Origin of the sequence: Paraburkholderia monticola, assembly GCF_001580545.1 — a bacterium.
Taxonomy (GTDB): domain Bacteria; phylum Pseudomonadota; class Gammaproteobacteria; order Burkholderiales; family Burkholderiaceae; genus Paraburkholderia; species Paraburkholderia monticola.
On record NZ_LRBG01000004.1, the window covers coordinates 400295 to 515637 of the forward strand.

Annotated in this window: 100 protein-coding genes, 1 tRNA gene and 1 pseudogene (2 of these 102 running past the window's edge); 44 read left to right on the top strand and 58 right to left on the bottom strand. The window is 64.0% G+C overall.

Features of this window, described 5'->3' with window-relative positions; translation table 11 throughout:
* Together mreC and CI15_RS06690 are read right to left on the bottom strand one after the other, a co-directional pair.
* Positions 1-1025, bottom strand: the 5' portion of a protein-coding gene (mreC, locus tag CI15_RS06685; protein WP_062125435.1) for a rod shape-determining protein MreC. It extends 109 nt beyond the left edge of the window; 1025 of the gene's 1134 nt are visible here — the first part of the coding sequence; it begins with the start codon at positions 1023-1025; the stop codon falls past the left edge of the window.
* 154 nt (positions 1026-1179) lie between these two features.
* Complete coding sequence (locus CI15_RS06690) at positions 1180-2223, bottom strand: rod shape-determining protein (protein WP_004189550.1); 1044 nt, start codon at positions 2221-2223, stop codon at positions 1180-1182.
* Positions 2224-2598: 375 nt separating this feature from the next.
* Here CI15_RS06690 and gatC point away from each other — a divergent pair, with 375 nt between their 5' ends.
* The 5 genes from gatC to CI15_RS06715 all read left to right on the top strand — a co-directional run bounded on the left by gatC (position 2599) and on the right by CI15_RS06715 (position 7845).
* A complete protein-coding gene (gene gatC / locus CI15_RS06695) occupies positions 2599-2898 on the top strand; it encodes an Asp-tRNA(Asn)/Glu-tRNA(Gln) amidotransferase subunit GatC (protein WP_018419087.1) in 300 nt (99 codons plus the stop codon).
* Positions 2899-3056: 158 nt separating this feature from the next.
* Positions 3057-4544, top strand: a complete 1488-nt coding sequence (gatA, locus tag CI15_RS06700; RefSeq protein WP_062125438.1) for an Asp-tRNA(Asn)/Glu-tRNA(Gln) amidotransferase subunit GatA — start codon at positions 3057-3059, stop codon at positions 4542-4544.
* 5 nt (positions 4545-4549) lie between these two features.
* Positions 4550-6025 carry an Asp-tRNA(Asn)/Glu-tRNA(Gln) amidotransferase subunit GatB gene (gatB, locus tag CI15_RS06705; RefSeq protein ID WP_062125445.1) on the top strand — a complete coding sequence of 492 codons (1476 nt, stop codon included), beginning with the start codon at positions 4550-4552 and terminating at the stop codon, positions 6023-6025.
* Between the two features lie 142 nt (positions 6026-6167).
* A complete protein-coding gene (locus CI15_RS06710) occupies positions 6168-7007 on the top strand; it encodes a PPK2 family polyphosphate kinase (protein WP_062125447.1) in 840 nt (279 codons plus the stop codon).
* Between the two features lie 52 nt (positions 7008-7059).
* Positions 7060-7845 carry an exodeoxyribonuclease III gene (locus CI15_RS06715; RefSeq protein ID WP_062125448.1) on the top strand — a complete coding sequence of 262 codons (786 nt, stop codon included), beginning with the start codon at positions 7060-7062 and terminating at the stop codon, positions 7843-7845.
* A gap of 45 nt (positions 7846-7890) precedes the next feature.
* Here the strand turns inward: CI15_RS06715 and CI15_RS35205 are convergent, their stop codons facing one another.
* From CI15_RS35205 to argB, 7 genes are all read right to left on the bottom strand, one after another.
* Positions 7891-9168 carry a M48 family metalloprotease gene (locus CI15_RS35205; RefSeq protein WP_420915848.1) on the bottom strand — a complete coding sequence of 426 codons (1278 nt, stop codon included), beginning with the start codon at positions 9166-9168 and terminating at the stop codon, positions 7891-7893.
* Positions 9165-10559: an AmpG family muropeptide MFS transporter gene (locus CI15_RS06725; protein ID WP_062125450.1), complete on the bottom strand. Its 1395-nt coding sequence runs from the start codon at positions 10557-10559 to the stop codon at positions 9165-9167. The genes CI15_RS35205 and CI15_RS06725 overlap by 4 nt, the downstream gene beginning before the upstream one ends.
* A gap of 14 nt (positions 10560-10573) precedes the next feature.
* Positions 10574-11182: a methionine biosynthesis protein MetW gene (gene metW, locus CI15_RS06730; protein WP_062125452.1), complete on the bottom strand. Its 609-nt coding sequence runs from the start codon at positions 11180-11182 to the stop codon at positions 10574-10576.
* A complete protein-coding gene (gene metX, locus CI15_RS06735) occupies positions 11179-12324 on the bottom strand; it encodes a homoserine O-succinyltransferase MetX (RefSeq protein ID WP_062125454.1) in 1146 nt (381 codons plus the stop codon). The genes metW and metX overlap by 4 nt, the downstream gene beginning before the upstream one ends.
* Positions 12325-12643: 319 nt before the next feature.
* Positions 12644-13357 carry a nucleoid occlusion factor SlmA gene (slmA, locus tag CI15_RS06740; protein WP_062125456.1) on the bottom strand — a complete coding sequence of 238 codons (714 nt, stop codon included), beginning with the start codon at positions 13355-13357 and terminating at the stop codon, positions 12644-12646.
* Positions 13358-13398: 41 nt separating this feature from the next.
* Positions 13399-14166 (bottom strand): HAD-IA family hydrolase, encoded by a 768-nt coding sequence (locus CI15_RS06745; protein ID WP_062125458.1) that lies wholly within the window; start codon positions 14164-14166, stop codon positions 13399-13401.
* Between the two features lie 157 nt (positions 14167-14323).
* Positions 14324-15223, bottom strand: coding sequence for an acetylglutamate kinase (gene argB / locus CI15_RS06750; RefSeq protein WP_062125460.1), 900 nt, complete (start codon positions 15221-15223; stop codon positions 14324-14326).
* A 267-nt stretch (positions 15224-15490) separates the two neighbouring features.
* Between argB and CI15_RS35210 the strand changes: the two genes are divergently transcribed.
* From CI15_RS35210 to CI15_RS06760, 3 genes are read left to right on the top strand one after another with little or no spacing between them, the layout of a single operon-like run.
* A complete protein-coding gene (locus CI15_RS35210; RefSeq protein ID WP_075643676.1) occupies positions 15491-15715 on the top strand; it encodes a cysteine-rich CWC family protein in 225 nt (74 codons plus the stop codon).
* Positions 15716-15763: 48 nt separating this feature from the next.
* The gene (locus tag CI15_RS06755; RefSeq protein WP_062125462.1) at positions 15764-17074 is read left to right on the top strand and encodes an ATP-binding protein; all 1311 of its coding nucleotides are present in this window, start codon (positions 15764-15766) and stop codon (positions 17072-17074) included.
* Positions 17071-17613: a response regulator transcription factor gene (locus CI15_RS06760; protein WP_062125465.1), complete on the top strand. Its 543-nt coding sequence runs from the start codon at positions 17071-17073 to the stop codon at positions 17611-17613. Before CI15_RS06755 ends, CI15_RS06760 begins: the two co-directional genes overlap by 4 nt.
* A gap of 95 nt (positions 17614-17708) precedes the next feature.
* Here CI15_RS06760 and hslU read toward each other — a convergent pair whose 3' ends face one another.
* The 9 genes from hslU to CI15_RS06805 all read right to left on the bottom strand — a co-directional run bounded on the left by hslU (position 17709) and on the right by CI15_RS06805 (position 27275).
* The gene (gene hslU / locus CI15_RS06765) at positions 17709-19055 is read right to left on the bottom strand and encodes an ATP-dependent protease ATPase subunit HslU (RefSeq protein ID WP_062125466.1); all 1347 of its coding nucleotides are present in this window, start codon (positions 19053-19055) and stop codon (positions 17709-17711) included.
* Positions 19056-19065: 10 nt separating this feature from the next.
* Complete coding sequence (gene hslV, locus CI15_RS06770; protein WP_062125467.1) at positions 19066-19602, bottom strand: ATP-dependent protease subunit HslV; 537 nt, start codon at positions 19600-19602, stop codon at positions 19066-19068.
* Between the two features lie 337 nt (positions 19603-19939).
* Positions 19940-20359 (bottom strand): RNA polymerase-binding protein DksA, encoded by a 420-nt coding sequence (gene dksA / locus CI15_RS06775; RefSeq protein ID WP_008923580.1) that lies wholly within the window; start codon positions 20357-20359, stop codon positions 19940-19942.
* Between the two features lie 649 nt (positions 20360-21008).
* Positions 21009-22103 carry a CobW family GTP-binding protein gene (locus tag CI15_RS06780; RefSeq protein WP_062125468.1) on the bottom strand — a complete coding sequence of 365 codons (1095 nt, stop codon included), beginning with the start codon at positions 22101-22103 and terminating at the stop codon, positions 21009-21011.
* Positions 22104-22289: 186 nt separating this feature from the next.
* A complete protein-coding gene (locus CI15_RS06785; protein ID WP_062125469.1) occupies positions 22290-23492 on the bottom strand; it encodes a class I SAM-dependent rRNA methyltransferase in 1203 nt (400 codons plus the stop codon).
* 61 nt (positions 23493-23553) lie between these two features.
* Positions 23554-24477, bottom strand: a complete 924-nt coding sequence (gene xerC / locus CI15_RS06790; protein WP_062125470.1) for a tyrosine recombinase XerC — start codon at positions 24475-24477, stop codon at positions 23554-23556.
* Positions 24478-24505: 28 nt separating this feature from the next.
* A complete protein-coding gene (locus CI15_RS06795) occupies positions 24506-25252 on the bottom strand; it encodes a DUF484 family protein (protein WP_062125472.1) in 747 nt (248 codons plus the stop codon).
* Between the two features lie 57 nt (positions 25253-25309).
* Positions 25310-26245: a diaminopimelate epimerase gene (gene dapF / locus CI15_RS06800; RefSeq protein ID WP_062125474.1), complete on the bottom strand. Its 936-nt coding sequence runs from the start codon at positions 26243-26245 to the stop codon at positions 25310-25312.
* A gap of 145 nt (positions 26246-26390) precedes the next feature.
* Complete coding sequence (locus CI15_RS06805) at positions 26391-27275, bottom strand: lipid A biosynthesis lauroyl acyltransferase (protein ID WP_062125482.1); 885 nt, start codon at positions 27273-27275, stop codon at positions 26391-26393.
* 284 nt (positions 27276-27559) lie between these two features.
* Between CI15_RS06805 and metK the strand changes: the two genes are divergently transcribed.
* Entirely contained in the window at positions 27560-28750 is a 1191-nt protein-coding gene (gene metK / locus CI15_RS06810; RefSeq protein WP_062125484.1) for a methionine adenosyltransferase, read from the top strand.
* 197 nt (positions 28751-28947) lie between these two features.
* Here metK and CI15_RS06815 read toward each other — a convergent pair whose 3' ends face one another.
* Complete coding sequence (locus tag CI15_RS06815) at positions 28948-29310, bottom strand: hypothetical protein (RefSeq protein ID WP_062125485.1); 363 nt, start codon at positions 29308-29310, stop codon at positions 28948-28950.
* Between the two features lie 570 nt (positions 29311-29880).
* Here CI15_RS06815 and CI15_RS06820 point away from each other — a divergent pair.
* Complete coding sequence (locus tag CI15_RS06820) at positions 29881-30642, top strand: phytanoyl-CoA dioxygenase family protein (protein ID WP_062125487.1); 762 nt, start codon at positions 29881-29883, stop codon at positions 30640-30642.
* A 30-nt stretch (positions 30643-30672) separates the two neighbouring features.
* Here CI15_RS06820 and CI15_RS06825 read toward each other — a convergent pair whose 3' ends face one another.
* Positions 30673-30879, bottom strand: a complete 207-nt coding sequence (locus tag CI15_RS06825; protein WP_062125489.1) for a DUF3185 family protein — start codon at positions 30877-30879, stop codon at positions 30673-30675.
* A gap of 216 nt (positions 30880-31095) precedes the next feature.
* On the opposite strand from CI15_RS06825, the gene mgrA reads away from it, so the two are divergent.
* On the top strand, positions 31096-32139 hold the full coding sequence (mgrA, locus tag CI15_RS06830; RefSeq protein WP_062125491.1) for an L-glyceraldehyde 3-phosphate reductase: 1044 nt from the start codon (positions 31096-31098) through the stop codon (positions 32137-32139).
* A gap of 96 nt (positions 32140-32235) precedes the next feature.
* Here mgrA and CI15_RS06835 read toward each other — a convergent pair whose 3' ends face one another.
* The 6 genes from CI15_RS06835 to CI15_RS36400 all read right to left on the bottom strand — a co-directional run bounded on the left by CI15_RS06835 (position 32236) and on the right by CI15_RS36400 (position 40464).
* Positions 32236-32418, bottom strand: a complete 183-nt coding sequence (locus CI15_RS06835; protein WP_062125493.1) for a hypothetical protein — start codon at positions 32416-32418, stop codon at positions 32236-32238.
* Between the two features lie 325 nt (positions 32419-32743).
* On the bottom strand, positions 32744-34021 hold the full coding sequence (locus CI15_RS06840; RefSeq protein WP_062125494.1) for an MFS transporter: 1278 nt from the start codon (positions 34019-34021) through the stop codon (positions 32744-32746).
* 132 nt (positions 34022-34153) lie between these two features.
* Complete coding sequence (locus tag CI15_RS06845) at positions 34154-35695, bottom strand: efflux transporter outer membrane subunit (protein ID WP_153041083.1); 1542 nt, start codon at positions 35693-35695, stop codon at positions 34154-34156.
* 8 nt (positions 35696-35703) lie between these two features.
* Positions 35704-37002, bottom strand: a complete 1299-nt coding sequence (locus tag CI15_RS06850) for an efflux RND transporter periplasmic adaptor subunit (RefSeq protein ID WP_062125498.1) — start codon at positions 37000-37002, stop codon at positions 35704-35706.
* 94 nt (positions 37003-37096) lie between these two features.
* Positions 37097-40279, bottom strand: coding sequence for an efflux RND transporter permease subunit (locus CI15_RS06855; protein ID WP_062125500.1), 3183 nt, complete (start codon positions 40277-40279; stop codon positions 37097-37099).
* A gap of 2 nt (positions 40280-40281) precedes the next feature.
* Positions 40282-40464 (bottom strand): hypothetical protein, encoded by a 183-nt coding sequence (locus CI15_RS36400; RefSeq protein WP_153041065.1) that lies wholly within the window; start codon positions 40462-40464, stop codon positions 40282-40284.
* Positions 40465-40711: 247 nt separating this feature from the next.
* On the opposite strand from CI15_RS36400, the gene CI15_RS06860 reads away from it, so the two are divergent.
* Positions 40712-40924, top strand: a complete 213-nt coding sequence (locus CI15_RS06860) for a hypothetical protein (RefSeq protein WP_062125502.1) — start codon at positions 40712-40714, stop codon at positions 40922-40924.
* A gap of 250 nt (positions 40925-41174) precedes the next feature.
* Positions 41175-42221, top strand: a complete 1047-nt coding sequence (locus CI15_RS06865) for a serine/threonine protein kinase (RefSeq protein ID WP_075643667.1) — start codon at positions 41175-41177, stop codon at positions 42219-42221.
* An 11-nt stretch (positions 42222-42232) separates the two neighbouring features.
* On the opposite strand, the gene CI15_RS06870 is transcribed toward CI15_RS06865, so the two are convergent.
* The 12 genes from CI15_RS06870 to CI15_RS06925 form a co-directional block, all read right to left on the bottom strand.
* On the bottom strand, positions 42233-44131 hold the full coding sequence (locus CI15_RS06870; protein WP_062125506.1) for a DUF3857 domain-containing transglutaminase family protein: 1899 nt from the start codon (positions 44129-44131) through the stop codon (positions 42233-42235).
* Positions 44132-44308: 177 nt separating this feature from the next.
* Complete coding sequence (locus tag CI15_RS06875; protein WP_062125508.1) at positions 44309-45331, bottom strand: XdhC family protein; 1023 nt, start codon at positions 45329-45331, stop codon at positions 44309-44311.
* Positions 45304-45906 (bottom strand): SRPBCC family protein, encoded by a 603-nt coding sequence (locus CI15_RS06880; protein ID WP_062125510.1) that lies wholly within the window; start codon positions 45904-45906, stop codon positions 45304-45306. Before CI15_RS06880 ends, CI15_RS06875 begins: the two co-directional genes overlap by 28 nt.
* On the bottom strand, positions 45897-47162 hold the full coding sequence (locus tag CI15_RS06885; RefSeq protein WP_062125512.1) for a vWA domain-containing protein: 1266 nt from the start codon (positions 47160-47162) through the stop codon (positions 45897-45899). Before CI15_RS06885 ends, CI15_RS06880 begins: the two co-directional genes overlap by 10 nt.
* A gap of 11 nt (positions 47163-47173) precedes the next feature.
* A complete protein-coding gene (locus tag CI15_RS06890; RefSeq protein WP_062125513.1) occupies positions 47174-48055 on the bottom strand; it encodes an AAA family ATPase in 882 nt (293 codons plus the stop codon).
* Positions 48056-48159: 104 nt separating this feature from the next.
* Positions 48160-48957: an FAD binding domain-containing protein gene (locus CI15_RS06895; RefSeq protein ID WP_062125515.1), complete on the bottom strand. Its 798-nt coding sequence runs from the start codon at positions 48955-48957 to the stop codon at positions 48160-48162.
* Positions 48958-48985: 28 nt separating this feature from the next.
* The gene (locus tag CI15_RS06900; protein WP_062126138.1) at positions 48986-51379 is read right to left on the bottom strand and encodes a xanthine dehydrogenase family protein molybdopterin-binding subunit; all 2394 of its coding nucleotides are present in this window, start codon (positions 51377-51379) and stop codon (positions 48986-48988) included.
* Positions 51380-51389: 10 nt separating this feature from the next.
* Positions 51390-51911, bottom strand: a complete 522-nt coding sequence (locus tag CI15_RS06905; RefSeq protein WP_062125517.1) for a (2Fe-2S)-binding protein — start codon at positions 51909-51911, stop codon at positions 51390-51392.
* Between the two features lie 419 nt (positions 51912-52330).
* Positions 52331-53722: a branched-chain amino acid transporter BcaP gene (locus CI15_RS06910; RefSeq protein WP_062125519.1), complete on the bottom strand. Its 1392-nt coding sequence runs from the start codon at positions 53720-53722 to the stop codon at positions 52331-52333.
* Positions 53723-53976: 254 nt separating this feature from the next.
* Entirely contained in the window at positions 53977-54633 is a 657-nt protein-coding gene (gene rqpR, locus CI15_RS06915; protein ID WP_062126141.1) for a response regulator transcription factor RqpR, read from the bottom strand.
* 10 nt (positions 54634-54643) lie between these two features.
* Positions 54644-55513 carry a sensor histidine kinase gene (locus CI15_RS06920; protein ID WP_062125521.1) on the bottom strand — a complete coding sequence of 290 codons (870 nt, stop codon included), beginning with the start codon at positions 55511-55513 and terminating at the stop codon, positions 54644-54646.
* Positions 55514-55897: 384 nt separating this feature from the next.
* Positions 55898-56668, bottom strand: a complete 771-nt coding sequence (locus CI15_RS06925) for a ferredoxin--NADP reductase (RefSeq protein ID WP_062125522.1) — start codon at positions 56666-56668, stop codon at positions 55898-55900.
* 586 nt (positions 56669-57254) lie between these two features.
* On the opposite strand from CI15_RS06925, the gene CI15_RS06930 reads away from it, so the two are divergent.
* Positions 57255-58409 carry an NHL repeat-containing protein gene (locus tag CI15_RS06930; protein WP_174543211.1) on the top strand — a complete coding sequence of 385 codons (1155 nt, stop codon included), beginning with the start codon at positions 57255-57257 and terminating at the stop codon, positions 58407-58409.
* A 167-nt stretch (positions 58410-58576) separates the two neighbouring features.
* Here the strand turns inward: CI15_RS06930 and CI15_RS06935 are convergent, their stop codons facing one another.
* The 5 genes from CI15_RS06935 to CI15_RS06955 all read right to left on the bottom strand — a co-directional run bounded on the left by CI15_RS06935 (position 58577) and on the right by CI15_RS06955 (position 64769).
* Positions 58577-59533: an ABC transporter permease gene (locus CI15_RS06935; protein WP_062125524.1), complete on the bottom strand. Its 957-nt coding sequence runs from the start codon at positions 59531-59533 to the stop codon at positions 58577-58579.
* Positions 59534-59589: 56 nt separating this feature from the next.
* A complete protein-coding gene (locus CI15_RS06940; RefSeq protein WP_174543206.1) occupies positions 59590-60645 on the bottom strand; it encodes an ABC transporter permease in 1056 nt (351 codons plus the stop codon).
* Positions 60635-62200, bottom strand: coding sequence for a sugar ABC transporter ATP-binding protein (locus CI15_RS06945; RefSeq protein ID WP_241495816.1), 1566 nt, complete (start codon positions 62198-62200; stop codon positions 60635-60637). The genes CI15_RS06940 and CI15_RS06945 overlap by 11 nt, the downstream gene beginning before the upstream one ends.
* Positions 62201-62521: 321 nt before the next feature.
* Complete coding sequence (locus tag CI15_RS06950) at positions 62522-63541, bottom strand: ABC transporter substrate-binding protein (protein ID WP_062125529.1); 1020 nt, start codon at positions 63539-63541, stop codon at positions 62522-62524.
* A 175-nt stretch (positions 63542-63716) separates the two neighbouring features.
* On the bottom strand, positions 63717-64769 hold the full coding sequence (locus tag CI15_RS06955) for a LacI family DNA-binding transcriptional regulator (protein ID WP_062125531.1): 1053 nt from the start codon (positions 64767-64769) through the stop codon (positions 63717-63719).
* Positions 64770-65106: 337 nt separating this feature from the next.
* Between CI15_RS06955 and CI15_RS06960 the strand changes: the two genes are divergently transcribed.
* Positions 65107-66129 carry an aldose 1-epimerase gene (locus CI15_RS06960; RefSeq protein WP_062125533.1) on the top strand — a complete coding sequence of 341 codons (1023 nt, stop codon included), beginning with the start codon at positions 65107-65109 and terminating at the stop codon, positions 66127-66129.
* Here CI15_RS06960 and CI15_RS06965 read toward each other — a convergent pair.
* Positions 66102-66899 carry an endonuclease/exonuclease/phosphatase family protein gene (locus tag CI15_RS06965; RefSeq protein WP_062125534.1) on the bottom strand — a complete coding sequence of 266 codons (798 nt, stop codon included), beginning with the start codon at positions 66897-66899 and terminating at the stop codon, positions 66102-66104. The genes CI15_RS06960 and CI15_RS06965 overlap by 28 nt on opposite strands.
* A 54-nt stretch (positions 66900-66953) precedes the next feature.
* Complete coding sequence (locus tag CI15_RS06970) at positions 66954-67523, bottom strand: hypothetical protein (protein ID WP_062125536.1); 570 nt, start codon at positions 67521-67523, stop codon at positions 66954-66956.
* Positions 67524-67822: 299 nt separating this feature from the next.
* Here CI15_RS06970 and CI15_RS06975 point away from each other — a divergent pair, with 299 nt between their 5' ends.
* From CI15_RS06975 to CI15_RS06985, 3 genes are all read left to right on the top strand, one after another.
* Positions 67823-68800: an AAA family ATPase gene (locus CI15_RS06975; protein ID WP_062125539.1), complete on the top strand. Its 978-nt coding sequence runs from the start codon at positions 67823-67825 to the stop codon at positions 68798-68800.
* Between the two features lie 356 nt (positions 68801-69156).
* Positions 69157-70263 carry an NAD(P)/FAD-dependent oxidoreductase gene (locus CI15_RS06980; RefSeq protein ID WP_062125546.1) on the top strand — a complete coding sequence of 369 codons (1107 nt, stop codon included), beginning with the start codon at positions 69157-69159 and terminating at the stop codon, positions 70261-70263.
* A 143-nt stretch (positions 70264-70406) separates the two neighbouring features.
* Complete coding sequence (locus CI15_RS06985; RefSeq protein WP_062125548.1) at positions 70407-70718, top strand: high-potential iron-sulfur protein; 312 nt, start codon at positions 70407-70409, stop codon at positions 70716-70718.
* Between the two features lie 172 nt (positions 70719-70890).
* On the opposite strand, the gene CI15_RS06990 is transcribed toward CI15_RS06985, so the two are convergent.
* Together CI15_RS06990 and CI15_RS06995 are read right to left on the bottom strand one after the other, a co-directional pair.
* Positions 70891-72417, bottom strand: a complete 1527-nt coding sequence (locus CI15_RS06990; protein WP_062125550.1) for an amidase — start codon at positions 72415-72417, stop codon at positions 70891-70893.
* Between the two features lie 210 nt (positions 72418-72627).
* On the bottom strand, positions 72628-73326 hold the full coding sequence (locus CI15_RS06995; protein WP_062125551.1) for a dienelactone hydrolase family protein: 699 nt from the start codon (positions 73324-73326) through the stop codon (positions 72628-72630).
* 202 nt (positions 73327-73528) lie between these two features.
* On the opposite strand from CI15_RS06995, the pseudogene CI15_RS07000 reads away from it, so the two are divergent.
* Both CI15_RS07000 and CI15_RS07005 read left to right on the top strand, forming a co-directional pair.
* Positions 73529-74032, top strand: a pseudogene (locus tag CI15_RS07000) (nitronate monooxygenase); the annotation flags it as partial.
* Between the two features lie 453 nt (positions 74033-74485).
* Positions 74486-75631, top strand: coding sequence for a branched-chain amino acid ABC transporter substrate-binding protein (locus tag CI15_RS07005; protein ID WP_062125555.1), 1146 nt, complete (start codon positions 74486-74488; stop codon positions 75629-75631).
* A 140-nt stretch (positions 75632-75771) separates the two neighbouring features.
* On the opposite strand, the gene CI15_RS07010 is transcribed toward CI15_RS07005, so the two are convergent.
* The gene (locus tag CI15_RS07010) at positions 75772-76986 is read right to left on the bottom strand and encodes an MFS transporter (RefSeq protein ID WP_062125557.1); all 1215 of its coding nucleotides are present in this window, start codon (positions 76984-76986) and stop codon (positions 75772-75774) included.
* A gap of 229 nt (positions 76987-77215) precedes the next feature.
* Here CI15_RS07010 and CI15_RS07015 point away from each other — a divergent pair, with 229 nt between their 5' ends.
* From CI15_RS07015 to CI15_RS07025, 3 genes are all read left to right on the top strand, one after another.
* Positions 77216-77878: a HugZ family pyridoxamine 5'-phosphate oxidase gene (locus tag CI15_RS07015; RefSeq protein ID WP_062126150.1), complete on the top strand. Its 663-nt coding sequence runs from the start codon at positions 77216-77218 to the stop codon at positions 77876-77878.
* Positions 77879-78275: 397 nt separating this feature from the next.
* Complete coding sequence (locus CI15_RS07020) at positions 78276-78578, top strand: H-NS histone family protein (protein ID WP_008921239.1); 303 nt, start codon at positions 78276-78278, stop codon at positions 78576-78578.
* A gap of 282 nt (positions 78579-78860) precedes the next feature.
* Positions 78861-80147: a cation diffusion facilitator family transporter gene (locus CI15_RS07025; RefSeq protein ID WP_062125559.1), complete on the top strand. Its 1287-nt coding sequence runs from the start codon at positions 78861-78863 to the stop codon at positions 80145-80147.
* 84 nt (positions 80148-80231) lie between these two features.
* On the opposite strand, the gene CI15_RS07030 is transcribed toward CI15_RS07025, so the two are convergent.
* The 3 genes from CI15_RS07030 to CI15_RS07040 form a co-directional block, all read right to left on the bottom strand.
* Positions 80232-80690, bottom strand: coding sequence for an Lrp/AsnC family transcriptional regulator (locus CI15_RS07030; RefSeq protein ID WP_012431468.1), 459 nt, complete (start codon positions 80688-80690; stop codon positions 80232-80234).
* Between the two features lie 90 nt (positions 80691-80780).
* Complete coding sequence (locus tag CI15_RS07035; RefSeq protein WP_062125561.1) at positions 80781-81413, bottom strand: 3'-5' exonuclease family protein; 633 nt, start codon at positions 81411-81413, stop codon at positions 80781-80783.
* Positions 81410-82054 (bottom strand): MBL fold metallo-hydrolase, encoded by a 645-nt coding sequence (locus CI15_RS07040; protein WP_062125563.1) that lies wholly within the window; start codon positions 82052-82054, stop codon positions 81410-81412. Before CI15_RS07040 ends, CI15_RS07035 begins: the two co-directional genes overlap by 4 nt.
* A 648-nt stretch (positions 82055-82702) precedes the next feature.
* Between CI15_RS07040 and CI15_RS07045 the strand changes: the two genes are divergently transcribed.
* Complete coding sequence (locus CI15_RS07045; RefSeq protein ID WP_062126153.1) at positions 82703-83299, top strand: septal ring lytic transglycosylase RlpA family protein; 597 nt, start codon at positions 82703-82705, stop codon at positions 83297-83299.
* A gap of 107 nt (positions 83300-83406) precedes the next feature.
* Here CI15_RS07045 and rsmI read toward each other — a convergent pair whose 3' ends face one another.
* Complete coding sequence (gene rsmI / locus CI15_RS07050) at positions 83407-84291, bottom strand: 16S rRNA (cytidine(1402)-2'-O)-methyltransferase (protein ID WP_062126156.1); 885 nt, start codon at positions 84289-84291, stop codon at positions 83407-83409.
* 79 nt (positions 84292-84370) lie between these two features.
* Between rsmI and CI15_RS07055 the strand changes: the two genes are divergently transcribed.
* From CI15_RS07055 to CI15_RS07130, 15 genes are all read left to right on the top strand, one after another.
* Positions 84371-84802, top strand: a complete 432-nt coding sequence (locus tag CI15_RS07055; RefSeq protein ID WP_062125565.1) for a YraN family protein — start codon at positions 84371-84373, stop codon at positions 84800-84802.
* Positions 84803-85031: 229 nt separating this feature from the next.
* Positions 85032-85619 (top strand): phosphoheptose isomerase, encoded by a 588-nt coding sequence (locus CI15_RS07060; protein ID WP_062125567.1) that lies wholly within the window; start codon positions 85032-85034, stop codon positions 85617-85619.
* 26 nt (positions 85620-85645) lie between these two features.
* Entirely contained in the window at positions 85646-86437 is a 792-nt protein-coding gene (locus CI15_RS07065; RefSeq protein WP_062125568.1) for a BON domain-containing protein, read from the top strand.
* Entirely contained in the window at positions 86437-86790 is a 354-nt protein-coding gene (locus CI15_RS07070) for a c-type cytochrome (protein WP_062125570.1), read from the top strand. The genes CI15_RS07065 and CI15_RS07070 overlap by 1 nt, the downstream gene beginning before the upstream one ends.
* 62 nt (positions 86791-86852) lie before the next feature.
* A tRNA-Ala gene (locus CI15_RS07075) sits at positions 86853-86928 on the top strand.
* Positions 86929-87094: 166 nt separating this feature from the next.
* A complete protein-coding gene (locus CI15_RS38170; protein WP_062125572.1) occupies positions 87095-87553 on the top strand; it encodes an integrase arm-type DNA-binding domain-containing protein in 459 nt (152 codons plus the stop codon).
* A gap of 2 nt (positions 87554-87555) precedes the next feature.
* Positions 87556-88770, top strand: a complete 1215-nt coding sequence (locus CI15_RS07085; protein WP_062125574.1) for a tyrosine-type recombinase/integrase — start codon at positions 87556-87558, stop codon at positions 88768-88770.
* Between the two features lie 124 nt (positions 88771-88894).
* Positions 88895-89542 (top strand): hypothetical protein, encoded by a 648-nt coding sequence (locus CI15_RS07090; RefSeq protein ID WP_062125576.1) that lies wholly within the window; start codon positions 88895-88897, stop codon positions 89540-89542.
* A gap of 144 nt (positions 89543-89686) precedes the next feature.
* Complete coding sequence (locus tag CI15_RS07095; RefSeq protein ID WP_062125578.1) at positions 89687-89944, top strand: helix-turn-helix transcriptional regulator; 258 nt, start codon at positions 89687-89689, stop codon at positions 89942-89944.
* 3 nt (positions 89945-89947) lie between these two features.
* Positions 89948-91990 carry a hypothetical protein gene (locus CI15_RS07105; RefSeq protein WP_153041066.1) on the top strand — a complete coding sequence of 681 codons (2043 nt, stop codon included), beginning with the start codon at positions 89948-89950 and terminating at the stop codon, positions 91988-91990.
* Positions 91991-92091: 101 nt separating this feature from the next.
* Positions 92092-92757 (top strand): hypothetical protein, encoded by a 666-nt coding sequence (locus CI15_RS07110; protein ID WP_241495803.1) that lies wholly within the window; start codon positions 92092-92094, stop codon positions 92755-92757.
* A gap of 444 nt (positions 92758-93201) precedes the next feature.
* A complete protein-coding gene (locus tag CI15_RS07115; RefSeq protein WP_062125584.1) occupies positions 93202-94773 on the top strand; it encodes a class I SAM-dependent DNA methyltransferase in 1572 nt (523 codons plus the stop codon).
* Positions 94763-96004 (top strand): restriction endonuclease subunit S, encoded by a 1242-nt coding sequence (locus tag CI15_RS07120; RefSeq protein ID WP_241495804.1) that lies wholly within the window; start codon positions 94763-94765, stop codon positions 96002-96004. The genes CI15_RS07115 and CI15_RS07120 overlap by 11 nt, the downstream gene beginning before the upstream one ends.
* A 1-nt stretch (position 96005) precedes the next feature.
* Positions 96006-96752 (top strand): abortive infection family protein, encoded by a 747-nt coding sequence (locus CI15_RS07125; protein WP_062125585.1) that lies wholly within the window; start codon positions 96006-96008, stop codon positions 96750-96752.
* Positions 96752-99904: a type I restriction endonuclease subunit R gene (locus CI15_RS07130; RefSeq protein WP_062125587.1), complete on the top strand. Its 3153-nt coding sequence runs from the start codon at positions 96752-96754 to the stop codon at positions 99902-99904. Before CI15_RS07125 ends, CI15_RS07130 begins: the two co-directional genes overlap by 1 nt.
* A gap of 497 nt (positions 99905-100401) precedes the next feature.
* On the opposite strand, the gene CI15_RS07135 is transcribed toward CI15_RS07130, so the two are convergent.
* The gene (locus tag CI15_RS07135; RefSeq protein ID WP_062125589.1) at positions 100402-101973 is read right to left on the bottom strand and encodes a methyl-accepting chemotaxis protein; all 1572 of its coding nucleotides are present in this window, start codon (positions 101971-101973) and stop codon (positions 100402-100404) included.
* A gap of 505 nt (positions 101974-102478) precedes the next feature.
* Between CI15_RS07135 and CI15_RS07140 the strand changes: the two genes are divergently transcribed.
* Positions 102479-103432 (top strand): AraC family transcriptional regulator, encoded by a 954-nt coding sequence (locus CI15_RS07140; RefSeq protein ID WP_241495805.1) that lies wholly within the window; start codon positions 102479-102481, stop codon positions 103430-103432.
* A 91-nt stretch (positions 103433-103523) separates the two neighbouring features.
* On the opposite strand, the gene antC is transcribed toward CI15_RS07140, so the two are convergent.
* Genes antC through antA form a run of 3 tightly spaced genes read right to left on the bottom strand, consistent with a single transcriptional unit; the run spans position 103524 to position 106444 of the window.
* Positions 103524-104552 (bottom strand): anthranilate 1,2-dioxygenase electron transfer component AntC, encoded by a 1029-nt coding sequence (antC, locus tag CI15_RS07145; RefSeq protein ID WP_062125593.1) that lies wholly within the window; start codon positions 104550-104552, stop codon positions 103524-103526.
* Positions 104553-104567: 15 nt separating this feature from the next.
* A complete protein-coding gene (antB, locus tag CI15_RS07150; RefSeq protein ID WP_062125595.1) occupies positions 104568-105056 on the bottom strand; it encodes an anthranilate 1,2-dioxygenase small subunit in 489 nt (162 codons plus the stop codon).
* A complete protein-coding gene (antA, locus tag CI15_RS07155) occupies positions 105053-106444 on the bottom strand; it encodes an anthranilate 1,2-dioxygenase large subunit (RefSeq protein ID WP_062125596.1) in 1392 nt (463 codons plus the stop codon). Before antA ends, antB begins: the two co-directional genes overlap by 4 nt.
* Positions 106445-106779: 335 nt before the next feature.
* Here antA and CI15_RS07160 point away from each other — a divergent pair, with 335 nt between their 5' ends.
* Both CI15_RS07160 and CI15_RS07165 read left to right on the top strand, forming a co-directional pair.
* Positions 106780-108312, top strand: coding sequence for a sensor domain-containing diguanylate cyclase (locus CI15_RS07160; protein WP_062125598.1), 1533 nt, complete (start codon positions 106780-106782; stop codon positions 108310-108312).
* 221 nt (positions 108313-108533) lie between these two features.
* Complete coding sequence (locus CI15_RS07165) at positions 108534-109841, top strand: solute carrier family 23 protein (RefSeq protein WP_062125600.1); 1308 nt, start codon at positions 108534-108536, stop codon at positions 109839-109841.
* A gap of 60 nt (positions 109842-109901) precedes the next feature.
* On the opposite strand, the gene CI15_RS07170 is transcribed toward CI15_RS07165, so the two are convergent.
* Entirely contained in the window at positions 109902-111557 is a 1656-nt protein-coding gene (locus CI15_RS07170; RefSeq protein WP_062125602.1) for a Na+/H+ antiporter, read from the bottom strand.
* Positions 111558-111883: 326 nt separating this feature from the next.
* Between CI15_RS07170 and CI15_RS07175 the strand changes: the two genes are divergently transcribed.
* Together CI15_RS07175 and CI15_RS07180 are read left to right on the top strand one after the other, a co-directional pair.
* Positions 111884-113170 (top strand): EAL domain-containing protein, encoded by a 1287-nt coding sequence (locus CI15_RS07175; RefSeq protein ID WP_062125604.1) that lies wholly within the window; start codon positions 111884-111886, stop codon positions 113168-113170.
* A 35-nt stretch (positions 113171-113205) separates the two neighbouring features.
* Positions 113206-113907 carry a copper homeostasis protein CutC gene (locus tag CI15_RS07180; protein ID WP_062125606.1) on the top strand — a complete coding sequence of 234 codons (702 nt, stop codon included), beginning with the start codon at positions 113206-113208 and terminating at the stop codon, positions 113905-113907.
* A gap of 13 nt (positions 113908-113920) precedes the next feature.
* On the opposite strand, the gene CI15_RS07185 is transcribed toward CI15_RS07180, so the two are convergent.
* Positions 113921-115343, bottom strand: the final stretch of a protein-coding gene (locus CI15_RS07185) for an indolepyruvate ferredoxin oxidoreductase family protein (RefSeq protein ID WP_062125608.1). 2165 nt of this gene lie beyond the right edge of the window; 1423 of the gene's 3588 nt are visible here — the last part of the coding sequence; its start codon lies off the right edge, out of view — the gene reads right to left on this strand; it ends in the stop codon at positions 113921-113923.

The window sequence follows — 115343 nt, forward strand, 5'->3', positions numbered from 1 at the left end:
GCCGGCGCCTTTTCCGCGGATTTGACAGCGGGCTTCTCGGCCGGGCTTTTGTCGGCGGCGTTCTTCTCGGCTGGCTTGGCGGCGGATTTGTCCGTCGCGCTCTTGCCTTCCGTCGCTTTGCCGGCCTTCTTCGCTTTCGCGTCCTTCGCGACGGTTGCCGCGTCGGGTTCGTCAGCCGGGCGCGGCGGCGCGTTGTTCTGGACGTGCAGTACGAGCACCTGACGCGCGCCGCGCACCGCCGCGACGGGCAGACTGACCACGCGCGCAAACGCGGTGTCGGCCTGTCTGTCGACGCGCACGACTTTCGCGACCGGCAGCCCGGGCGGATACACGCCGTCGAGGCCGCTCGTGACGAGCTCGTCGCCGGCTTGCACGTCGGCGCTAATCGGCACGAAGCGCAGATCGAGCGTGTCACCCTTCGGCGTGCCGTAGATCACGCTGCGCAAGCCGGTGCGCAGGATCTCGACCGGCACGGCCTGGTCCTTGTCCGTCAGCAGCGTGACCTCGGCTTGCAGCGGGAATACTCGGGTGACCTGGCCGATCACGCCGTCTTCGTCGACGACCGGCGAGCCGTTCTGGATTCCTTGCTGCGCGCCGCGCCCGATCACGACCTTCTGCGTGAACGGGTCACGCGTGTCGTACTGGATTTCGGCGGGCAGCGATTGCGTGGTGAGGCGCTGCGACAGTTCCAGCAGCGCGCGCAGATGACCATTTTCGGCGGCGAGCGACGCGGCCGTGTTGGCTTGCTGCGACAGTTGCAAATCCTTCGCGCGCAGCGTCGCGTTTTCGTTGCGCAGATTGGCGCTCGTCACGGCGAGATCGGCGGCGCCCATGAAGATGTCGCGCGGCACGAGCGCCGCGCGCTGCAACGGATAAAGACCCGCGCCGAGCACGCCGCGGACGATTTCGAGCGTCTGGAAGCGGGCATCGGAGATCAGCAGGGCGAGCGCCAGCACGACGAAGAACACCAGTCGGGCGAGAGCGGAAGGGCCTTGCTTGAACAGGGGCGGCGGACTGTATTCCATGGTCGGCGCCGGGGGCGTGAGCGGTTGGGTGAGACTGCGGCGCGCGGGGCGCGCGCGGTCAGCGCGCGGCGGCTGGTCGGCCCAGCCAACGACAAAGCGGCCCGCAAGGGGCCGTTTGCCAGATCCGCGCTACTGACATGGGAGAAAAGCTCGCTTACTCGTACGAGAAGATACTGCCGAGCTTGTCCATGCGTTCGAGCGCCATGCCCGAGCCGCGCACGACGCAGGTCAGCGGGTCTTCGGCGACGAGCACCGGCAGGCCGGTTTCTTCGGCGAGCAGGCGGTCCAGATCGCGCAGCAGCGCACCGCCGCCCGTGAGCATCATGCCGCGTTCGGCGATGTCGGCGCCGAGTTCCGGCGGCGTTTGCTCGAGTGCGATCTTCACCGACGACACGATCTGGTTCAGCGGATCGGTCAGCGCTTCGAGGATTTCGTTGCTGGAGATCGTGAAGCTGCGCGGAATGCCTTCCGACAGATTGCGACCCTTCACTTCCATTTCCTTGACTTCGGAGCCCGGGAACGCGGAGCCGATTTCCTTCTTGATGGCCTCGGCGGTCTGTTCGCCGATCAGCATGCCGTAGTTGCGGCGGATGTAGTTGACGATCGCTTCGTCGAACTTGTCGCCGCCGACGCGCACCGAGCCCTTGTACACGATGCCGCCGAGCGAGATCACGCCGACTTCGGTCGTGCCGCCGCCGATGTCGACGACCATCGAGCCCGTGGCTTCCGATACCGGCAGGCCCGCGCCGATCGCGGCGGCCATCGGTTCTTCGATCAGGTACACCTGCGAGGCGCCCGCGCCGTGCGCGGCTTCCTTGATCGCGCGGCGCTCGACCTGGGTCGAGCCGCACGGTACGCAAATGATGATGCGCGGCGACGGCGAGAACATGCGCGATTCGTGAGCAGTCTTGATGAACTGCTTGATCATCTGCTCGGTGACGGTGAAGTCGGCGATCACGCCGTCCTTCATTGGGCGGATCGCCTCGATGTTGCCCGGCACCTTGCCGAGCATCTGCTTGGCTTCCTTGCCGACTGCCTGGATGGTCTTCTTGCCGTTGGGGCCGCCTTCCTGGCGGATCGAAACCACCGACGGTTCGTCGAGAACGATGCCCTTGCCACGCATGTAGATGAGCGTATTGGCGGTGCCGAGGTCAATGGCCAGATCGTTAGAGAAGTAGCTGCGCAAAAAACCGAACATTCAAAATCCTGTCTCGCTGGGGGCCGAGCCTCGCACCGTATGCGTAGGGCGGCAGCGGAAAAATAACAGCTTCAACCGGGCGGTAGCGTCGCCACAGGAACTTGAAGCTGCGGGGGAGTCTACCGGAGGCCGTTGCAAAGCCAAGGCACAAAGCGCCGAACGTTCTTTGGAATTGTCCGTAAGGCCTTGGTAAGTCGGTCCGGGTTTGGGTCGAACGCGTAATGATACCTTATAATTTTGGATGTTTTGAAGGAAACGGAGCGCACATTTTGCCGTTGCGGCTCCTTTTTCGGGATTGTCCTATTTTGTCGTAACCCGCTGTTACAACGCGACTTTTTTTAAGTGTTGTGACAATCCACCCTTTCCGGTGACTGCATGGCTCTGACCCTGACCGATGTAAAACGCATCGCGCATCTTGCGCGTCTCGAACTGGCGGATGCCGACGCCGAGCACACACGTGCCCAGCTCAATGATTTTTTCGGCCTCGTCGAGCAGATGCAGGCGGTCGATACGACCGGCATCGCGCCGCTTGCCCACCCGATCGAACAGATCGAAGACGTCGCGCTGCGTCTGCGTGACGACGCCGTCACCGAGACGGTCGAGCGCGAGGCTTTCCAGCGCCCCGCGCCCGCCGTGCAGGACGGCCTGTACCTCGTGCCGAAGGTGATCGAATAAGACCCGTCGGGCAGGCCCCAGCTCTGGCGCCGGCGCGAGCCTCCGTGCCACCGCCGCGCGGCTTCGCCGCGAACCTTGCCGGGCCGGTCTGCCGACGGGCAACCGAACGCCTCCACGGCAGCGTGACCACGCTGCCGCGCTTTCCAGGATAAAACGCAATGCATGAAAAAAGTCTGACCGAACTGCGCGCCGCGCTCGCGGCCAAGGAATGCTCCGCAGTCGAACTGGCGCAGCTATACCTGAAGCGGATCGACGCGGCCAATAGCCTGAACGCGTTCATCCAGGTCGATCCCGAATTGACGCTCGCGCAGGCGAAAGCCGCCGACGCGCTGCTGCACACCGGCCACGCCGGCCCGCTGGTCGGCCTGCCGATCGCGCATAAAGACGTGTTCGTCACGAAAGGCTGGCGCTCCACGGCCGGCTCGAAGATGCTTGCGGACTACCAAAGCCCGTTCGACGCGACCGTGGTCGCGCGTCTGCAGAACGCCGGCATGGTGTGCGTGGGCAAGACCAATATGGATGAGTTCGCGATGGGCTCGTCCAACGAGAATTCGTACTTCGGCGCCGTGCAGAATCCGTGGGACCGCAAGGCGGTGCCGGGCGGTTCGTCGGGCGGTTCGGCGGCCGCCGTGGCCGCGCGTCTCGCGCCCGCCGCGACCGGCACCGACACCGGCGGCTCGATCCGCCAGCCGGCGTCGTTCGCGGGCATCACCGGGATCAAGCCGACGTATGGGCGCGTGTCGCGCTACGGCATGATCGCGTTCGCATCGTCGCTCGATCAGGGCGGCCCGATGGCGCAAAGCGCCGCGGATTGCGCGACGCTGCTCAACGCCATGGCTGGCTTCGACGAGCGCGACTCGACGAGCCTCTCGCATGAGCACGAGGACTACACGCGCTACCTCGGCAAGTCCTGGCAGGACGGCGGCGCGGACAAGCCGCTCGCCGGTCTGCGCATCGGTCTGCCGAAGGAGTACTTCGGCGCCGGTCTCGCCGACGACGTGCGCGCATCGATCGACGCCGCGTTGAAACAATACGAAGCGCTCGGCGCGACGCTCGTCGAGGTGTCGCTGCCGAAAACCGAACTGTCGATCCCGGTCTACTACGTGATCGCGCCGGCGGAAGCCTCGTCGAACCTGTCGCGTTTCGACGGCGTTCGCTTTGGCCATCGCGCGGCGGAGTACCGCGATCTGCTCGACATGTACAAGAAGTCGCGCGCCGAAGGCTTCGGCCCGGAAGTAAAGCGCCGCATTCTGGTCGGCACCTACGTGCTGTCGCACGGCTATTACGACGCGTACTACCTGCAGGCGCAGAAGATCCGCCGCATCATCGCGCAGGACTTCCAGGAAGCGTTCAAGCAGTGCGACGTAATCATGGGACCGGTCGCGCCGTCGGTGGCGTGGGACATCGGCGCGAAGGGCGACGATCCCGTGCAGATGTATCTGGCCGACATCTACACGCTGTCGGTGAGCCTCGCCGGCCTGCCGGGCATGAGCGTGCCGTGCGGTTTCGGCGCGGGCGCGAATGCGCAGCGGCCGGTCGGTCTGCAGATCATCGGCAACTATTTCAATGAAGCCCGGATGCTGCAGGTGGCCGACGCGTTCCAGCGCGCCACCGACTGGCACCGTCAGGCACCGGCAGGAGTGTGAGCACCATGACCAAACAATGGGAAGTCGTGATCGGTCTGGAGACCCACACGCAGTTGTCGACGCATTCGAAGATCTTCTCGGGCACCGCGACGCAATTCGGCGCCGCGCCGAACACGCAGGCGAGCCCCGTCGATCTGGCGCTGCCGGGCACGCTGCCGGTGATGAACCGCGGCGCGGTCGAGCGCGCCATTCAATTCGGCCTCTCGATCGGCGCAACGATCGCGCCGCGCAGCATCTTCGCGCGCAAGAATTATTTCTACCCCGATCTGCCGAAGGGCTACCAGATCAGCCAGTACGAAATTCCCGTCGTGCAGGGCGGTCAGGTGACGATCCAGGTGCCGGCCAACGAAAAGGCGGGTAAGGAAGCGTACGAAAAGACCATCAACCTGACGCGCGCTCACCTCGAAGAAGACGCGGGCAAGTCGCTGCACGAAGACTTCGCGGGCATGACCGGCATCGATCTGAATCGCGCCGGCACGCCGCTGCTCGAAATCGTCACCGAGCCGGAAATGCGCAGCGCGGCCGAGGCGGTCGCCTATGCGAAGACGCTGCATACGCTCGTCGTGTGGCTCGGCATCTGCGACGGCAACATGCAGGAAGGCTCGTTCCGCTGCGATGCGAACGTGTCGGTGCGCCCGCTCGGTCAGCAGGAATTCGGCACGCGCGCCGAGATCAAGAACCTGAACTCGTTCCGCTTCCTCGAAGAGGCGATCCAGTACGAAGTGCGTCGCCAGATCGAGCTGATCGAAGACGGTGGCACGGTGGTGCAGGAAACGCGTCTGTACGATCCGGACAAGCGCGAAACGCGCTCGATGCGCAGCAAGGAAGACGCGCACGACTACCGCTATTTCCCCGATCCGGACCTGATGCCGCTCGTGATCGACGCCGCATGGGTCGAGCGCGTGAAGAGCGGGATGCCGGAGCTGCCCGAAGCGATCCAGCAGCGCTTCGTGTCGCAGTACGGCCTCACGCCCTACGACGCGAACGTGCTGACCTCGAGCAAGGCGTCGGCAGCTTACTTCGAAGCGGTGGTCGCGAAGGCCGGTCCGGCCAATGCGAAGGTCGCGGCGAACTGGGTGATGGGCGAGGTGTCGTCGCAGCTCAATCGCGAAGGTCTCGACATTGCCGCGTGCCCGGTGTCGGCCGGGCAGCTCGCGCTGCTGCTGCAACGTATCGCCGACGGCACGATCTCGAACAAGATCGCGAAGGAAATCTTCCTCGCCATCTGGGAAGAGAAGGCCACCGACGAAGCCGCCGCCGATCGCATCATCGAGGCGAAAGGCCTGAAGCAGATCTCGGATACCGGCGCGCTCGAAGCGATCATCGACGAAGTGCTCGCCGCGAACCAGAAATCGGTCGAGGAATTCCGCGCCGGCAAGGAAAAGGCGTTCAACGCGCTGATCGGCCAGGCGATGAAGGCGACCAAGGGTAAGGCCAACCCTGCTCAGGTCAATGAATTGCTGAAGAAGAAGCTGTCCTGAATCGAAGTGCCGCGACCGGGCGTGATTACGCCCTCGCCACCACGGGCCGTTGCCGGATTGAAGCGGGGCAACGGCCCGTCTTGTTTTACGGACCCGCTTCAACCCGTTAAGCGTAGGTAAGCGTAGACCACGGAGTGTGTGCATGGCAAAGCAAGCCGATCTCGACGATTTCCTCGTGCCGTATTTCGACGAAGGCAAGAAAAAAGACCCCTTCTCGCTCGACCATTTCGATCCCAGGGCGAAGCCGTTTTCGAACGGCTCGAAAGACGCGGACCGCGCGCGTCTGTCGGAGATCGGCCTGCTGCTCGACAACCTGCAGGAACGGCTGCACGCGCAGCGCAAGCGTCGCGTGCTGCTGGTGCTGCAAGGCATGGACACGAGCGGCAAGGACGGCACGATTCGCGCGGTGTTCCACGAAGTCGATCCGCTTGGCTTGCGGATCGTGCCGTTCAAGGCGCCGACGCCTGTCGAACTCGCGCACGATTTCCTGTGGCGCGTGCATTCGCAGGCGCCCGCGGCCGGCGAACTGACCATCTTCAACCGCAGTCATTACGAAGACCTGCTGGTGCCGACCGTGCACGGCGAGCTCGATGCCGACGCGTTCCAGAAGCGCTGCTGCCACATCCGTCAGTTCGAGGAGATGCTCGCCTACAGCGGCACGACGATCGTCAAGTGCATGCTGCACATTTCGAAGGACGAGCAGCGTGCGCGTTTGCAGGCGCGCATCGACGATCCGCTGAAGCACTGGAAATTCGATGTGTCGGATCTCGAAGCGCGCAAGCAGTGGGACGCGTATCAGTCCGCGTATCGCGACGCGCTGGCCGCGACGTCGACCGAATACGCGCCGTGGTACGTGATTCCGGCCGACTCGAAGACGCATCGCAACGTGATGGTCGGCGAACTGCTGCTGCGCACGCTCGACGGGCTGAAGCTCGAATATCCGCCCGCCAAAGAATCGCTGAAGGGCGTCAAGGTCGAGTGAGCTCGACCCGCCCCTTTGGCTTCACAAACGAATCGAACAAAAGAGGAACGACATGTTGCGTGTGATTACCGCCAACCTCAACGGCATCCGCTCGGCGGCGAAGAAGGGCTTTTTCGACTGGTTCGGCGAACAGAGCGCCGACGTGCTGTGCGTGCAGGAAATCAAATGCTCGCAGGACGACATGACGCCGGAGTTCATGGCCCCGCACGATTTCACCGGCTATTTCCAGCATGCGGTGAAAAAAGGCTATAGCGGCGCAGGCGTTTATACGCGTCATGAGCCGGACGAAGTGGTGATCGGCTTCGGCAGCGAGGAGTTCGATCCCGAAGGGCGTTATGTCGAGCTGCGTTTCGGCAAGCTGTCGGTGATCTCGGTGTACGTGCCGTCGGGGTCGAGCGGCGACGAACGCCAGCAGGCCAAGTACCGTTTCATGGACGAGTTCATGCCGCATCTCGCCGAGCTGGCGAACGAGCGCGAAGTGATCGTGTGCGGCGACGTGAACATCGTGCACAAGGAAATCGACATCAAGAACTGGAAGAGCAACCAGAAGAATTCGGGCTGCCTGCCCGAAGAGCGCGCGTGGCTCGACAAACTGTTCGACGAAGTCGGCTATGTGGACGTGTTCCGCACGCTCGACCAGCGGCCCGAGCAGTACACGTGGTGGAGCAATCGCGGTCAGGCGTACGCGAAGAACGTCGGGTGGCGGATCGATTACCAGATCGCGACACCGGGCATCGCCAGTAAGGCCAAGCGCACCGACGTGTTCCGCGATATCAAGTTCAGCGACCATGCGCCGCTGACCGTCGACTACGACCACAAGGTCAAGATCAAGAAGTAAGCGCGCTGCGGCGCTCGAGGGCGCCGTTGTCCGAGCGCAGCGCTATCAGTCGCGCGCCGGCTTGCGGGTCGGCCGGCCGATGCCCGCGTAGTCGGGCAACTCGTCGACGCTCTTGCCGATTGCCTTCGCGTACAACGGCAGCATATCCGGCAGTCGCTTGACGATGTCTTCGCGGCGCGCCGGCGTGTACGGGTGCACGTAGATGAAGCCGCGTTCGCCCATACCGCGCGTCGCCTGCGCGAGCTTGTCCCACAGCGTGACCGCCGCGCGCGGATCGAAGCCGGCGCGCGAGGCGATATCGCTGCCGATCACGTCGGCTTCGGTTTCGTCGGTGCTTTCGTATTTCATTTCCAGCAGACGCGAACCGATGCCTAGCGGCGCCATGCCCAAATCGGCGAGGCCGAACAACTGCGGGATCGTGCCGGACGAATCGAGCTGGCTCGCCTGCAGCTGACCGAGTCGCATGCGCGCGTGCTCGCGCAATGCATGCGCGATCTCGTGGCCGATCAGCATGCCGAGCTCGTTGTCGTTCAGGCGCATGCGATCGAGTATCCCGCTGTAGACGACGATCTTGCCGCCCGGCAGGCAGTACATGCGGATGTCGTTGGAGCGCACCACCGCGACTTCCCACTTCCAGCTCTTGGCTCGCTCGTTCCATTTCAGCGAGTACGGAATCATCCTGTCGATGATCGAGCGCACGCGTGTCACGCGCGCGTCGGTGTCGCCGTAGAGGCGGTTCGCGTGGCTGGCGCCGTAGACGATCTGGTTGAATTCCCCGGCGGCCTGCGCTTCGAGCATCGTCGACGGGATCAGGTTGCGGAACACCATGTAGCCGCCGTAGCGCAGTTGCGGGCTCACGTAGTACGGCGGCGGCACGGCCGCGGGGGCCGAGGTCGCGGCGGGCGCTTTGGCGGCGGCGGGTGCTTGCGCGGACGACGGCGCGGAGCCGGGTACGGCGGTGCCCGGAGCGCTGGCGCTAGCGCCGGGCGTGCTCGGGGCGCTCGCGTTGGCGCCGGTCGCGGTGCTGTTGTTCGGGACCGGGTTGGCGCCGCCGGCGCCGCTGGTGCCGGGCGCAGCCGATGCCGGGTTCTCCACGCCGACGCCGCTAGTCGCGGCGGCGGCAGCCGGCGCGGGAGCTTGCGCATTGCCGACCGCGCTGCCACCGGTCGGAGCGCCGGCCGCATAGGCACCCGACGACACCGCCAGCGCGACGCTCGCGCAGCCGAACAACCATCCGACGCCAAGCGCCGCGCGGCTCGGATCATTCGATGAAACCCGAGTCGTGGCGAGGCGGCGCGCGCGTGTCGAAGGCCGTACCTTCACGACCGGTCCCTCCACGGCGCGATACGCAACAGCAGCAGCATGCCGGGCACCGCGAGCACGGTACACAGGATGAAATAGTCGAACCAGCCGATTCGCGCGACCACATAGCCGCTCGCCGCCGACGCGAGCGTGCGCGGCACCGACGCGAGGCTCGTGAACAGTGCGAACTGCGTCGCGGTGTAGCGCGGATCGGTAGTGCTCGCGATATACGCGGTGAACGCGGCCATCGTCAGGCCGGTAGCGAAGGTTTCGAAGCCGTAGACGAGCGCGAGCGCGACCGAGCGCGGATCGAGTTGCACGCTCCAGTCGATGCCGATGAACGACAGCAGCTTCGTCGTCCCCTGGCTCATTGCGACGGCGATGTCGTAGATCGCGGCGAGTCCGGGCGAATCCGGGCCGAGATGCGCGAGCCACGCGAAGCCGAGCGTCGACACCATCTGCAGCAAGCCGAAAATCCACAAGCCGCGACCGATGCCGATTTTCATCAGCCAGATCCCGCCGACGATCCCGCCGGCGAGACTCGCGCCAAACGCCGTGGTCTTCGCGATCACACCGATCTGCGTGCGCGAAAAGCCGATGTCGAGGAAGAACGACGTGGACAGCGTGGTCGCCATCGTATCGCCGAGCTTGTACAGAAAGATGAAGCCGAGCACGAAGAGGGCGCCGCGCCAGCCATCGCGCTGAATGAATTCCCTGAACGGCTCGACGATCGCTTCGCGCAGATTCTTCGGCGGCTTGCCGTGCACCTCGGGTTCGCGCACGACCAGCGTCATCAGAACGCCCGGCAGCATGAACGCGGCCGTCACGATGAACACGGTGCTCCACGGCAGATGATCGGACAAAATCAGCGCGAGCGAACCGGGCACGAGCGCGGCGATCTTGTACGCGTTCACGTGCACCGCGTTGCCGAGGCCTTGTTGCGTGTCGCTGAGCAATTCACGCCGATACGCGTCGATCACGATATCGGAGCTCGCACCGAAGAACGCGACCAGGGCGGTCAGCGCGGCGACGGTCCAGATCGATTCGCGCGGCGACACGAAGCCGAGCGTCGCCATGGCGCCGGCCACCAGCAACTGCGTGACGAGCATCCAGCCGCGCCGTCGGCCGGGGCGCCAGCCGGGCAAGCGCGGCACGTAGCGGTCCATCAGCGGTGCCCAGACGAATTTCCACGTGTACGGAAACTGGATCAGCGCGAACAGGCCGATTTCCTTCAGATTGACGCCTTCCGAGCGCAGCCACGCCTGCACGAGGTAGACGAGCGTAAACAGCGGCAATCCCGACGTGAAGCCGAGAAAGACGCAAATCAGCATGCGCGTATTCAAAAACGCGCGCCAGCCGGGATGTTCTTCGTGAGCGGTAAGTGCGGGCGCCTCGTGCGGCGGGTTCGACATGTGGATAAGTGGCGTTAGCTTTTCTTGACGCGATAGACCGCAAGACTACCACGCCAGTTCACGCCCCAACGCACCACCTGTCCGTCGTGCAGCACGATGCGATCGAGAATTTCGATGCCGACCTCGGGCGCGAGCGCTTCGAAGTCCTTGATCGTCAACACGCGCACGTTCGGCGTGTTGTGCCATTGAAAAGGCAGCGACTTCGATACCGGCATGCGCCCCTGTAGCACCGACAGCCGATGCGCCCAGTAACCGAAATTCGGAAACGACACGATGCATTCCTTGCCGACGCGCACCGTCTCGCGCAGGATCGCCGCGGTCTGATGAATGGTTTGCAGCGTCTGCGACAGCACCGCGAAATCGAAGCTGCCGTCCTCGAACAGCCGCAGCCCGTCTTCGAGATTCTGCTGGATCACGTTGACGCCGTTCTGCGTCGAGGCCAACACGCCCGCGTCGTTGATCTCGATGCCATAGCCCTGCACGTCCAGTTCTTCGCTCAGCAGCGACAGCAGCGAGCCGTCGCCGCAGCCGAGATCGAGCACGGTCGAGCGTGGTTCGACCCAGCGGGCGATCGCGCGGAAGTCCGGGCGCGATGCCAGGTAATCAAGTGCTCGCTGGTTCATGCGTTGACCTCGTTTGCAATGCGTTCGTAGTAGGCGCGCAGCAGGTTGTGATAGCGCGCGTCGTCGAGCAGGAAGGCGTCATGGCCGTGTGGCGCGTCGATCTCCGCATAGGTGACCGTGCGCTTGTGATCGAGCAGCGCCTTCACCAGTTCGCGCGAGCGTGTCGGCGCGAAACGCCAGTCAGTCGTGAAGCTCGCGATCAGATATTTCGCGGTGGTGTGCGCGAGCGCCGCGGTCAGATCGCCGTCGAAGGCCTTGGCCGGATCGAAGTAGTCGAGCGCGCGCGTGATCAGCAGGTAGGTGTTCGCATCGAAGTAGTCGGCGAATTTGTCGCCCTGATAGCGCAGATACGATTCCACTTCGAACTCGACGTCGAAGTTGAAGTTGTAGTCATCGAGCGCACCTTCGGCGCGACGCAGCGAGCGGCCGAATTTCTCGGCCATGTCATCGTCCGACAGATACGTGATGTGGCCGATCATGCGCGCGACCCGCAGGCCACGCTTCGGCTTCACGCCGTGCGCGTAGTAGTTGCCACCGTGAAAGTCCGGGTCCGAGAGGATGGCCGAGCGCGCGACCTCGTTGAACGCGATGTTCTGCGCGGACAGCTTCGGCGTCGACGCGACCACGATGCAATGGGCGACGCGCTCCGGATACATCATGCTCCACGCAAGCGCCTGCATGCCGCCGAGGCTGCCGCCCATCACGGCGGCGAAGCGCGTGATGCCGAACGCGTCGGCGACGCGCGCCTGCGCGTTGACCCAGTCTTCGACGGTGACGACCGGAAACGTCGCGCCATACGGCTTGCCGGTGGTGGGGTCGATGCTCATCGGTCCGGTCGAGCCGAAGCACGAGCCGAGGTTGTTCACGCCGATGACGAAGAACTTGTCGGTGTCGAGCGGCTTGCCCGGGCCGACCATGTTGTCCCACCAGCCGATGTCCTTCGGATTGTCGGCGTATACGCCCGCCACGTGATGCGATGCGTTGAGCGCGTGGCACACGAGCACCGCATTGCTGCGCGCCGCATTGAGCGTGCCGTAGGTCTCGACCATCAGGTCATAGCCCGCAAGCGAGCTGCCGTTGCGCAATGGCAGCGGCTCGGTGAAATGCATTTTTTGGGGAGCGACGATGCCGATGGAGTCCATTCATTCCGCCATTGAGTCAACAGGGCGGCTAAACGGCGTCGGCGAAGCGCGAAGAGAAAGGCTGGGTGCGCGGCTGACGACCTCTTTAGCCGCATTTATAGTGAACCGCGGGCCCTAGGCCTTGGGGTTCGCGCGCCCGCAATCGAGTCAGCAAATCGGCGCGTGAAAGGGTGTGAAACCGGGTGCAACGTGTTCGGGATGCCGTGGCGCGGTCCGTTATGCATCGCGGGCCGCAGCGGCGTCAGGCGCAAAGTATAGCGGAAAAATCCTCGCGGCAGCGGCGCGGGCGGCGCGCCGCGAACGGTACGAGCCTCGCGGACTACTGAAGAATCAGCAGCAGTTGCTCGCTCGCGTGTTCGGCGGGCGGCCGGGCGAATCCGCTGCGCACATAGCGATGCCAGCGGCCGATCACGTAGCTCAACAGCAGGCTCGCGCGGATCGCGGGATCGTAGCCGGCGGGCAGCGCGGCGGTTTGCGGTGGTACGGTCTGTGGGTCGGCGCTGTTTGCGCCGTGCTCGTTGGTATCGGCGAGTGCCTCGGTCTGCGCGAGCCGCAAGCACTGCTTCAACGATGCCTCGACCCGCTCGAGCATGTGGTTGACGCGCTCGGTCAGCCGCTCGTGCTCGCCGACCAGTGCCTCGCAGGTCAGCACGCGCGTCATGCCGGGATTTTTCGCCGGAAAGTTGAGCAGCATCAGCGCGATCGCGCGCGCCTGCAGCACGCCGTTGCTTTCGTGGCTGGTGATCTGGTTGATGAGCCCAAACAGCGTCTGTTCGATGAACTCGATCAGCCCTTCGAACATTTGCGCTTTGCTCGCGAAATGGCGGTACAGCGCGGCTTCGGACACACCGATCCGGGCGGCGAGCGCGGCCGTGGTGACCTTTTCGCTCTTGGGCGCCTCGAGCATGCCGGCGAGCGTCTGCAGGATATGCACGCGACGCTGGCCCGGCTTCGGACGGGGAGAGCGTGGGGCAGCGGACGCCGTGGGGGCGGTTTCGGCTGAAGCTTCGTCAGGCTTGTCGGTCGGCTGCATGGCTGTCGTCCCCCGGCTGATGTCGTTGGCTGCTCTCGTCCCTACTGTCCCCGCTTGGGTCCCTTCCATCGAGCCGAGCGCGTGCTCAGTCGTAGCGATTTTAGCGAACGAACGCTGCGGTCGACATAATGGGGCCGGCCGGTCCCCGGCAGGCGCGTCGGCACGCCGTCCGCGTGAGGCTTGCGCGGCAGATGACCGGTGATCCATACGGTGCGCAGACCGAGCCGCCGGTAGTTCTTCAGGTGCGAACGCGTGTCCTCGACGAGGATCGCGTCTTTCAGCGACACACGCGCGTCGCGCATCGCGCGGCGCAGCATCGCGTGATCAGGCTTCGCACGCCATTGGCGGCGATCGCGCATGTGTTCGATCGCGATCACGCGCTCGAACAGGCGTTCGATGCGCAGTTCGGCGAGCACCGCGCGCGCGTAGGTCTCGGGTGCGTTGGTGAGCACGATCTTGCGGCCCGGGAGCGCCGCGACCAGACGCGCGACGCCGCGCTCATAGCGGATCATCGAGCCGAGGTCGGGGAACGTGTGCACGACTTTCAGAAAATCATGCGCGTCGAGCGGATGGTGCCGCGTGAGGCCGAGCAGCGCCGCGCCGTAGCGCAGCGTGTAGCCGGTGCGCAGCCGGTTGGCTTCGTCGAGGTCGACTTGTAGCGCGTCGATGATGTACTGGGTCATCCCGCGATTGATCGCCGGGAAAATGGCATGCGACGCGCGGTGCAGCGTGTTGTCGAGATCGAACAGCCAGACTGGCTTGCCGCCCGCGATGTCAGGACGGCGGCGCCTTGAAGTGGGGGTGCGCATGGTAGAGGCCTTCAGGCGCTGACGGGTACTTCATGCTGCGGATGCGGCGAGTTTGCCGCATCAACGCCAAGGGGCGCGCACAGCCCGCTAGCCGCGAGGTGTGGCACGGGCGTCGCGCGGCGGTGGCGCGCCCCCCGTGCCTGGGATGTCGCAGCGATCAATGCGAGCGGATCATCGTGCCGAACGGCTGCTCGGTCAGGATCTCGAGCAGCACCGAGTGCTCGATCCGGCCGTCGATGATGTGCACCGAGCGCACGCCGCTCTTCGCCGCATCGAGCGCGGACGAGATTTTCGGCAGCATGCCGCCGGAGATCGTGCCGTCTTCGAACAGGCCGTCGATTTCACGCGCCGACAGGTCGGTCAGCAGATTGCCTTCCTTGTCCATCACGCCGGGGATGTTGGTCATCATCACGAGCTTTTCGGCGTTCAGCACGACTGCCAGCTTGCCTGCGACGAGGTCCGCGTTGATGTTGTACGACAGGCCGTCTTCGCCGAAGCCGATCGGCGAGATCACCGGAATGAACGCGTCGTCCTGCAGCGCCTTGACGACGGCCGGGTTGATCGACTCGACTTCGCCGACCTGGCCGATGTCCACGTACTGGCCCGGATTGTCGCGATCCGGCATCAGCATCTTGCGCGCGTGGATCAGGCCGCCGTCCTTGCCGGTCAGGCCGACCGCGTGGCCGCCGAAGTGGTTGATCAGCATCACGATGTCCTGCTGCACCTCGCCGCCGAGCACCCATTCGACGACTTCCATCGTCTCTTCGTCGGTGACGCGCATGCCCTGGATGAACGTGCCCTGTTTGCCGATTTTCTTAAGCGCCTGGTCGATTTGCGGACCGCCGCCGTGCACGATGACCGGGTTGATGCCGACCAGCTTCAGCAGAATCACGTCGCGCGCGAAGCCCTGCTTCAGACGCTCTTCGGTCATGGCGTTGCCGCCGTATTTGATGACCACGGTCTTACCGTGATACTGGCGAATGTAAGGCAGCGCCTCGGCCAGAATTTCGGCTTTCAGGGTAGGCGCAATCTGCGAGAGGTCGGGAAGCTCGGACATGGCGGCAGGCTCGGGCACGGAACAGTTAAAACAGCGCGAATTGTACAGGACTGGCGCGCTGCAACAGGGTTTTCGGCAGCGGCGCGAGCGACGGGCGGGGCAGGCCTGGCGTACCGCACCATGGCGAGTCTCGGGGCCGGTCGAACCGCAAGCTTAACGCGCTTGCGTGACGGCTGTGCATCGGCCGAACGGACGACTGCACCTAAGGGTATCAGTCATGGCATCATGGTCTGACCGATGTTCCCCGGCCCTCTGCGCCTACCCGCGATGAAACCGTCTTCCGCCCGCTCCGGGCGCAGCGCGCGCTGTCCGCGCTGCGGCAATGCCTTCGACTGCGGCGGCCAGGCCGAGCCGTCGAACTGCTGGTGCCGCGCGTTGCCAGCGCTGCCGGCCGAGCGGCTGGAGCCGGGCGGCCGCTGCCTGTGTCCCGAGTGTCTTGCGGCGGAGATTGCCCGGGCGACACGAGAGGCGAGTGGGGATGAGCGGCCGTGACCAGGCCGCCTGGTCGGCGAGGCGTGTCCGAACGGTTAGACTAGGATCATGCAACGTATAACCAACACCGGCCGGGTCAATCTCGGTCATCTGTTCTGGCTGCGCAGCCTCGCGATCATCGGTCAGTTGCTGACGATCGCCTTCGTGCAGATCTTCATCGGCGCGAATCTGCCGTTGCCCGCCATGTTGCTCGTGATCGCGCTCGAAGTGCTGTTCAACGCGCTCACGTGGTGGCGCGTGTATCAGCAGCGTCCTGAGTCCAACATCGAGCTGTTCGGGCAGATCTGGGTCGATCTGGGAGCGCTGTCGGCGCTGCTGTTCCTGTCTGGCGGCACCACCAATCCTTTCGTGTCGCTGTACCTGCCGTCGCTCGCGATCGCCGCGGCCGTGCTGCCTTGGTATCTGATGGCCTGGCTCGCGGCATTCGCGGTCGCCTGCTACGCGATGCTCAGTTTCGATTCCGTTCCGCTCAATCTCGAGAATCCCGCGAATCTGTTCGACTACTACCGCTCGGGTATGTGGGTGAACTTCATGGTCAGCGTGGGGCTGATTGCATGGTTCGTCGCGCGCATGTCGCGAGCGCTGCGGCTGCGTGACGCGGCGCTTGGCGAAGCGCAGCAACGCTTGCTTCAGGACGAACGGGCGGTCGCACTCGGCGTGCAGGCGGCCACGGTGGCTCACGAAATCGGCACGCCGCTGTCTACAATCGCGATGTTGTCCGAAGAATTGCGCGATGCGGCGCGTACCGACGCGGGTCTGGCGCCCTACCGTGCCGATCTCGAGTTGCTCGAGCAGCAGATGACGCTATGTACGTCGGCGTTGGCGCGGTTGCGCAGCCGCGCGACGACCACGACGAATCGCCAGCCGGTCGCCGAATGGCTCGAATCGTTCGCCGAGCAGTGGCGGCTGCGTCATCCGCACGTGACGTTCGAGCGGATCGGCACAGCGCCCGCCGAAGTCAGTCTCAACGACACGGTGGCCGTCGGTCAGATACTCACGATCCTGCTCGACAACGCCGCGCGCGCGAGCCGCGATCACGTGACGCTGTCGTGCGCGCTGACGGCGCGTGGCGACCAGATCGTGTTCGAAGTGTGTGACCACGGTCCGGGCATTCCGGCCGCACTGCGCGGCTCGCTCGGCGCGATGCCGGTGGACAGCACGCAAGGCGGGCATGGCGTCGGCCTTTACCTGGCATTTTCGGCGGCGGCGCGTCTGAAGGGATCGATCGAGCTGACCGACGCCAACGGCGGGAGGCCGCGCGGCACGCGTGCGGTGCTTCGGCTGCCGCTCGCCGCGCGCAAGATTTCTGGAGCGAGCCCACAAGGCGCCGCGCCATCCAACACGGAGAAACAGGCATGAGCGAAAAGAATTTTCTGGTGATCGACGACGACGAAGTGTTCTCCGGCATCCTCGCGCGCGGCTTGACCCGGCGCGGCTACACGGTGAGCGAAGCGCACAACGCGGACGAGGCGATCCGGCTCGCGAACCAGCAGAAGTTCAGCGAGATCACCGTGGACCTGCATCTGGGCAACGACTCCGGCCTCACGCTCGTCGCGCCGTTGCGCGATCTGCAGCCCGATGCGCGCATGCTCGTGCTGACCGGCTACGCGAGCATCGCGACCGCGGTGCAGGCGGTCAAGGACGGCGCCGACAACTATCTTGCGAAGCCCGCCAACGTCGAGACGATCCTGTCGGCGCTGCAAAGCGAGGCGAGCGCGCTGCAGGCGGAGGAGGCGATCGAGCATCCGCAGCCGCTGTCGGTGGCTCGGCTCGAATGGGAGCATATCCAGCGTGTGCTCGCGGAACACGGCGGCAATATCTCGGCGACCGCGCGCGCGTTGAACATGCATCGGCGGACCTTGCAGCGCAAGTTGGCGAAGCGGCCGGTGAAGCAGTAGGTCGTGCACCGAGCGGCACAAAGCAAAACGGGCTGCCCTTGCAAAGGCAGCCCGTTTTTTTCAGGCATCAGTGCCTGGTGATATTGCCGTGCCGATCACAGCACGTAGCGCGACAGATCCTCGTCCTCCGCGACTTCGTTCAACGCGCGATCGACATACGCCGCGTCGATCTGCACCGCGCGGCCCGAGTGATTGCCCGCCGAGAACGACACTTCCTCGAGCAGCTTTTCGATCACCGTATACAGGCGGCGCGCGCCGATGTTCTCGGTCTTCTCGTTCACCGAGTACGCAATCTCGGCGAGACGGCGGATGCCGTCGTCGGCGAATTCGAGGTGCACGTCTTCGGTCGCGAGCAGGGCCTGATACTGCTTGACGAGGCTCGCGTCCGTCGACACGAGGATCGACTCGAAGTCTTTGACCGACAGCGAATCGAGCTCGACGCGAATCGGGAAGCGCCCCTGCAGCTCGGGAATCAGATCGCTCGGCTTCGCGAGATGAAACGCGCCGCTCGCGATGAACAGGATGTGATCGGTCTTCACCATGCCGTACTTGGTGTTGATCGTCGTGCCTTCGACGAGCGGCAGCAGATCGCGCTGCACGCCCTGACGCGACACCTCGCCGCCGCCCGCTTCGTTGCGCGAGGCGATCTTGTCGATTTCGTCGAGGAACACGATGCCGTTCTGCTCGACGTTCTGCACCGCCTTGGCCTTCACTTCCTCGTCGTTGAGCATCTTGCCGGCTTCTTCGTCGGTGAGCACCTTCAACGCTTCCTTCACCTTCATCTTGCGGCGCGTCTTCTTGCCGCCGCCGATGTTGGCGAACATCGAGCGGATCTGCTCGGTCATGTCTTCCATGCCCGGCGGCCCCATGATGTCCATGCCGACCTGCGGCTGCTCCACGTCGAGTTCGATTTCCTTGTCGTCGAGCTGGCCTTCGCGCAGGCGCTTGCGGAACGTCTGACGCGTGGTGCTGCCTTCATCGGCGGTATCGGTCGAGCTCGAGCTCGAACCGAAGCCGACCGGCCGTGCGGTCGGCAGCAGGATGTCGAGGATGCGGTCTTCGGCCAGATCGCCCGCCTTGGTCCGCACTTTGCGCATTTCGGTTTCGCGGGTCTGCTTGACCGAAATTTCGATCAGGTCGCGCACGATGCTGTCGACGTCGCGGCCCACGTAGCCGACTTCGGTGAACTTGGTCGCTTCGATCTTGATGAACGGCGCGTCCGCGAGCTTCGCGAGACGCCGCGCGATTTCGGTCTTGCCGACGCCGGTCGGTCCGATCATCAGGATGTTCTTCGGCGTGATTTCCTGGCGCAGGGGGTCGTCGACCTGCTGACGGCGCCAGCGGTTGCGCAGCGCGACGGCCACGGCTTTCTTCGCGCGGCCTTGGCCGATGATGTGTTTGTCGAGTTCGGAGACGATCTCGGCGGGGGTCATGGTGCTCATCGATGGGTCCTTACTCGATCGTCTCAATGACGCGGTTATGGTTCGTGTAGATGCACATGTCGCCGGCGATTTCCAGCGACTTCTCCACGATTTCGCGCGGCGACAGCTCGGTGTTGTCGGCAAGCGCCTTCGCGGCCGCCTGCGCATAGGCGCCGCCCGAGCCGATCGCGCAGATCCCGCCTTCGGGATCGAGCACGTCGCCGTTGCCGGTGATGACGAGTGTGGTGGTCGCATCCGCGGCGATCAGCATCGCTTCGAGACGACGCAGCATGCGGTCGGTGCGCCAGTCTTTCGCGAGCTCCACGGCCGCGCGCGTCAGATTGCCCTGATGTTTTTCCAGCTTCGCCTCGAAGCGGTCGAGCAGCGAGAAGGCATCCGCCGTGCCGCCGGCGAAGCCGACCAGCACCTTGCCGTTGTAGATGCGCCGGACCTTCTTCGCGCCGCCTTTCATGACGATGTTGCCGAGCGTCACCTGGCCGTCGCCGCCGAGTGCGACCTTGTTGCCGCGGCGCACGGAAACGATCGTCGTGCCGTGAAATTGCTCCATATGCGTTCCTCTTTGCAAAACGGGTAGGACGCGGCAGCGCTGCGCGCTACCGCATGGATCCAGTTAGCGGACGGCGCGCCGGCCGGCGCGCTCGTGAGCGCATGTCCGGTCTATTTTAGGGCGCGCGCGGTCATATCAAGATCCGCCGAAACGCATAGGACGAAAAAGAAAATCCGCTCAGGGAGCCTGAGAAAAGAGGCGGGGAGGTGCGGTGGGGGTGGCAGGAGGGGCGCAGCTTGCGCGGATGTCGCGCAAAAAGAAAAGGCGCACGGTTCACCGTGCGCCTCTCGACGAAGCAGCGTTTTCGGGCGCTAAGCCGAAGCCGCGCCGCAGGTCATCAGTCGCCGAACAGCTTCTGGCGCAGTTCGCGGCGCTCCTGGGCTTCGAGCGACAGCGTAGCCGTGGGCCGAGCGAGCAGACGCGGAATGCCGATCGGCTCGCCGGTTTCTTCGCACCAGCCGTAGTCGCCCGCCTCGATGCGCGCGATCGATTGCTGAACCTTCTTCAGCAGCTTGCGCTCGCGGTCGCGCGTGCGCAGTTCGAGCGCATGCTCTTCCTCGATCGTCGCGCGATCGGCCGGGTCCGGCACGATGACCGTTTCGCGCAGGTTCTCGGTCGTCTGGCCGGCATTGCGGAGAATGTCCGCCTGCAACTGTTCGAGCCTGTTCTTGAAGAAGGCGAGCTGATCCTCATTCATGTAATCCTTGTCGCTCATCTTCAGGATTTCGGCTTCGGTCAAGAGTCGTTTCGTCGTCATCTGGCTTACTTCTTCAATGTGAGGCAAAACTCTTACATAGTGCCCGCACTTTCGTATTGCCCGCAAAACGCGTCGCGCGGACGCGCAGCGCAGGGTGGCCACGAACGTTGGGCTGTCGTGTCGCCGAAGCGCCTGGCGCCCACACGCCGGGCGTTGCAAGCTACGCCGCTGCGGGGCCGAACTCCTCTGGAAACCGATTCTCAAATGGTCCTGAGGCATCGCTCGCCGGCAAGCGCGTGACCTTTCAGGCCATGCCCGCTGGCGTTTTCGGCGTGTCTCCGGACAAGATTTTCCGGCGCCATTTCAAGCCAGTCGCGGGATACGCGCGACCGGGCAATTCGTTGTCATTCTCCAGTGGGCACGTATTGTAACTGAATCACAATCCGACACCGCAACTGCTGAAATCTGCCCGCGGCGCAGCGATATCCCGAAAATATAACGCGCACAAAGCCAAAAAGCGATGGTCGTGCACGCTTTAATACAGCAGGGTTTTCACGCGCTTTTCATATGGCCTGCTTTCGAATGGCGTTTCGACCGCGATGTCGCATTTTCAGCAGATGATTCACGCCCGCGCAGCCGGCGGCGGCCGTTCCGTGCAACTGCAGTAGCACAGCGCATGCCGCGATGTGTGCGGCATGCGCTAGCCCGCTCAGGCGAGGCAGGCGTCCAGACCGTCGGTGATCAGGTCGCGCGGCAGTTCGATGCCGATGAACACCATCTTGTTGGTTTTCTTCTCGGCCGGTTGCCATTTCGCGGCGAGGTCGCTGCCCATCATTTGATGCACGCCCTGGAACACGACCTTGCGATCGACGCCCTTCATGTACAGCACACCCTTGTAGCGCAGCAGGTGCTCGCCGTAGATCTGCAGAATGCCGCCGAGGAAGTCTTCGAGCTTGTTCGGATCGAACGGACGATCGCTGCGGTAGACGAACGACTTGATCTTGTCGTCGTGATGCGCATGGTGGTGATGCCCGTGATCGTGGCCTTCGTGATCGCAATGGCCATGGTCGTGATCGCAGTCGGCGTGATCGTGGTCGTCGTGCGTGTGGCCGTGCTCGTCGTGCGCATGCGCGTGGCTGTGCGCGTGTTCGTCTTCGGCCAGGAAGTCCGGATCGATTTCGAGCTTCGAGTTCAGGTTGAAGCCGCGCAGATCGAAGATTTCCTTGATGTCCGCTTCGCCGAAATTGACGACCTTGATCGCCGCCTTCGGGTTCATGTGCAGCAGACGGTGGCGCAGATCGGCCACGTGCTGCTCGTCGACCAGATCGGCCTTCGTGATGAACAGCCGGTCCGCGAAACCGACCTGGCGTTGCACCACTTCGTGCTCGTCGAGCTGATGGTTCGCGTGCTTGGCGTCGACCAGCGTGATGATCGCGTCGAGCAGGAATTCGCTCGCGATCTGGTCGTCCATGAAGAAGGTCTGCGCGACCGGGCCCGGATTGGCGAGGCCGGTGGTTTCGATCACGACGCGGTCGAAGTCCACTTCGCCCGCCTGCTTCTTCGCGGCCAGATCGTTGAGCACACGCGACAGGTCGCCGCGAATCGTGCAGCAGATGCAGCCGTTGCTCATCTGGATGATCTGCTCGCTCGTGTCCTGCACGAGGATCTCGTTGTCGATGTTTTCTTCGCCGAACTCGTTCTCGATGACGGCGATCTTCATGCCGTGCTTTTCGTTCAGGATGCGCTTGAGCAGGGTGGTTTTGCCGCTGCCGAGAAAGCCGGTCAGGATGGTGACTGGGATCATGTGGGTCGCCTGTAAGTCGTGAAACGGTGCGTGATCGAACGCTAGCGCAGGGCTAGCCAGATGCGTTAGGCCGGCCGCCGCAGCCGGATGGCGCGCGGCCCTGTCCAGCCGGTTATTGAAACATATTTGCCAGGCGGGCGCAGGGGGCGCCGCCGGCACGTGTAATCACCGCCAAAGTAAGGGCGATCAGGCGATTTGCAACAGCAGCCCCTTCAGATACTCGCCTTCGGGAAATGCAGTCAGCAGCGGATGATCGACGCCCGCGCCAAGGCGCTTCAGGATGCGTGCGTCGACGCGCGCGTCGGCGGCCGCGCCCGCCACGATCTTCTGGAACAGCTCGGAATCGATCGCGCCCGAGCACGAGTACGTGAACAGCAGCCCGCCCGGACGCAGCAGCTTCAGGCCGGTCAGATTGATGTCCTTGTAGGCGCGCGAAGCGCGGTCCACGTGCTCGCGCGATGGCGCGAATTTCGGCGGATCGAGCACGATCAGGTCGAAGCGCTCGCCTTCGTCGTAGAGGCGCCGCAGCGTCTTGAACGCGTCGGCGTCGAGCCAGCTTGCGCGCTCGGCGTCGAAGCCGTTGGCCGCGACGTTCTGCTGCGCCAGCGCGAGCGCTTCACCCGACGAATCGACCGACACCACGCGCTTCGCGCCACCCTTGAGCGCCGCGAGCGAAAAGCCGCCGGTGTAGCAGAAGCAGTTCAGGACCTCGCGATCCTGCGCGAACTGCTGCACGAGCAGGCGGTTGTCGCGCTGGTCGACATAGAAGCCGGTCTTGTGACCGTTGCGCACATCGACGTGATAGCGCACGCCGTTTTCGCTCGCGATCAGCTTCTCCGACGGCGGCTCGCCCGCGAGCACGCCGGTGATCTGCTCGAGCCCTTCCTTCTGACGGATCGACACGTCCGAGCGCTCGTAGACGTTCGGGCAACCCGTCGCGCCGACCAGCGCCGCGACGATTGCGTCCTTCCATGCCTCGACGCCGGCCGCCATGAACTGGCAGACGAGCTGGCTGCGCTGGTCCGCGTCCTCGGCGACGTAGTGATCGACGATCAGGCCCGGCAGTCCGTCCGCCTCGCCGAAGATCAGCCGCACGGCGCCGGTGTCGCGCACCATCGCCTGCCGATGCGCGAACGCGCGCTGCACGCGGCGCTTGAAGAACGCGTGATCGATCGGCTCGGCTTCGTCGAAGCTCCAGACGCGCGCGCGGATCTGCGAGTGCGGACTGTAGGCGGCGCGCGCGAGAAAGCGGCCGTCGTGCGCGCGCACGAGCACGGTCGCGCCGGGCGCGGGCTTGCCGTCGACGTGCTCGATCGCATTGGCGTAGACCCACGGATGGCGGCGCAATAGCGATTTTTCTTTCGACGGTTTGAGCGTAACGGTATTCATCAGGTGTCGGTAAAGTGCGAGCGAACACAACGCGCCGCGGCGTGCGGCGTCAGTCGCGTGATCAGTTGCGTTTCTTGGCGCGAGGATGCGCGCTGTCGTAGACGTGGGCGAGATGCTGGAAATCGAGCCCGGTATAAACCTGCGTGGCGGTGATGCTCGCGTGGCCGAGCAGTTCCTGCACGGCGCGCAGATCGCCGCTCGACTGCAGCACGTGCGTCGCGAACGAATGGCGCAGCACGTGCGGATGCACGTTGGCCGGAATGCCGGCCGCGAGCGCCGCGCGCTTCACGCGCTCGCGCACGACGTTCGGTGACAGCCGGTTGCCGCGCGTCGACAGGAAGAGCGGATGTGGGTCGTGGCGGACCATCTGGTCGCGCACCGCGAGCCATGCGTTGAGCGCTGCGACCGCCTTGCTGCCCACCGGCACGACGCGGCGCCGCTCGCCTTTGCCGAGCACTTCGACTTCGCCTGAATCGAGCTTGAGCCAGCCGGCCGAGCGATGGCCGTCGACGTCGGCGAATCGCACGTCGAGGCCGACCAGCTCGGCGAGGCGCAAGCCCGACGAGTAGAACAGTTCGAGCATCGCGTGGTCGCGCAGGCCTTCGGGGGAGTCGGCGGTCGGGCTGTCCATCAGGCGCGCGGTGTCGTCGACAGACAGCGCCTTCGGCAGCGTTTTCGGCTGTTTCGGCGCACGCACCGCGGCGACCGGATTGGCCGGCAGTTCGACGCGGCCCGCGAACCAGCGATAAAACGCCCGCCACGCCGACAGCCGGTGACTGATCGATCGCGCGGTGAGGCCGCCCGCATGCGCGCGCGATACGGCGCCGCGGATGTCGACGGCGGTGAGGCTTTCGAGCGCTCGGCCTTTGGCGAGCTGCTTCAGTTCTTCCAGCTCATGCGTATAGCCGCGCAGCGTATGCGCCGACAGCCGCCGCTCGTGCTCGAGATGCGACAGATAGGCGGCGATCGGGTCGGCGGCGGTCACGGTAGGCGGCGAGGTGGCGTGGCGCGGCTCAGCGCGGCAGCAGCCGGCTCAGCGCGGCGCTCGCGAGCGCGCCGATCTGGGTGAGGAAATCGGTGGCCATGCCTTCGTGGAAGCGTCGCGGGTCGGACGAGCCCATCACCAGCAGGCCGAAGGTCGGTGCGTCTTCGGTGCCCGCGGGGTCGCGCAGCGCGAGCAGCGCGATCGACTCCGTGGTTTGCGCCGTGTCGCTCGCCGCGGCGCCCTGGTCGTCGGCCGCGCTTGCTGCCGTGATGGTCGCGGCATTGGACGCGCTCGCCGCTTGCGCGAGCCACTGCGCGGCCTCGAAGCCGGTGTTCGCGCCACAGTACGGCGTGCTCAGGCTGCCCGCGAAAATGCGCACTTCCTCGCTGACGTGGCGCGCGAAGTCGGCTTGCGCATAAGGCTCGGCGACATCCCACACGCGCAGCGCCGCTTGCGGCACATCGAAGATATCGCGCAGTCCGCTCGCGATCGTGCGCGGCAGCGCGTACGGATCGCGCTCGGCCATCACGCGGATGGTCCAGCGGTTGAATTTCGACGCGATGCTGTCGTTCTCGTGACCGTAGCGCAGCAGCTCGGCGAGACGTCGCTCGAGATGCTTGTTCTTGTCGCGCAGCATCTCCATCTGCCGCTCCTGCAGCGACACCGCGGCTTTGCCGTGCGGGTTCGCGAGCCGGATCGTCGCGAGCGTTTCCGCGTGTTCGACGAAGAATTCGGGATTGGCTAGCAGGTATTCGGCGACTTCGCGATCGTTCATAGTTTCGGCTAGAGGACTACCGGATGACCGCCTCGCGGCGGCGCGTCGGTCAATGAGTTAGACGGAGGGTGCCACGGCGGCCGGGTTGGACGGATTGTGCCGCGACGAGTCTGCCGATGCACTGGACACTTCATCGGCCAACTCGATCTCGCCTTCGAAGACGGTGGTCGCGGGTCCGGCCATCAGCAGCGGCGCGCCTGCCTGCGCGTTGTCCCATGTGATGGTCAGATCGCCGCCGTGTGTATGCACGAGCACCGGCGAGTCCAGCAGCCCGCGGCGGATGCCGGTGGCGACCGCCGCGCAGGCGCCGGTGCCGCACGCGAGCGTTTCGCCCGCGCCGCGTTCGTAGACGCGCAGCCGGATCTCGCTGCGGCTGACGATCTGCATGAAGCCGGCGTTGACCCGCTGCGGGAAGCGCGTGTGCCGCTCGATCGCCGGGCCTTCGACCAGCACCGGGAACGCTTCGGCATCGTCGACGACCTGCACCGCGTGCGGATTGCCCATCGACACCGCCGAGATCCAGCGCGTCGTGCCGTTCACGTCGAGCGGCCAGAGCGTGTCCGTGCCTTCGCGGCGGCCTTGCAGGCCCTTGGTCGCGAACGGTACGTGCTCGGGATCGAACACCGGTGCGCCCATGTCGACGATCACTTCGCCGTTGTCCTGCATCGTCAGCGTGATCGTGCCTTTTTGCACCTGTACATGCACGCTGCGCTGGTCGGTGAGGCCGCGCTCGCGCACGAACTTGACGAAGCAGCGCGCGCCGTTGCCGCAGTGCTCGACCTCGCCGCCGTCGCAGTTGAAGATGCGGTATCTGAAATCGACGCCGTCGACGGTCGGCTTTTCGACCAGCAGCAACTGGTCGGCGCCGACGCCGAAATGGCGATTCGCGAGCGCGCGCACCTGCGCCGTGGTCAGGCTGACCGGTTGGGTGTAGCCGTCGAGCACGACGAAGTCGTTGCCGGCGCCGTGCATTTTGGTGAACTTGAGCTTCACGTTTTCCGTGTATTCGTTGCTGCGTAGGGCTTCCCGTGTGCGGGCGAAGCCGGAATCCTGGTGTCGGCGGCCGCTGGGTGAGTCACCCGTTCGAGCCGCGTTGGACCAATAGGAGATGATACACGTTGGCACATCGCACTGATTGTCAATACACCCCCGGCACCCCCGGCGGCCGGGTCTTGAAGCGCTTGTGCACCCAGTAATACTGCTCGGGCATCAACGGAATCTGCTCTTCGAGAAACTCGTTCATGCGTCGCGCGTCAGCGTCATCGTCGCCGGTCGGGTAGTTGTCCCAGGGCTTGAAGACCTTGAGCCGGTACCCCTTGTAGTTCGGCAGCACTTCGCCGATGAACGGCACGACCTGCGCGTGCCCGACCTTCGCGAGACGGCCGACCGCAGTCAGCGTGCAGGTCGGTATCCCGAAGAACGGCACGAACGTCGAATTGCGCGCGCCATAGTCCATGTCAGCGCCGAGCATCACCGGTTTGCGTTCACGCAGCCAGCGCAGCACGACGCGTGCGCTGTCCGCGCGGCTCGCCATGTCCGCGCCGAAACGCGCGCGCGCCGCTTTCGCGACTTCCTCGAGCTCCTGATTCGACATCGGCTGATAGAGCGAGCCGCACCGGCGCTTGAGCGAATAGTTCAGAAAGATCGAGCCAGCCTCGATGCCGACGAAATGAAGGCCGAGAAACAGGGTGGGCGGCAGGTTCGGGTCCGTCAGGTCGATCGCGCTGTCGAGCTGGATCAGCTTCTCGAGCTTCTTCGCCGAGCCAAACCACTGCACGCTGCGCTCCAGATAGCTGCGGATCGCGTGACGGAAATGCTTCTGCGCGACGTCCTCGCGACGTTCGTCGCTCCACTCGGGGAAGCACAGCTTCAGATTCGTATGAACGATGCGCTTGCGCCGGCTCGGGACCTGGTAGAGCAGCCAGCCGAGGCCGTCACCGAGACGGGCGACGAAACCATAGGGCAACAAGGCAAAGAGTTTGAGCAGCCCGATCGCGAGCTTCGCGCCGTAGCGACTCAGCATGCAGCCTCCGGGCGCACGGCCCCGCTGGGGGCGAAATTCTGGGCAGCGGAAAAATTGACGTGATACCGCACTCGTTTGGACTCTGTGACATTCAGGGGAAGTCGCTATAATAAGGGCTTCGCCGAGTTAATAGACAACTTGCGGGGCGAAGCCGGCGGGTGCGGTCCATGGTTTCCATGGGTTTGCGTCCACCGGTCATGTAATCCGCTAAAGCGTCGCCGCTTCAGACTCCCGAAGTCGGCTACGTGGAACGCAACCATACCCACTAAACAGGAGTCTGCAACGTGGCAAACGACTATCTCTTCACTTCCGAATCCGTTTCCGAAGGCCATCCCGACAAAGTCGCGGACCAGATCTCGGACGCGATCCTCGACGCCATCCTGGCTCAAGACAAGTACTCGCGTGTCGCGGCCGAAACGCTGTGCAACACGGGTCTCGTCGTGCTGGCCGGTGAAATCACCACGACCGCAAACGTTGACTACATCCAGATCGCGCGCAACACGATCAAGCGCATCGGCTACGACAACACCGACTACGGCATCGACTACCGCGGCTGCGCGGTGCTCGTCGCGTACGACAAGCAGTCGCCGGACATCGCCCAGGGCGTGGACCGCGCGCATGACAACAACCTCGACCAGGGCGCGGGCGACCAGGGCCTGATGTTCGGTTACGCCTGCGAGGAAACGCCGGAACTGATGCCGCTGCCGATCCACCTGTCGCACCGGCTCGTCGAGCGTCAGGCGAATCTGCGCCGCGACGGCCGTCTGCCTTGGCTGCGTCCGGATGCGAAATCGCAGGTCACGGTGCGCTACGTCGACGGCAAGCCGTATTCGATCGATACCGTCGTGCTGTCCACCCAGCATTCGCCGGACATCGACCTCGCCACGCTGCGCGAAGCGGTGATCGAGGAAGTGATCAAGCCGACGCTGCCGGCCGAGCTGATCAAGGGCGACATCAAGTTCCTCGTGAACCCCACGGGTCGCTTCGTGATCGGTGGTCCGCAGGGCGATTGCGGTCTTACGGGCCGCAAGATCATCGTCGATACGTACGGCGGCGCGGCGCCGCACGGCGGCGGCGCGTTCTCGGGCAAGGATCCGTCGAAGGTCGACCGCTCGGCAGCCTACGCTGGCCGTTACGTCGCGAAGAACATCGTGGCCGCAGGCCTCGCGTCACGCTGCCTGATCCAGGTCTCGTACGCCATTGGCGTCGCCCAGCCGACCTCGGTGATGGTCAACACGTTCGGCACGGGCCGCGTGTCGGATGCGACGATCACGGAACTCGTGCGTCAGCATTTCGACCTGCGTCCGAAGGGCATCATCCAGATGCTCGACCTGCTGCGCCCGATCTACGAGAAGAGTGCGGCTTACGGTCACTTCGGCCGCGAAGAGCCGGAATTCACGTGGGAAGCCACCGACAAGGCGCTCGCACTCGCCGAAGCGGCTGGTACCGAGCCGGTCGCGGCGCTCGCCGAATAAGCGAGAACCGATAGCGGCCTGATGGCAAAAAACCCCGCCGGCGTGAGCCGGGCGGGGTTTTTTCTTTGTCTGTCGATGGCGCGACGATGCGTTGGCGGTGGTGCGCTAGAACTTGGGCGGTACTGCAAGCCCTGCGGTGAACAGGCAGCCGCGCAGCGGTCTAGCCGCTGCGTGCGTGATTCACCGACACGGCAATGTCACCGGCTCGCAAAGACGAACCCGAACCACCCGCTGCTGCTCGTCGACAGCCGACGCGGCCTGCGGCTCGTAGGCGTGTGCTCTGCCGGCGCGCGTTTCGCGACCGCGAGGCGCAACGGCGTGGGTTTGCGCAGCAGCGTGCGCAGCGACAGACGGCGCGTGCCGCTTTGCTGGCGCAGCGCCAGGAAGAACGTTTGGAACCAGGTGCGAATGCCGTCAACGGCCTTCGTGTCGCGCCACTGTTCGCCGAGCGCACGCGTGCGGGCGGCATGGTGGCGCAGCGCTCGCATCATATGACGGCGCGCGGGACGCGCCGCTTTCAGCGCGGCGCGGGTAAGACGGGTGCTCAAAAGAGTATGCATGGCTTCACGATTAGGCAATGTACCGCACGTCGGCGCGTGCATCGGATGTGCACGGACAAAGAGCACCATATGTGCCAATGACGGGGTTGCGATGGACGGCCTGAAAGCGGGAAATTCGGTGCGGATCGTGGCGCGGGAGTCCACGACGCGAATCACGGCGCACGGCGCAGCGAAGATAGAACGCGGAGAAAGCGGCGGATCGAGCCCTGACGGCCCGCGCACAACAGAAAAGTGCGTAAGCGACGATCGACATGTGCGCAGGCTACACGGGAACCGTGACGTCAGAAAGTCGGTTATACCCTGCGAGCCAGGTGTTCCTCCTGATCGAATCGCCGCGGAGATTCGCGTGATCTCTCCCGCTTGAGGGCGATTTGCGTGCGCGTTTGCCCAGCGAAAGTGCGACGCTAACGCAGCGCGCGCCTGAAACCGGTGCATCGGCGCGCCGGGCGGTGTGGGGACCGACCGGGGCAAAACATGAGCAGAACGCGAAGCCGCCCGTCGCGAAACAACGCACCCCGATCGCGCCCGTTTTACAATCGAACATCAGTTAGTCGACGGTAACGGAACACCATGTCACTCCATTCGAAGAAAGAGCAGATTCAAACGTTGCGGGAGCAGGGTTTTGTCGTGGTGCCAGGACTCGTGTCGCCCGAGCGTTGCGACGAGCTGAGGCGGATCGCGCAACGCCAGCTGCAGGAAGCGGCGGCGCCGATCGAATTCGAAGCGGATCTGCAGTATCCAGGCGCGCCGTCATCGAAGGACGCGCCTGGCGGACATACGGTGCGACGCCTGCTCGACGCGTATGGGCGTCATCCGGCGTTCGCGCAATGGGCGACCGCCCCCGAGATCCGCGGCTGGATGGAACTGTATTTCGGCGAGGAGCCACGCCTGTCGCGCGCGCATCACAACTGCATGATGACCAAGCACCCCGCCTACGGCAGCCTGACCGGCTGGCATCGCGATGTGCGCTACTGGTCGTTCGAGCGCGACGATCTGGTTTCGGTATGGCTCGCGGTCGGTCCTGAAACTGTCGATAACGGCGCCTTGTGGTTCGTGCCGAATTCGCACGGCGCCGCATTCACGTCCGAGCGTTTCGACGAAGCGAAATTTTTCCGCACGGATCTCGCGGAGAACGAGGCCGCGATTCGCACCGCGGTGTCGCCCGAGCTGAAAACCGGCGACGTCGTGTTCTTCCACTGCAACACGCTGCACTCGGCCGGCAAGAATCTCAGCGATGAGGTGAAGTTCTCGCTGGTGTTCACCTATCACGGTGCGAGCAACGTGCCGCTACCCGGCACGCGCTCGGCTGCGAAGCCCGAGATCGCGTTCTAGGTTGTTGCGTCGTGGGCCTCGCGCTAACGCTCAGCGCCTGCGCCCCGACAACGCGACCCCCGTCAGCCCGGCGAGTGTCGCCACCACACCCGCGACGATCAGCACGATCGCCTTGTTGCTCGGCGAACCGGTAAAGAAGCGCGACACGTCGCTGCTGACCGAATTGAACGCCTGCCCGCCGAAATACAGCAGCACGATACCGCCGACAATCAGCGCGATCGAAATCGCTTTCGTCATCTGTTCCTCCTATCGACCTGAACCGGCCAGAGTGTAGGTGAGCCTTGCTGGCCCGTCCATCCCGCATACTGGGTGCCTGCAAGGGCGGCGTCGATTGGCTAACATAGCGGTCTGGCCGCACCACAACAACACATCTGCCGAGCAGCACGCCTCTCCTCACGCGCGAATCCTCAAGCCCGCAATCGTCGGGCGATCTCATCGACAAGGACACTAGCAATGGCTTACGAAGCAGCTTCAGAACGCTATTCGGACATGCAATACCGCGTCTGCGGCAAGTCGGGTCTCAAACTGCCGGCGCTGTCGCTCGGCCTGTGGCACAACTTCGGCGACACCACGCCGATCTCGACGCAGCGTGACATCCTGCGCACGGCCTTCGACCTCGGCATCACGCACTTCGATCTGGCGAACAACTACGGCCCGCCGTATGGCAGCGCGGAAACCAATTTCGGGCGTCTGTTCAAGGACGATTTCAAACCGTATCGCGACGAACTGCTGATTTCGTCGAAGGCCGGCTGGGATATGTGGCCGGGCCCGTACGGCCAGGGCGGCGGTTCGCGCAAGTACGTGCTCGCGAGCCTCGATCAGAGCCTGAAGCGCATGGGCCTCGATTACGTCGACATTTTCTATTCGCATCGTTTCGACGCGCACACGCCGCTCGAGGAAACCGCGGGCGCATTGGCCAGCGCGGTGCAGCAGGGCAAGGCGCTCTACATCGGCATTTCGTCCTACTCGTCGGCGAAGACGCTTGAAATGACGAAGCTGCTCGCCGAATACAAGGTGCCGCTGCTGATCCATCAGCCGTCGTACAACATGCTGAACCGTTGGATCGAGCACGACCTGCTCGACACGCTCGACGAAGTCGGCGCCGGCGCGATCGCTTTCACGCCGCTCGCGCAGGGGCTATTGACCGGCAAGTACCTGAACGGCGTGCCGGCCGATGCGCGCGTCAACAAGCCGGGCGGCGGTTCGCTGAAAGACGAGCATCTGAGCCCGCAGAATATCGAGCACGTGCGGAAGCTGAACGACATCGCGCAACGACGTGGCCAGAGTCTCGCGCAGATGGCGCTCGCGTGGGCGTTGCGCGACACGCGCGTGACCTCGGTGCTGATCGGCGCGAGCCGCGCGGAGCAGGTGCGCGAGAACGTCGGCGCGCTGAAGAACCTCGCGTTCTCGGCCGACGAACTCGCCGAGATCGATCGCTTTGCGACCGAAGGCGGGATCAACCTGTGGGAAAAGCCGTCGACGGATCAGGCGATCTGATCGCGTGATATTGCGTCCGCGCATCTGGCGGACAGGCGAAAGAAAAAGCCGCACGCTCCAGCGTGCGGCTTTTTTAGTTGGTACTCCGCCGCGCCGCTACACGAGCGCCGGCAGACCCTCGACCAGCGCCACCGCGCACATCACACCGATCAACGCGCCGAGCACTCGCAGCGCGTTGTGTCGCAGTTCGGTCTTGCAGGGCAGCGCGCCGACGAATAGCGCGCCCGCCAACGCCATCGGAATGACCAGGATGAAATCGGCGATCGTAAAGTACGTCATCTTCGTCTCCTCCCATGCGGGATGGTTGCTGTGTCGTTCCGGCAGAGGCGGTGGCTGCGAAATCATGCAGCGCCCGCGCACGAATCGAGTATAGGAGACAGATGGAGCGACGCGCCGACAGGACATCGCTCGCAGGCGCTTATTCGCAAGCTGCTGAACCCCGGCGCGGCGGGGCATACGGCGATTGGCGCGGCGCAGCAACTGTGGTCGGAAACAGGAAACGCCTGCTTACGCGAGCCTTTCGTTTTGCCGGCAATCCATGCGGGATGCGTAAGAGCGTGCCGCTCGCGACCCTCGAACCGGGCAGCGCGAGCGAGCCGCCGCGCTATTCGCGTGCGCGCAGGCGCATCGCCGCGATCAGCCCGATCACGAGCAACGCACCGACCAGTCCGACGACCCCGTTCCAGCCATGGCTGGCCCAGACATGGCCCCCGTACGAGCCGATCAGACTCGAGCCGATGTAGTACGCGAGCAGATAGAGCGCCGCAGCCTGGCCCTTGGCGTCTTTCGCCAGACGCCCAACCCAGCCGCTCGCGACCGAGTGCCCGGCAAAGAACCCGAACGTCACGCATGCGATACCGGTCGCGATCGCCGCGAGCGGATGCAGCATCGTCAGCGCGAGGCCGATCACCATCAGCAGCAGGCTCGCGAGCAGCACGCGCGCGCGGCCGAACGTATCGGCCATGCGTCCGGACCACGGCGACGCGACCACGCCGACCAGATAGACGATGAAAATCGCGCCGATCTCGGTCTGATTCAGCCGATACGGCGGCGCGAGCAGCCGGTAGCCGATGTAGTTGTACAGCGTGACGAAGCTGCCCATCAGCACGAAGCCGAGCAGGAACAGCAGCGGCAGGCCCGGTCGCGTGAACTGCCGCAGCAGCAGCTTGCGGTGATGCGCGAAGCCGAGCCCGCGGCGCGGCACGAAATGGCGTGATGGCGGCAGCAGCGCGCGGAACGCGAGCATCGACAGCAGGCCGAGCACGCCGATCGTGCCGATTGCGACGCGCCACGAAAACAGGTCCGCGACCACGCCGGTGATCACCCGTCCGGCCATGCCGCCGATCGCCGTGCCGCCGACGTACAAGCCCATCGCTAGGCCGAGGCCGTCGGGATGCACCTCCTCGGCGAGATAGGCCATCGCGACGGCCGGCACGCCGCCGAGCGCGAGTCCTTCGAGCGTGCGCAACACGAGCAACTGATGCCAGTGCGGCGCTACCGACACACCGATCGTCAGCACCGCCGACACGGTCAGCGAAAGCGTCATCAGCTTGTGCCGGCTCCAGCCTTCGGAGACGAACCCGGCGATGAAAATCGCGAGTGCGAGCGCCGCGGTCGATAGCGACAGCGACAGACTGCTTTGCGCAGGCGTCACGTTGAACGCCTCGGAAAACGACGGCAGCAGCGGCTGCACACAGTAGAGCAGCGAGAACGTCGCATAGCCGGCGAACAGCAGCGCGACGCTCGCGCGCCAGTACGCGCGCGAGCCGCGTTCGAGGTAGGGGATGTCCGATACGACGGTGGCGCCGACGGAAACAGCCTGGGCTGCGGAGGGGGAGGGAACGGCAGATGCTGTCCGCTGGGATTGCGGCGGCAGGGTCACAACAGAACTCCTTGGGTCACACGGAAAAGCGCAAAGGTGTTAAGGATACGCTGAAAACGCCTTTCGGGCCGGCGGCGCGGGCAACGCGGCGCGTGATCCGCCGCCCGCCGCCCGCCGCGCGTCCATCTGGCGCTAACCGTGCGTCGCGGCTTCGCTGGCCGGCGTCGGCGCCGGCGCGGCTGTGGAATCCGAACGCGCCGAAGGATGCACGAGCGTATCGACGCCCGGCGTATCGACGCCCGGCAGCGCCGTGGTGTCCCAGCCGCCGCCGAGCGCCTTCACGAGCGCGACACTCGCGGCCATCCGGCGGCGCGCGATCGCGACCGCGGTGCGCTCGTTGGTGAGCGCGGTCGTCTGCGTGACGACCACGTCGAGATAGGTGATCGCGCCGTTCCGGTAGCGGTCCGACACGACCGCGAGTGCGCGGCGCGCGGCCGCGACCGCGTCGTCCTGCGCGGTGGCTTCCTGTTCGAGCACGCGCAGCGCGGCGAGGTTGTCCTCGACCTGGCCGAACGCGTTCAGCACCGTCTGCCGATACTGCGCGACGCTTTCGTCGTATTGCGCGCGGGCCTGTTCCTTGACGGCCGCGCGGCCGCCGAAGTCGAGCAACGTGCCCGCGAGCGTCGGCCCGAGCGACCACAGCCGGCTGGGCGCGAGCAGCCACTGGCTGTAGTTGGTCGCCTCGAGCCCGCCCGTCACGGCCAGCACGAGGTTCGGGAAAAACGCCGCGGTGGCCACGCCGATCTGCGCGTTCATCGCGGCGACGTGCCGCTCGGCGGCCGCGATATCGGGACGCCGTTCGAGCAAACCGGACGGCACGCCGGCCGCCGCGACCACCGGTACCGCGACGAGCGGCGCGACGGGCAGCGTGAAGGTCGAGGGCGGCTGGCCGATCAGAATCGCGATCGCATGTTCGAGTTGCGCGCGTTGCACGCCGAGGTCGAGCGCCTGCGCCTGGGTGGTCTTCAGCTGCGTTTGTGCCTGCGCGACGTCGGCATCGGTCGCGATGCCGCCTGCGTAGCGATGTTGCGTCAGTTCGAGCGCTTCCTGATAGGCCTTGATCGTGTCGTCGAGTAGCTGGCGCTCCTGATCGAGACCGCGCAGCTCGAAGTAGTCGGTGGCGAGTTCGGCCTGCATCGACAGCAACACGGCGTCGACGTCGGCGGCGCTCGCCTGCGCGCCGGCCTTCGCGCCCTCGACGCTGCGCGACACGCGGCCCCACAGGTCGGGCTCCCACGACGCGTCGAGCTGCACCAGATAGTCGTTCAGCGTGAGACCGGCCGTCGATTTATGCAGCACGTTCTCGGAGGTCCGCGTGCGCGAATACTGGGCCCCCGCGCTGACCACCGGGAAGAATTGCGAGCGATATTGCGCGACGGTCGCGCGCGACGCGCGAAAGCGCGCTTCGGCGGCCTGCACGTCCTGGTTCGCGCTCGCGACCTGCGATTCGAGCGCATCGAGCGATGCGTCGTCGTAGATGCGCCACCACGCGCCGCGCGTGAATGTGTCGGCGGGTTGCGCGGGCTTCCAGCCGGTGCCTTCGAGTTCGCGCCAGGTCGCGGGCGCGACGGCGGCGGGCTTCACGTAGTCGGGGCCGACGGTGCAGGCGCTGAGCGCGCCGGCGAGGGCGAGCGCGACTGCCGATGCGCGGAGGGAAACGCGCGCTGACGCCATCTTCATGATCACGTCCTCGCGGCCGGCCGCGCGCCGGCCTGCGCCGCTGGTGCGCTGGCCGCCGCACCGGTCGCGCCTTCCGAGCCCGCCCCGCCTTCCGCCTTATGCGGCACGATCCGCACCGGCGCACCATCGACGATCGAATCCTGCGGATTCAGAATCACCTGCTCGTTGCCCTGCAAACCCGACACGATCGCGACGCGCGTGCCGAAGTCCGTGCCGAGCGAGACCGGCAGCAGCTTCACCTTGTGCTGCGCATCGACGGTCGCGACCTTCACGCCGTCGGGACGGAACAGCAGCGCGTTACCCGGCAGCGTGAATGACACGGTGCCCGCGCCGAGCGCGAAATGCACCTGCGCGTAGGCGCCCGGCAACAGCTCACCACTGCGATTGTCGACGTCGACTTCGACGAGCATCGTGCGCTGCTGCGGATCGACCGCGCCCGCGGTGCGCGCGACCGTCCCCGGATAGTGCCGCGACGGCGTCTCGGTCAGCGTCAGATACGCGCTCTGCTGCGCGCGAACCTGCTGCGCGTACGCCTGCGGCACGTTCACGTAGACGCGCAGCCGGTCCGCCTGGGCGACATGAAACAGCTCCTTCGCGGGACCGCCCGAGCTGCCCGCGTCGATCAGCGCGCCGACGTCGACGTTGCGCGCGGTCACGGTGCCGTCGAACGGCGCGTAGACCTTCTGGAACGACTGCGTCTTTTCGAGGCGCGCGACGTTGAAGCGCGCCGCGTCGAGCGTGGCTTTTTTCGCGAGCATGTCGCCGACCTTTTCGTCGGTCTCCTGCTTCGACACCGACTTGCTCCTGAGCATCTCCGTCCAGCGATCCGCGGTGCTCTTCGCGAGCGCGTAGTTCGCGTTGGCGTTCGCGAGATCGGCGCGGGCGGCGCGCAACTGGTCGTCGACTTCGGGCGTGTCGATTTCCGCGAGCAGCTGACCGTTCTTCACGCGCGCGCCGATGTCGGCGTACCACTTCTTCAGATAGCCGTTGGTGCGTGCGTAGATCGGCGTGTCGAGAAACGCCTGCACGTTGCCGGGTAGCACGAGATCGAGCCCGGCCGACGACTTCTGCGGCTGCACGACTTCGACGCTCATCTGGCTCGCGTGCTCGGCGTCGCGTTCGAGCGCGGCATGCGCATCTTGGCGCGACCAGATGCCCTGCGCGGCGAGCGCGAGCACCGCGACGGCGGCCGCGATCAGGATCAGGCGTGTGCGCCGGGCTTTCGCCGGGTCTTGCGCGGCGGGGCCGCCGGAACCCGAGCCTGAGCCCGAACCTGAGCCGTCTGGACGTTGTGCTTCCATCAAACTTCCCCTCTGAAATTGCATGGGCAGTGGAGGCTGCCTCTTGTGCGGCCACAGCGCATGCCGGCCTTCGTCATCATCGCGTGCTTCATGTTCATGGTTTCTGCACCACATGTTCCGCGGCACGCTGATGCCGCGCCGCGAGCCGTCGATAGATCATCGAAAACACGACCGGCACGAAGATCAGCGTGGCCACCGTGCCGACCGCGAGGCCGCCGATCACCGCGCGCCCGAGCGGCGCGTTCTGCTCGCCGCCTTCGCCGAGACCGATCGCCATCGGCACCATGCCGATCACCATCGCGAGCGCGGTCATCAGCACCGGGCGGAAACGCGTGAAGCCCGCTTCGATCGCCGCGCGCGTCGCGTCGCCGTGCAACAGCAACTGTTCGCGCGCGAAGCTGATCACCAGAATCGAGTTCGCGGTCGCGATGCCGATACACATGATCGCGCCCGTGAGGGCGGGAATCGACAGCGTGGTGTGCGTGAGGAACAGCATCCACACGATGCCCGCGAGCGCGCCCGGCAAAGCGGTGATGATGATGAACGGATCGAGCCACGACTGGAAATTGACGACGATCAGCAGATACACGAGCAGCACCGCGAACAGCAAACCCGCGAGCAGGCCCGAGAACGACGCGTTCATCGTCTGCACCTGGCCGCGCAGTTCGATCGTCGAGGTCTTCGGCAGTTCGGCTTTCGACTCGTCGATGATCTTGCGGATGTCGTCGGACACGCCGCCGAGATCGCGGCCGTCGGCGGTGCCGTAGATGTCGATCGTGGTCTGCGCGTTGTAGTGCGTGAGCACGGCGTTGCCCGCTTCGCGGCGCATCGTCGCGAGCGAGCCGAGAATGTTGCTGCGGCCGTTGGCGTTCAGCGGAATGTTCGCGAGCGATTGCAGCGAATCGATCGTGTATTGCGGTGCTTCCGTGATCACGTTGTAGCTGACGCCATTGCGCGGATTGAGCCAGAACGTCGGCGTGGTCTGCTGGCTGCCCGAGAGGGTGATCAGCAGATCGCTCGCGATATCGCGCTGCGAAAAGCCCGCCTGTTGCGCCCGGGTGCGATCGACGTCGATGAAGATCCGCGGCAGATCGGCGGGCTGCTGGATACGCGCGTCGGCGAGACCCGGCACCGTGCGCAGACGGTTCAGCAGCTTCGCGGCGAACGCGCGATTCGCCGCCACCTCACGGCCGACGATCTGGATATCGATCGGCGACGGCATGCCGAAATTCAGCGTCTGACTGACGATATCGGCGGGCAGAAACGCGAACTGCACGCCGGGGAATTCGTCATTGAGCGTGCGTCGCAACATGCGCACATAGGCGGCGCTCGGATGATGGTCCGGGTTCAGCGTGATCAGGATGTCCGAATCGGATGTGCCGATCGTGCCCGTGTTGCTGTACGACAGGTTGATGCCCGACACCGGCAGACCGATGTTGTCGATGATCGAATGCAGTTCGCCCGCCGGAATCAGCTGACGGATGCGCGTATCGACGCGATCGGTCAGCACAGCGGTTTCCTCGACCCGCATGCCGGTTTTTGCGCGCATGTGCAGCGCAATCGTGCCGGCATCGACGGCAGGGAAAAAGTCGCGGCCGATAAACGGCAGCAACAGCAGCGACGCGCAACAGCACAGGAGAAACAACGTGACGAACAAACCCGGCCGCGCGACACGCGCTTCGAGAAACCCGCGATAGCGCTCGCGCAGACGCGCAAAACCGCGCTCGAACGCATAGTGCACGCGCATGAACGGATTGCGCGTTTGAGCCGTTGCGTGCTGCGAATCCGCGGGCCTGTGGTGATGGCGCAGCAGATACTTCGCGAGCGTCGGCACCAGCGTCCGCGAGAAGAAGTACGACGCGAGCATCGCGAACACCACCGCTTCGGCGAGCGGAATGAACAGATAGTGCGCGACGCCGGTGAGCAAAAACATCGGCACGAACACGATGCAGATCGACAACGTCGACACGAGCGTCGGAATCGCGATCTGATGCGCGCCGTCGAGAATCGCCTGTTCGAGCGTCTTGCCCTGCTCGAGCTGATGGCTGATGTTTTCGATCGCGACGGTCGCGTCGTCGACGAGAATCCCGACCGCTAACGCGAGCCCGCCGAGCGTCATGATGTTGATCGTCTGACCGAGCGCGGACAGCGCGATGATCGACGTGATCATCGACAACGGAATCGATACCGCGATGATCAGCGTCGCGCGCCAGTTGCCGAGGAACAGCAGAATCATCAGGCCGGTCAGGCACGCGGCGATCAGCGCTTCGCGCAGCACGCCCTGCACCGATGCCCGCACGAACAGCGACTGGTCGGCAACGGGGTCGATATTCAGCGACGCCGGCACCAGATTGCGCAGCGTCGGCATCATCGTCTTGATGCGGTCGACGATATCGAGCGTGGACGTGTTGCCGCTTTTGTTGATCGTCAGCAGCGCGGCGCGCTGGCCGTTCACGCGCACGATGTTGGTCTGCGGCTGATAGCCGTCGCGCACATGCGCGACGTCGCGGATGTAGATGGTGCCGTTCGCGGTGGTGCGAATCGGAATGTTGTTCAGACCCGCGAGCGAATCGGGGCTGCCGTTCATTTCCACCGAGTACTCGGTCGAGCCGATTTTCGCGGTGCCCGAGGGCAGAATCAGGTTTTGCGCGCTGACCGCGTTGACCACGTCCATCGGCGACAGATTGCGCTCCTGCAGCTTGCGCGAATCGATGTCGACCATGATCTGCCGCTGCTTGCCGCCGTACGGCAGGGGCGCGGAGGCGCCGGGCACGGTGGCGAGCTGCGTCTTCAGGAAGTTATTGCCGAAGTCGTAGAGTTCTTGCTCGGTCAGCGATGCCGACGACAACGCGAGCCGCAGAATCGGCACCGTCGAGGCGTTATAGCGCAGGATGTTCGGCGGCGTGATGCCGGGCGGCAGCGAGCGCAGTTGCGTTTGCGAGAGCGCGGTGACCTGGGCGAGCGCTTCGTCGATGTTCGCGCCCGGCTGGAAAAAGATCTTGATGACCGTGATGCCGTTCAGCGACGTCGATTCCGTGTGCTCGATATCGTTGACCGCCACCGACAAGCCGCGCTCGTAGTTCAGCGCGATGCGCCGTTCCATCTCGTCGGCGGGCAGGCCGTTGTACGACCAGATCACCGAGAGCACCGGAATGTCGATGTTCGGAAAGATGTCGGTGGGTGTGCGCAGAATCGTCAACGGTCCGACGATCAGCAATAGCAGCGCCAGCACGACGAACGTATAGGGGCGCCGTAGCGCGAGACGAACGATCCACATGACTAGCGCAGACGAATGAAATGAGCGGCGGCTGCGCCGCGCGGATCGGAAACAGAGGCGCGCAGGTCGGCGCGAAAGCCGGCGCGAAATCCGGCGTGAAGCCGCGCGGCACCTGTATCAATGGGATCGTTCTGGCAACTCACGTTTTTGATGTCTCCCCCCGCAGGGTTTATGATGATCTTCATTACGTCGTCTGAAGCCGAGATCATCGGCCGTGCGCAGCGTAATGGGAATAGGGCGAAACGACGGGTTAAACGGCCTTTCTTCGCGCTTTCCAAAGCCCCGCAAAGCGGGAACAATGACTCGAACCTCTCACGCGCCATGTGCGCAGCGGATTAGGTGCGCATGCAACGTCAATGCGAAGCGGCGCTTTTATCATCACCTCGACCGGCGTGAAATCATAAAGCCGGCTAAGTGAAGCGGGGAAATATCATGGAAGTCGGTTCCATTGTCCGATCAGTACATATCGCCGTGCCACAAGGCGCGCGCGGAATCGTCATGCGCATTCTTGGCGACATGGCAATGGTGGCGTGGTACGCAGGCGAGCCCGGCGCCTCTCAGCAACTGAATACCGAACCCTTTTTCCTCGAAGATCTGATCGATACCGGCGACCTGATACGTCCGTCCGGCGCGCAGACGCATTGAACCAGAGGCCTGGCCGTTGCCCGTTGCCGCTTATTGGCGCTCATTGCCGCTCATTGCCGCGCATCGCCGTTGCGTGACACGCAGATGCAGGTTGTAGTGATGCTGTAAGGTGAGTCCGGCTCGCGGGCATCACCAAGGGCGTTGCGCGCGTCAATTCACGACGCGCGCCGCAAATCAGCCCACGTTTGCAGCGCTGCGATGCACGCATTGCGAGTCGCGGCCCTCGTCTTTACCCGCGGCGCGGCGCACAATGCGGGGCATGAACGACACCATTCCCGACAATTCCCATCCCGAGGCCGGCGCCGCTGGCGGCGTGCCGTTCGCGCGGCTTACGCCCGAGACCGTGCTCGATGCGCTCGACGGCGTGCTCGCGACCGACGGCGTGCGCACCGACGGCCGTCTGCTGCCGCTCAACAGCTACGAAAATCGCGTGTATCAGGTCGGCGTCGAAGACGGCCCGCCCGTGGTCGCCAAGTTTTATCGTCCTGAGCGCTGGAGCGATGCGGCGATTCTCGAAGAACATGCGTTCGTCGCCGAGCTCGCCGCGCGCGAGATTCCGGCGGTGACCGCGCGCGTGCTCGATGGCCGCACGCTGCATACCTTCGACGGTTACCGCTTCTCGGTGTTCGAGCGACGCGGTGGTCGCGCGCCGGATCTGGACCGGCGCGACACGCTCGAATGGCTGGGGCGTTTCATCGGCCGCATTCACGCGATCGGGCAGACCCACGACTATGCGGAGCGTCCCGCGCTCAATATCGACACGTTCGGCTACGAGCCGCGCGACTTCCTGCTCGCGCACCGTTTCGTGCCCGAAGACCTGCGCGTCGCGTGGGAAACCGTCGTCAACCTGGCACTCGAAGGCGTCGAGCGCGCGTTCGAGCGGGCCGGCGAGATTCGCGCACTGCGTCTGCACGGCGACTGTCATCCGAGCAACGTGCTGTGGACCGACGCGGGCCCGCACTTCGTCGATTTCGACGACAGCCGCATGGGCCCGGCGATTCAGGATCTGTGGCTGCTGCTGCCGGGCGAGCGCGCCGAGGCGTCGCGCTCGCTTTCCGATCTGCTCGCCGGATACGAGGATTTCTGCGAGTTCGAGCCGCGCGAACTGCACCTGATCGAAGCGTTGCGCACGCTGCGGCTGATTCACTATCAGGCGTGGCTCGCGCGCCGCTGGAACGACCCGGCGTTTCCGGCCGCGTTCCCGTGGTTCAACACGCAGCGCTACTGGGAGGAGCGCATCCTCGAGATGCGCGAACAGATCGGCGCGATGCAGGAAGGCCCGTTGTGGCCGGTTTGACGCGTTGACGTTCAAGGCGCCTGCGACGCCACGTCCGACGATTCCACCAGCGTCGATCTGACGATCACCTGCGCACGCACGTCCCGCCCGATCGCCTCGATCGCGGGACGCATGCGCGTGAAATCGTCGGGTGTGCAGACGTCGCTGTCGAAATGGGTGGCGCCGTCGCGCATCATCGTCACGACGTTGCTGTGCGGATCGAACGCGTATTGCGACGCGAAATCGACGAAGCGGTCCTGCGTGCGTTGTGCCTCCGGCATGTCGAGCACGCGGAAATTGGCGGGCAGCTCGATGCGCGCGCGTTCGTGGATCGCGAGGTTGTGGCACACGAACGGCTGCGTGCGCCTGCGTTCGCCGAGCCAGTAGCGCGTGTCCGCCTCGACGCCGCCGCCGAGGCTCGTCAGGGCCGGAATCGACGCCGTCATGCCCGTTACCACGAGATTTTCGAGCGTGCCTTTCATCGTCAGCGTGAGCGGGCCGTCGGCCGCGCTGAGGTCGCTCGTCGTCAGCGTCGCGGTGCCGCGCAGATTCGCGTTGCGCAACTCGGCCTGAATCGATTCCTCGCGTTGCGCGGGCGTTTGCGTGCGCAGCCGCGCGCGGGCCTGCTCCGCATACGGTCCTGCATCCTGCAAGCGATAGGTGAAGCTCGCCGAGCCGTCCGGTTCGATCTTGATCGCAAGGTCGGTGCTGCGCGACATCTGCTCGGTGGCCGGTGTTTGCGCGAGCACGCCGTCGTCGATCAGCACGGTCGGGCGGTCCATGTCGGACGCAGGCAGAAAACCGAATTCGACGTTCGACGCGGTCGAATCCGCGTAGAGCTGCAAATCGGGCAGCCACGTGATCGCATGATTGATGACGCCGTAGCCCGGCACGCTCGGTAACGTGTAGATCGTGCCGCTGCTGATCAGTGCCGGCTCGTTGCGCACGCCGACCGCATCGAGCAGCGCGCCGTAGAGCGCGACGTGATCCTTGCAATCGCCATAGCGGTTCGCGAGGATCGCGCTAGCGCTGTGCGGCACGACGGAGCCGCGCCCGACGTAGATCGCGACATAGCGGACATTGCGACGAACCCAGTCGTACAGCGTTTTGGCTTTGTCATGCGGCGTGTGATCGTGCGCGGTCAATTGCCTCGCGAGCTGCGTGATCGCGGCGTCGTGCGAGTCCGGGTCCGTCGCTGAGGCGCGATACGACGCGGCGAACGCGGCATAGCTCGGGAAGGTCGACACCATCAGCCGATCGCCATACGACACGTAAGCGACCGAGCCGCGTTCGAGCCGGTCGAAATGCGCCTTGTCGTAGCGGAATTCGTAGCGCGTGCGGCCGTCGCGCGTGACCGGCGTCACCGCGCTGAAGCCGCGCGCGTCGGCGTACAGCGGCTTGTCGGCGGGCAGGTCGTAGATCAGGCGGAAGTTGCGCGTCGGCGCGAGGTCGGGCGGCGTGAAGTCGCTGAATTCGCCCGGCACGATCGGCTGACGCTGCGTCTTGCGGTACGTCAGATGCACGCGCGCGCCGGGTTCGACCGCGGGGAACACGATGACCTTTTCCTGGATGTCCTGGAACATCGGCGCGTCGAATGAACGGACTTCCTGGACGTCGCGGATCTGCTCGGGCTCTACGTCGTGACGCTGGCCGTCGGCGGTGAGCGTGTAGGCCTCGAGAATCTGCACGTCGGCCATGTTGCGGTTGAACCAGACGTATTGCTGCGCGACCCGCTCGACACCGGCTTCGTTGTTCACGCGCAGCGTCATCGAATCGAGCTTCGCATACGAGCCGTCGGCGTTGACGGTGAAGGTCTGCGTCTCGCCTTCATTGGTATAGGGGTCGTCCAGTTTGACCGGCACGCTCGCGCTCGCGGCGTGAATGCCGGCGAGCCAGCCGGCAAAGGCAAGGGCCACGAGGGAGAGTCGCATGACGGTCGGTATCCGGACGACGACATTGACGGGATCGTCAGCTAGGGTCGGTTCGCGCGGGGCGGATGTCAAGCGGCTGGCGCGCATTTAGAGGCGCGCCAAAGATTGCCCGGCGGCTATGCGCCGGACGCCCGCAGGCTGCGGCATTGAACCGACCGCTTAACTATCCAGCGAGAGCTACACGCTGCAAGCGGCGCCCCCCGATGCCGCAATTTCCCGCGCGGCCTTCGCGCCTTCGACCTGCAATAGCGTCGGCAGCGACACGCCATTTTTTGCCGCCGTCACTTCCGCGAGAATCGACACCGCGATCTCCGGCGGCGTCCTGCTGCCGATATAAATGCCGACCGGTCCATGCAAGCGGGCCAGTTCGGCTTCGTTCAGATCGAACTCCTTCAGGCGCTCGCGCCGCGCATGATTGTTCCTGCGCGAGCCGAGCGCGCCGACATAAAACGCCGGCGTCTTCAACGCTTCCATCAGCGCAAGATCGTCGAGCTTCGGATCATGCGTGAGCGCGACCACCGCGCAGCGCTCGTCGAGCTTCATGTCGATCACGGTATCGTCCGGCATCGTGCGGACGATCTTCGTGCCGGGCACGTCCCATTCCTCGGTGTATTCCTCGCGCGGATCGCAGACCGTCACCTGATAATCGAGCCCCACCGCGATATGGCACAGGTAGCGCGACAACTGCCCCGCGCCGATCACGAGCATCCGGTAGCGTGGGCCGTGGATCGTCAACAGACGCTGGCCGTCGAAATGCACGCCGTCGGTCGCCTGCGCGTTGTCGAGCCGCACCGCGCCCGTCGTCATGTCGAGCTCGCGCGCGACGAGCCGGCCCTCTTCGACCGCATGACACAGCTCGGCGATGCCGCTTTGCCGCGTCAACGGTTCGAGCACGAGCTGGATCGTGCCGCCGCACGGCAAGCCGAAGCGATGCGCTTCCTCGGCCGTGATGCCGTACTTCACCGCCTCCGGATGCGTCTGCTCGATGCCTCGTTGCCGTACCCTATCGATCAGATCGTCTTCGATGCAGCCGCCCGATACCGAGCCCACCACGAGGCCGTCGTCGCGCACCGCGAGCATCGCGCCCTCGGGGCGCGGCGACGAGCCCCACGTCTTCACGACCGTCACGAGGAGCGCGCGATGCCCGTCCTCCAGCCAGCGGGCGCTGGTTTTCAGAACTTCGAGATCCACGCTGTCCATGATTTCTTCCCTTTCTTTGCATCGCCGCCGGACTCGCCGTCCGCGGCCTCGTTCGATTCCGTTTGCGCGGACGCGGCGTCGGCTTCGGCCTCCACCGACGCTGCGCCGTCCGCCGCCTGATCAGCGCTATTCTCGCCCGAGAACTGGGCGCTGAAGCGCCTGAAAAACTCCCCGGCAATCTTGCGCGCCGCGCCGTCGACGAGCCGCGAGCCGATCTGCGCCAGCTTGCCGCCGACCTGCGCATTGGCGGTGTAGGAGAGCTTCGTCGCGGCTTCGCCGTCGGCTTCGAGCGTGACCTGCGCGTTGCCCTTCGCGAAGCCGGCGGCACCGCCCTGGCCTTCGAACACGATCGTGTAGGTGTTCGGCGCGTCGATATCGGTCAACTGCATGCGCCCCTTGAAGCGTGCCTTGACCGGACCGACCGCCGCGCTCAGCGCGACCAGGTACGCGTTTTCGCCGTCGGGGTCGATGCTTTCGCAACCGGGGATGCAGGCGCGCAGAATCTCGGTGTCGTTCAACGCGTCCCATGTTTGCTGCTGCGCGACCGGCAGCGTATGAGTTTCGCTCAATTCCATGACGTTGCTCCTGCGAGTGTCGTCGCGGCGACGGCGTGGCGAGGCGCGCGCGTCAATTGCGCGAGATCGCGGCCGAATGCTGCGAGACTGTCTAGATTATGAACTGGACGATGCGCGTCGACATAAGGCAGGATCGCCTGCACACCACGCGCTTTCGGCGTGAAGCCGCTGAAACGCAGCAGCGGATTGAGCCACACGATGCGATGCGCGAAGCGCGCGAGGCGCGCCATTTCGGTATCGAGCACATCGATCGCTTCGTGATCGAGGCCGTCGGTGACGAGCAGCACCGTCGCGCGACCGGTGAGAACGCGCCGCGCCCAGCGTCGGTTGAACTCGGCGAGCGCCGCGCCGATGCGCGTGCCGCCCGACCAGTCGACCACCTGATCGCTGAGCGTGGCGATCGCGACGTCGGGATCGCGTTCGCGCAATGCGCGCGTCGCGTTCGTGAGCCGCGTGCCGAACAGAAACACCTGCAGACGTTCGCGCGACTGCAAGAGCGCGTGACAGAAGTAGAGCACCGCGCGCGAGTAGTTGCTCATCGAGCCGGAAATGTCGAGCAGCAGCACGAGCGGCGGCTTGCGCTCGACCGTCGCGCGATACTTCCACACCGTCCAGTCGCCGCCCGCGCGCACCGCATGCCGCGCGCTCGCGCGCAAATCCGCATGGGTGCCGTGCGAGGCCGCCTTCAGGCGTCGTGTCGGCTCGGTGGCGAGCGGCAGCCGCTGGCCACGGATCAGATGACGCAGCGTGCGCCATTCGTCGGCGCTCAAGGTGTCGAAATCGCGGTGACGTAGCCGCTCCTCCGCGCTGAACGTGAGGTGCGCGTGCAACTCGTGCTGCTCGGTTTCCTGCGGTGCTTTCAGGTGCGGCGACGGCGGCATGCGCACCGCGAGCGCATCGGCGAGACGGTTGTTGCGCTTAGGTGGCGGCAAGCCGTCGCGCACTTTCGGCAGTAGCAGTGCGCGCAGCTTGCCTTCCCAATCGGGATCGCGCCAGAACAGATCAAACGCGGCGTTGAAGAGTTCGCGTTCGTCGGGCGCGGTGACGAGCAGCGCGGCCAGCGCGGCGCGCACGTCGTCGCGGCGGCCGAGGTCGATCCATTGCAGCGCGGCGAGTGCATCGACTGCTTGTGCGGGTGACATCGGCAGGCCGGCTCCACGCAGCACCCGCACGAAATGCACGACATTGCGCGCGAGCATGGGCGCAGTCTGTTCTTCCGCATTGTCGTGGCTGTCTGAGCCGCTCTGGTTCGTCATGCCAACGATCCTCACCCGGACAGACACTGCGCGATCTGCGTGGCGTCCACGCGCGCGAGATCGTCCTGATACTTGAGCAGCACGCCGAGCGTGTTCTGCACCGATTGCGGATCGAGCTCCGTGACCGACAGCGCTTCGAGCGCGCGGCACCAGTCGATCGTTTCGGCGATGCCGGGCGCCTTGAACAGATCCATGCCGCGCAGCCGATGCACGAAATCGACCGCGCGTCGTTGCAGTTGCGCCGACGTATGCGGCGCGCGCGCGGCGACGATCTCGAGTTCGCGCTCGCGATCCGGATAGCCGATCCATTGATACAGACAGCGGCGCTTCAACGCGTCATGCACTTCGCGCGTGCGGTTCGACGTCATGACGACGAGCGGCGGCTGCGTGGCGCGCACGGTGCCGTACTCGGGAATCGATACCTGGAAGTCCGAAAGCAGTTCGAGCAGGAAGGCCTCGAACGGTTCGTCGGCGCGATCGATTTCGTCGATCAGCAGCACGCGCCGCGCGCCGGGATGGTGTTCGTCGGGCATCAGCGCCTGGAGAAGCGGGCGCTTTAGCAGGAATTCGCCGCGATACAGCGTGTCGTTGTCGGGCCGCTCGCCGCTCGCTTCGGCCAGCCGCAGCGCCATGATCTGGCGCGGGTAGTCCCATTCGTAGAGGGCGCTCGCGGTGTCGAGTCCTTCATAGCATTGCAGCCGCAAGAGCGTGGTGCCGAGCATGCCCGCCGCGGCTTTCGCGAGCTCGGTCTTGCCGACGCCGGGCTCGCCTTCGACGAACAGCGGCCGCTCCATGCGCAGCGCGAGATATAGCGCGGTCGCAAGCTCGCGGCTCGCGAAATAGCGTTGGGCGGCGAGTTGGGCGAGGGTGTCGTCGATCGAAGCCGGCTGCATGGTGGTCCTGAATCTGCGCGACAGGCCGTCGCGAAGTGAGCGAAGCCGGCTTGCGCGCGCGGTGGTGCGAGTGCGCGGCAAGCCGGTCGGCCTGGCAAGGATCGCTAGGCGTTCGCCTTCGTGACCGCACGCCCCGCGAGCACCGGAATCAGATGCGCGCGATATGCGGCACTCGCGTGCATGTCCTCGTTCAGCTCGTCGGGCGACACGCTGACCGCGCGTGCCGCGTCGGGCGTGAAGTTCGCCGACAGCGCGCTTTCAAGCTCGGGTATGCGAAACACCGACGATGCCGCGCCCGTCACCGCGACCCGCACACCGCTCGCAAACTTCGCGACGAACACGCCGACCAGCGCGAAGTGCGAGGCCGGATTGCGGAATTTCTCGTAGGCGGCGCGCTCGGGCACCGGGAACTCGACGGCGACGATCAGCTCGTCGGGCGCGAGCGCGGTCTCGTACATGCCGACGAAGAAATCGCCCGATGTGATGCGCCGTCGGTCCGTGACGATCGTCGCGTCGAGGCCCATCGCCGCGGCCGGATAGCAGGCGGCCGGGTCGTTGTTCGCGAGCGAACCGCCGATCGTGCCAAGCGCGCGCACCTGACGATCGCCGATATTCGCGGCGAGCTCCGCGAGCGCGGGCAAGACGCGCCGCACCTCCGCATGATCGGCGACGTCCGCGTGACAGACGGCCGCGCCGATCGTCACTTTGCTCGCGTCGACACTGATCGATTTCAGCGCGGGAATGCGCGTCACGTCGATCAGTTGCGACGGCTGCGCGAGACGCAGGCGCATGGTCGGCAGAAGGCTCTGGCCGCCGGCGAGGAACTTCGCGTCGCTGTCGGCGCTGAGGGCTGCGGCGGCCGCTTGCGGATCCGTCGCGCGTTGATACTCGAATGAATACATGTCGAATGCTCCGCTCAGGATCGTTGGGTCAGGCTTGCTTCGCGGCCTGTTGCGCGGCTTGAATCGCGGACCATACGCGATGCGGCGTCGCCGGCATCTGCAGATCGGTCACGCCAAGCGGGGCGAGCGCGTCGATGATCGCGTTGATCACGGCCGGTGGCGAGCCGATCGCGCCCGCCTCACCGCAGCCTTTCACGCCGAGCGGATTGTGCGTACACGGCGTGCCCTTCGCGGTTTCGACTGTGAAGTCGGGCAGATCGGACGCATGCGGCATCGCGTAGTCCATGTAGGAGCCGGACAGCAGTTGGCCGCTGTCGTTGTCGTACACGCAGCGCTCGAGCATCGCCTGGCCGATGCCTTGCGCGAGCCCGCCATGCACCTGACCTTCGACGATCATCGGATTGATCACGTTGCCGAAGTCGTCGACCGCGGTGAACTTCTGGATACGGCACACGCCGGTCTCCGGATCGACTTCGATCTCGCAGATATACGCACCCGACGGATACGTGAAGTTGGTCGGATCGTAGAACGCGCTTTCTTCGAGCCCCGGTTCGAGCACCTCGAGCGGATAGTTGTGCGGCACGTACGCGGCGAGCGAGATTTCCGCAAACGCCTTCGTGCGGTCCGTACCCGCGACGCGAAACACGCCGTTCTTGAACTCGATGTCTTCAGCCGACGCTTCGAGCAGATGCGCGGCGATTTTCTTCGCCTTCGCCTCGATCTTGTCGAGCGCCTTGGAGATGGCCGAACCGCCCACCGCGATCGAACGCGAGCCATAGGTGCCCATGCCGAATGCGATGCGCCCGGTGTCGCCGTGCACGATCTCGACGCTGTCGAGGGCAATGCCGAGCCGGTCCGCGACGACCTGCGCGAAGGTCGTCTCATGCCCCTGGCCGTGACTATGCGAGCCCGTGAACACGGTGACCGAACCGGTCGGATGCACGCGAATCTGGCCGACTTCGAACAGGCCCGCACGTGCGCCGAGCGCGCCCGCGATGTTCGACGGCGCGAGACCGCATGCCTCGATGTAGCACGAGTAGCCGAGGCCGCGTCGTTTGCCGTTCTTTTCGGATTCCTGCCGACGCGCGGCGAAGCCCGCCACGTCCGCGATGTCGAGCGAGCGCGCGAGGATCGCGTTGTAGTCGCCGGTGTCGTAGGTGAGGCCGACCGGCGTCGCGTAGGGGAACTGCGTGATGAAGTTGCGGCGGCGGATTTCCGCGGGGTCGAGCTTCATCTCGCGCGCCGCGGTTTCGACCAGCCGCTCGACGACGAACGTCGCTTCCGGCCGGCCCGCGCCGCGATAGGCATCGACGGGAACGGTGTTGGTGAAGACCGCCTTCACTTCGGCGTAGATCGCGGGTGTCGCGTATTGCCCGGCGAGCAGCGTCGCGTACAGGATCGTCGGCACGCTGGAGGCGAACGTCGAGAGGTACGCGCCCATGTTCGCGATGGTGTGCACGCGCATCGCGAGGAACTTGCCGTCGGCGTCCATCGCGAGTTCGGCTTGGGTCACGTGATCGCGGCCGTGCGCGTCGGAGAGGAAGGCCTCGGAGCGCTCGGCCGTCCATTTGACCGGCCGGCCGATCTTCTTCGACGCCCACGTGAGCGCGACGTCTTCCGCATACAGAAAGATCTTCGAGCCGAAGCCGCCGCCGACGTCCGGCGCGATCACCCGCAGCTTCGATTCCGGCAGCGACAGCACGAACGCGGCCATCAGCAGCCGCTCGACGTGCGGATTCTGATTGGCCACATACAGCGTGTAGCTGTCGTCGTGCGCCGAATAGCTCGCGTTGACCGCGCGCGGTTCGATCGCATTCGGCACGAGCCGGTTGTTGACGATGTCGAGCGTGGTCACGTGCGCGGCTTTCGCGAACGCCGCATCGGTCGCGGCCTTGTCGCCGTGGCCCCAGTTGTAGCAGACGTTGTCGGGCACTTCGTCGTGCACCGCCGGCTGACCCGGGTCGGCCGCATGCGCGGTATCGACGACGGCCGGCAGCACGTCGTAATCGACCTCGATCAGCTCGGACGCGTCTTTCGCGGCCTTGATCGATTCGGCGATCACGAGCGCGACCTGATCGCCCACGTGGCGCGCTTTCGTATGGGCAATCACCGGATGCGGCGGCTCGTTCATCGGCTTGCCATCGGTGCTGTGGATCAGCCAGCCGCACGGCAGGCCGCCGACGTTCTCCGCGGCGAGATCCGCGCCGGTGAAGATCGCGACCACGCCCGGCGACTGTTTGGCCGCGCTCGTCTCGATGCTTTTGATCTTCGCGTGCGCGTGCGGCGAGCGCAGGAACACGCCGTAGGTTTGCTGCGGCAGCACGATGTCGTCGGTGTACTGGCCTTTGCCGGTGAGGAAGCGGTAGTCTTCCTTGCGTTCGACGGCGGCGCCGATCAGGCTCGGGGTATCGGGTGCGTTCATCGTCGGCTCCTCAGGCGGTTGCGCCGGCGGCATTCGCGCCGGCAATTGCGCTCGATGCGGCGGACGACTTCATACCCGCGGCGCCTTCGAGCACGGCCTTGACGATGTTGTGATAGCCCGTACAGCGGCACAGATTGCCGTCGAGTTGCTCGCGCACGTCGTCGCCGCTCAGATCGGGTTGACGCTGTACCAGCGACACCGCGCTCATCACCATGCCCGGTGTGCAGAAGCCGCATTGCAGACCGTGGCAGTGCTTGAACGCTGCCTGCATCGGATGCAGCTCGCCGTTGTGCGCCAGCCCTTCGATGGTGGTGACTTCCGCGCCATCGGCTTGCACGGCGAGGATGTTGCAGGACTTGATCGCGCGGCCGTTCAGATGCACGGTGCAGGCGCCGCATTGCGCGGTATCGCAGCCTACGTGGGTGCCGGTCAGACGGAGTTGATCGCGCAGGAACTGGACAAGCAGGGTGCCAGGGTCGACTGAGGCGCTCACGGGTGCGCCATTGACCGTCAGACTGATGCTGATCGCCATGAAGCTGTCTCCTTTGTCGATCGGAGCGAGCGCTTCGGCGTATCGATGCCCGCCTCGGCGCTGACCACGATCCCATGCAAGATAGTTGCTGTGGGTGAGACCGGACCTGTGCTTGTTATTGCCCCTGCTTTGCTTCGACTGCGTGCTGACTGCGATTCGCGAGGTCCGATGAGGGTGCTACGGGTTTTACAAGTCTGCCGAAAAGTAAAGCACAAATCGCGTGGGCGCGCTATGAGGGGAAGTGTGTTCGGCGCGCGCGAGCGCACCAAGAGAAGCATGGTGCGCCACGGAACGGGACGCCAGAAAGACCTGCGCCCCGTCATGCAGAGCACGACGGGGCGCATCGATAGATCAGCGGAAAAGCGAGGCCGGGCTCGCGAGCATTCAGCGCGTTGGTCTGGCCTCGTTGAAACGGCGCACTACTTTGCCAGTTTCGAATGACGGCGCGAGTAGCCGAAATAGATGACCATGCCGATCAGCAGCCAGATCCCGAACGCGGCCCACGTGATGCCTTGCAGGTTCAGCATCAGGAACAGGCACGAGGCGACCGCGAGCACCGGCACGACCGGTGCGCCTGGGCAACGGAACGCGCGCGGCAGCTCGGGGTGCGTCTTGCGCAGCACGAGCACCGCGATCGAGACCATCGAGAACGCGGCGAGCGTGCCGATATTGATCAGTTCAGCCAACACATTGAGCGGCACCAGCGCGCCGATCAGGCCGAAGAAGATACCGACGAGCCACGTCGTGAAGAACGGCGTGGCGAAGCGCGGATGCAGTTGCGACAGCTTCGCGGGCAGCAGGCCGTCGCGCGACATCGCGAAGATCACGCGGGTCTGGCCGTACGCCATCACGAGAATCACGGTCAGCATGCCGAGCACGGCGCCGAGATCGATGAAGCCCGCGACCCAGTTCTGTCCCGCGAGCTGCAGCGCGTACGATACCGGGTGCGAAATGCCCATGAACTTCTCCGACGGCACGATGCCGGTGACGACCGCGGCGACGGCCACATACAGCACCGCGCACACACCGAGCGAGGCAATGATGCCGACCGGCAGATCGCGCTTCGGATTCTTCACTTCTTCGGCCGCCGACGACACCGCGTCGAAGCCGATGAACGCGAAGAACATCACCGCGGCCGCGCCGAACACGCCGCTCCAGCCGTGCGGCATGAACGGGTGCCAGTTGGCCGGCGTGACGTGAAACACGCCGACGGCGATCACGAGCAGCACGACGGTCACCTTAATCGCGACCATGATGTTGTTGATCCGCGCGGACTCGCGCACGCCGAGCGACAGCAGCGTGGTGATCGCCATCATCACGAGGAAGGCGGGCAGGTTAAACAGCGTTTCGTGGCCGGGGATCGCGCCGGGGGCCGCGGTCAGCGCCATCGGCAGCGACACGCCGAAGCCCGACAGCAGCGACTGCAGATAGCCCGACCAGCCGACCGACACCGCCGAGGTCGCCAGCCCGTACTCGAGCATCAGGTCCCAGCCGATGATCCACGCGGCTAGCTCGCCCAGGGTCGCGTACGAGTAGGTGTAGATCGAGCCGGCGACCGGAATCGTCGACGCGAATTCGGCGTAGGAGAGCGCGGCGAAGCCGCACGCGATCGCCGCGATCACGAACGAGATCATCAGCGCGGGGCCGGCCTGTACGGCGCCCGTGCCGGTCAGCACGAAGATGCCGGTGCCGATGATGGCGCCGACGCCGAGGAAAGTGAGGTCGAGCGCGCCGAGCGCCTTTTTCAGGCCGGCGGTCTGAGCGCTCGCCGCGAGCATGTGCTCGACGCTCTTCTTGCGAAACAGGGACATTGGCGTGGGTCTCCAGTGGTGCACGCGCGTTGCGCGCCGAATGTCGGGAAAACCCTCAATTCTAGCGGATGCGTGCCGCCAGGCTGGTTCGCGGGGGCGATTTTCGGTCCCGGGCCACGGGCGGAAACTCCCGCCAGGAAGGGGCTTCCGGGTGGTCTTGCGATGCCGGGAGTGGGGTGGCGGTGAAGCTTTTACTGGATACGCAATAAACGGGGAGGGAATCTCCCCGTTTTCGCTAGCGCCGCGTCGGCAGGTTAGCCCGCCACCGCGGGATTCAGATCGACGAGGCGGTTGCTCATCACATAGAACGTGAGCTCCGCGTTATTGCGCAGCTTCATCTTGTCGAGCAGCCGCGTGCGGTACACGCTGACCGTCTTCACCGACAGCGACAGCGTGGCGGCGATATCGGTGAGCCGTTTGCCCGACGCGAGCATGCACAGCGTCTGGTATTCGCGATCGGAGAGCTTTTCGTGCGGCAACTGCTCGCCGTCGAAGGACACGTAGTCGGCGAGCGCCTCGGCCATCTCGGGGCTCACGTACTTACGGCCGGCCGCGACCTGCTGGATCGCGCCGATCATCTGCGCGGCGTCGACCGTCTTCGACAGATAGCCGGCCGCGCCGGCTTTGAGCGCGCGCACCGCGTATTGGTCCTCGCGGTACATCGAGAACATCAGCACCGCGACGCGCGGCGCCTTGCGTTTCAGGCGCTTGAGCACCTCGACGCCGTTCATGTCGGGCAGCGAGATATCGAGCAGGACGACATCGAAGCTCTGATGAACGACCGCGTCGAGCGCTTCGGAGCCGCTTTGCGCCTCCGCGACCTCGCGCGCGACGCCGCGATCGAGCAGCAACTGGCGAACGCCCTGGCGGACCACGGCGTGATCTTCGACGATCAGGATGCGCAGGCTCATAGTCGCGAACTCACGAATGCAGCGCGCGCCGGGCGGCACGCGGCGCTGGGGTGGCCGCGAGCAGCGCGGGCCACGCGAAGCGGGCCTGGACGACGGTGCCGCGTGGGGCAATGGCGTTGTCCTCGCCCCGACCGACGCTCGCGCGCTTGACGCCGACGCGCAACGCGCCGTCGAACGCTACGCAGCGCGCCTGCATTCCGGCGAGGCCGAAATGGCCGCCTGGGTGTTTCTGGCCGCCACGTTCGCGCGCGCCGCGTGGCAGGCCGATGCCGTCGTCGCTGACGAGGAGCGTCAGATGACGCGCGCCCGTTTCGAGGCGCACGTCGGCGCAGGTCGCGCGGGCGTGCTTCGCGACGTTGTTCAGCGCTTCCTGGGCGACGCGGAACACGGCGAGCGCCGCCTCGGCGGTCAGGCGCGCGAGACGCGCGTCGTCGCTGCAGGTCAAGGTGGTGCGCAAGCCGGTGCGGGTGGCGAAGTCGCGGGTCCAGCCTTTCAGCGCGCCGGCGACGCCCGTCTCGAACGACGGCGCGTGCAGCTGCGCGACGGCCTCGCGGCTCGCCGCGCACACGGCGTCGAGCGAACGCTGCGCGAGCGCGAGGGCGGCCGCGCATTGCGGCGGCGCGTCGGCGGGTAGCCAGGTTTCGACGCCGGCCAGCGCAAAGCGCGTCGCGGTCAGCTCGGCGCCGACACCGTCGTGCAACTCGCGCGCGAGGTGACGGCGCACGCTCTCCTGCGCGTCGAGCAGGTCGGCCGACAGTTCGCGCACCCGCGCGCGCAGCCGCTCGATCTCGCGCGCGGCGAACGACGGCGTGTCGATGCCATCACACTCCGCTGACGAGGCCAGCGGAGCGTTGAACGGGACGGCAGTCGACGTATCCATGAATTTCCCTCTCAGGAAGTGGAGCGGACAGCGAAGGTGTCGCGCTTCGCCTCGAGCAACCCGTGCGACGGGCGGAACACGAACGGTCTAACGTAACGAAATTTACATTCAGTAACAAGTCGGGCCGACCGCGACAGGTGCGAAATTTCGTCTGATCTTGCGGCGCGATGATATCGTAAAAAAATGAAAAATGCAGTGACACCAAGGGTTAGCGCAGAGTTTTCATAGATTACATTATGTATTGCGCATGCTCGTCTTGTCGGAGGAATTCTGACAGCGAAGGTGGTGTAACGGCCGCGCATTTGTAACAGGCAACAAAAAAGGAGCCCGGAGGCTCCTTTTCGTGGAATCGCGGCGCATGGGCCGCGGAGTGGGACTGCCGGCTTAGCCGACGAAGGCCTTTTCGACCACGTAATGACCCGGCTCGTTGTTGCTGCCTTCCTTGAAGCCCGCGTCTTCGAGCAGCTTGCGCGTGTCGCGCAGCATGTGCGGGCTGCCGCACAGCATGACGCGGTCGTTCTCGAGCGAGAAACCCGGCACGCCGAGGTCGGCGAACAGCTTTTCGGTTTCGATCAGCTCGGTGATGCGGCCGCGGTTCTGGAACGCTTCGCGCGTGACGGTCGGGTAGTACAGCAGCTTTTCCTGCACGAGCTCGCCGAGGTGTTCATGCGCCGGCAGGTGGTCGGTGATGTATTCCTTGTACGCGAGTTCGTCGACGAAACGGCAGGTGTGCGTGAGGACCACGCGCTCGTAGCGGTCGTAAATGTCCGGATCCTTGATGATCGACATGAACGGCGCGAGGCCCGTGCCGGTGGACAGCAGCCACAGCGTCTTGCCCGGCAGCAGGTTGTCGGCCACCAGCGTGCCGACCGGCTTCTTGCCGATCAGCACTTCGTCGCCGACCTTCAGATGCTGCAGGCGCGAGGTGAGCGGGCCGTCCTGCACCTTGATGCTCAGGAATTCGAGGTGCTCTTCGTAGTTCGCACTGGCGAGACTGTATGCGCGCAGCAGCGGCTTGCCCTCGACCTGCAGGCCCACCATCGTGAACTGGCCGTTTTCGAAGCGGAACGACGGATCGCGCGTGCAGGTGAAGCTGAAAAGCGTATCGGTCCAGTGATGGACGCTCAGGACGGTTTGTGAATTCAGGTTGCTCATGGCTTCTTGGATAGTGCGAAAACAAAGGCGGCCAGTCGTCTGAGCCGGCCGGCACGGCAAGGGCGATGCTGCGCTGATCCGTGGTCGGGACCCACGCGCAATCCGCTATTTTACCTTGCCCGGCGGGGCGGGGTCGCGGCGCGGCGGTCGAACGTGGTGAAGCGGGTTGCCAGACCAGGACACGGCGGCGCCGGCTTGCTGGCGTCGGGAGATACGTTGGCGTGAGTGCGGCCGTGCTTCAGCGGGGTACGGCGATTCAGCGAATGCCGCGCGGGGCGGCTGCCATTGGCTGTCCGACAAGCGCAAAAGCGATACGCTGCGCGGGCAACAATTTTGAGATGATACCGAAAGGTGGCGTGCGCTGCAGCATTGACCCTGCTGACAAAACTGGCAAATGGGGCGCAACCCTCGTGACGCCCATGGGAAGGCAAGTCGTCCGATATCGTTCGTGCGACGCGAATTTTTGGGGAATACACCGACGCTTGTGTCGTTTACGCAGCACGCGAGTCGCGCGAAGCAATGCGGTGCGATGGGCTGCGCGACTCGTCCTGACGGCTTCGGCCGTCTCTGCGAGCGGAGGTGTCAAATGGATTCTCCTCGTGCGATGTCTGCATTCGATTCATACAGTCGCTTCAATGGCCAGGTGGTACGGGCACACACGTCGCGCTTCGTGCGTCGGGCGATGTGTCGTGCGGTGCTGCTGGCCTTAGCGTTGGGTAGCGTCGGCGCCTGGGCCCAGGAGGTGATCCTGCCGCCAAATTCGGTGACCTCATCGACTGTTCCGACCAACGGCGATGTCAATCCGTACGGAATGGCGTTCGTGCCGTTCGGCGTGCCGTCCTGGAGCACGCTCAAACCTGGCGATGTGGTGGTGTCGAATTTCAACGCGAAGTCGAATCTGCAGGGAACCGGCACGACGATCGTCAAGCTCGTGGCCACTAGCAACCCGGTGACGTTCTTCCAGGGACAAAATCTCGGTCTCACGACGGCGCTCGCCGTCCTGAGAAGCGGCTTCGTGCTGGTGGGCAATGTGCCGACGACGGATGGCAAGAACGTCGTGCCGCCGGGCTCGCTGCTCGTCATCAATCCGCAGGGCGGCCTCGTCAAGCAACTGGTCGATCCGAAGCTGCTCGATGGCCCCTGGGACCTCACCGTGATCGACGGGGGCCAATTCGTCAGGGTCTTCGTTTCGGATGTGTTGAACGGCAAGGTCGCGCGCATCGATCTTGCCATCGGCGAGGATGGCGTGCAGATGCTGCCGAGCTCGACCATCATCGCGTCGGGCTACCTGCACCGCACCGATCCACAGGCACTCGTGGTCGGCCCGACGGGGCTCGCTTACGACCCATCGCATGACGTGCTTTACGTCGCCTCGACCGGTGACAACGCAGTGTTCGCGATCTATGGCGCTGCCGGCGCGAGTCGTGATGGTGGAGTCGGCCGGATGATTTACCAGGACAACAAACATCTCCACGGCCCGCTTGCGCTGGCCCTGGCGCCCAATGGGCATCTCGTTACCGCCAACGGCGACGCCGTCAACCCCGACCCCAACCATCCGAGCGAAATCGTCGAGTTCACCGTTGACGGGCAGTTCGTCGCGCAATTGCAGGTCGACTCTACGGCGGGCTCGGCGTTTGGTCTCGCATTCGGTCTCGATAGCAAGCGCCACCAGCAGTTCACCGCGGTAGACGACAACACGAATACGGCGACGGTCTGGACATTGCGTTCGGACAGTCAATAACCGCGAACGTGACGCGCCGGCTGGGCGGCGCGTTCACAGGGTTCGGCGGTGAGTCTATTGGTACACAGACGGGGATCTGGGGCGGCGATCGTCGGCGCAAGCCCCAGTTACAGAAGGAAAAACTGTCCGACGGATTTGGTGACGTTCGAATAGCGGGTGCCGCCTGCTCATGCAGCCGCCACCCGCTTCTTTCCGCGCTGCTTCAAGACGCGCGCCTGCAGCACGATCACGAGCAGCAGGAACACCCCGCGAATCACCGACTGCCAGTACGCCGACAGGCTGATGAACCCGAGCCCGTTCTCGAAGTTCAGCAGATTGAACACGAGTCCGAGCAGCAGCACGCCGGCGATCGTCATCGCGACGGAACCCTCGCCGCCGGTCAGCAGCGTGCCACCCAGCACGACCGCCGAAATCGCGAACAGCTCCCAGCCGACGCCTTCGTTCGGCTGCCCCGCGCCGAACTGCGCGGCGAGGATCACACCGGCCATGCCGGCGAGCAGACCGCTGACCGCATAGGCCATGACCAGCGTGCGGTCGACGTTCAGACCCATCAGACGTGCCGCTTCTTCGCTGCCGCCAATCGCGAGCGAGTGCCGCCCGAAGCGCGTGCTGCGCAGCGCGAGCCAGCCCGCCACGGCGGCGGCGAGCGCGACGAGTCCCGGAATCGGCAGCCCGAACAGGTCGCCCTGACCGAAGTTGCCGAAGTTCGAATCGGCCGCGATCGACACCGCATCGTTCTTGCCGAGCAGCAGCGCGACGCCATGCGCGCCGAGGCTGGTCGCGAGCGTCACGATGAACGGCAGGATCTTGAGCCGCGTGATGATGATGCCGTTCAGCACGCCGACCGCGAGTCCGGCCGCGCAGCCCGCGAGCACCGCGACCCAGCCGCCGTAGACGCTCGTCAACGCGGCGACCACGCTCGCGAGCGCCGCGACCGTGCCGACCGACAGATCGATGCCGCCCGTGATGATCACGAAGGCCATGCCGATCGAGATCAGCGCGAACATCGAGTTGTAGCGCCAGAACGACGTGATGTTGTACGCCGAGCCGAAGTGTTCATAGCGCACGAGGCCAAAGACGACGAGCGCCGCGAGCGCGAGCAGGATGGGAAGATTCTTTTTCATCGCAGCGAGTCCGGAAAGATTGCGCGCAGATCGTGAGAATGAGATGAGCGCCAGAATCAGCGTGAGCGCCGCTGCACATAAACCGCCGCGACGATGATGCCGGCCTTCACGACGAGCGCGGCCGCATCGGGAATACCGTGCGCGAGCAGCGTATAGCGCAGCAACTGGATGATCAGCGCGCCGATCAGCGTGCCGCCGATATACGCCTTGCCGCCCGTCAGCGCGGTGCCGCCGACCGCGACCGCCGCGATCGCGTCGAGCTCGACGCCAAGCCCGACGACATTCGCGTCCGACGACGAATTCACCGAGATCGAGATCAGCCCGGCGAGGCCCGCGAGCGCCGCGCACAGCGTGTACGCGAGCATCTTCACGGCGGCGGTCGGCACGCCGCACAGATACGCGGCTTTCTCGTTGCCGCCGGTGATCAGCAGATACTGGCCGAACAGCGTCTTGCGCACGACCCACACGAATACGCCGACGAGCGCGAGCATCAGCAGCACCTGGAACGGCACGCCCGCTACCTTGCCGAGCGCGATCCACTGGAAGGCCGGCGTGTTGAACGCCTGCAGGCTGCCGTCGGTGACGACCTGCGCGATACCGCGTCCGGCGATGAACAGCACCAGCGTCGCGACGATCGGTTGTACGGATAGGCGCGTGACGAGCAGGCCGTTGAACATCCCACACGCGGCCGCCGCGAGCACCGGTAGCACGAACGCGAGCGCGATGCCGAGCGGCCCTGCGATGTTCAGGAACAGCATCGGTGCGAGCGCGCCGGAGATCGCCATCGATGCGCCCACCGACAGATCGATGCCGCCCGTCGCCACGACCAGCGTCATGCCGATGCCGACGATCACGATCGTCACGACTTGCGTCATGTTCACGTTGAAGGTCTGCAGGGACCAGAAATGCGGCGTGAAGATCAGGTTGAACAGCACCATCGCGAGCAGCACGATGACTTCGCGCTGCATCGCGAGATGACGCCACTTCTGCATGGTGCTCGCGGACCGCGCGGGCGGGTTATTGGTGGATTGCATCATGGTGGTGTCGGCGCCCGAAGCAGCGGCGCCCGAAGCGTCCGTGCGCAGCGAATCTGAATGCAGCTTAAGCGCCATGACGGTCGCCCTCCAACGCGTCTTCGATATGGGCCGACTGTGCGGCTTCAGCGAGCGCCGATGGGCCTTCGCTGCCGTAGGCGATCGCATCCATGATCGCGGTCTCGCTCATGTCGGCGCCGTTCAACTCGGCGACCGTGCGGCCGTCGCGGATCACGACCGCGCGATCGGCGACCGCGGTCAGCTCTTCGAGCTCGGAGGCGGACAGCAGCACCGCGAGCCCCGCGTCGCGCAACTCGCGCACGATCTTCGCGACGTCGGCTTTCGCGCCGACGTCGATGCCGCGCGTCGGTTCGTCGAGCAGCAGCAGCGACGGTTCGGCCGCGAGCCAGCGCGCGAGCAGCACCTTCTGCTGGTTGCCGCCCGACAGTTCGCGAATCGGCTGATCGGCCGAGCGCAGCTTGATGCCGAGCGACGCGATGAAGCGATCGACGATCGCCTGCTGCTTCTTCACGTCGACGATGCCGTTCTTCGCGAGCGTGCGCAGACAGACGAGCGTCAGGTTGTCGCGCACCGACAGTTCGGGGACGATGCCTTCGCCCTTGCGGTCTTCGGTCAGATAAGCGAGGCCACGCGCGATCGCGTCCTGCGGTGACTTCAACGCAACCGTCTCGCCGCCGATCGAGAGCGACCCTTGTGCGAGCGGATCGGCGCCGAACATCAGCCGCATCGTTTCGGTACGGCCCGAGCCGAGCAGGCCGGCAAGGCCGACCGCCTCGCCCGCGTGCACGTCGAGCGACACGCCGTTGACCTTCGGCGGCGCGCCGAGTTGCGTCGCGCCGATCACCTGCTTGCCGCGCTTCGCAAGATTCGCTTCGCGCGTGGCCGTGTCGTCCTGCACGACGGCGGCGAGCGAGCGGCCGAGCATCGTCGTGACGAGCCGCAGCTTGTCCATCTCGGCCATCGAGCTTTGCGCCACCGTCTGGCCGTCGCGCATCACGGTCACGCGATCGCACAGCGCGTACAGCTCGTCGAGCCGGTGCGAGACGAAGATCACCGCGCGGCCGTCGTCGCGCAGCTTGCGCACAACGGTGAACAGCAGTTCGACTTCGCGCTCGTCGAGCGACGAGGTCGATTCGTCCATGATCACCATCTTCGCGTCGGACGACACCGCGCGAGCGAGCGCCACCATCTGCTGGATCGCGGTCGAGTAGCGGCCCACCGGCTTCTTCACGTCGATCTGCAAGCCGAACGAATCGAGCAGCGCGGCGGCGCGCTGCTGCACCGTGCGCCAGTCGATCAGACCGAAGCGACGCGGCTCGCGCCCGAGAAAGATGTTTTCCGCGACCGAGCGGAACGGCACCAGGTTGATCTCCTGGTAGATCGTGCTGATGCCCGCTTCACGCGACTGCTTCGGCGTGCGGAAATCGACTTCGCGGCCTTCGAAGCGCACGCTGCCCGAAGCGCGCCGATAGGCGCCGGTCAGGATCTTGATCAGCGTCGATTTGCCGGCGCCGTTCTGGCCGATCAGCGCGTGCACTTCGCCTGCCGCGACGCTCAGATTCGCGCCGCGCAATGCGGGCACGCCGCCGAAGCTGATGCCGATGTCCTGCATCTCGAGCAGCGGCGAACGGGTAAGGGGGGAGTGTGGCGTTGCTTTGCCAGATTCCGTCACGGGAGTTCTCCTGATGCGGATGCTGCCGATATTGCCGCCAGCGCCGTTGCTGGCGATGCGGGTCCGCCGCAGCGCGCGCGGCCCATGTTACGCCGCATAAAAGCGAAGCGACGGTCCGTCGGTCACGGGCGCGTCGCTTCGAAGCCTTCCCACCACCCGCCCGACGAGGAGACATTCATGGAGAGCGGGTGACTTCCTGCTACAACGCCGAAGGGAATCCCCGAGGGCATGCTGCCCCCGGTTGCTTCCCGATGCTTGCGATCAATAGCCGTACTGCATGCTTTGCTGCACGTTTTCCTTGTCGTAGAAGCGGTCGGACACCTTGACCCACGTCGGGATCTTTTCGCCCTTTGCATAGCGCTGGGCGACGTCGCAGGCGAGCGGGCCGAAGAACGGGCTCGATTGCACGCTCGCGCCGAGCTCGCCGGCGGCGATCGCGTCCATGCCGCCCTTGGTGCCGTCGATCGTGACGATCTGGATGTCCTTGCCCGGCTGCTTGCCGGCCGCCTTGATCGCGGCGATCGCGCCGAGCGCCATTTCGTCGTTGTGCGCGTACACGGCGGTCACGTCCGGGTGCGCCTGCAACAGCGTCTCCATCACCTTGCGGCCGGTGTCGCGCGCGAAGTCGCCGCTTTGCGACGCGATGATCGTCATGCCGGGGTTCTTCGCGATGACTTCGTCGAAGCCCTTCTTGCGATCGTTCGCGGCCGACGCGCCCGTCGTGCCTTCGAGCTCGATGATCTTCGCCTTGCCGCCCGTCGCCTTGACGAGCCAGTCGGCCGCGCGATGACCCTGATCGATGAAGTCCGAGCCGATGAACGTGATGTAGTCGCGGCCGGCCTTCGCGACCGACTGGTCGACGTCGCGGTCGACGAGAATCACCGGAATGCCGGCCTTCTTCGCCTGCAGCACGACCGGCGCGAGCGGCTTTTCTTCACGGGGCGGGAACACGAGCAGATCGACGTGCTGCGCGATCATGCTTTGGATGTCGGAGACCTGCTTGGAGTTGGAGCCGTTGGCGTCGGTCATGACGACCTGCCAGCCGCACTTCGCGGCGATGTCCTTGAAGCTCTTCGTTTCCGCGAGACGCCACGGGTTGTTGCTTTCGGTCTGCGCGAAGCCGACCTTCAGCGGGGTCTTGGTCGGCAATTTCGGCAATGCATCGTCGGCGTGCGCGACGTTCGCGCCGACACCGATTGCCAGAGCCAGCAGCGAAGCTGCCAGCGGACGAATCTGCTGCTTGCGCGCGTGCATGCGCGACTGCGTATTGAGCGACGCCATGTCTTCCTCCAGTAACCGGTGACGGTGTATTTGCTTTTTGTGCTGCTCGGGATTGATTCTGTCCTGCCGGGGTGCAGGCAATTTTTCGCCAGCTGGCGCGCGGTTGGCTATGACCTTCCGACGCGCTTCCTTCCCGACCCGACGTGCCGATTATTCCACTCGGAATTATTATCGGTCAATCACTAATAATATTAATTGTCGCCGGTTTCGCCTCGGTAATTACCCTGACCGAGGTGCGTTCGACCAGCGGTCCGTCGAGCTTGACGGTGCGATGGCGCACCGGCGCGCCGGCCGCGCGGTTGTGCTCTTCCTGCAGCAGCGTCTCGACGGCCCAGCGGCCGAGCTCGTAGTTCGGCAGCACCACGGTCGATAGCGGGGGATGGGTGTGGCGCGCGATTTCCTGGTCGTCGTAGCCGAGCACGGACACGTCTTCGGGCACGCGCAGGCCGAGCTGCTTGAGCGCTTCGATCGCGCCGATCGCGGTCAGGTCGTTCGCGCAGAAGATCGCGGTGGGAGGATTGGCTTCGCGCATCAGCGAGAGCGTCAGCTCGAAGCCGAGACCCGAGCTCCAGTCGCCGTCGCGCACGAGCTCGGGCGCGAACGGCAGGTCGGCGGTCGCGAGCGCGGTGCGGTAGCCCTTCAGACGGTCTTTCGCGGCGTCCTGCCACGGCTCGCCGTTGATGTAGCCGATGCGCCGGTGGCCGGCCTGCAACAGGTACTCGGTCGCCAGATGGCCGCCCGCGACTTCGGCGGGCACCACCGACGAAAACGTGCTGTCGCCGGTGTAGCAGTTCAGCAGCACGGTCGGTACCTGCGACAGCGCGGCCGGCGGCGCGACCTTGCGCGTGTAGACGGTCGCGTAGATCACGCCGAACACGTGCGGATTGGTGAGGACCGTATCGAGCACCTGTTTTTCGATGTCGGCGTTGCCGTGCGTCGAGTAGACCGCGAGCATCTTGCCGCTCGCGTACGCGGCGTCGCGCGCGCCGTCGATGTTGACGACCGGGTGGGGGCTCGTCGAGATTTCGTCGGCCAGATAGACGATCAGGTTGCGCTCGTCGCCCGATGCCGCGACCGGCTCGCGCAGCGACAGCCGGTAGCCGAGATCGTGCGCGGCCTTCAGCACCTTGTTGCGGGTGGCCTCGGAGAATTTCGCGCCGGCCGCGTTGTTGAGCACGAGCGAGACGGTGGATTGCGACACGCCGGTGAGCTTGGCGATGTCGGTCATGGTCGGGCGGCGTTGAGTCGATTTTTTCATTGTGCGGGCCGCGGCGAGGCGGCGCTGAAGCGGGGGATGCCAAGGGCATCATGCTGCTGACGGTACCACTAATAATATGTGCACGGCAACGCGCGCTAACCCGCCATGTGGGATCGGAGTTTCTGGTGCGTTACCGTCCCTTTCTCGCCAATTTATTACTAATAATATTGACTGAAGGTGCGGTGTCGTGCGATTCTCGCTCGGGCGGACTGAGGGAGTCCGCCGGCCGCATAGTGCGCGGCATTTCAAAGGAGACACGAATGCACGTTGATGCCGCTTTCCGTTCGCGGTTCCGCCTCGTCTGACCATGCGCGACGTTTCCCTGAATCCGGTTCAGCCCGACCAGGCACAACCCGTGACTCGAGCGGCGGCGCAACTCGCGTGGCTTGACGATCCCGCCATCGCCGCGCGCCTCGTCACGTTGTCGGCCGGCGCGTTGCGCGCGGTGCTCGCGCCCGAGGTCGGCGGCGCGCTGGCGGCGTTCTACGAAGTCACGCCCGACGGTCCGCTGCACTGGCTGCGGCCGGCGGCGGCCGAAGCGTTCGACGTGCGCGATCCGCTGCGCATGGCCAGCTTCCCGTTGCTCCCCTACTGCAACCGGATTCGCGATGCGCGCTTCGAGTTCGACGGCGCGACGATCGATCTCGCCGGCAACGATCCGCGTTTCGCGCATGCGCTGCACGGCAATGCGTGGCGGCATCCGTGGCGCGTCGGCGCGCGCAGCGGCAACGCGGTGGACTTGCACTTCGAGCACGAGCCGGATGCGAGCGTGCCCGGCGACTGGCCGTTTCGCTATCGCGCGCGGCAGCGCATCGAGCTGCGCGATGGCGCGCTCTACATCACCTTGTCCGCACAGAATCTCGCCGGGCGGCCGATGCCGTTCGGCATGGGCCATCATCCGTACTATCCGCGCACGGCGGCGACGCGCATCCATGCCGAGGTGCAGGCGATGTGGCACGCCGACGCCGATGTGTTGCCGACGCATCTCGGCCCGCATCCGGCCGTCGATGCATTGCGCGCGGGCATGTCGCCCGACGCGTTCGACCTCGACAACAACTTCGCGAACTGGTCGCGCGTGGCGACGATCGCCTGGCCCGACGAGCACCGCAGCCTGACGCTGCGCGCCGATGCGCCGTTCGATCACATGGTCGTGTTCGCGCCGGCCGACGATCCGCAACTATGCGTGGAGCCGGTCACCAATACGACGGATTGCTTCAACGCGGTCGGCCCGCGCGAGCAGGTGGGCGGCTGCGTGCTGCAGCCGGGGGAAGAGATCGAAGCGACGTTGAGCTGGACGCCGCATCACTCCAGCCGCAACTTCGCCATATAAGGCAAATGATCCGACAGCCACGCAGTCTCCTGCGTCGGCTGGATCCATTCGACCGGCCGCATGCCGCGCACGAACATCTTGTCGAGCGACAGCGCCGGCGAGAACGCCGGGAACGTGCGCGCCGGTTCGCCGAGGAGCGTCGCGACTTCCTGCAAGCCATGCTCGCGAAACAGCGGCACCGAGTCGTTGCGCCAATCGTTGAAATCGCCGGCCAGCACGAGCGGACCGTCGGGTGCTTCCTTGGCGATCCAGTGCGCGATCCAGTGCATCTGCCGCAAGCGCGCCGGGCGCGTCAGCGCGAGATGCGCGCACAGCAGCGTGACGAGCCGTCCGCCGAACGTCGCGCGCGCGACCAGCAAGCCACGCTTTTCGAAGCGGTGCGCGGAGATGTCCCAGCGGCCGCCGAGATCGAGCGGATGCGGCGACAGGATCGCATTGCCGTGCCGCCACGACGGTTTGAACACGTTCGGGCCGAGCGCGACTTCGAGTTCGAGCGCGCGCGCGATCTCGGTCGCCTGACAGTGCCACACGTCGGTCAGCGGATCGTCCATCGGTGCGCCGAAACTGCTCGCCAATACCGGCGACGGCATGCGCCGCGCCATCGCTTCCTGCAGGAAGTACGCGTCCGCGTGGGTCGATTGAACCCAGCTCTGCATCGCCTGCCAGGCCTGAAAACCGAGCGGCGTGCGGCCCTTGTGCAGGTTCCAGCTGACCGCGACGAAATCGTCCGGCGCGAGGTTCTCACGGATCAATTCTTCTGGGTTTCGCATGCCGCGTTATCCACGTGTTCTGTTTGAGGGCGTCGGTCGGGTGCGCCGGTCCCATCAGTTCGGCTTGCTGCCGCCGGTCGCGACGCCATTGCCGTTCGTGCTGCCGTTCATGCCGCCGTTCGTCCCGCCGCCGTCCGCGGCGCCGTTCACGACGTTCGCATGGACGCGGTACACCAGGTTGGGATTGTGATCGACGATCGTCCAGCTTGCCCATTGATCAGGTGGCACCACGAGTCCCGGATGACTCGCGCTGATCTGGCGCGGCTGCGGCGGCAGCTTGCAGCCGATGTCGGTGCGCTGCGCGTTGTCGTCCTCGAGCGTTGCCTGGGTGTCGATCGAAAACATCACGCCCTCCGGATCGACGCGCAGCGGCGACACCGTGATCGTGCGCGACAGGTCGATGCTGCCGGCCGGCTGGTCCTTGCAGCCGACGTCGTGCTGCACGACCTGGTGATGCGTATCCGTGCGCGCCTGGCCGACGGTCGTGGTGCCGTCGAACGAATCGATCTGCTGGCCGTCTTTCATCACCTGCAGCTGCCATTGCACGACCTGCGCCGGCTGTAGTTGCGCGTGAGCGAGCAACGAAACGCCAAGCAGCATGGCCACGATACTGGTTTTCCACATAAGGATCTCCGCTCACGCGTGGGTTCGCGTGGTTGGGTCGTCGTAGCAATCAGAGAGCCATCTTACCCCGATGGCCGCAACGATTTCTGACACAGCCAACGAACCCTGGTTCAGCAACAATACATTCCAGATAAGGATGGGAATGTCACGAAGGCACGCGCCGCGGGCGTCTGCGGGAAGCCGCGCGGATTAGCAGCAGAGCCGCACGACTGCTGGCTTGCACGCGTTTATGTCGTCGCTACACTGGACTCGTACCGGCGCTCACAAGGCGCCGCCGCAGCAGCCAGACGGGGTGAGCGATGACAACAGCAATGGTCAAACAGGAAATTTCCGTGGCCTCGTTCAGCCGGGTGTACGACCTCGACGAGGTCGAAACCGCGCTGAACGGTCTCGGCGAGGGCGCGAACGAGGCGCTGCGCGCGACCTACGAAAAGATGCTGAAAACCGGCAATCTGCGTTTCTGCGTGAAGCCGAACCGGATGCCGTCGATCGACGATCTGATCGACGCGCTGCCCAATTTTTCAGCGCCGCTCGACGACATCCGCAAGCAGGTCGCGCTGTGCCTCGAAACCGAGGACCGGCTCGAACTGATGCCGCTGCTGCTGCTCGGCGAGCCCGGCATCGGCAAGACGCATTTCGCGAAGCAGCTGGCGCGCCTGCTCGGCACCGCGTACCAATACGTCGCGATGAGCTCGCTGACGGCGGGCTGGATTCTGTCGGGTGCGTCGTCGCAATGGAAGAACGCGAAGCCGGGCAAGGTGTTCGATGCGCTCGTGAACGGCAGCTACGCGAACCCGGTGATCGCCGTCGACGAAATCGACAAGGCGAGCGGCGATTCGCAATACGATCCGCTCGGCGCGCTGTACGCGCTGCTCGAGCACGACACCGCCGAGAGCTTCATCGACGAGTTCGCCGAAATCCCGATCAACGCGGGCAATGTGATCTGGATCGCGACCGCCAACGACGAACGCGCGATCCCCGAGCCGATCCTGAATCGCATGAACGTCTACGAGATCCCGCCGCCCGACCACGAGGGCGCGCGGCGCATCGCGCAGTCGATCTACGGCGAGATTCGCGGCGCGCACAACTGGGGGCTGCGTTTTCCGGAGACGCTCGGCGACGCGACGCTCGATGCGCTCAAGCGCGCGTCGCCGCGCGAAATGCGCCGTGCGATCCTGAACGGCTTCGGCGCGGCGCGCATCGCGGGACGCGATCGGATCGAACCCGCCGATATCCGCCTCGATTACGGAAACCGACGAAAACCGATCGGATTTTGAGATTTTTGGCCGTTTTCTTGCACAAAACCCCGGTTTTCTGTGCTCGACGCGGTTTAGGTCGGTAATTCATACGGCACGTGCGTTAAATGCCACAGCAATTATTTCTGTTTTTGATCAGGATCGTGCGGTCATGCCCATTGGGCGGCGCGATCGCCTGATCTGCGCGCATGGCTGTATGGCGCTTTCGTCTGTACCAGGTCGTACAATTTTCCGTGGTGGTGATACAAAGACATAAGCAGACCCAGCGGACAGACGCGTTCGACAACAAGCGGAACGCGGCGGCGACCTGTCGTTCCTGTCCTTCTCCCATCGGCTGAACGAGGCAGCGCGCGGCGCCATGCGCCGCGTCAACGGATATGGATCAGATCGAATGTGTAGTAATCGGCGCCGGCGTGATCGGCCTCGCGACGGCGCGCGCGCTGGCGGCGCGCGGGCGCGAGGTGATCGTGCTGGAGGCCGCCGAGGCGATCGGGGTGGGCACGAGTTCGCGCAATAGCGAAGTGATTCACGCAGGCATCTACTATCCTCGTGGTTCGCTGAAAGCCGCGCTGTGCGTGCGCGGCCGCGAAATGCTGTACGACTATTGCACCGAGCGCAACGTGCCGCATTCGCGTTGCGGCAAGCTGCTCGTCGCGACGTCGCGCAACCAGATTCCGCAGCTCGAAAGCATCATGGCCAAGGGCCGCGACAACGGGGTGCTCGACTTGATGCGCATCACCGGCGATCAGGCGCAGGCGCTCGAACCGGCGCTCGAGTGCGTGGAGGCGGTGTTTTCGCCGCAGACGGGGATCGTCGATAGTCATCAGTACATGCTGGCGTTGCAAGGCGATGCCGAGCGCGACGGCGCAGTGTGCGCGTTCCATGCGCCGGTCGAGGCGATCGAAGCGCACAACGGCCGCTTCACGATCAAGGTCGGCGGCGCGGCGCCGACCACGATCAGCGCCGCCTGCGTGATCAATAGCGCGGGTTTGTATGCGAACGCGCTCGCCCGCAAGATTCGCGGACTCGACGCGCGGCACGTGCCGCCGCTTTATTTCGCGCGCGGCAATTACTTCAGCATCTCGGGACGCGCGCCGTTCAGCCGCCTGATCTATCCGATGCCGAACGAGGCCGGCCTCGGCGTGCATCTGACCATCGACCTCGGCGGCCAGGCGCGCTTCGGTCCCGACGTCGAATGGGTCGACGCGATCAATTACGATGTCGATCCGCGTCGCGCGGAGTCGTTTTATGCGGCGATTCGCGCATACTGGCCGGCGCTGCCCGATGACGCGTTGCAGCCCGCGTACGCGGGGATTCGTCCGAAGTTGTCCGGGCCGGGCGAGCCCGCCGCGGACTTCGTGATCCAGGGGCCGGCCGCACATGGGGTGCGCGGGCTCGTCAATCTGTTCGGCATCGAGTCGCCGGGGTTGACGGCATCGTTGCCGATTGCGCAGCGGGTCTGCGAACTGAGCGGGCGCGCTTGAAATCGCACCTGATTCGCATTGGCACCGTACCGATCCGCTTATCTCTATCATTTGGACCATCACGGGCGGCGGCTTCGTTGCTATGCTTGGCGGACGCTGTCATTAGAACGGCGTTGATTCCAATAGAAATGGAGTGAGTCCCCATGAGATCTTCCCGTCGTACGTTTTTGATCACCAGCATCGGTGTGGCATCGACACTCGCGCTGTCGCGCCAGGCGTTCGCCGACGCGCCGAAAGTCTCCGAAACCGATCCGACCGCGCAGGCGCTTGGCTACAAGGCGGACGCGAGCAAGGTCGACAAGGCGAAATTCACCAAATTCGCGGCTGGCCAGGAATGCAGCAACTGCAGTTTCTTCCAGGGCAAGGCGGGCGACGCCTTCGGCGGCTGTCCGATGTTCGCCGGCAAGCAGGTCGCGGCCACGGGATGGTGCAGCGCATATAACAAGAAGGCCTGATCGAGCCAGCGTTTCACTCAAGAGCAGGCTGCTCACGGAATGCGCCGCAACCTCGCGGCGGATTCCGCGACGGCGCGCTTCGTGGTGCGCTTCGTGGTGCGTTTCGTGGCGCGCTTCGTGACGTTTCTTCGCCGCGTGCGGCAGCCGCTTCCCAACCTTGAAAAACCGCTTTCTAGCGCCGCGCATGCATCAACGGCGGGCGCTTGTCGAACCACGGCCGTGCCGCTTCGAGTTGCGCGGCGAGCCGCAACAGCGTCGCCTCGCCGCCGACGCGCGCCGCGAACTGCACGCCGATCGGCAGCCCACGCGCGTTCCAGTACAAGGGCACCGACATCGCCGGCTGTCCGCTCAGGTTGAACAGCTCCGTGCAGCCGGCCCACGCGAACGCCTTGTTCGACGCTTCCAGCAGCAGTTTCTTCATCAGCGCTTCGAGCGGCATCGTGGTAACCGCGCGCATCTGGATGCGCTCGACCGAGCTCGGCCGCATCTCGCCGATTTTGATCGGCGCGGCCGCCAGCGTCGCGCACAGCAACACGTCGTAGCGGTTCAGCAGATCGGTCAGCCGTTCGGTGATGCGGCGTTGTTCCTCGAGCGCGGCGGGCAAACCCTGCTCGCCGATCTTGCGGCCGACATGCGCCATCGCCCACGTCGAAATTTCGAACTCGCGGCGCATGGGCTTATGGCCGGTGATGCGCTCGGCGTTCAGTACGAGGTCTTCGGCGGTCACCGACCACAGCGTCAGAAACGCATGACGGACCGCCGCGAAATCGATGCCAAGCGAGACGGGCTCCAGCCGATGGCCGAGCGAGCTTGCGAGTTGCGCGGCGTCGTCGAGCGCGGCGCGCGCATCGGCCGATAGCGACGGCGCGAGCATCGGCTCGGTCACGTACGCGATGTTCAGCGGCTTGCACGGCTCGCGCGTTGCGCCGAGAAACGTGCCGGGCGCGCCGGCGGGGCGCTCGGCGTTGCCCCCGAGCAGATCGAGCAGCAAGGCGCTGTCGCGCACGCTGCGCGACACGGCGAGATCGATGCCGAGCTCGCCGGCGCTGGGCGCCGCCGCGCGCGGCACACGGCCGCGCGAGGGCTTCAGGCCGAACAGTCCGCAGCACGATGCCGGAATGCGAATCGAGCCGCCGCCATCGGATGCATGCGCGAGCGGCACGATGCCCGCGGCGACCGCCGCCGCGGCGCCGCCGCTCGAACCGCCCGGCGTGTGATCGAGATTCCATGGATTACGACACGCGCCAAATAGTTCGGGCTCCGTATAAGGCATCTGGCCGAGCTCGGACGTGCTGGTCTTCGCGAAGATGTTCAGACCCGCCGCTTTCGCGAGCGCGACGACGGGCGCGTCCTGCGTCGGAATGAAGTGGCGGTAGTGGCGGCTGCCCATTGCCATGCGCAGTCCCGCAACGGGCGCGCCGAGATCCTTGATCAGGAACGGTACGCCGGCGAGCGCGGCGTGGGCGGCGGAGTGGTCCGTGCCGTTGACGCCGTTCACGGTTTCGGCGCGATTCGCGTCGTCGCGCGACGCACGCTCGCGTGCCGCATCGTAGTCTTTCAGAACGACCGCGTTGATCGCGGGATTGACGGCCTCGGTGCGTGAGATCGCGACGTCGATCAATTCGCGCGCGCTGACCTGGCGCGTGCGCACGAGTTCGGCGAGGCCGATGGCGTCATGAGCGAGATAGTCTGAGTGCACGGCGGTTGAACCTCGCGATCGGTTGGCAGCCTGTGTCGAATGCGTCGCACATGTAAAAAGACGGCGTGTCGGCCGACACGCCGTCTTGCACAGAGTACCCGAGTTGAGCGCCGAGGTGACGCAGGTGAATTCGAATGCGCGCTTCAGGAGCGCGAGTTCGTCGTCACACGAGCGACACGGCGCGCACGACTCGAATCCCTCAGGCGGGAATTACATATGCTCGCCGAGAAACGTCAACGTGCGGCCGTGCGCCAATGCCGACGCGCGCTGGTTATACGACGCGCGTTCCGAGCAGTTGAAGCCGTGATCCGCATTCGGGTAGATGTTGAACTGCACGTCGGCGCGACCCGCGAAACGCTCCTGGATCTGGCCGACGTCCGACAGCGGAATGTGGGCGTCGAGCTCGCCGTAATGGAACTGCATCGGCACCTTCACGTTCGCGGCCTTGTCGAGCTGCGTCTGGATGCCGCCGCCGTAGTAGGCGACAGCGGCGTCGACCGAACCGGCCGCCGCGGCCAGATACGCGAGACGACCGCCGAAGCAGTAGCCGATCGCGGCGATCTTGCCGGTCACTTCCGGCAATGCGCGCAAGGCGGCCGCTGCGGCGCCGATGTCGGCGACCGCGTCGTCGAGCTTGGTCTTCTGCATCAGCTCGATACCCTTTTCGCGATCCTTGCCGTCATACGTCAATTCGACGCGCGGCTGCACGCGCCAGAACACGTCCGGGGCGAGCGCGACGTAGCCGTCCAGCGCGTACTGATCCGCGACCGAGCGGATATGGCCGTTCACGCCGAAGATTTCCTGAATGATGATGACGGCCGGTCCCTTGCCGCCCTTCGGCAGCGCGAGGTAGCCGCCGAAACTGTCGTTGCCGGCGGGGATGTCGATCCATCGGGAAGTCGTGCTCATGCTGTTCTCCATTGACTCGCGCGAACGCCGCGCGAGGTCGGTGTGTACGAAACGCTGAAGGCCACGCGGCCATTCGGCGGGCGGTTAGTTTGCCATCAAAAGAAACGGCTTGCAGCGCGACGGGACGGGGGCTGGCGGCTGATGCGGGGCGGGTTCGATTCTCGTAAGGCGATTGAAACGATCTCGATGTTTCATTTCTCCACCGCTCGCGAGCGATGCGCCGGATTTTCGCGTGCAACTGGAGATACTGGTCGAACTTCGCGTGCCGGTCGCCGGCTTTACGTTCGGACTGCTATTGTCCGCCGACGTCGAGCGCTTTCACGCGAACAACAATTATGTAGTTGGGACTGCGACGCATGTTGTCGAAAGCATCGCGTGGCGCGACGCAGGTGCCGATGCGATCGTCGCGCAAGGTGCGGTGGCGGGCGCGCATCGCGGCAATTTCATTGGTGCGTTCGAGGATGCGCTGGTCGGCACGATGGCGCTCGTGCCGCAACGGGTCGACGCGACCGGATTGCCGTTTCTCGCGCTCGGCACGCAAGCCGCGGTAATGGGCACCGCGTTTCTGACCGGCCGGCAGAGTGCGAATCCCGAGGTATGGAAAACCCGGGTGCGCGCCGAACCGCTCGGCGCGGCCGAACTAATGGCGCAGCTCGCGCAGGAATGGCGGCCGGGCACCGTGCGGATCGCCGCGTTCACGCGGTGATCGATTGGCCGATTTAAACCGGATTCAGATTTTTTGGCATGCTCACAATCCCGTGCGGTATGCCACATTTTTGACTTGAAAAACCCTTCGAATTGCACCCGGCGCGAGTCAGAAAAAGCGTAAGTTCCACCTCGGCGGAAAACTGACTCACTTAGCGGAAACCCGCATGGGACGGGGCTTTTCGGCTCGCTCCCCACGCCACGAGCGGCTCGCGTAGTAACTACGCTATTAGTGTTGTTCCCACTTTCTCAAAAAATTCCCCCAAATTAATTTGATGGCCTACACTTGCGCGCAAGTACGGTTTGCCAACTGCCACAAACAGTCCGGTAAACGTGCTGGCCAAGTGCATGAACGATGCAACCGGCGTGGTCGTCCACGGGACACTGAGCGACACGTGTAAGGGAAGCGGGGCACAGGGCGATTACGTTGTTTTGACCGAAACTGGAGACTTACATGAACATCAAAATTCAAAAGCTGTTGCCGATCGCCGCTGGTGCGATGCTGTTTGCGACGTTGGCAACATCGGCCGCAGCCGACACGGTCGTCAAGATCGGTCACGTTGCGCCGTTGACTGGCGGTATCGCTCACCTGGGGAAAGACAACGAAAACGGCGCGCGCCTCGCCGTCGAGGAAATCAACGCCAAGGGCCTGATGATCGGCGGCCAGAAAGTCACGCTGCAACTCGACGCGCAGGACGACGCGGCTGACCCCCGCACGGCAACCCAGGTTGCGCAGAAGCTCGTCGACGACAAGGTCGTCGCCGTGGTCGGCCACCTGAACTCGGGCACCTCGATCCCGGCATCGAAGATCTATAGCGATGCGGGCATCGTGCAGATCTCGCCGTCGGCAACGAACCCGGCCTACACGCAGCAAGGCTTCAAGACGACGTACCGCGTCGTCGCGACCGACGCGCAGCAAGGCCCGGCACTCGCGAACTACGCGGCCAAGGGCATGAAAGTGAAGAGCGTCGCGATCGTCGACGACTCGACCGCTTACGGCCAGGGTCTCGCGAACGAGTTCGAGAAGGAGGCGAAGGCGCTCGGTCTGAACGTCGTGTCGCACGACGCGACGAACGACAAGGCCGTCGATTTCCGCGCGATTCTGACGAAGATCAAGGGTGAAAACCCTGACGCGATCATGTACGGCGGCATGGACGCAACCGGCGGCCCGTTCGCCAAGCAGGCGAAGCAGCTCGGCCTGCGTGCCAAGGTGCTGGCAGGCGACGGCGTGTGTACCGACAAGCTGTCCGATCTGGCCGGCGACGCAACCGACAACATCGTCTGCTCGGAAGCCGGTATGGCGCTCGAAAAGATGGCGGGCGGCAAGGCGTTCGAAACGAAGTACGAGAAGCGCTTCGGCCAGCCGATCCAGATCTACGCGCCGTTCACGTATGATGCGGTGTACATCATCGTCGACGCGATGAAGCGCGCTAACTCGACCGATCCGGCGAAGATCCTGGCTGCGATGCCGACGACCGACTACAAGGGCGTGATCGGCGAAACGACGTTCGACTCGAAGGGCGACCTGCAGCACGGCGTGATCTCGCTGTACAACTACAAGCAAGGCAAGAAGACGCTGCTCGACGTCGTGAAGATGTAAATCCGGTGTGATCGAAGGCGGCATTGCGCCGCCCTTCGATTGGCCGCTAAAAAGGCACGTGGGCCGTGAGGCTTGCGTGCCTTTTCTTTTCTGGCTGCGTTCGATGCGGTTTTCGTCGTGACGCCGGGCACGCGTTTGCGTCAGATCCTCAAACGCCGCAGCACCTTCGGCCCGACGAGCGCGATCATCGCGGAGCATACGGCGACGACCGAGAGACCGATCGTCAGATTAGTCACCTGCGCGACCGCGCCGATGATCACCGGCCCCAGCAGCAAGCCGAAATAGGCGAGCCCCGCGACATGCGCGAGCCCCTCGGCCGCGTGGATGCCCTTCACGCTCGCCGCGGCCGCGAACAGCACCGGCATCATGTTCGCGAGACCCAGGCCGATCAGCGCGAAGCCGGCGAGCGCGGCCACCGGATTCGGCAGCAGCAGCGCGTCGACCATGCCGGCGCAGGCGAGCGCCGCGCTGATCATCACGAGCTGCGGCGCGCCGAAGCGGGCGCGCACCGCGTCGCCGGCAAAACGCGCGGCCGCCATGCCGCCGGAAAACGCCGCATAGGCGGCGCTCGCGAGCGCGGGCGTCGCGAGCACGACGTCGCGCATATAGACCGTGGCCCAGTCGTACATCGCGCCTTCGGCGATCAGCGCGACCAGCGCCATCGTGCCGAGTGCCCATAGCGCCGGCGAACGCCAGCGGCTCGCGCGCGGCGTCGCGGCATCGGGATGCTCGGCGTGCGGCACGTGCGGCAGCACCGACGGGCACGCGAGCACCAGCACGAGCGCGCTGACCGCCGCGGCGAGCGCGAGATGCAGCGCCGGCGCCATGCCGCGCGACAGCAGCGCACCGCCGACGGCCGCGCCGAACATGCCGCCGAGACTGAACATGCCGTGCAGCGACGACATGATCGGCTTGCCGAGCGCCTTTTCGACTGCGCTTGCTTCGGCGTTCATCGCGACGTCGAGCGTGGCCATGCCCGCGCCGAAGACGGCCAGCACGACCAGCAGCATCCAATACGCGGGTACGACGAGGATCAGCGCCGCGCAGGCGGCCATCGCGAGACCACCGGCGAGACATGCGCGGCGCGTGCCGACCCGCGCGATCCATGACGCATTGGTCACCATCGCGCCGATCGAGCCACCCGCCACCGCGAACAACGCGAAAGAAAGCATGGCTGGATTCAGATGGAAGCGGTCGCGCACCGTCGGCACGTGCACACCCCACGACGCGTACATCATGCCGGCGATGAAGAACAGTGCCATCGTGGCAATGCGTGCGCGTTGCCGCTCGGTGACGGGCAGGTCGCGGTGCGCGGCGGGCAGGACGGCGAATTCGGAGGCTTGGTGATCGGGCACGGAGGTCTCGAGGCGGGGTGCGCGAGAAAGCGCATTGAAAGCGGACCTTCGATTCTATCGAAGCATGCAAGCTTATGCTTGGAGCCGGGGGAGCGGGCGGATACGATTGAACGGCTGCGGGTGTGGCGAAGCGGTGTTGCCGAACGTCATGCTTTGGGGCGCCGCCGCTGGTTTCTATATCGCCGCGCGCCACTCACCGCTCATCTTTCATTCACCGAGGAACGCTCACGTGAAGATTCCCGCTCACGCTCCGCTGCATCTGCTGCATACGGCCGCGGTCGGCACGCTCGCCACGCATGCGCGGCAGCCCGAGGGCTTTCCGTATCCGTCGGTGTTGCCGTTCGCGCCGGATGCGCTGCATCGCCCGACGATCCTCGTGAGCCGGCTCGCGGAACACACGCACAACCTGCACGCCGATCCGCGCGCCGGCTTTCTGGCCGTCGACGCGCCCGACGGCGACGTGCTCGGCGGCCAACGCGTCACGCTGCTCGGCCGCTTCGAGCCCGTCGACTCGAGTCCGGAACGGGTGCGTCGTTATTTGCGTTATCACCCGGACGCGGAGCGCTACCTGGTGCTGGGTGATTTCACGTTCTGGGTCATGAAGCTCGAGCGGCTGCGCTACATCGGCGGCTTCGGCGCGATGGGCTGGCTCGACGGCGCCGAACTCGATCGGCTGCCACCGCTAGCGGCCAGCGAGGAGGATGCGCTGATCGCGGAATTCGGTCGCCGGTTCGACGGCGCGGGCGGCGTCGAATTGCTGGGCATCGACCGTTACGGCGCCGATCTGAAACGCGATGGCGTGCGCCGCCGTTTCGTATTCGACGGCGTAGGCTCCGATATCGAGACATTGCATGCGGCGCTCGATATCTGCATCGACCGGCATGCGGATTAAGCAATATCGTTTATCGGGAAAGCGCGCATGCGCGGTCGCGCTGCGCCGGCTTTTGTCTCACTAGTGGACGCTTATCGCAGTCCAAGCTTTCATGCCGTGAAATGTTCGATGTGCAATAGACATGTCAAATCTCATTTCCTGATAGTTAAATCGTATAAATATGCGAGGCGGCGGGATTTTTTTCAGTGACATGCGAAATCAGCCGATTGAAAGACCGTCGCGGGCACAGAGCATCGCAAGGAAACCTTTTGAAACGAATTTAATTTAATTTTTTGCCAGCGCTTTTCCAGTCTTTCTATTTTGTGTTAATCTCGCCATCAAATTCCGAGGCATGAAACCTTCAAAGGGCAAGTCGGCATAAGACCGGCAGTCATTTATCCATACCACAAGGGAACCTATGTCTTCTTACAAGGAACTGCTCGCGCAGCGCGAGAAGCTCGAAAAGCAGATTGAAGAAGCGAAGTCGCGCGAATACGCGGAAGTCTTGAATGAAATCAAGCAAAAAATGGCGGATTACGGCATCTCGCTGAGCGAACTAGGCGGCGGCCGTGCACCGAAGGGCGCTAAAGCGAGCCGTCCGCGCGCAGGCGTCGCACCTAAATATCGCGACCCGGAAAGCGGCAGCACGTGGTCTGGCCGTGGCAAGCCGCCGCGCTGGATCGCGGGTCTGGATCGCGAAAAATTTCTGATCCAGAAGTAATCGCAACCCTGCGTGCGGTAAGGGCTTCCGCCGCATAATACGAATACGACAATCACAGGCGTTTATAGCCTGCTGCAGAAATCCCGAAAGCCGCTCCGTTCAGGTGCGGCTTTTTGTCATTCGCGGCGCCACTTTTTTGTCGCATGCGCTTCAGGTAACTGGAACACGAATGCTTTTCGTTTAGATAAGAGACTGATTTAAAAGGAATTTTCGACCTCGCTCCCAGCGCGTTCGATCCGTGGCGGGTACAATAAGAAGAATTGACCTTTCCCGCTTTTCAGTATGCAAGCCGCAGCAACCACTCAAACCGCCGAGAAACAACGTGTTGCTCGCAAAAGTACCTTTGCGAGCATTGCGGTCAATACCGTGTTGATGACGTTGCAAATCGTCGTCGGTACGATCGCGCACTCGCAGGCACTCGTTGCCGACGGCATTCATTCCCTTGCCGATCTTATTTCCGATTTTGTGGTGCTGATCGCCAATCGGCATAGCGGGGCGAAGCCCGACGCGGATCACAATTACGGACATAGCCGTTATGAAACGGTGGCGTCGTTATTTCTAGGCGCGCTGCTGATCTCGGTCGGCGTCGGCATGTTATGGCGCGCGGGTACGCGGCTCGCCGATCTGAAAAATATTCCCGCCGTGCACATGAGTGCGTTCGCGATCGCGGCGCTCGTGCTCGTCTGCAAGGAAGCGCTGTTTCGCTACATGCTTCGCGAGGCGAAGCGCGTGCGTTCCGCGATGCTGGTCGCGAACGCATGGCATGCGCGCTCGGACGCGGCGTCGTCGCTGGTGGTGGGGATCGGGGTGCTCGGCAGCATCGCCGGCGTGCGGCTGCTGGATCCGATCGCGGCGGCCATCGTCGGCTTCATGGTCGCGCGCATGGGTTGGACCTTCGGCTGGGACGCGCTGCAGGACCTGTCGGACCGGGCGCTCGATGAAACCGCCAGCGCCGACATGCGTGCCCTGCTGATGGCCACCCCCGGCGTGCGCGACGTGCACGAAATGCGTACGCGCAAGATGGGTGATTTCGCGCTCGTCGACGCGCACATCCTGGTCGATCCGATGATTTCGGTGTCGGAGGGGCATTACATCGCGGAGTCGGCGCGTCTGCGTGTGCTGAGCGACAAGCGTGTGCTCGACGCGCTAATCCACGTCGATCCGGAAAACGATGCGCACGCGCATCCTCCCGTCGATTTGCCGCCGCGCGAGCGGGTGGTCGCCGAGGTCAACGCGGCGCTGGTGGTGGGCGGTTTGCAGGCCGTGGCGGTGAATCTGCACTACCTGAGCACTGGACTGGACGTGGAGGTGGTGTTGCCAGCGTCATCGTCGGGTGACGGGATTGTTGCAGGCACCGACGAGACCAGCCGTCTCCTGGAAAGCGAGGTGCGATCACTCGGGCGCGTCGATCTGGAGGCGCTCAAGCGCCGCCTCGGCGCCCGCAAGCTCGATGTGCTGCTGCAACGGGATGGATCGGTCGCGCAAGGCGGCTGCACGGAGACCGAGCTCAAGACCGGCGGCGCGCCGGTCGGTCGTTCAATCGCCGCGGAGCCTCACAAGCTCGCCTGAATGCTGCGAGTCTCAGACGCTGGAGGCCTGACACAAGGAGCCGGGCACCAGAAGCCGCGACGCCCCAGGCCGCGGCGGCACCCGTCACAACGGCAACTGCGTGTCGAACTTGATTTCGCGCAGCACGACGCTCGTACGCACCTGGGCCACGGCCGGAATCTTGAAAATGCGTTCGTGCAGGAAGCTGTCGTACGCCTTGATGTCCGGCGCGACGATCTTCAGGATGTAATCGGATTCCCCGGTCGTGCTGTAGCACTCGGTCACTTCTGGGCAGGTGGCGATTTCCCGCTCGAACTGCTCGACGCCGCCCTCGGTGTGACGCGTCAGATGGATATGCGCGAGCGCGCAGACGTGCAGGCCGAGCTTTTCGCGATCGAGCAGCGCCGTGTAGCGCTGGATCACGCCCGACTGTTCCATGTCCTTGATGCGCCGCCAGCACGGCGTGCTCGACAGCCCGACCTGGTCGGAAATTTCCTGCACGGAACGGCGTGCGTCGAGCTGAAGCAGGCGCAGGATCTTTTGTGAGAACGTATCGAGTGTCAACTGCGCCTCCGTTAGCGTCGCCGTATCAACGCATGGTAGAGGGCGCGAAAACGAAACGCAATGTAAAACGGCTCTCGCGAGCGAGATTGCCTAATTTATCGGGTCCGGAGCGACGTTTTGCCCTGAGCCGTCCCCATCATCCTTGCCGTCGGCAGGGAGTTCGGGTTGCCTTGCGCGCAATTCCTTCAGCATGTTGCAAAAGAGGGCGCCTTGCTCGATGGCGTCGTCGAGCGCGACGTGCGTGTGCGGATGTTCGTCGAACCAGTGTTTCGGAAAACGCGGCTTGATGTTCTTGCGGTACGGCAGGCCGGTCATCGCGAATGCGAGCGTCTTGATGTCGAGCGCCGACCACGAGAACGGGCAGCGGCCGACGAAGCGCATCATGTACCAGAACATATAGGTGAAGTCGAAACCAGCCGGCATCGCGACGAACACCGGCTTGCCGGGCAGCGCCTCGACCCATTCGACATAAGCGGTCAATGCCGCCTCGGGCTTCTGCAAGTCCTGGCGGCAGGCGACCCACGCTTCCGGCTGGGTCTTCCACCACGCCGCCTGGACAGGATGCGGCGCCGCGCCTTCGAGCAATTCGAGATTTGCCGAGAAAGTCGCGATCAGCTGCTTGTCTTCCGTGTAGGCGGCGGACGCGAAGCTCAGCATCGAATGCGGGCCGGGGATCGGGCCGTCCGCTTCGACGTCGGTACTTACATAGATTTCGCTGCTCATACAGCCACCCCATCGGCGACGTACGGATTCGTGCGGCGCTCGGCACCGAACGTGGAGGTCGGGCCATGGCCCGGCACGAATGTGACGTCGTCGCCGAGCGGCCAGAGTTTGTCGCGAATCGAGCGGATCAGGTCCGCATGGTTGCCGCGCGGAAAATCCGTGCGACCGATCGAGCCGGCGAACAGCACGTCGCCGACCAGCGCGAGCCGGTGCGCGCGGCTGAAGAACACCACGTGGCCCGGCGTATGGCCGGGGCAGTGGTAGACCTCGAAGGTTTCGTCGCCGAATTGCACAGTATCGCCGTCTTGCAGCCAGCGGTCTGGCTCGAAGGCATCGGCGGCCGGGAAGCCGAAGCGCGTGCTCTGGTCCGGCAGCTTGTCGAGCCAGAAGCGTTCGTCGGGATGCGGACCTTCGATCGGCACGCCGTAGTGGGTGGCGAGCGTCTTCGCGCCGGCGCAGTGATCGATGTGGCCGTGGGTCAGCAAGACTTTCTCGACGCTCACGTTCTGCCGCGCGATCTCGCGCTGGATCACGTCGAGGTCGCCGCCCGGATCGACGACGGCCGCGCGTCCGGTGGCCTCGCATACGAGCAGCGAGCAGTTCTGCTGGAACGGCGTGACGGGGATCAGGGTGACTTTCATGACAGGACGGCGTGCAGGGAAAACATTGATTGTACCGGCCTCGCGACGGTCTCCGTCGCCCGTGAGGCGGGGAGCACGCATCGCCGCGCCGGCCTCTTTTGCATGGCCATTTTTGCGATAAATGTGAAGATTGGTCAGGGTTTTGTGCAGCTCGCCGTCCCAAAAATTTTTTTTGGGTATAATGGACTTCATGCGCAACTGAGTTGTGCTGCCACAAGGCGATGCGTCCCCACAAAAAGGGGATGCCGCTCGCCGTTCAAGTAAGGGCTGTCGGAGTGCCGACGGCCATCAAGTATCGATGCGTTCGATGCACACGTCTTGCCCAGCCAGGCGCCACGCGCCTGCTACGGACTTAACTGCCGTGACGCTGGGTGGGGCCTACGCCGCCGTTCCTGTGCGCTGAGTTGCGCGCACAAGAACGTGTCTTTGCCACGTTCAGTTGGCGGCGTGTGGGGTCTGGTCAGGCTGCCGGGGACAGGTTGCGCCAGACGTGAAAATTGACCGTGCGGTAGCGGCTCAGTGAGCCGTATCCGGGCTTTGACGTACTGCGCTTTTTCGCGCGGCGCGTTGTCGTTCCTACCGCCGGAGTCGCAAGCAACACACCCAGCTTTGTGGGTGACGCGGCTCGACAACGTGATTGCACGTCTTATGAAAACTCGGCTAACCCGTGGTCTGGGGACTCTTTTTGCCTTTTTTGTACTGGCCGGTTGTGCCACGCCTCCGGGCGCGAGCGACACCTCCGCGGACGACACGCCGCAAAGTACGAAGAACATGCACCTGAGTTCGTTCGGACCGCAATCATACGGTAACGCGCCGGCCTCGAGCCCGAGCGCGCCCGCGTCGCCGCTGGCCGACGCGCAGCCGCTCACGGACGACGGCGCCGACGTCGCGGACTTCCATCAGATTGGACGCGCGTCGTGGTACGGCCGCTTCTTCCACGGCCGCCGCACCGCCAATGGCGAGCGTTACGACATGCACGCCATGACTGCCGCGCATCGCACGCTGCCGCTCGGCTCGTACGTGCGCGTGACCAATCCGGCCAATTCGCGCTCGGTGGTCGTGCGGATCAACGACCGCGGCCCGTACGCCCGCGGCCGTGTGATCGACCTCTCGATGGCGGCCGCCGCCATGCTCGACATGCGCCACAGCGGCACCGCGCGGGTCAAGATCGAAGGGCTCACCCAGCAGGAAGCACGCGCCGAGCTGAACGAAACGCTCGCGTCGAACTCCGACTCGAGCAAGTGATGTGACGTGACGCGGCGGCGATGCCGCGTCGACTGCAACACTCTCTGTAGAAAATCTAAGGGCCGCGATATGCGGCCCTTTTTTGTCCCGCCTACCCAAGTCAACGCTCAGGCGTCAGGCTTGTCTTCCTTCAGCGCCAACGCGCGCGTGTACAACGCGTTGCGCGATGCGCCCGTGAGCGCCGCCGCGATTTTCGCCGCGCTGCTCACCGTCAACTCTTCCAGCAGGACGCCGAGCAGCGCGTCGTGATCATGTTCGCCGGCCGCTTCGGGCGACGCGCCTTCCACTACCAGTACGAATTCGCCGCGCTGCCGGTTCGCATCGGCGGCGAGCCACGTTGGCGCTTCGGCCAGGGTGCCCTGGTGCAGCGCTTCGTGTAACTTCGTCAGTTCACGCGCGATCAGCAGACGGCGCGAGCCATCGAACGCATCGGCGAGCGCCTGCACGGTCTCGACGATCCGGTGCGGCGCCTCGTAGAAGACCATCGCGTGAGGATGCTGTGCGAGCGCCTGCAAAGCGGCGGCGCGCGCTTTCGGTTTCGGCGGCAGGAAGCCCAGGAACGAGAACGTCGCGACCCAATCGCCGGTCGCGCTCAACGCGGTGGCGAGCGCGCTCGCGCCGGGCAGCGGGATCACCGGGAAGCCGGCCTCGCGAACCGCGTCGACGAGCTTGGCGCCCGGGTCCGAGATGCCAGGCGTGCCCGCGTCGGACACGTAGGCCACGCGTTCGCCGGCCTGCAGGTACTCGATCACGCGCTGCGCCGCCTCGCGCTCATTGTGCTGATGCACTGCGACGAGCGGCTTCGAGATGCCGTAGCGCGCGAGCAGCTGACCGGTGTTGCGGGTGTCCTCGGCGGCGATGCGGTCCGCGAGTCCGAGCACGTGCAGCGCGCGCAGCGTGATGTCGGCGATGTTGCCGATCGGCGTGGCCACCACATACAGCGCAGCGGTGGGGTACTGCTGCCCTTGCGCGAGTTCGGAGAGAGGAGTCATGACACGGAAGAGACAAACAGACGGAACGAGGCCGACATTGTGCCATGTGGGGTCGCGCGAGCCGATCGCACCAAAGGACATGGAAAAAGCGCCTGCCAGGATCACCTCAACGACGACCCACAACTTTTCCGCTGCCCACCAGTCCAAATCCGTCGGCGCGGCCTTCGAAGCGCGCGCACAAGAATTTTTGCAACGGCAGCGTCTGCGCTTCGTCGCGCGCAACGTATCGTGTCGGGGTGGCGAGATCGATCTCGTGATGAGCGATCGCGACGGCGCGCTGGTGTTCGTCGAAGTTCGTGCGCGCGCGCAGCGGCATTACGGCGGTGCGGCCGCGAGCATCGGGTGGCAGAAGCGGCGGCGCATCGTGAGAGCGGCGCGGCACTATCTCGCGACTCGGGCCGCGACGATCCGCGGTCCGCGCGACGAACCCGCGTGCCGTTTCGACGTAGTCGCGTTCGAGAGCGGCAGGCTCGTGTGGCTGCGCGATGCATTTCGCGCCGACGAACTCTGACAGCCGGCGCGGACAACGCGCGTGAGTGCGATAAACTTGCGCTCGCGTGTCGCGCTCGAAAGCGCACGAAGAGCACGCGGCAAGCAGCACGTTTCGCGATGATTCGCTGATTTTTCGCCCTCGCGTGCGGTGTGCGTCGCGCGGCTTATCAACGGGGCGCAGCCTCGCAATACGACTTCACAACACGGCCGCGCAGTGCGGCCCATTCGCGGTAGAAGATAGAGACTCGATGTCAGTCGAACGCATTCAACAACACTTCCGCGACAGCGCGGCAGTCAAACTCGAAGCCCTCGAAACCCTGTCGATGCCGATCGCTGCCGCGATCGACACGATGTTCGCCGCGCTTGCCAACGGCAATCGCATCCTCGCGTGCGGCAACGGCGGGTCGGCCGCCGACGCGCAGCATTTCGCCGCCGAGCTGATCGGCCGCTTTGAGCGCGAACGGCCAGGACTGCCGGCCATTGCACTCAGCACCGACACCTCCGTGCTCACCGCGATCGCCAACGACTATTCGTTCGAACAGATTTACGCGAAGCAGGTCTGGGCGCTCGGCCAGCCCGGCGACGTGCTGCTCGCGATCACGACGTCCGGCAATTCCGCGAACGTGCTCGCCGCGATCGAGGCCGCGCACGAGCGCGAAATGATCGTCGTTGCGCTGACCGGCAAGGGCGGCGGACGCGCGCAGGAAGTGCTGAGCGACACCGACATCCACGTGTGTGTGCCGTCCGATCGCACCGCGCGCATCCAGGAAGTGCACCTGTTGACCATCCATTGTCTGTGCGACGGCATCGATGCCATGTTGCTCGGCGAAGACTGAGACTGATTCCGAAGGAGAGCTAGTTGATGAGCGTATTCCGCGTCAAGAACACACTGGTGAGAACCGTGTTGGTGGTCGGGTTCGCGGCGGGGCTGTCGGCCACGCTGCAGGGCTGCTTTCTCGCCGTCGGGGCCGCGGCGGGCGGCGGCGCGCTGATGGCGACCGATCGCCGTACACTCGGCGCGCAGACCGAGGACCGCGAGATTCAGGTGAAGGCGCTCTCGCAGATCAGCCAGAATCTGCCCGACTCCGCGCACGTCAACGTCACGGTGTTCAATCGCCGCGTGCTGCTGACCGGCGAGGTCGCGGGCGATGCGTCGAAGCAGCGCGCCGAGAGCATCGTGCGGAACATGAACAACGTGAATACGATCGTCAACGAACTGGCGATCATGCCGGCGAGCTCGTTCTCGTCGCGCACCAATGACACCTACCTCGAAACGCGCGTGAAGACCGCGCTGATCGCCGAGAAGAACATTTCGGCGAATAACTTCAAGGTCGTGGCGGAACGCGGGAACGTCTATTTGATGGGCCTCGTTACGATGAATGAAGGGAATATCGGCGCTGATGTCACGAGCCGTGTGCCCGGTGTCGTGCAGGTGGTTAAGGTGTTCCAGTACATCCAGCCGCAGGAGGCCGAGGCTGCTGCTGCCGCTGCGGCGACGGCGCCTGTGGCCGCTTCGCAGCCTGAGGCCGCCGAGCCGACTGTCGGCGCGATTCCCGATTCGTCGGTGAGCGCACGGCCGCTTGATCAGCAGGCGCCGGCGCCGGTTAATTCGTCGACGGCTGTGCGGCCGGGTAATCCTAAGGCGGTGCCCTGATGTGTGGTTCGGCGCGTTTGAGTGCCGTGTTCATTTGGGTGGTCGGCGCGGTGGCGGGGACGGTGACGTTGGGTGCTCATGCTGCCGAGGCGCCGCGCGGGCAGCAGGTCGCAGCCGCGAATGCGTGCATGGGCTGTCACGCGGTGGACCGCAAATTGGTCGGTCCGTCGTTTCAGCAGATCGCCGCGAAGTACAAGGGCGACCCGCAGGCACCGGCCAAACTCGCGCGCAAGGTTAAGGACGGTGGATCCGGTGTGTGGGGCATGATTCCGATGCCAGCCCATCCATCGATGAGCGATGCGGACATCCGCGCAGTGGTCGACTGGGTGCTCGCGGGCGCGCCGTCCAGATGAGGTTTTCCCGAGGCTGGAGGCTTGGCAAAACGGAAAATTGCTGTGCTAGAATTAATTTCGTTGGGGGGGTAGCTCAGCTGGGAGAGCGTCGCGTTCGCAATGCGAAGGTCGGGAGTTCGATCCTCCTCCTCTCCACCAAACATCTTCCAAACGTCTGCAAAAGACTACAAGAAACCTCGGTAGCATAAGGCTCCCGAGGTTTTTTTGTTTCCATCGTCTACAATCTTTCACACGTAGTTACCACCACTTGGCGGGGTCGCTTTGGTGGTTGCTTGGCACGGTTGAAATCCTGTTACCCCACGAGATGATGGAAACCGCCCGGAAACCCCTGTCGGATTTGGTTATAGCTGCTGCCATGTCGCGCACGAAGATCTGGCGCATGTACGACAGCAAGGGGTTGATTCTTGAGATCCACCCCAGCGGTGGCAAGTACTGGCGGTTCAAGTACCGATTCGGGGGGAAAGAGAAGCGGCTGTCGCTGGGCGTGTTTCCCGACGTGAAAGTTTGCGAGGCCCGCGAGCGTCGTGACCAAGCTCGCAAGCTGCTCGCCGGTGGCAGCGATCCTGGTGAGCTTCGGAAGGAGGAGCGCGCCGCCCAGCTTGAGCAGCGAGCACGGCAGGATGCCGCGATGCGCTTCACGCTCGACAACGACGGTGCACTATCGTTGCGGATTGGCACGCGCCGGCTCAGCCTTACTGCGGCTGAAACCGCTGAGCTTCGCACGTTCCTGGACGCGACCCGCGCAGTTACTCCGAGATTTTGAGCATGGCACTCACCGATTTGATGGTTCGCAACGTAAAACCCGTCGACAAGCAGCAGAAGCTGTTCGACGAGCGTGGCTTGTACCTACTTGTTACCCCCGCGGGGGGCAAGTGGTGGCGGCTCAAATACCGGTTCGGGGGTAAGGAAAAGAGCTTGTCCATGGGCGTGTATCCGGACGTGGGTCTGAAGGATGCGCGCGAGCGGCGTGATGCCGCCCGCAAGCTGCTCGCGAATGGCGTTGATCCCGGCATCGAGCGCAAAGTGCAAAAGGCAGCGGCGAACGAGCGCACTGCGAACAGTTTTGAAACCGTCGCGCGGGAGTGGTATGCGAAGCACGCGCCCGGTTGGGCACCGAGCCACAGCGAGAAGGTCATCCGCCGGCTGGAGCGAGACGTTTTCCCGTGGATCGGCACGCGCCCGATTGCCGATGTGAAAGCGCCGGAACTGTTAGCGGTGCTTCGTCGTATTGAGGATCGCGGCGTACTAGAAACCGCGCACCGGGCGCTACAGAACTGTGGACAGGTTTTTCGGTATGCCGTTGCTACTGGGCGGGCCGAGCGAGATCCGTCGGGCGATCTGCGTGGAGCATTACCACCTTGGCGGTCCGAGCACTATGCGTCGATCACAGAACCGATCAAGGTCGCAGAGATGCTGCGGGCGTTCGACGCTTTTACTGGGACATTTGTCGTGCAATGCGCACTGCGGCTCGCTCCGCTTTGGTTCGTGCGGCCCGGAGAACTGCGCAAGGCGAAGTGGGCGGAGTTTGATCTGGACCGGGCCGAATGGCGCTACACCGTCACAAAGACCAAATCAGAACACATCGTGCCGCTCGCGATCCAGGCAGTCACGACGCTAAGAGCGCTGCACGCGCTCACCGGTAACCGTGAGTATGTTTTTCCGGGCCGCGACGTGAAGAAACCAATGAGCGAAGCTGCGGTCAACGCGGCGCTGCGGCGGATGGGCTTCGATACCAAGACCGAAATCACTGGCCACGGGTTCCGCGCGATGGCGCGAACGATCTTACACGAGCAACTTCGCTTTCCACCCGACGTGATCGAGCACCAACTCGCGCACAAGGTGCCGGATGCGCTTGGCACCGCGTACAACCGCACGAGGTTTATCGACCAGCGGCGCGCCATGATGCAAGCCTGGGCGGACTATCTTGACGCGTTGAAGGCGGGTGCGAAGGTTGTGCCGATTGGAATCGCCTCAAACTAGTCTCGCTCGCGCCAGAAGCGAGCCAATCTCGCGGCGTCGGGCCTGCGTCGGTCAATCGAAACCGCGTCCCCTCACCCGATGGCGCGGCTCCTATCTCAGATGAGGGATTTGCGCGAGGCCACAAATGGAAAACCAGGACGAAAAGGAAGTCCCGCGGGAACTACGCACGCCGACCACGGAAGGCGGTAATGCGATAAGTGCAGCGTGGGATTTTTATAACGACTTTCTCGAAAAATTGAAATTATCGGCCCCCGATTTCAACTGTGAGAGCGTATTAGATCCTGAATCAGACTTTGCCGCAACGTTTGACGCAGCCTGGAATGATGGTGGTACGGATGGCGACAAATCGGTCGAAAAACTGATGCGGTATGCGCAGGGTAGTGACGAAGAACGTTTCATCACGCCCTTTATTATCGTGATGGAAATAATTGTTTCCTACGGAGTTCAAGCAATGAAGGCCGACGAGTCTGGCCAACGCGAACTTGCATGGACGTTTGCGGCAGATGCTCAATACTGGGCCGGCATTCTTACCGCAGCATGGAGTGATCGCGCGCACGGTGTAAAGCCGGCGGCGGCGTTAGCCAAATTGCGCCATGCCGAAAATGTGGCGTTGAAAGAAGACGCGTTGAAATATTGGCGGGAAAACATTGATCCCGCTTTACCGGCCGCGCGGGCTGCAAACGTGCTTCTGCGAGTGGTGCCTCTTTCGCACAAGAAGCTATCTGAACTGATATCGGCAGCGAAAAAAGGGGGCAAGAAATCTGACAGTTAATTCTTCCCTTCTGCGCATGGTGGAATCTCTGCGCATCGCGGGTCGCGCGCGCAGAACGGGGCGCATGCGTACAGTGGTCGAAATCCGTCTGTCTCTGTAAATAATAGCAACCATGTTCAACCGCAATCTTTTGCGAGGTTTTACATGGCGAAGCAAGCAATACCCACCGGGTTCGCCAGCGATACGGGGTTCCCGTCCCCGCTTTCGCTTCCCCTCGACGGCCTGACAACCTGGAACGACCTGAAGCTGTTTCTCCCGTTCAGCCGCGAGACCGCACGCAAACTCGAGCTGGCGGGCCAGTTTCCGCGCCGCCAGCGTCTCACGCAACGCTGCACGGTCTACAACAACCGCGAGCTGCACCGCTGGTTTGCTGACCCGCTGAACTACCGAGCTCAGAGGTGAACGGTGGCGGCCCAAAGGAATGTCATCGTCACGGGCTACAACGGTGTGGCATCCGCGCGCGCGAACGGGGGCGGGCTGACCGTGGCTGACCTTGGCGAGAGCAGCTCGAATGGCGCGGGCGACGTCAACGACCTACAGCGTCACCGTGGGCTCGAAGCGGTGACAGCATGCAACGCCGCCGCTATCCTACCCACCGCTGTAACCAATCACGTTCAGACCAGCATTAGCAGGTCACCCGCAGCGGCGCTGACGCTGATCGCCGAAGACGCCATTGCGCGCACCTTGGCGGGAGATGCCGGAGCCCTGTTTGAGATCGTAGAGACTTTGCATGATCTGCGCGTCGACTATCCGGCCGACTATGCGCGTGTCCGCGCACGTATCCGCCGCGAATGCCGCGATGTACCGATCGGCGCGCTTGAACGCCAAATGCGCAGCGACATGAACATTGCCGACGAGAAATCCGTGGCTGATCTGCTGATCGAGCTGGCCGACGATCGGTGTGAGCTGTTTCATGATCCTGATCGCGTGGCGTATGCACTGCTAGATGGCGGCGGCCATCGCGAATGCTGGCCCGTACGCAGCGATGGCTTTCGCGAATGGCTCGCGTACAGCTTTTATCAGCAGTACGGCCGTGCGCCCACTGATTTGGCCATCACCACCGCACTCGCGACGATCGAGGGAAAAGCGAAGTTTGACGGCGACCAACGCCGCACGCATCTGAGGGTAGCGAGCGTCGAGGGTGCGGTCTGGATCGATCTCTGCAACGATGCCTGGCAAGCGGTGGAAGTGACGACGACCGGCTGGCGAATCGTTGACGCGCCGCCGCTGCTCTTCATCCGCACGGCAACCATGCGAGCATTGCCAACCCCCACGCAGGGCGGCGCAATCGCCCCGCTGTGGGAGATCGTGAACATCCCCGAAAGTGAACGGCTGCTCGTCGTGACGTGGATGCTGGAGTGCTTCCGCAGCGCCACGCCCTATGCGGTGCTTGAATTGACGGGCGAGCAGGGCTCGGCGAAATCGACCACGCAGCACTACCTGCGCGAGCTGATCGATCCAAACCGCTCGAACAACCGCGCCGCGCCGAAGAACGTCGACGACGTGTTCGTTGCCGCGCAGAACGCGCACCTGATGAGCTTCGAAAACCTCTCGCATTTACCTGCCGCATATCAGGACGCGCTCTGCGTACTCGCGACCGGCGGCGGTTATTCGACGCGACGACTCTTCACGAACGCAGACGAAACCGTGCTCGACCTGAAGAAACCGATTGCTCTGAACGGCATCGCTTTAATTGTGACAGCGCAAGACCTGTCAGACCGTGCGCTGCACGTCGATCTGCCGACGATCGAGGCGCGCGCCACGGCCAACCAGATACAGCAGACGTTTGAGACGCACCGCGATGGCATCTTCGGCGGATTGCTCCACGTGCTGGCGCGCTCGCTGGGGGAACTCCACGCCGTGCGCGCGGAGAGCCTGAAGCTGCCGCGCATGGCTGATTTCGCGCAGCTCGGCGAAGCCGTCTACCGTGTCCATGGCAAGTCGCCGGGCTCGTTCCTACGGGACTATGAGGAGCGGCGGCGCGAAAGCGTCCATCGTACGCTGGATGCATCGCCGGTGGCGATGGCGATGCTCGCCTATCTGGACGAAAACCCGGCGGGGTTCGACGGGACAATCGGGCGGCTCCACGAGGTACTGGCCGCGTATAGGCAGGATTCGGAATCGTGGCCGAAGTCACCCAAGGGCATGGGCGATGCGTTCCGGCGGCTCGCACCAGCACTGCGCCAGATCGGCATCGCAGCGTGGGCAAGCGAGCGACGCGGGAACCACGGTTACGCCTGCTCGCTGCGCAGGATCGCCGAGCCTTATATTTCTCGCGCGGATGTTGCCGCTGGAAATGAAGTTCACGAAGTGCACGATGTTCATCAAGTCGCGGCAGTGGGTGCACATGGTGAACATAGTGAACGTCACTTCGTGGAGCCACGTTGCAGAGAGAACGCATCGAACGGTGATTGCACTATCCGCGGCGACGCGCGAAGCGGAGGCTGACGTACGAAGTACAGAGCGGATTTTGAGCTGGGCGCATTCGTTTGGCATGCAGGAACGGGCGTCGGAATCGGGGACAATTCGGTATAGAAGGAGAAGGGACAGTGGGTGACGAACGGGAAACGGCCGGGTTAGCTGACGGGTGCCGTAAAGCGCCAATCGGTGGTCTGGACGAGAAGGAAAGGAAGTATCGCGCAGGGTTTGCGACGGGCCACCCACCGCATGGCGCGGTGGTCGCACAAAAATATCTTGGACCGATATTTGGTCCCGAAGCCGCATGGTGGGACCACCTTGCCGCGCTGAAAGCGCAGATCGACCGGGTAAAGCAAGGGGACCTGTCAGGCGTCGAGGCGATGCTTATTAGCCAGGCTCACGCGCTCGATGCGATATTCACAGGTCTTGCCACACAGGCGAGCGAGTACGCCGAAAAGTATCCTGGGGTAACGGACACCTACTTGCGGCTGGCGTTAAAAGCGCAGTCGCAGTGCCGGACGACCTTGGAAGCCTTGGCAGACATCAAGAATCCGCGTCCGTTCGCATTCGTGCGACAGGCGAACATCGCGAATGGCCCGCAGCAGGTGAATAATCAATCCACGCGTGGTGGTGGCACCCCCAGCGGTTATGCGCGCGCGGAAAATCCGGGAAAATCTACAAACGAACTATTGGAAGCCGATCATGGCGAACGGATGGACCTTGGAGCGGCGGACGCGGCAGGCGGAGAAAATTCGCGGATGGAGACCGTGGGAAAGGTCGACGGGGCCGGCGACTGAAGCGGGAAAATTGATTTCGTCGCACAACGCGATGAAACATGGGATGCGATCGGCACACTCTCTCGACGAACGACGCCGAATGGATCATTTGTTTCGCGACTGTCGGGAGTGTTTGGGCATCGTGCGAGTCCGCCACGATCGCCGATAGTGCTCGCTGAATGTATCGAGCATGCCGTCGCGTGGGGCTTCACAAACACGTTGGGCGGATGAGTTTGAGCGGCGTGTATCAGCTCAGCGGCATTGGCGAGCGGGAACGCGTGCGTGACAAGGTGGTGTCAGCATTGTGCCGTGGCAACGTCCAATCCACGTTGGGTCAGCGCCGGAGGGACTTGTACCACTGTGAGAACCAACCTGAAGCCTCTATAGTGCGGTGTCTGATTCTTCGACATTTATAATACCAGCCCCACCTGTGACAGCACGCCAGTCCACGGCGAAGAGAATCGAATGAGCGACAGCAATAGCACCAAATCCACCCGAAACGGAAGCGGCCTCGGCTTTGAGGCCGAGTTGTTCAAAGCTGCAGACAAACTGCGCGGCAATATGGAGCCGTCGGACTACAAACACGTCGCGCTTGGACTCATCTTCTTGAAATACATCTCGGAGGCGTTCGAGGCAAAGCATCGAGCACTTCTCGCTGAAGACGCGCAAGCGGCCGAAGACAAGGATGAGTATTTGGCTGACAACGTGTTTTGGGTACCCAAAGGTGCCCGGTGGTCACATCTACAGGCAAATGCCAAGCTCTCGACCATCGGAACACTCATAGACGACGCGATGCGTGCTATCGAAAAGGATAACGAGTCGCTCAAGGGAGTCCTGCCGAAGGACTATGCTCGTCCCGCGCTCAACAAGGTGATGCTAGGTGAGCTGATCGACTTGATCTCTGGCATTGCCCTTAATGAGGAAGGGGGCCGCTCCCGAGACATCTTGGGTCGGGTCTACGAATACTTTCTTGGCCAATTTGCCGGTGCCGAAGGAAAGCGTGGTGGCGAGTTCTATACGCCTCGCTCGGTAGTGCGGGTGTTAGTGGAGATGCTCGAACCCTACAAGGGCCGCGTTTACGATCCGTGTTGTGGCTCGGGAGGCATGTTCGTTCAGTCGGAAAAATTTGTGCAGGAACGAGGCGGTCGAATTGGCGATATTGCGATCTACGGTCAAGAATCGAACTACACAACGTGGCGTCTAGCCAAAATGAATCTGGCAGTACGTGGTATCGACTCGGACATCCGCTGGAACAACGAGGGGAGTTTTCACAAAGACGAGCTGCGTGACCTAAAGGCTGACTACATTCTTGCGAATCCTCCGTTCAACATTTCAGATTGGGGCGGCGACCGCCTGCGCGAGGACGTGCGTTGGAAGTTCGGTACGCCTCCGGTAGGCAACGCGAACTATGCTTGGCTGCAGCACATCATTCATCACCTCGCTCCGTATGGTACGGCCGGCGTTGTGCTTGCCAATGGCTCGATGTCATCCGATCAATCGGGCGAAGGTGAAATACGTCGTGTGATGATCGAGCAGGACATCGTGGATTGCATGGTGGCGCTTCCGGGGCAGCTCTTCTATTCCACCCAGATCCCCGCTTGTCTCTGGTTCCTCGCTCGAGATAAATCGAACGGGCGCGCCGGTAAAGCTCATCTACGCGACCGACGCAAACAGGTGTTGTTTATCGACGCTCGAAGACTTGGCGTGCTGGTAGACCGCACTCGGCGCGAGCTTACCGATGCAGAGGTGCAGAAGATCGCTGATACCTATCACGCTTGGCGCGGGGAGGAAGGCGAAGGAGTCTATGTTGATGTTCCAGGGTTCTGCAAATCTGCCTCGCTCGAAGAAATTAAAGCGCACGGCTACGTGCTCACACCCGGCCGCTACGTTGGCGCTGAGCAGGTCGACGACGATGGCGAATCATTTGAGGAAAGGATGCCTCGTCTCGCCGCAGAGTTGTATGCGCAATACGCCGAATCGACGAAACTCGAGCAGGCTATCAAGGCGAACCTGAAGAGGCTGGGCTATGGTGGTTAAATCGACGGTCGGAGACTACGTCACCCTTCAGCGTGGCATCACTTACAAGGGCAACCTGGTGGGGAAACCCGGCCCCGCTTTGCTTGGGCTTGGCGCGATTCATCCAGGAGGAGGATTTCGCGAAGGCGACTATAAGACTTACGGCGGGGAGTGTCCGCCGAAGATTATGCTTTCACCGGGCGATCTTTTCGTTTCGTTAAAGGGTGCGACCAAAGACGGGAAGATGATTGGATCGGTGGCACGCGTTCCCCCCTCTGTGGCATCGGGCCGTTTAACGCAAGACACCGTCAAACTCGAGTTTCGTGACTCAAGTCAAGAAGAGCAAAATTTCCTTTACTGGGTTTTGCGTACTCCTCAGTATAGAGATTACTGTGACGGTCATGCAACGGGGAGTGCCGTTGTGGCGCTTAGTCGCGATGATTTCTTGGCTTATCCTGTGCCTCCCGTCACGCCTGCGCGCAAAAGCATCGTCGAACTGCTCGAGATCCTAGACCGCAAAATCGAATTGAATCGACGGATGAATGCGACGCTTGAGGCAATGGCGCAAGCTTTGTTTCAGAGTTGGTTTGTCAACCTTGATCCTATTCGCGCCAATTCAGGCTCCGAGCCGACTGTCGCGAAACAGGTCGCAGCGGACGCAGGGTGGGATACCCGGAGTCTGGATGAGATTGCACACTATCTAAACGGCGTTGCCCTCCAAAAATATCCTCCAGGAGACGGACCCACACTACCAGTTATTAAGATTGCTCAGCTTCGTAAAGGAAGCACGATTGACGCTGGCCGCTGCAACAGTGATCTGCCGCCCGCTTACATCGTTCAAGACGGCGATGTGCTCTTTTCGTGGTCCGGTACTCTTGAGGTCGAACTCTGGTGCGGTGGAGTGGGCGCACTCAATCAGCACCTTTTTAAGGTAACTTCGAAAGAGTTTCCGAAGTGGTTCTATTATCTGTGGACGCGTCATCATTTGGACGAATTTCGCCGCATCGCGGCTGCCAAGGCCACAACTATGGGACACATTCAGCGCAGCCATCTCAGCGCGGCAAAAGTCATCGTTCCGCCGAAAGCCGTCCTTGAAGAGATGTCGCTATCGATGTCACCGTTGGTCGAGAAGATTATTTTGAACCGAGTTCAATCGCGCAATCACGTTGCACTGCGCGATGCACTACTGCCGAAATTGCTTATTGGCGATCTAGAGTTGGAAGATGCCGAGCGCATCGTAGAGGACGTTTAAGATGACTCTGGACTGGTGTCCCGGCATCCGTGAGGTCTGCGCGCACTGGCATAACGCACCAATGTTGCATCAAACTTTTGAGGCGTTGGAGCGCGCACTAGAACAAGACAACGATGCCTGCATCGACTGTGCAAAAGCCATGGTCGAGGTGGTTTGTCGAATAGTAGTTGAAAGTTTTCATACCGTTCAAGCGCCGTTAAAGCCTACGCAGGAGACACCATCCCTTTCGGACTGGCTGAGTGCTGCGATACGTGCGCTGAAACTGGGTGACGTACGCGATGACAAGTTCAAGAAGCTGGTCTCTAGTCATCACAAATTAGCCGACGCACTCAACGATCTACGCAATAAGGGGGGGCCAACAAGTCACGGTAAAGATCCGTATCTTGAGCGCCTCGCTGTCCACCATCGCCGCACCGCGGTGCTGGCGGCAGATGCCATAGTAGCCTTTCTTCACAAAGCCTATTTAGATGCGATGCTGGATCCGGTCAGCTCGCGTGAACCGTGGGAGAGATTCGAAGTAGCTAATTCCCTTATCGATGCCCACGTCGGCCTATCGGTGGAAATCGAGGAGGAAGGAGCACCTACTCTCAAGTTTCTGCTTCCTGGTGGCGATGAGTTGCCGCTTAAGATTGAGGTTAGCCGATTGCTCTATCTGCTCGATCGTGCGGCCTACGTTGAGGCTTTGAACGCGGCGCGTGGGGCTCCTGCTCTCGTAACAGAGCAGGAGAAAGAACAAGGAGAAGAATGATGGCGTTTTTGCCGGAGTCCGGCGTTGAGCTGGCACTACTAGACCAACTGCGTGGGCTAGGCTATAGCGTCGAAAAAGAGGAGGACATTGGCCCAGATGGTCATCGTCCGGAACGGGAAAGTTACGATGAAGTTATATTGAGAAAGCGCTTTGAAAATGCTGTTGCGCTACTCAATCCGGGATTGCCTGTGGAGGCCCGTCACGACGCGATTCGTAAGTTGACTCAGTCAGAGCTGCCGTCGCTCCTCGAAGAAAACCGTCGCATTCACAAGTTGATGACGGAAGGTGTGGACGTTGAGTATTACGCTGACGACGGTACCTTGGCGGCGGGCAAGGTCACGCTAATTGACTTCGAGCGCCCCGAGCAGAATGACTGGCTGGCCGTGAACCAGTATGTGGTCGTTAGTGGTCAGTACACGCGCCGTCCCGACGTGGTCATCTTTGTGAATGGGTTACCGCTTGCCGTGATCGAGCTGAAAGCGCCGGGAAGCGGTAATGCCACCTTGGTTGGGGCGTACAACCAACTCCAAACCTACAAGAAGCAGATTCCGGCACTCTTCAATACGAATGCTCTTTTGGTAACGTCGGACGGGATCTCCGCCCGTGTCGGCTCTCTCTCGGCCGATCTGGAGCGATTCATGCCTTGGCGTACAACCGATGGCAAGGACGTCGCCTCGAAGGGCACACCGGAACTCTCGACTTTGATCGAGGGTGTTTTCGAACAGCACCGACTTCTTGACTTGTTGTGCCATTTCACCGTTTTCGGGGAAACCGGCTCCGGACTGGCGAAGATCATCGCCGGTTACCACCAGTTTCACGCGGTGCGGCACGCGGTCAGCAGCACCGTGACGGCCTCCTCGCCAAATGGCGATCAACGGGTTGGTGTGATTTGGCACACGCAAGGTTCTGGGAAAAGCTTGCTTATGGCGTTTTACGCGGGGCGACTGGTCAAGCACCCTGCACTGGCCAATCCAACACTCGTAGTTTTGACCGATCGTAATGACTTGGACGATCAGTTGTTTGCCACATTCTCCATGTGCCGCGACTTGATCCGACAGACTCCTGTGCAGGCGAACAGCCGTGAAGATTTGCAGAAAGTGCTGAGCCGTGCATCCGGCGGGGTGGTGTTTACGACGATCCAGAAGTTCGCACCTGAAATCGGCGAGAGCAAGTATCCGAAGCTAACCGACCGTCGCAACGTCGTCGTCATTGCAGACGAAGCACATCGCAGCCAATACGGCTTCCGCGCCAAGGTGGAAACCAAAACCGGCGAAATCTCTTACGGTTTCGCTAAATATCTGCGCGACGCATTGCCCAACGCTTCGTTTATCGGTTTCACCGGCACTCCAATTGAAGCGGACGACGTTAATACGCCGGCGGTGTTCGGCAACTATATCGATGTCTACGATATTAGTCGTGCGGTCGAGGACGGAGCGACCGTGCCAATCTACTACGAGTCGCGGCTTGCACGTATCGAGCTTGACGAGAAGGAAAAGCCGAAAATCGACACCGAGATCGAGGATCTAACTGAGGATGATCCGGAGGTTGAGCAAGAACGATTGAAGAAGAAATGGTCGAAGATTGAAGCGGTGGTGGGCAGTGAGAAGCGCCTGGCGCTGGTGGCCCAGGACATCGTCGCCCATTTCGAGAGTCGCGTTGTAGCCCTCGAAGGTAAAGGGATGGTCGTCTGTATGAGCCGTCGCATCTGCGTCGACCTGTACGACGAAATCGTCAAGCTTCGCCCGGATTGGCACAGCAATGATGACAACGCAGGCTCAATGAAGATCGTGATGACTGGCGCAGCAAGTGATCCGCAGCAGTGGCAGCAACACATTGGTAGCAAAGGTCGCCGCGACTTGCTGGCAAGGCGTGCGCGCGATCCGAAAGACCCTCTTAAGCTAGTGATTGTTAGAGACATGTGGCTCACCGGCTTCGACGCTCCCTGCATGCACACGATGTACGTCGACAAGCCCATGCGAGGTCACGGGCTGATGCAGGCAATTGCGCGGGTGAATCGCGTCTTCCGGGACAAACCTGCAGGTTTGATCGTCGATTACATCGGCATCGCGCAAAACCTTAAATCTGCACTACAACAATATTCCAAGAAGGATCAAGAAAGCACGGGCGTCGATGAGGCACAGGCTATCGCAGTGATGATGGAAAAGTACGAGGTGGTGCGTGATATGTATCACGGCTTCGACTACGCGTCTGCGATGAGCGGAACTCCAAACGAACGGCTGGCGATGATGGCCGGCGCAATTGAATGGATCCTAGATCTGCAGCACAGGCTCGCCTCGGTTGAGACAACTAAAGAAGGAAAGAGAAATGCACACCGCCGCTATCAGGATGGGGTGCTCGCGCTTTCGAAGGCATTTGCATTGGCTTCTGCCTCAGATGAGGCTCGAGTAATCCGTGAGGAGGTCGGTTTCTTTCAAGCGATTCGAGCCGCGTTGGTTAAGAGCAGCATTGGTTTTTGGGGTGGTCAGCAAGAACGCGAGCTGGCAATTCAGCAGATTGTGAGTCGCGCAGTGGTCTCGACAGAGATCGTCGACATCCTAGCCGCGTCAGGAATTAAGAGCCCAGATATTTCGATCCTGTCGGACGAGTTCTTGACGGAAGTCCAACAGATGGAGCGCAAAAATCTCGCGCTTGAGGCCCTAAAAAAGCTCATTAATGATGGCATCCGGTCCCGAAGCAAGGCCAACGTCGTTCAAACTAAAGTGTTCTCGCAGCGACTCGAGGAAGCGGTGGCTCGGTACCACGCCAATGCAATAACTACTGCAGGGGTGTTGCAGGAACTAATTCAACTTGCGAAGGACATCCGTGCCGCTCGCCAGCGCGGAGAGGAGACAGGGCTCTCAGACGACGAGATTGCTTTCTATGATGCGCTGGCCGAAAACGAGAGCGCAGTTCAGGCAATGGGAGACGATAAGCTGCGGCTCATTGCTCATGAGTTGCTAGTTGGCCTGCGCGCAAACACGTCGGTTGATTGGGCACATCGCGAGTCGGCGCGTGCCAGGATGAGAGTTTTGGTTAAGCGCATCCTTCGTAAGTATGGGTATCCACCGGATTTGCAGGACGCAGCCGTGCAGATGGTGTTGCAACAAGCGGAGGCGCTATCGACGCAGTGGAGTCACGTTGCCGCATATTGACACGCTCTAATGAGCGCGAACGAGTGTTGGTGCCGGAAGCGATCAATTAAGGGTCGCAAGAAATTCTGTTTTCCGTCATACCATCGATCAACATCGGCTACAACTGGCAATCGGGGGCAGTTTTGGGGGCAGTCCGCAATTGATAAATTGGCGAGCCCTTGTCAGGCGGTCATTTCCGGCGTTTGTTGTGTTGCCCTCCTCACCAGATTCTTAAAAAGAATCGGCCTCAAGACGGCTTTTGTTTTCCCCCGTCGGCGACAAGCCCCGATCAGAACTTATCCCACCCGTCACCCGCCGTGCTGACCGCAGCGCTTGACACGGTCGTCGCGCCGCCCGCGCCGCCCAACGCAGCAGCCACCGGCACCGCCTTCGCGCGCCCTGCCCGCTGCCCGGGCGTCCCTACCTCACGCCGCGGCGTGGGCTTACGCCCAGCCTGACCGGAAGCCGGCACCGTCGCGACCGAACCAGCAACAGAACCAGAACCCGCACTCGTCAAGCTAGCTCCCCACCCCCACCACCCGAAAAAACCCCACCACCTCCCTCAACCTTTCCCCCTGCTCCTCCATCGCCCGCGAAGCCGCCGCCGCCTCTTCCACCAGCGCCGCATTCTGCTGCGTAACATTATCCATCTGCGTAATCGCGAGATTCACCTGCTCGATCCCGCGACTCTGCTCACTAGACGCTGACGCAATCTCCCCCATGATGTCCGTCACCCGCGCCACCGCACGCGTAACCTCACTCATCGTCCTTCCCGCCTCCCCAACAAGCGCCGACCCATCCCGAATCCGCCCAACCGAAGCCGCGATCAGATCCTTGATCTCCTTAGCCGCGCTCGACGATCGTTGCGCGAGACTCCGCACCTCGCTCGCCACCACCGCGAACCCACGCCCCTGTTCCCCGGCCCGCGCCGCTTCAACAGCCGCATTCAGCGCAAGAATATTGGTCTGAAACGCAATACCTTCGATGATCCCCGTAATATCCGCGATCTTCGTCGAGCTCTCGCTGATGTCCTGCATCGTGCTGACGACCTGCCCAACGACCGCACTACCTTTCTGCGCAACCGACGACGCATTAGCGGCAAGCGTGCTGCCCTGCTGCGCGTTGTCGGCGTTCTGCCTGACGGTCGACGTCAACTGCTCCATGCTCGACGCCGTTTCCTGCAGCGACGCCGCCTGCTGCTCAGTGCGCTGACTAAGATCCTGGTTGCCCGCGGCAATCTCGCGCGCCGCGCCGGCGATGCTCAAGCTGCTGTCACGCACGCGCGTGACGATCTCGGTGAGCCGCGCGTTCATCTCGCGCAGCGCGCTCAGCAGCTTGCTGGTTTCGTCGTGCCCATCGACGGTGATGCGCGTGCGCAGATCGCCTTGCGACACCGTGCGCGCAACGCCGATCGCAAAACCGAGCGGCCCCGTCACCGAGCGCGCGATCAGCACGCAAGACGCGATCGCGAGCGCAATCGCGGCGACGCTGATCGCGATCAGCAGATTGCGCTGGGTCTCGTAGTGCGCGACGTGCTCGCTGACCAGTTGTTCCTGGCGCGTGCGCGTGTAATCGGCGTAGGCATCGGTCGCACGGATCAGCGCGGCGAGCAGCGGCCGGCAGTTGTCGTCGATCTCCGTGCTCGCCTGATCGCGCTTGCCGTCGAGCGCAAGCTGCACGATGTGCGTCGCGACCGGACCATACGACGACTCGATGCGACTGATCTCGGCAACGAGACTTCGCGCCTTCTCCGTGGTGTTGTTCGCGTTCGCGATCATCTCGTTCAACTGCTTCAGATGCGTGCGCACGTCCTCGTCGGCGCGCATCACCTCGGCCTTTTCTATTTCGATGTCCTGAGGCGTGGTCACCAGCACCAGGTTGCGCGCGGCAATCGCGCGGCGGTCGATCGCGGTGCGCACCTGCACGACCATGTCCGCGCGGGCGTTGATGCCGCGCACGTAGTCGATGAAACCATCGGTCGAATCGCTCAGTGCTTTCAACGCAAGGCAGCAGACCACGACGACGATCAGGGAAAGCATGCCGAAGCCGGCAATCAGCTTGCTTTTGATGGTGAGGCGATTGAGGGTCACTTTTGTTGTCTCCGATGACGAATCGCAAACCTTCGCAATGGACTCTCCGGTCCGGGTCTGGTGATGGGTGACTGACCGCGGGACCGCATCCGAATCACGGGTCCAAAGGGGTATTCCATCTACTGGATATCGGATCGAACGCAGCGGACTTAAGGCAAATCGCCTGATTCTGTGCAAATGTGCGTGTGATGACCGAAGAAAATAGAAGCTTGCACAACTTTTCGCGCATTTAAATGCAAATTGAATGCATCGTCTTTCCGTTTGATTTCAGCTTGCTTTCGTTTGTCGGCGAAAAGCCGCAAGCCCAGCGGTGGTTTGCCTACGCGCAATGTTTTTATCCACTCTCCCGGAGCGAACACGGTTGAGGTAGTCTTAGCGAATCCCACCATGTCCCCCGTTCTGCGCCCTGAGGGACGTCCCCAGCGGGCGCACCCCCTCGAAAAACGTCCGTTTCCTGCGTATGCGATCACCATCCGACCTTGGCATTCGCGACCTCCGCGCCGCGTTGAGCGACCTGGATGGCGCGCGCGACTGGATGGCGTCAATCTGCGGCCCGCACGGCCTCCAGGTCAGTCACCCGGAGCGCCTACGGTTTCACCAGTCCGGCACCGTACTGCGCTCAATGGCGACGACGATCGGCTACGTCGAGTACGGCACCGACGTGACGGTCGCCGTAAGCGAAAACAGTCCGCTGAACTGCTACAGCGTGAGCCTGCCGATAATCGGCCAGCAGGAACTCGCCGCGCACGGCAAGAGGTGGTTGTCGGATCAGGATCGCGGTTTGATCGTCAGTCCGCAGGAATCGCAGGATCTCGCGATCACCGGCAATTGCCGCAAGCTGCACGTCGCGATTCCGCGCTCCGCACTTCAACAGGTGCTACAGACGATGCTGCAACGCCCGGTCGAAGCGCCGCTCGTGTTCCAGCCCGACATGGATGCGGCCGCCGGCGATCAGGCCTCGTGGTGGCGCATGGTCAAGTTCCTGGCCGGCGAGATGGAACGCTCGGGGCCGTCGCTCGGGCAGCTCTATATGTCCACCGAACTCGAACTGACGTTGCTCAAGGGATTGCTGCTGTCGCAGCCGCATAACTATTCGGAGCAGCTGGCCAACGCATCCGCGATGACGCCGCCGCATTATCTGACCCGCGCGCGCCAGTTCATTCACGACAATGCGCGCGAGCCGATCACGCTCGAAGACATCGAGCGCGCCTCGGGCGTGTCGCGTTTCAAGCTGTTCGACGGCTTTCGCCAGTACTTTGGCTGCGCGCCGATCGCGTATCTGAAACGCTACCGGCTCGAATCGGTGCGGCGCGATATTCTCGAAGACCGATCGGTGCGCAATATCTCGTCGGTGGCGCTGGGCTGGGGGATGTCGCATCTCGGACGCTTCTCGACCGAGTACAAGGCGTTGTTCGGCGAATCGCCATCCGAGACGTTGAAGCGCGCGGCGCAGCGTTAGCGCCCCACGAACCACCCGCGCATAAAAAAGCCCCGTTCCAACGCTCGCGCGCCGAAACGGGACAAACAGAGACCTGCCTGCGAAGCACGCCTTATCGAGCGTTGCTTTCGCCGAACTTCTCGTAAAACAGCCGGTAGTCCTGAATGCCCTGATCGGCGAGCCAGGTCTTGATCGCTTCGACCATCGGCGGCGGTCCGCACACGTACATGTCGAAGCCGTTCGATTCGAGGAACGAGCGGTCGAAATGCTCGGGGATCAAACCGGTTTTACCCGACCATTCCGGCGCCGGATTCATCACGACCGTCTCGAACGCGAATCCTTCGATGCTCGCCCTATAGCCGTTGATGCGCTCGGTCTCGCACAGATCGGCCGCATTCGTGACGCCGTAGTACAGATGCACCGGGTGCGCGACGTTGCGTTTCGCCGAGATCTCGTCGAGCATGCCGAGGAAGGCGGACAGCCCCGTGCCGCCCGCGACCATCACGAGCGGACGCTCGACCTGGCGCAGATAGAACGCGCCGAGCGGCGCCTCGAACTCGACCGTATCGCCGACCTTGCAACGCTCGCGCAGATAGTTGCTCATCACGCCGTCGGGCAACAGACGGATCAGGAATTGCAGTTCGTTGCGCGCGTTCGGATGATTCGCGAACGAGTACGAACGCCAGTCTTCCGTGCCGGGCACCTTCACACGCGCGTACTGGCCCGGCAGAAAATCGAGCTGACGGGTATGCGCGCTCGCATCGACACGCAGGATCGCGGTCGTCGCCGACACCAGCTCGACGCCGACCACGCTGGCGGACACGGTGCTCGTGCCGGCGCCTTCGCACAGCGTCGAGTCGAAGTCGAAGTAGAACGACGCATCCGACTTCACGCGCGTCTGGCACGAGAGGATTTTGCGCTGCGCGAGGTCTTCCTCGCTGAGCGTTTCCTCGTCGACGTAATCGAGCGTGTAGTCGCCCGATTCGCAGCGTCCCTGACAGGTGCCGCACACGCCTTCGCGGCAGTCGAGCGGAATGCTCACGCCGTTGCGCAACGCCGCATCGAGCAGCAGCTCGTTCGGGCTCACATCGAAGAACGCGGTTTTGCCATCGGCAAAGCTCAACGCGACTTTATGTTTCATCGTCGTGCTCCCGGCTTACAGATGATAGAAATCCAGCACCGCGTTGATGTGGTCGTTCAGCAACAGCACGTGCTTGCGCTTGATCGTCCAGCTATCGCCCGAGGGTTGCAGGTCGTACACGGCGCGGCCGTAGAAGTAGTCGGTCGAGCCGTGGCGCGTGTAGAGCGTCGACCAGTTCACGTTCGCTTCGACGCTCGAATCCTCGCGCTCGGTGAGACGCACGTTGCTGATCTGATGCATCGTGCGCGGCAGCGGCGTCGACGCGGCCGACTTGCCGGTGCGCAGACGGAACACACGGTCTTCGAGACCGGCGCGATCCCGGTAGTAGATCAGCGACATGCCTTGCGTCGGATCGGTCGTGTACACGTGTTCCGAATCCCACTGCGGCACATGAAACACGCTCTGCGGGTCGAACAGTTCGAGGTATTCGTCCCATTGCTGCTTGTCGCACAGATCGGACTTCAGATACAGAAACTGCTCGACGGAGTGTTGGAGTTGGCTCATGCCTGCTCTCCCTGCGATTCGATCGATTTGTCGAGACCCTTGAGGATCGTGTCGCGCCAGGTGCCGTGCTGGTTCACGTAAAGCCCTTCGTGCGTCAGTTCGGTGCCGGTCAGATTCGGCGCGATGCCGAGCAGCGTGGTGTTAGCGGTCGCGCCGCTGGCCCACTTGTGATGTCCGCGCGAGATGTCGCTCCAGCGTTCGAGGCGCGCCTGGAAGCCGCGCTGCTGCTCGCGGAATTCGACGAGGTCGTCGGGCGTGCCCATGCCGGACACGTTGAAGAAGTCTTCGAACTGACGGATGCGGTTCTCTCGATCCTTTGCCGACTCGCCCTTCACACCGATGCACTGGCTGATGATCTCGGTCTTGTTCCACGCGACCGGACGCACGATGCGCAGCTGCGAGCTGATCTGGTCCATGAAGAACAGGCTCGGGTAGATGTTCAGATTGCGCAGCCGGTGCATCATCCATTCGGCCTTGTCCTTGCCGTAGGCTTCGACGAGGCGCGGCATCACGCTCTCGTAGCCGGGACGTACTTCGGGGTTCGGCATGTCGCTGAACAGCACGCTGTGGCCGTTGCGGAATGCGAACCAGCCGTCGTCGGTTTCGCTGTCGCCGGCGCCGAGCTTGCTGTAGTCGAGCGTGCCGCTCGGGGTATCGCCTTTCTTCGCGTTCGACTCGTGGCGGTGCTGGACCGTTGCCACGTAGTTGTAGTGCACGGTACTCACGTGATAGCCGTCGAGTCCGTTTTCGTTCTGCAGCTTCCAGTTGCCGTCGAACGTGTAGGTCGACTTGCCGGGCAGCACTTCGAGCTCGCCGGTCGGCGACTGCGCGACCATCATGTCGAAGAAGATGTGCGCATCGCCGAGATACGCTTCGAGGGTGTCGGTGCCGTCGACGTCGAGGCTCACGAACACGAAGCCCTTGTAGCTCGCGATGCGCGCTTTCTTCAGGCCGCGCACCGACTTGTCGAAGTCGTCGCAGTATTCGCCCGGCGCCTTCACCTTCACGAGACGGCCGTCGTTCTTGTAGCACCAGGCGTGGAACGGGCAGGTGAAGGTCGACTGGTTGCCCTTGGTCATCCGCGTGAGCGTCGCGCCGCGGTGCTGGCACGCGTTGATCATCGCGTTCAGGTTGCCGGCGCTGTCGCGCGAGATGATCAGCGGCTGGCGGCCCGCGCGCATCGTCAGGAAATCGTTCTTGTCGGGGATTTCGCTTTCGTGGCAAGCGTAGATCCAGGCCTTCTCGAAGATGTGCTCCATCTCGAGCGAGAACAGCTCGGGCTCCGTGAACATTTCGCGGGCAATCCGGTACACGCCTTCCGCCGGGCGGAAGTCCAGACAGCCGCTTACGAATTCGCGCCATTCGGAGGCGCTGCGCTTCTCGCTCATGATGTGTCTCTCTCCTTGTGTTCAATCGTTTGAACGTTGACAGGCTCGATTGAATACCGAAGTTGAGAGGCGAACTATCCAGCCAATTTGCATTCGCTATCCGAATAATTGGGCGGCCGGCTGGATAACCGGACAATCGGGTGCAAACGCCCGTCGGCTGGGCACGCGAGTGCACCGTTTTTGCACATGCGGGCAAAAACCCGTCTGTTCGATCGATTAGTGGGCCATCGTGTCTGCTACGCTACCGATTCGTCGGTCGCGTTATGAGGGTAATCACCGAGGCGCGGCCGTTTCTTCACGCGTGTCTTTCAGCGCATGTCAGAACGAAAAAACGCATGGTGACGCGTCGACCGAATGCCGTGATTGCGATCAGCGTCGTGCTGGCTGGCGCGATTCTCGCCATCGCCGTGTTGCTGCTCGCACAGATGCGCGACGACGCGTTGCGGCGCGCGCAGGACTCGATCTTCAACATCTCGCTGCTGGTCGAGCGCGACGTGTCGCGCAATCTCGAGATTTACGACCTTTCGCTGCACGCGGTGATCGACGGACTGAACCAGCCGGGCGTGCTCGATCTGCCGCCGCAGATCCGCCAGATGGTGCTGTTCGACGGCTCGATCAGCGCGAAGGACATGGGCTCGGTATTCGTGCTCGACGAACGCGGCAACGTGCGTTTCGATTCGCGAGCATGGCCGCCGCGCGCGAATAATCTTGCTGATCGCGACTACTTCAAGATGCATCGCGATTCGCCCGACGCCGGTCTCTACATCAGCCATCCGTTCAGCCCAAGCGGCACCGACGAGGACCTGCGCATCGCGCTGAGCCGGCGCATCTCGCGGCCGGACGGCAGCTTCGGCGGCGTGGTGGTCGGCACCATGCACCTCACGTATTTCAGGCGGCTGTTCGACGGCATGAAGCTCGGACCAAGCGGCTCGATGGCGCTGATGCTGAGCGACGGCACGATGTTGATGCGTCGTCCTTATGATCCGAAAACGATCGGCATCAACCTGACCGGCACGGCCAACTACTCGCGCTTCACCACGCAGCAGAGCGGCGACTTCTTCGGCACCGCGGCGATCGACCATGTCGAGCGCTGGTACGCGTTCCGCCATATCGACACCTATCCGCTGATCCTCGACGTCGCGCTGTCGACGCGCGATATCTACGTCCAGTGGCGGCGGCGCGCATGGATCATCGGCACGCTGATCGGCGCGCTCGATGTGTCGATCATCGCGCTCGCGATCCTGTTCTCGTACCAGTTGCGCCTGCGCCGCGCGGCCGAGGAAGAACTGCGCGAACTCGCGCGCACCGACGGGCTGACCGGCCTGAACAACCGTCGCGCGTTCGAGGAGCACGTGAACGACGAATGGCGGCGCGCGCAGCGCAATGGCCGGCCGTTGTCGCTGCTCCTCATCGACGTCGATAACTTCAAGGGCTTCAACGATCTGTACGGCCATCCCGCCGGCGACGAGGCGCTGATCGGCGTCGCGCGCTGCATCGCGCAGAACGTGCGGCGTCCGGGCGACACGGCCGCGCGCTTCGGCGGCGAGGAGTTCGCGGTGCTGCTGCCCGACACCGACGCGGCGGGCGCGCAACGGATCGCCGAGCAGATCCGCGCGGCGGTGCAGGCGCTGCAATGCCGCCATGTGGCGAGCGCGCATCACGTGCTGACGGTCAGCGCCGGCGCGGCGACTGCGCACGGCGCGCTGCTCGCGACGAGCCGCGCGCTCGTCGACGCGGCCGACGAAGCGCTGTATCGCGCCAAGGATGCCGGCCGCAATCGGGTGATGGTGTTTGGCGCGAAAGCGGACACGACGCCGCGGGACGGCGCCGCGGTGACGCCGGACACGGACGCGCGCGGCGCGAATTGACGCGCCGGCGTGCCGCGCATTGCGGGCCGGCATTTCGGCCGGTTCGTCGACCCGCATGCTGGGCCGCATGCCGACCCGCTTCCCGACCCGCTTGCCAGCGCCGATTGCTCTCCGTAAACTCGCGCGTAACTTTGTTTGCCAAACCCGCGCTGCGGCGCGAAATGGGCACAAGCCACACCGCACACCGCACACCCACGCAGCCCAAGAGGAGAATCCCCGCAATGGCCGCTTCCTACTTCCCCCGCTGGCGTCGCCAGCCTGCCGCCGCCGAGGGCAGCATCGTCGGCATCGACGAACGGCTCGCGTGGCCGCAGATGTTCGCGATGGGCATCCAGCACGTCGTCGCGATGTTCGGTTCGACCGTGCTCGCACCGCTCCTGATGGGCTTCGATCCGAACCTGTGCATCTTCATGTCGGGGATCGGCACGCTGCTGTTCTTCGTGCTGGTCGGCGGCCGCGTGCCGAGCTATCTCGGCTCGAGCTTCGCGTTCATCGGCCTCGTGATCGCGGTGACCGGCTATGGCGGACATGGCCCGAATCTGAACATTCCGGTCGCGCTGGGCGGCATCGTCGCGTGCGGCGTCGCGTATGGGGTGATCGGGCTGATCGTGTCGGCGGTCGGCACGGCCTGGATCGAGACGCTGATGCCGCCGGTCGTGACCGGCGCGATCGTCTGCGTGATCGGCCTGAACCTCGCGCCGATCGCCGTGCACGGCGTGAGCGGCAGCAACTTCGAGTCGTGGATGGCGCTCGTGACGGTGCTGTGCGTCGGCGCGGTCGCGGTGTTCACGCGCGGCATGCTGCAGCGTCTGCTGATCCTGGTCGGCCTGCTGCTCGCCTACGTCATTTACGCGATCCTCACGAACGGCCTCGGCATGGGTAAGCCGATCGACTTCTCGATCGTTGCGAACGCCGCCTGGTTCGGCATGCCGCACTTCATGTCGCCGGTGTTCGACCCGCACGCGATGGCGCTGCTCGCGCCGATCGCCGTGATTCTGGTCGCCGAAAACCTCGGCCACATCAAGGCGGTCAGCGCGATGACGGGCCAGAACCTCGACCGCTATATCGGCCGCGCGTTTATCGGCGACGCGCTCGCGACGATCGTGTCCGGCTTCGCGGGCGGCACCGGCGTGACGACCTACGCGGAGAACATCGGCGTGATGGCGGTCACGAAGATCTACTCGACGCTGGTGTTCGTGATCGCCGCGTTGATCGCACTCGTGCTCGGTTTCTCGCCGAAGTTCGGCGCGGTGATCCAGACGATTCCGGGACCGGTGCTGGGCGGTGTGTCGATCGTCGTGTTCGGGCTGATCGCGGTAACCGGCGCGCGCATCTGGGTCGTCAACAAGGTCGACTTCTCCGACAACCGCAATCTGATCGTCGCGGCCGTCACGCTCGTGCTCGGCGCCGGCGACTTCTCACTGAAGCTCGGCGGCTTCGGGCTTGGCGGCATCGGCACCGCCACGTTCGGCGCGATCATCCTGTACGCGCTGTTGAGAAGAAAGCCGACGCAAGGGCCGGTGGCCTGAGCGGTGACCGGCACCGGCGTTTCACGCGCCGGTGCCGGGCTTCGATGCGGCAACGAAGCCCTATCTTTTGCGCGCGGTCAGCGCCGTCTCCGACAGATCCACCTCACGCATCAGCTTGTTCAACGTCTCGTCGTTGATCCGCTGGGTATTGCGCAAGTCGAGCAGCGTCTTGCGTTCGGCGCGCATCGCCGCGAGCTTCATGCGAAATTCGAGCGCATCGGCGCGGCGAGCGAGTTCGCGCGGCGCCTGGTCGTCGTCGAGCGTCGCGAGGCGGCGGCGGTACAGGTCCATCACTTGCGCGGTCACATCGGTCGCATACGCCTGCGCCGATTCCTCGAGATCGACGCACTCGGTGTCGTGCAGATGATCGACCGCGCGAATCGCCGCCTGCGCGGCGAGGGTACGCGCGAGCGCTTCTTCGGCCGCATGCGGGTCCTTGCCGCGACGCCAGCCGCTCAGCAGCAACGGCAAGGCAGCCACCGCGACCAGCAGCGACAGCAGGATCACGCCCGACGCGATGAAGATCGCGACATCGCGCCCCGGCAGCGGCGTGCCGTTCGGCAAAAGCTCGGGCAGCGACAGCACGCCCGCGAGCGTCACCGCGCCGCGCACGCCCGCCACCGTCGTCACCGACACCATGCGCAGGCCAGGCACCGCATTCGAGACGCCGTGCTTGGTCGCCCCGCGGCTCGCGAACCAGCGCAGCAGCCATACCCACGCGAAGCGCATCGCGTACAGCGCGAGCGCCACCGCGACGATATAGCCGATCAGCAGCGCGACCTGCGCGTCGTTGGTTTGGTGCGCGTCGAGCAGTGCGCGGCCGAGAATGTGCGGAAACTGCAGCCCGAGCATGATGAACACCATGCCGTTGAACACGAACTCGATCATCGTCCACGTGCTCGAGGCCCGCACGCGCGAGGCGACGTGCCACGTATCGGCGATGCTCGCGTAGTTCATCATCATGCCGGCGGCGACCGCGGCGAGGATGCCCGACAGCTCGAAGCGCTCGGCGGTCAGATAGGCGGCGAACGGGATCAGCAGCGTCATGACGACGCCGGGCGCGGGGTCGCCTTCCTGGGTCAGATTGAGAAAACGCGCGGAGACGAAGCTGAACAGGGCGCTCACCGCCGCGCCGACCGCGAGGCCGCCTACCGCGATGATGACGAAGCTCACCGACGCTTCACGCAGCGAGAACGTGCCGGTCAGCGCCGCGGCGATCGCGAACTTCAGCGCGACGAGACCCGACGCGTCGTTCATCAGCGCCTCGCCTTCGAGGATATGCATCAGTTGGCCAGGAATCTTGCCCTTGCCGGCGATGCCCGATAGCGCGACCGCGTCGGTCGGCGACAGCACCGCGGCGAGCGCGAACGCGACCGGCAGCGAGATCTGCGGCACCAGCGCATGCACGAAGTAGCCGACCACCAGCACCGTCATGAACACGAGGCCGAGCGCGAGCATCAGGATCGCGCGGCGCGCCATGAAGAACTCGCGCTTCGGAATGCGCCAGCCATCCGCGAACAGCAGCGGCGGTATGAACAGCAGCATGAAGATTTCCGGGTCGAACGTGACGTGCAACTCGAGCCGCGGCCACGCGAGCAGCGCGCCGATCGCGATCTGCACGAGCGGCAGTGGCAGCTTGAACGGCAGCGCGCGAGTCAGCACACCGGACGCGGCGACCGCGAGCAACAGGATCAGGACGGTGAAGACGATTTCCATCGTGGGTTCCGGGCAGATGAAGGAGGTGTCCTGGGAAGGGGCGCGAGGCGCAGAGTCGAGTGTAGCGTGGCAGCGCGCGCCGTTGCCGCGAGCGTCGCAGCGCTGTTTCGCTACTAGCCGTTGCACCGCGCCGGTGCGTGCCGCGCCCATCGTCGGCGCATGAACTTTGTCTCCGGTGCAATCTTTCATGGGAGTTACAGCGCAATGTGCGCCAGCGTGCGCATGGACCTTGCTTAACCGGTAACGATGACGCACATTTTGAGAACCGGCATCGGTCAGGTTGCGTTCCGCGTTCGGACCGGCCGGCTCTCGCGTGAGAGGATTGCATGACGATTGCGCAACAGGACAGAGCGGCGACTGTGCCGCACGGCTTCGAGGTCGAGGTGACCTCGGGCCTTCAACGCTATTCGGTGCATCACGGCGAGTTGATGCTGACGAGCGTGTTTCAGCCGATCTTCAGCCTGTCGCACATGCGCGCGGTAGGTTACGAGGGCTTGCTGCGCGCGCACGACGCGCTCGATCGCCCGGTGTCGCCGCTCGACGTGTTCGGCGAGGCCGCGCGCATCGGCGACGCGCTGCAGATCGACCGGCTCGCGCAGACGCTGCATCTGGAGAACTTCAAGATGCTCGGCGCCGAGCGCGAGTGGCTGTTCCTGAACGTGCATCCTGGCGTGCTGACCGACCCGTATCTCGCGGCGGCGCTGCTCGCGAATCTGCGGCGGCTCGATCTGTCGCCACGGCGTGTCGTGCTCGAAGTGCTCGAGCAGAGCGCCGAAGATCTCGATCGTCTGGCTGACGCGGTGCGCGAGTTTCGCGAGCGCGGCTTCCTGATCGCGCTCGACGACTTCGGCGCGGGCCATTCGAACATCGAGCGGATCTGGCAGCTCAATCCCGACATCGTGAAACTCGACCGCATCATGCTGTCGCACGCCGCGCATCGCGCCGATATGGCGACGATCCTGCCCGGGCTCGTGTCGCTGCTGCATGAGGCGGGCAAGCTCGTGCTGATCGAAGGCGTCGAAACCGAGCACGAGGCGCAGATGGCGCTCGCCTGCAATGCCGACTTCGTGCAGGGCTTTTTCTTCGGCCGGCCGAATCCCGGTGTCGTCGATGCGATCCATGCGGCCGCCTGCATCGGCGAAGTCACCGAGCGCTATCGCGAGCAGGAGGAGGCGCGCGAGCGGCGCAATACGAGCCGGCTCGCGCCGTATCTGCGCGCGTTCGAGCGCGCCGCGGAGCGCCTTGCCGCCGGCGAGCCGCTCGACGAGGTGTGCTGGAATTTCCTCGCGCTCGATCACGCGGCGCGCTGTTTTCTGCTCGACGCGAAGGGGCGTCAGGCCGGCCGCAACGTCGTGCTGCGCGCCGATCGCGCGGCGCACGAAACGCGCTTTCTGCCGCTCGCCGACGCGCAGGGCGCGAACTGGCTGCGTCGTCCGTACTTCAGCGTCGCGATCAATGCGCCGGAGCGCGTGCACGTGACGCGGCCGTATCTGTCGATCAACGAGGCGTTGCCGTGCGTGACGCTATCGGTGGCGACGCACGTCGGCAGCGAGACCTGCGTGCTGTGCGGCGATATCGACTGGGTCGAAGAGGAGCGCGACGCGCGTATCTGACATGATGTCGCTTTCAACGACACCAGGTTGCGCTCATGTCCGTTCTGCTCGAAGTGATTGCCACGACCGTCGCCGACGCGCGCGCCGCTGCGCAGGCCGGCGCCGACCGTCTCGAACTCGTGACCGCGATGGGCGAGGGCGGTCTGACGCCGAGTGTGGGCTTGATCGAGGCGGTGGTTGCCGCGGTTCGCGTGCCGGTGAACGTGATCGTGCGGCCGCATAGCCGCTCGTTCGTCTACGACGTCGACGACTATGCGGTGATGCTGCGCGACATCCGTGCCGTGAAGGCGGCCGGTGCGAACGGCATCGTGATCGGTATGCTCGATGTGCAGGGCGGGATCGATCGCGAAGGTCTCGCGCGTGTATGCGAGGCCGCCGGTGGCCTCGCGATCACCTTCCATCGCGCGTTCGACGAAGCGCGCGATCTGCGCGAAGCGCTCGACGTGCTGCTCGGATTAGAGGCGGTGACGAATGTGCTGACGTCAGGGGGAAAGTCGTCGGTGCTGCACGCGCCAGCGGTGGTTAGCGAACTGGTGCGGCAAGCGTCGGGCTCGCATTGCACCGTGCTGGCGGGTGCCGGCTTGACGGTCGATGCTGTTGCGGACTTCGTGAGCCACACGCACGTCGAGGCCGTGCATTTCGGCTCCGGCGTGCGCGTGAACGGCAACGGACTCGCGCCAGTCGATCCGGCGAAAGTCGCGCAGGTGAGGGCGCTGCTCGACGCGACCCAGCGTTGAGCAGCGCGACGAACTACTTAGCGACCACTACAGGAATGCCGCGCAACTGCCCGGCGCCCTTCATCTCCTCCAGCGACTTCTTGACCGCCGAGCCCGTCGCCGCGTCGATGCCGAGGCGCGCCGCGAGGTCACGCTCACCGCGCTTCACGCCTGCCAGATTCGCCAGCTTCACGTGTCCATAACCGCGCACGCGCGCATGCAGGTCGGCGAGCTTCGCGACGTCGTCGAGACGGCTCGCGTCGAGTTTGGCGAGCGTGCGTTGCAGCGTGGTTTCATAATCGCTTGCCAGCTCGCGCTCCATCTTGCGCTCCAGCGTGCGGCCGAACGGATCGAGCGCCGTGCCGCGCAGGCCGCGCCATTTCGCGAGCAGGCCGAGCACGGGCCACATCCACTGACCATAGGTTTTCTTGGTCGGCACGGCGCCGGGCTGCGCGCGCGTGAGCGTCGGCGGCGCGAGGTTGAAGCGGATCGTGAAGTCCTTGCCGGCGGCACCTTCGAATTGCGCTTCGAGCGCCTCACGGAACGCCGCGTCCGTATGAAGACGCGCGACTTCGTATTCATCCTTCACCGCGAGCAGCCGATAGAACGTCGTCGCGACCGCGCGCGTCACGCGCTCGCTCGTTGCGTCGACGGCGCTTTCCGCGCGGCGAGCGTTATCGACGAGCGCGCGATAGCGCTTCACATAAGCCGCGCCGCCATACGCGAGCAAGCGTGCTTCGCGATGGGCGATCAGTTCGTCGAGCGTATCGACGCGCACGCTCGGCTTCGGCGCGTGACGGGACTGCCACAGCGATTCGAGCGCGGCGGGATCGGCGGCGGCCACTCGGCCGATCGAGAACGCAAGCTGGTTCATCTGCACCGCGACGTTGTTCAGTTCGATCGCGCGCATCATCGCGGCGAACGACACCGGCACGAGACCGAGCTGCCACGCGAACCCGAGCATCAGAATGTTCGCGCCGATCGTGTCGCCGAGAAAACGCGTCGCCAGCGCTTGAGCGTCGCACGTCGACATGCGCTCTGCACCTGCCGCATGACGCATTTTGTCTATCAGCGCGTCGGCATGCAGCGTCGCGTCCGGATTCTGCACGAAGCTCGCGTTCGGAATCGCATGCGTGTTGACGACGATCCGCGTGCGGCCATGCCGCACCGTCTGCAATGCATCGGCACTCGCGCCGACCACCATGTCGCAGGCGAGCAGCACGTCGGCCTGCTGCGTGTCGATACGCACCTGGTTCAGCCATTCGTCGCGCGCGGCAAAGCGCACGAACGACAGCACCGAGCCGCCTTTCTGCGCGAAGCCCATGAAGTCGAGCACCGACGCGCTCTTGCCTTCGAGATGCGCGGCCATGCTGATCAACGCGCCGACCGTCACGACGCCAGTACCGCCCACCCCCGTGACGAGGATGTCGTACGGCGCGGCATCGAGTGGCGTTGCG

Excerpts from the sequence above, each read along its gene's own strand:
- CI15_RS06955 (WP_062125531.1), bottom strand. The coding sequence starts at position 64,769 with ATGACCGACATCGCCAAGCTCACCGGCGTGTCGCAATCCACCGTCTCG.
- argB (WP_062125460.1), bottom strand. The coding sequence starts at position 15,223 with ATGTCCGAGCTTCCCGACCTCTCGCAGATTGCGCCTACCCTGAAAGCC.
- CI15_RS07085 (WP_062125574.1), top strand. The coding sequence starts at position 87,556 with ATGGCACTCACCGATTTGATGGTTCGCAACGTAAAACCCGTCGACAAG.
- CI15_RS06860 (WP_062125502.1), top strand. The coding sequence starts at position 40,712 with ATGGAAGTCGGTTCCATTGTCCGATCAGTACATATCGCCGTGCCACAA.
- CI15_RS07070 (WP_062125570.1), top strand. The coding sequence starts at position 86,437 with ATGTGTGGTTCGGCGCGTTTGAGTGCCGTGTTCATTTGGGTGGTCGGC.
- gatB (WP_062125445.1), top strand. The coding sequence starts at position 4,550 with ATGACCAAACAATGGGAAGTCGTGATCGGTCTGGAGACCCACACGCAG.
- CI15_RS06760 (WP_062125465.1), top strand. The coding sequence starts at position 17,071 with ATGAGCGAAAAGAATTTTCTGGTGATCGACGACGACGAAGTGTTCTCC.
- CI15_RS07035 (WP_062125561.1), bottom strand. The coding sequence starts at position 81,413 with ATGAGCAGCGAAATCTATGTAAGTACCGACGTCGAAGCGGACGGCCCG.
- CI15_RS06965 (WP_062125534.1), bottom strand. The coding sequence starts at position 66,899 with ATGCGAAACCCAGAAGAATTGATCCGTGAGAACCTCGCGCCGGACGAT.
- CI15_RS06950 (WP_062125529.1), bottom strand. The coding sequence starts at position 63,541 with ATGGCGTCGCTCAATACGCAGTCGCGCATGCACGCGCGCAAGCAGCAG.
- CI15_RS07125 (WP_062125585.1), top strand. The coding sequence starts at position 96,006 with ATGACTCTGGACTGGTGTCCCGGCATCCGTGAGGTCTGCGCGCACTGG.
- CI15_RS35210 (WP_075643676.1), top strand. The coding sequence starts at position 15,491 with ATGAAACCGTCTTCCGCCCGCTCCGGGCGCAGCGCGCGCTGTCCGCGC.
- CI15_RS06870 (WP_062125506.1), bottom strand. The coding sequence starts at position 44,131 with ATGCGACTCTCCCTCGTGGCCCTTGCCTTTGCCGGCTGGCTCGCCGGC.
- antC (WP_062125593.1), bottom strand. The coding sequence starts at position 104,552 with ATGAAACATAAAGTCGCGTTGAGCTTTGCCGATGGCAAAACCGCGTTC.
- CI15_RS07165 (WP_062125600.1), top strand. The coding sequence starts at position 108,534 with ATGGCCGCTTCCTACTTCCCCCGCTGGCGTCGCCAGCCTGCCGCCGCC.
- hslV (WP_062125467.1), bottom strand. The coding sequence starts at position 19,602 with ATGGAGCAATTTCACGGCACGACGATCGTTTCCGTGCGCCGCGGCAAC.
- CI15_RS06995 (WP_062125551.1), bottom strand. The coding sequence starts at position 73,326 with ATGAGCACGACTTCCCGATGGATCGACATCCCCGCCGGCAACGACAGT.
- CI15_RS07090 (WP_062125576.1), top strand. The coding sequence starts at position 88,895 with ATGGAAAACCAGGACGAAAAGGAAGTCCCGCGGGAACTACGCACGCCG.
- CI15_RS07060 (WP_062125567.1), top strand. The coding sequence starts at position 85,032 with ATGTCAGTCGAACGCATTCAACAACACTTCCGCGACAGCGCGGCAGTC.
- CI15_RS06975 (WP_062125539.1), top strand. The coding sequence starts at position 67,823 with ATGACAACAGCAATGGTCAAACAGGAAATTTCCGTGGCCTCGTTCAGC.
- CI15_RS06895 (WP_062125515.1), bottom strand. The coding sequence starts at position 48,957 with ATGTATTCATTCGAGTATCAACGCGCGACGGATCCGCAAGCGGCCGCC.
- CI15_RS06920 (WP_062125521.1), bottom strand. The coding sequence starts at position 55,513 with ATGGATACGTCGACTGCCGTCCCGTTCAACGCTCCGCTGGCCTCGTCA.
- CI15_RS06865 (WP_075643667.1), top strand. The coding sequence starts at position 41,175 with ATGCGGGGCATGAACGACACCATTCCCGACAATTCCCATCCCGAGGCC.
- dksA (WP_008923580.1), bottom strand. The coding sequence starts at position 20,359 with ATGACGACGAAACGACTCTTGACCGAAGCCGAAATCCTGAAGATGAGC.
- CI15_RS07180 (WP_062125606.1), top strand. The coding sequence starts at position 113,206 with ATGTCCGTTCTGCTCGAAGTGATTGCCACGACCGTCGCCGACGCGCGC.
- CI15_RS07160 (WP_062125598.1), top strand. The coding sequence starts at position 106,780 with ATGGTGACGCGTCGACCGAATGCCGTGATTGCGATCAGCGTCGTGCTG.
- hslU (WP_062125466.1), bottom strand. The coding sequence starts at position 19,055 with ATGAGCACCATGACCCCCGCCGAGATCGTCTCCGAACTCGACAAACAC.
- CI15_RS07130 (WP_062125587.1), top strand. The coding sequence starts at position 96,752 with ATGGCGTTTTTGCCGGAGTCCGGCGTTGAGCTGGCACTACTAGACCAA.
- CI15_RS07045 (WP_062126153.1), top strand. The coding sequence starts at position 82,703 with ATGAAAACTCGGCTAACCCGTGGTCTGGGGACTCTTTTTGCCTTTTTT.
- CI15_RS06825 (WP_062125489.1), bottom strand. The coding sequence starts at position 30,879 with ATGACGAAAGCGATTTCGATCGCGCTGATTGTCGGCGGTATCGTGCTG.
- CI15_RS07005 (WP_062125555.1), top strand. The coding sequence starts at position 74,486 with ATGAACATCAAAATTCAAAAGCTGTTGCCGATCGCCGCTGGTGCGATG.
- CI15_RS06855 (WP_062125500.1), bottom strand. The coding sequence starts at position 40,279 with ATGTGGATCGTTCGTCTCGCGCTACGGCGCCCCTATACGTTCGTCGTG.
- metX (WP_062125454.1), bottom strand. The coding sequence starts at position 12,324 with ATGGACTCCATCGGCATCGTCGCTCCCCAAAAAATGCATTTCACCGAG.
- CI15_RS06930 (WP_174543211.1), top strand. The coding sequence starts at position 57,255 with ATGGATTCTCCTCGTGCGATGTCTGCATTCGATTCATACAGTCGCTTC.
- CI15_RS07175 (WP_062125604.1), top strand. The coding sequence starts at position 111,884 with ATGACGATTGCGCAACAGGACAGAGCGGCGACTGTGCCGCACGGCTTC.
- CI15_RS06755 (WP_062125462.1), top strand. The coding sequence starts at position 15,764 with ATGCAACGTATAACCAACACCGGCCGGGTCAATCTCGGTCATCTGTTC.
- CI15_RS06815 (WP_062125485.1), bottom strand. The coding sequence starts at position 29,310 with ATGCATACTCTTTTGAGCACCCGTCTTACCCGCGCCGCGCTGAAAGCG.
- rqpR (WP_062126141.1), bottom strand. The coding sequence starts at position 54,633 with ATGAGCCTGCGCATCCTGATCGTCGAAGATCACGCCGTGGTCCGCCAG.
- mgrA (WP_062125491.1), top strand. The coding sequence starts at position 31,096 with ATGGCTTACGAAGCAGCTTCAGAACGCTATTCGGACATGCAATACCGC.
- CI15_RS06980 (WP_062125546.1), top strand. The coding sequence starts at position 69,157 with ATGGATCAGATCGAATGTGTAGTAATCGGCGCCGGCGTGATCGGCCTC.
- CI15_RS06935 (WP_062125524.1), bottom strand. The coding sequence starts at position 59,533 with ATGAAAAAGAATCTTCCCATCCTGCTCGCGCTCGCGGCGCTCGTCGTC.
- CI15_RS06890 (WP_062125513.1), bottom strand. The coding sequence starts at position 48,055 with ATGCAGCCGGCTTCGATCGACGACACCCTCGCCCAACTCGCCGCCCAA.
- slmA (WP_062125456.1), bottom strand. The coding sequence starts at position 13,357 with ATGCAGCCGACCGACAAGCCTGACGAAGCTTCAGCCGAAACCGCCCCC.
- CI15_RS06940 (WP_174543206.1), bottom strand. The coding sequence starts at position 60,645 with ATGGCGCTTAAGCTGCATTCAGATTCGCTGCGCACGGACGCTTCGGGC.
- CI15_RS07120 (WP_241495804.1), top strand. The coding sequence starts at position 94,763 with ATGGTGGTTAAATCGACGGTCGGAGACTACGTCACCCTTCAGCGTGGC.
- CI15_RS06780 (WP_062125468.1), bottom strand. The coding sequence starts at position 22,103 with ATGATCCCAGTCACCATCCTGACCGGCTTTCTCGGCAGCGGCAAAACC.
- CI15_RS06690 (WP_004189550.1), bottom strand. The coding sequence starts at position 2,223 with ATGTTCGGTTTTTTGCGCAGCTACTTCTCTAACGATCTGGCCATTGAC.
- CI15_RS06715 (WP_062125448.1), top strand. The coding sequence starts at position 7,060 with ATGTTGCGTGTGATTACCGCCAACCTCAACGGCATCCGCTCGGCGGCG.
- antA (WP_062125596.1), bottom strand. The coding sequence starts at position 106,444 with ATGAGCGAGAAGCGCAGCGCCTCCGAATGGCGCGAATTCGTAAGCGGC.
- CI15_RS07025 (WP_062125559.1), top strand. The coding sequence starts at position 78,861 with ATGCAAGCCGCAGCAACCACTCAAACCGCCGAGAAACAACGTGTTGCT.
- CI15_RS06820 (WP_062125487.1), top strand. The coding sequence starts at position 29,881 with ATGTCACTCCATTCGAAGAAAGAGCAGATTCAAACGTTGCGGGAGCAG.
- CI15_RS07040 (WP_062125563.1), bottom strand. The coding sequence starts at position 82,054 with ATGAAAGTCACCCTGATCCCCGTCACGCCGTTCCAGCAGAACTGCTCG.
- CI15_RS07055 (WP_062125565.1), top strand. The coding sequence starts at position 84,371 with ATGGAAAAAGCGCCTGCCAGGATCACCTCAACGACGACCCACAACTTT.
- CI15_RS06985 (WP_062125548.1), top strand. The coding sequence starts at position 70,407 with ATGAGATCTTCCCGTCGTACGTTTTTGATCACCAGCATCGGTGTGGCA.
- CI15_RS07065 (WP_062125568.1), top strand. The coding sequence starts at position 85,646 with ATGAGCGTATTCCGCGTCAAGAACACACTGGTGAGAACCGTGTTGGTG.
- CI15_RS06960 (WP_062125533.1), top strand. The coding sequence starts at position 65,107 with ATGCGCGACGTTTCCCTGAATCCGGTTCAGCCCGACCAGGCACAACCC.
- CI15_RS07020 (WP_008921239.1), top strand. The coding sequence starts at position 78,276 with ATGTCTTCTTACAAGGAACTGCTCGCGCAGCGCGAGAAGCTCGAAAAG.
- rsmI (WP_062126156.1), bottom strand. The coding sequence starts at position 84,291 with ATGACTCCTCTCTCCGAACTCGCGCAAGGGCAGCAGTACCCCACCGCT.
- CI15_RS06850 (WP_062125498.1), bottom strand. The coding sequence starts at position 37,002 with ATGGAAGCACAACGTCCAGACGGCTCAGGTTCGGGCTCAGGCTCGGGT.
- CI15_RS06785 (WP_062125469.1), bottom strand. The coding sequence starts at position 23,492 with ATGAATACCGTTACGCTCAAACCGTCGAAAGAAAAATCGCTATTGCGC.
- CI15_RS06885 (WP_062125512.1), bottom strand. The coding sequence starts at position 47,162 with ATGACGAACCAGAGCGGCTCAGACAGCCACGACAATGCGGAAGAACAG.
- CI15_RS07095 (WP_062125578.1), top strand. The coding sequence starts at position 89,687 with ATGGCGAAGCAAGCAATACCCACCGGGTTCGCCAGCGATACGGGGTTC.
- CI15_RS06880 (WP_062125510.1), bottom strand. The coding sequence starts at position 45,906 with ATGGAATTGAGCGAAACTCATACGCTGCCGGTCGCGCAGCAGCAAACA.
- CI15_RS07115 (WP_062125584.1), top strand. The coding sequence starts at position 93,202 with ATGAGCGACAGCAATAGCACCAAATCCACCCGAAACGGAAGCGGCCTC.
- CI15_RS06970 (WP_062125536.1), bottom strand. The coding sequence starts at position 67,523 with ATGTGGAAAACCAGTATCGTGGCCATGCTGCTTGGCGTTTCGTTGCTC.
- metW (WP_062125452.1), bottom strand. The coding sequence starts at position 11,182 with ATGAACCAGCGAGCACTTGATTACCTGGCATCGCGCCCGGACTTCCGC.
- CI15_RS06795 (WP_062125472.1), bottom strand. The coding sequence starts at position 25,252 with ATGAACGATCGCGAAGTCGCCGAATACCTGCTAGCCAATCCCGAATTC.
- CI15_RS06745 (WP_062125458.1), bottom strand. The coding sequence starts at position 14,166 with ATGCGCACCCCCACTTCAAGGCGCCGCCGTCCTGACATCGCGGGCGGC.
- gatC (WP_018419087.1), top strand. The coding sequence starts at position 2,599 with ATGGCTCTGACCCTGACCGATGTAAAACGCATCGCGCATCTTGCGCGT.
- CI15_RS06710 (WP_062125447.1), top strand. The coding sequence starts at position 6,168 with ATGGCAAAGCAAGCCGATCTCGACGATTTCCTCGTGCCGTATTTCGAC.
- CI15_RS06905 (WP_062125517.1), bottom strand. The coding sequence starts at position 51,911 with ATGGCGATCAGCATCAGTCTGACGGTCAATGGCGCACCCGTGAGCGCC.
- CI15_RS06845 (WP_153041083.1), bottom strand. The coding sequence starts at position 35,695 with ATGGCGTCAGCGCGCGTTTCCCTCCGCGCATCGGCAGTCGCGCTCGCC.
- CI15_RS06835 (WP_062125493.1), bottom strand. The coding sequence starts at position 32,418 with ATGACGTACTTTACGATCGCCGATTTCATCCTGGTCATTCCGATGGCG.
- CI15_RS06945 (WP_241495816.1), bottom strand. The coding sequence starts at position 62,200 with ATGCAGGACATCGGCATCAGCTTCGGCGGCGTGCCCGCATTGCGCGGC.
- CI15_RS06910 (WP_062125519.1), bottom strand. The coding sequence starts at position 53,722 with ATGTCCCTGTTTCGCAAGAAGAGCGTCGAGCACATGCTCGCGGCGAGC.
- CI15_RS06875 (WP_062125508.1), bottom strand. The coding sequence starts at position 45,331 with ATGGACAGCGTGGATCTCGAAGTTCTGAAAACCAGCGCCCGCTGGCTG.
- CI15_RS38170 (WP_062125572.1), top strand. The coding sequence starts at position 87,095 with ATGATGGAAACCGCCCGGAAACCCCTGTCGGATTTGGTTATAGCTGCT.
- gatA (WP_062125438.1), top strand. The coding sequence starts at position 3,057 with ATGCATGAAAAAAGTCTGACCGAACTGCGCGCCGCGCTCGCGGCCAAG.
- antB (WP_062125595.1), bottom strand. The coding sequence starts at position 105,056 with ATGAGCCAACTCCAACACTCCGTCGAGCAGTTTCTGTATCTGAAGTCC.
- CI15_RS06900 (WP_062126138.1), bottom strand. The coding sequence starts at position 51,379 with ATGAACGCACCCGATACCCCGAGCCTGATCGGCGCCGCCGTCGAACGC.
- CI15_RS06725 (WP_062125450.1), bottom strand. The coding sequence starts at position 10,559 with ATGTCGAACCCGCCGCACGAGGCGCCCGCACTTACCGCTCACGAAGAA.
- CI15_RS36400 (WP_153041065.1), bottom strand. The coding sequence starts at position 40,464 with ATGAAGATCATCATAAACCCTGCGGGGGGAGACATCAAAAACGTGAGT.
- CI15_RS06805 (WP_062125482.1), bottom strand. The coding sequence starts at position 27,275 with ATGCTGAGTCGCTACGGCGCGAAGCTCGCGATCGGGCTGCTCAAACTC.
- CI15_RS07170 (WP_062125602.1), bottom strand. The coding sequence starts at position 111,557 with ATGGAAATCGTCTTCACCGTCCTGATCCTGTTGCTCGCGGTCGCCGCG.
- CI15_RS06925 (WP_062125522.1), bottom strand. The coding sequence starts at position 56,668 with ATGAGCAACCTGAATTCACAAACCGTCCTGAGCGTCCATCACTGGACC.